Source organism: Algoriphagus kandeliae (assembly GCF_004571135.1).
GTDB lineage: Bacteria > Bacteroidota > Bacteroidia > Cytophagales > Cyclobacteriaceae > Algoriphagus > Algoriphagus kandeliae.
This window is the reverse complement of sequence record NZ_SPSB01000004.1, coordinates 403701-519043: the sequence shown is the minus strand read 5'-3', so window position 1 is coordinate 519043 and position 115343 is coordinate 403701. Positions and strand designations below refer to the sequence as shown.

Below are 115343 nucleotides of genomic sequence, written 5' to 3'. Positions count from 1 at the left end.
AAAAAGTGACGCTTGAAGATGTCTTCAAAAAAGGCACTTTTTCCCAAAAGTCTGTCTACGGAATCAACTGGATGAAAGACGGACAATACTACAGTTCCCTGGTAAATAGAGCTGGTTTTCCCGCCGTAGTTAAAATTAATTTGGCGACAGGAGAAGAAGAGGAAGTGTTGCTAGACGGAAGAGTTTTGGGTATCAACTTTACTTCTTATTCTTTCAATGCGGATGAATCCAAAGCACTGATTGCAACAGATGTGGAGTCCATTTATCGCCGATCTAGTAAGGGTGTTTTTTACGTGGTTGATTTAGTCACTGGAGAAAAACAACAGCTGATGAATGGTGAGAAAATTTCCTATGCTACCCTTTCTCCAGATAATGATAAGGTCGCATTTGTAAAGGAAAACAACCTCTATATGGTCGAATTGGCCACGAATAAGCTTACTCAAATTACTACTGATGGAGAATGGAATAAAATCATCAATGGATCTGCTGATTGGGTATATGAGGAGGAATTTTCTATGGCACAGGCTTTTAAATGGTCTCCTGACGGAAAGAAAATCGCTTTTATTCGGTTCGATGAGACAGAGGTCCCTGAATTCAACATGCAGCTTTGGGGCAAATTATATCCAGAAGATTACCGCTTTAAATACCCAAAAGCTGGTGAGAAAAATTCCGAAGTAAGTATTCGTGTTTACGATTTGGCTTCCGGCCAAACATCAAAAATGGATGCAGGCTCAGAAACAGATATTTATTTGCCTAGAATTTACTGGACTCAGGATCCTAATCAATTGGCATTCATCCGTCTTAATCGGCTCCAAAATCAATTGGATCTTTTCCATGCAAATGCCACTACAGGTGAAAGCAAGCTGATTTTGTCTGAAAAAGCAGATACCTATGTAGACTTGGATTTCAATGATAATCTGCAATACCTGAGTGATGGAAAGAGCTTTATTCGCACTTCCGAACAAGACGGTTATAAGCATATTTATCATCATGCAATGGATGGGAGCTTGATTCGACAGGTGACTTCCGGTCCCTGGGAAGTATCCGAATTAGTAGGAGTAGATGAAAAAGCTAAGAAGGTTTACTTTGTTTCCACAGAGGCATCTCCTTTGGAGCGAAATTTTTATGTGATAGATCTATCTGGAAAAAACAAAAAGGAACTAACTCCATCCAAAGGCTCCCATACCATTAACATGAGTCCTGACCATCGCTTTTTTATTGATTACTATTCGACAGCGGATTCACCGGTCGTAGTAACTTTGAAGGAAGCTTCTGGAAAGGATATTAAAGTTTTGGAAGATAATGCTGAGTTGCAGGATCGATTGAAAAGTTTTGCTTTAGGGAAAAAGGAGTTTTTCTCTTTCCCAACAGTTGATGGAACAGAATTGAACGGCTATGTGATCAAGCCTGCTGATTTTGATCCAAACAAGAAATATCCGGTTTTGATGTATGTCTACGGAGGACCAGGTTCTCAAAACGTACGGAATTCCTGGGGAGGAACCCGAGATTTCTGGCATCAAGCTTTGGTAGCAGAAGGGTATATCGTTGCCTGTGTGGACAATAGAGGGACAGGAGCACGTGGACGTGATTTCAAGCATGCCACTTATGCCAATCTTGGAAAACTGGAAACCATTGACCAAATCGAAGGCGCTAAATACTTTGCGAAGCAACCTTATGTAGATGCCAACCGAATCGGAATCTGGGGCTGGTCTTATGGTGGTTATATGTCTTCCCTAGCGTTGATGATTGGTAATGATGTGTTTAAAACAGCCATTGCAGTTGCACCGGTGACTACGTGGAGGTATTATGACACGATCTATACGGAGCGTTATCTACAAACTCCTCAATTAAATCCAGCTGGGTATGATGACAATAGTCCGATTACCCATGTGAATAAACTGAAAGGAAATTTCTTGTTGATCCATGGAACAGGAGACGACAATGTGCACTTTCAAAATACAGTCGACCTGGTCAATGCATTAATTGCGGCGGATAAACAGTTTGAGACTTTCTATTATCCAAATCGAAACCATGGGATTTACGGAGGAAATACCACTTGGCATTTGTACACGCAAATGACTGATTTCTTGAAACGAAAGCTGTAAAGAATAAATTTTAAAAAAACCGCAGGACGTAAATTCTGCGGTTTTTTTGTTGAAAACACTTTGCGGCGTTGCGACTTTGTGAGCAATTATGCCAATTTGATCTGATCCAAGTAGAACTTCATTCGGCTATGATCTCGGGGCAAAAAATCTATTTTATCAATTTTGTCTTCCTTGTGATTATAAAAGACCTCGATGTATTCATTTTCCAATAGGTAAAGATTGATCTTATGCCGATAGTAGCGAATAGCCACCACGAAAGTCCCTTCCAGGTAAAGGGTTTTGATCTTTTGGTGTAAAGGCATATTTCTAAACTCTTCCCTACTCATCTTTTTCGATTCCTTTTAAGCCTCCAAATTAGTGAAAATGCTTGGGGCGATTCTAATTTTTTTAACCAATATGAAATAAAAAAAGTCCCTGAAATTCTTCAGGGACTTTAGGTGATTAATCAACTTTCGCCATTCGCTTAGTGAACAACTTCTTGGAAATCTTTGATTGCTTCGCTGAAATCAAGCACCTCGGCTCCTTTTAAAGTACCAGATACGATACTAGAACCGGCTGCTGATCGATATCCACCTGCACAGTGAACTACTACAGGTTTGTCAGCTGGAATTTCTCCAGCTCGCTCGCGTAATTCGTGCAAAGGAATATTGATGCTTTCTTCAAAGATTGGAGTGTTTTTGTGCTCATCTGCACTTCGGATATCTACAATTGTAAAGGTATCTGGATTAGCTTTGAATGCTTCTACATCGAAAGTGCTTTCAGTTTCGGTCATTCCAGCAGGGTTGACCACAGCACCTTTGATCAATTGCTCATAGCCAATTTTTGCAGCTTTGAAGATTAGAATTTCAAGTTCTGCGGCAGAGTCAGCCACTAGGAAGAAATGCTCTTCTGGACCTACGATAGATCCCAACCAGGTTTCAAATTTTCCACCATTCATGATGTTGATAGCGCCCGGGATATGACCTGCGCGGAATTTGTCCTGCTCACGGGTATCAATTACCAAAGCACCTGCAGGAATGTTAGACCCTTCTGGCCAAATGCTTACTCGAGAGATGGAACGCTGGTAGGCAGGAGCACCTTTTTTATTCATATCCACATCATATCCGAAGTATTTTGGAATGTATGGCTGTCCTTCCAAAAGAGAGTTTACAAATGTTTGCTCATCTACATCTCCAAATGCCCAGTTGGTAGCACGCTGCTCACCAATAGTAGACTGGCGGGCATCGCTTAGGTTTTTGCCACAAAGTGAACCTGCACCGTGAGCCGGGTAAACAATTACATCGTCTGCCAAAGGCTTCAATTTATCCTGTACAGTGTGGTACATCATTTTCGCCAATTCTTCACGTTGAGCCTTCATGTTTCCAGCTTTTTCACGCAAATCAGGACGACCCACATCACCAATAAATAAGGTGTCACCGGAGAATAGCGCATAGTCTTTTCCATTTTCATCTTTCAACAAAATGCTGATAGAATCCGGGGAGTGACCTGGTGTATGCAATGAATGGAAAGAAACTTTTCCCATTTGGAAAGAATCTCCCTCGTCGAATCCAGTGTGAGGATATTCTGCGCCTACTAGTTTGGAAACATAAATACTTGCTCCTTCATTTTGATGGAATTCCAAGTGAGAACTCACGAAATCCGCGTGTGGGTGAGTTTCAATGACTGCAACGATTTGTGCATTGTTTGCTTCTGCAAAATCATAATACTGTCGAGGATTTCTTCCTGGGTCAACCAAGGCTACTTTTCCTTCACTTAAGATTGCATAGCTGGCATGTGCCAAGCCTTCGTCATAAAATTGTTGGATATTCATTTTCTATATGGTTTTTCGAATTTGATAGCACAAAGTTAAAACCTGACAAAAGTCAGTTTCGGTGACGCATGTCACGTAACCAAAAGACAGTCAGACGACTGATGGATTATAAATGTTTTTTGGAGCAATTTAGTTGCATCAGAAACGGTTAGTTATTAAAATTGATTGTATGAGCAAGCAAAATACCTACTTATCTCAAAAGTATTCTAAAAAGCTTTTTGCTTGGTTTTTGCTCATTTCAGGATTGGTTTTTTTCTCCTGCAAGTCATCTAAACTATCAAAGGAGGATCCCGTTTTTACGGTCATTCAAACTGCCAAATCTTATTATGGGACACCTTATAAATATGGAGGTACCGGTCGTGCAGGAATTGATTGCTCTGCTTTAATCTTTCATTCTTATTATGCGGTTGGGATAAACCTTCCTCGTATGTCAGCCGATCAGGCAAAGCAGGGGAAGAAAGTTTCTCTTCGTGAACTAAAGCCAGGAGACATGCTATTTTTTGCTACAAGTAAACGGCGGAATCGGGTGACCCATGCGGGAATAGTCACTGAGGTAAAGAAAGGGGATATTCGTTTTATCCATGCATCAACATCCCTGGGCGTGACAGAAGATTACCTGAGTAATCGCTATTGGGATAAGGCTTTTTTATTTGCAAGAAGGGTTTTGGAGTGATGAATTTTTGAATACATAATATAAAAACCTCCCCAAAATCTTTTCTGGAAAAGGAATTTGAAAAGAAAGGAAATTTTAAAGCGAGGAACAAAGCGCGAAAGCCAACAGGTCTTTGAAATTGAATGGATTAATTTTCCAAATATCCTTTGGTATTAGGCTTTATTGATTAATTTTGCGCACGAATTCAAAAAGCACATCCTTTTTACATTTCATTCAATCAAATGGCAAATATTGGAAAGATAACGCAGGTAATCGGACCCGTAGTGGACGTTTCCTTCGAAGGCGGTAAGCTGCCAAACATCCTTGACGCATTGGAAGTGACCAAAGAAAACGGCCAAACAGTCGTTTTGGAGGTTCAGCAACACCTTGGTGAAGACCGGGTAAGAACAATTGCGATGGACTCATCTGAAGGGATGGTTCGTGGCATGGACGTAAAAGATATGGGTCAACCTATCTCTGTTCCTACCGGTGATGCGATCAAAGGTCGTCTTTTCAATGTGGTAGGTGAAGCAATTGACGGCCTTCCTCAGGTTCCTGCAGGAAAGCGTCTTCCAATCCACAGATCTGCTCCTAAGTTTGAAGATCTTTCAACCTCTACTGAGGTATTATATACAGGTATCAAAGTAATCGACTTGATCGAGCCTTATGCAAAAGGTGGTAAGATTGGTCTTTTCGGTGGTGCCGGTGTAGGTAAAACCGTATTGATCCAGGAATTGATCAACAACATCGCGAAGGCTTACTCTGGTTTGTCTGTGTTTGCTGGTGTAGGTGAAAGAACCCGTGAAGGAAATGACTTGCTTCGTGAAATGATCGAGTCTGGTATCGTGACTTACGGTGAAGACTTCGTACATACCTTGGAAGAGCAAGGTGGATGGGATCTTTCCAAAGTTGATATGAAGAAATTGGAGGATTCTAAAGCAACCTTCGTATTTGGTCAGATGAACGAACCTCCAGGTGCTCGTGCGCGAGTGGCTTTGACTGGTTTGACTTTGGCAGAATATTACCGAGATGGTGATGGAGAAGGTGCTGGTAAGGATATCCTATTCTTTATCGATAACATTTTCCGATTCACTCAGGCAGGTTCTGAAGTGTCCGCACTTTTGGGACGTATGCCATCAGCGGTAGGTTATCAGCCTACTTTGGCAACTGAAATGGGGGCCATGCAGGAGCGAATCACTTCTACTAAGAACGGATCCATCACTTCCGTGCAGGCGGTTTACGTACCTGCGGATGACTTGACAGACCCGGCTCCGGCGACTACTTTCGCCCACTTGGATGCTACTACCGTATTGTCTCGAAAGATTGCCGAATTGGGTATTTACCCTGCGGTAGATCCTTTGGATTCTACATCTCGAATTCTTTCTCCAGATATTTTGGGAGAAGAGCATTATGGATGTGCACAGCGAGTGAAAGAGATTCTTCAGCGATACAAAGAATTGCAGGATATCATTGCAATCTTGGGTATGGAAGAACTTTCTGAAGAAGATAAGCAAGTCGTTCACAGAGCTCGTCGTGTTCAGCGATTCTTGTCTCAGCCATTCCACGTAGCAGAGCAATTTACAGGTCTTAAAGGAGTGTTGGTAGACATTAAAGATACTATCAAAGGCTTCAATATGATCATGGATGGTGAATTGGATCACCTTCCTGAAGCAGCTTTCAACTTGGTTGGTAGCATCGAAGATGCGATCGCTAAGGGTGAGAAGATGCTTGCTGAAGTGAAGTAAGAAAATTAGTTACTGGGTATTAAGTGTGGCAATCTCACTTTTAACTCAATAACTATTTACTCAATAACTAGAAAAACATGCAATTAGAAATCGTTACACCGGATAAAAAAGTATTTCAGGGAGAAGTGTCAGAAGCTTCTTTTCCAGGTGCTTCTGGTGCATTTCAGGTGTTGAATAATCACGCTCCGATTGTTTCTGCTTTGGCAAAAGGGACGGTTTCCTTTACCACAAAAGAAGGAAAGCAATCTATGATAGTAGATGGCGGTGTGGTAGAAGTAAAGAACAACATGATTGTTGTGTTGGCTGAAAAAGTAGTAGGCTAATTCAATTACCAATATGTAATAAATGAAAGTCCAACTCGAACGGGTTGGACTTTTTTTGTGTGATTTTCGCTTGAAATAGGGCTAAAAAATCAGCTTATATGAATCCGGTCATTTTTAGTTTTGCTTGATTCAAATTTTATAATCTTCCAATCTTTCAGATTTCCAATTATTTATTCTACCTTTGCCACCCGAAAGGAGGTGTAAACATATGATCATAGTAAACGTAAAAGAGAACGAATCCATCGAAAAAGCGCTAAAGCGTTTCAAAAAGAAGTTTGACAAAACCGGTGCGGTTCGTGAACTCCGTGCTCGTCAAGCATTCACCAAGCCTTCTGTTAAGAGAAGAGATCAAGTTATCAAAGCGGCTTACAAGCAACGCCTTCAGTCTGAGGCTGAAAAGTAATCAAGTCGTTTTCGAATAGAATCAAAACAGCGGGTCCCAAGCTCGCTGTTTTTTTATTGCCCTTTTTCAAATAGGATCTTAGATTTTTTTCTGTGACTTATGTTATGTAGGGATTTCTGATTTTTCGTCTAACTTAAGGTAAGAATTAAGTCCCATGATTGAGTCCTTTATCAATTACCTCCAATTTGAAAAACGTAGCAGTCCCCATACGGTAGAAGCCTATGAACGGGATTTGAGACAGTTTGAGGAGTTTTTGGACTTGTCATTTGAACAGAATGAGCTTTATTCTACAGGGCATGCTGAAATCCGTGCATGGATTATTGACTTGGTGGAGCAGGGACTTAGCACCACCTCAGTCAACCGAAAATTGGCTACCCTAAGGTCTTATTATAAATTCCTTTTACGGCAGGGAACTATCCAAAAAGACCCTACCTATAAGTTAAAATCTCTAAAAAATCCGAAAAGACTCCCTGAGTTTGTACAGGAAAAGAGCATTCAGGACGTTTTAGAAGAGGATGTCTATGAAAAGGGATTTGAAGGACAACGGGACCGGATGATAATGGAGTTTTTGTACTTGACAGGAGTTCGTCTTTCGGAGCTAACTGGGCTTAGATGGTCCGATGTGGATTTTCATTTTGAGCAGGTCAGAGTGCTCGGAAAACGAAAGAAAGAACGGGTAATTCCCCTTTCAAAAGGGCTGATTCAAAATATAATTTCATACAAAAAAGTATTTGAGGAAAGGTTTCCGAATTCAGGTCAAAATCCGTACTTTATCGTAACGAATTCAGGGAAGCAAAGCTATCCAATGATGGTATATCGTACAGTCAGGAAATATTTGGATCTTTTTGCTCAGACTAGCAAGCGTAGTCCCCATGTGCTCAGACATACCTTTGCTACCCATCTGCTCAATAAGGGTGCTGACCTGAATGCTGTTAAAGACTTGTTGGGACATGCTAATCTGGCAGCTACACAAATTTACACTCACAATTCTATGGAAAAACTGAAGGCTGTGTTTGAACAGGCACATCCTAAAGCGTAAATAAATAAATTGTTCAACCACTAAACGCTAAAAGCTATGAAACTGCAAATGCACTCTATCCACTTCGACGCAGATCAGAAGTTGATTGATTTTATCCAGAAAAAAGCCGACAAATTGGACACCTATTTTGACCGTATTATTGACGGCGAAGTTTTTATGAGATTGGACAAGCATGAGAAGAATGAAAATAAAATTGTTGAAATCAAGTTGAACGTTCCTGGAAAGCAGTTTTTTGCAAAAAATCAAAGTGACTCTTTTGAAGCTGCTGCCGATGAAGCGGTAGAGGGACTTCGTAGACAAATCAAGAAGTATAAGGAAAAAGTCCTCTTGGCTAAGCAATAAAACCTAAACACATTTTTAAGCCCTTGGATTACCAAGGGCTTATTTTTTGCTTAAGATTCCAAGATGAAAATTTTTAAAAATTATATTTTGCTTTTTTGGTTGGTACAGGGTCTACTAATAGCCCTGAAGATAGCTTTTACACTTCGACCTGAAATCAATTTATTTACTGAGGAAGCACAATATTGGCTTTGGTCTCAAAACCTAGCATGGCACTATTATTCCAAACCACCATTAATTGCAGTTTTTAATTTCATTAGTACTTCCATTTTGGGGGTCAACGAGCTAGCAGTACGAATCAACGCAGCATTGCTTGGGATAGGGACAGCTTGGTTGGTTTTTTACCTCACTGATTTTCTCTTTCACTCAAAAAGGATTGCATTCTGGGCGAGTTTGATTCTCAGTTCTATGCCCTTCTTTATTCTTTTTTCCACCTTTCACATGACAGATTCAGAGCTTACTTTTTTCTGGATCTTGACCTGGGTTCTAGTGGCCAAAGCTTTAAAAGAAGAAAAATTGAAATGGTGGGTTTTTGCGGGTATTGCAGCTCTATTAGGAATGGCTTCCAAGCCAATTATGGTGTTAGTACTCCCATCTTTGGGTTTGTTCCTTTTTTTGGCTGGAAGAATAAAAAACTATGGAAAAGAGTTTCTTTTATTCGCAGTGATTTCACTGATTGGTTTGCTTCCAAGTTTGGTCTGGAATTCTGAAAATGGTTTTCAAACATTTAGGCACTTAGCAACTTTGGGAGGGGTCAATGGATCGGTTCCAGGTAGAGATTTAGGGGAGATGCTTTTAAGTTTTTTGGAATTTTTGGGAGGACAATTGTTAATAGCTTCCCTTTTTTTACTCCCCTTATGGATTCTATTTGCTTGTAAGGTCCGGAAATTTGATTCGAAACAGTTATTCTTAATTCTCCCAGCAGCTGTTTCATTTTTGACTTTCGCATTTATTAGTTTGTTTACAGTTGTTCAGGTGAATTGGCCTGCCTTTAGCTACCCTACTTTGGCTATTGTATTGGCTTATGTCGTTGAGAAGGATTCAGTAATCTGGAGCAAAATCAGAACCTGGGGGATAGGTTTAGGAATTTTCTTGTCAGTTCTTTTGATGATCCCTGAGATTAATGGTTGGAAAAAACTAGTAGGATTAGAGAAACTGGAAATTGCTGTTTTTAAGCGATTGACTGGCTATAACCAACTTGCAGACCGGGTTGCCTTTTTGGAAGATAGTTTGGGAATTCAGGATTCATTTTACTTTTCTGAGAGCTATCATGTTTCTTCTGAACTCGCATTTTATCTTCCTGCTCATCCACAAACATTTCAAATAGCTAGAGGGGGAAGAAGAAATCAATTTGACCTTTGGGAAAGTGTGGGTTTCCATGCTGGTCTAGAAGAAACGGGGGTTTTTGTAAGTTTTCATGAGGATTCTCCTGGTACCGTCACCACCTTTCAGGAACTGATATACGAGGAAGATTTCCCTGTTTATTTTCGTGATGAGTACCTACGATCTGCGAAAATTCAATTTTGGAGAAATCTCCAAAAATATGAGCCTATAAATTCAGATGCCTATTGATCCAATTTACGACGGAGTAAATAGAATTTTTTACCAGAAGCATTCAAGACGCTGTCGTATTGCGGAGTGCCAAATGTTTTAATAAGTTCTGGGGTTGCTTTAGAACTCCAATTCACTGTCTGCTTTTGAATGATAAAATTCTCCGAGCTAATGGAGTCATAAAACTCATCTTCCAAAATCAGGTAGTCATATTCGGATAATTGATTTCGCCAGTTGATTTTATCCAAATTGATCAATCGGGTTGTAGGATAGACCGACATTCGAATTTTGGAGGCTACATGATTATTTCCCCGAAAACCGATTTTTGAAGGCGCAAGATCATACATTTCTTGAAGTTCCAATTGGATTTGCTTTCCGGGGTGTGGAAAAGAAATCAAGGAGGTAAAGAGCGTATAGCTCAGGAATATCAATATATAGGAATAGGTTATGGCTTTTGGGAGCTTTTCTCCACGCCAAATCAATTTTCCCACATAAACCAAAACAGTTACAATCAATGCCATTCGGATCCAAATGAAATGCCCTTTTAATGCCAAATAAAATCCAGCTACTAGGAGAATGACATTTAAGAGATAGAAGAAAATAGCAGCTACTTTCAGTCCTAATTTTCGAATTTCAAATTCTCCTTTGACTAAAATCCATCCCAAATAAACCGCCAAAACCGGTGCAACCGGTAACAGATAGCGTTCATAGAATTTGATGGTTAAAGATCCCATTCCCAGAATAGCCAAAGCCCATAGCAAGGTAAATCCCGAAAATTGTGGGTTCTCTTTCCAAGCCTTGAGGATGTTTGTTTTCAACTTTGGGAATGCAAAGAAAATCCAAGGGATAAACATGGCAAGCATAAGTCCAAGTGCCTGCAAACCATGTTTTACTATCAAAATCCCTCTTGAAGCTACCCGTTCGCCTACCTGATCTCCCAAAAAGCTTTCTAGGTAAGTAGGTCCATGAATAATCCACATGGCTACAAACCAAAAGAGGGCAACAACCAAACTCACTAAAATCGAAGGAAGATGAAAAAGGGATTTTAGCGGGATTTTTTTCCAAGGATTAACTATCAGGTAAATGATTCCGATTCCTCCCAAAGCAGCGGCAGGCAGCCCTTTGACTTCAAAAGCCAAAGCCAAACCACCAAATAAAGCCCAAGGTGTCCATTTCGGAATTCTGTCCTCATTTTTTAAATAAGAAGCAAAGCCCAGCGCACTGAGGGTCATGCTACACACTAGTAAAATATCCGGGATAGATCTTCCGGAAGAGAGAATCAAAACCGGATTCGCGGCCATGATCAAAGCCGAAACGAATGCTATTTTTTCTTCTTTTAATAGGATTTTGGCAAGCTTAAAGGTAAGGCCAATTGTGGCTGCTCCAGCTAATAGGAAAAAAATACGGGAGGCAAAAGCGTTCACACCAAAGAGTTTGAATCCAGCCAAAACCGCCCAATAGGTCAAAATGGGTTTTTTAAATCGAAGTTCACCGCTACCTAGATAAGTGGTCAGATAGTCTCCATTTCGAAGCATTTCTACTGCTGCATCCCGATAGTACATTTCATCGGGATAGTTCATGTGGAAATTCAACGCAAAGGGACCTACTAATACGCAGAATACCCCCATGAGAATCCAAGGGTTGATTTTAAGCTCGGTGGACTTGGAAAAAATCATGCACAAAGATAATCTGATTTGGGAACTGCCTGCCAAATTTTATGTTGTAGGACTTGTGTATAAGGACGGTTTTTGTCCTTAGAATTTATTTGGAGTAATTTTGACCAAATTTTATCCTATGAGCCAGCCACTTTTATCGGTAGTCATCACCGTTTACAATGAAGAAAAAAACATCCTACCCCTTCTTGACCAAACCTATGAAGCTTTGGCTGATTTGGATTATGAGGTGATTTTGGTTGAGGATGGATCGACGGATGGGACAGTTTCAGAGGTGAAGAAGTACGCCAATGAGCGAACCAAGTTGATCATTTTTAACAGGAATTATGGACAAACCACGGCCTTGGCAGCGGGAATTGATTTGGCGAAGGGGAAGTACATCGTGACTATGGATGGGGATTTGCAAAACGATCCTTCAGACATTCCGGGTATGCTTCAGAAAGCAATCGATGAAGATTGGGATGTGGTGGCAGGTGTACGTGCCAAGCGAAAGGATGGCTTTGTTCTTCGAAAAATCCCTTCCAAAATCGCCAATTGGATTATTCGAAATTCCACCAAAGTATACCTAAGTGATTATGGTTGTACGCTTCGAGTGTATAGGGCTGAAATCGCTCAAAATATGGGCTTGTACGGAGAATTGCATCGATTTATTCCTGTATTAGCGAAGGAGCAGGGAGCTCGAATGACAGAGGTGGATGTGAAGCATCATCCAAGGATTCATGGAACCTCGAAGTACGGCTTGAGTCGAACCTTCAAGGTTATGTCAGATTTAATTCTGATGCTATTTTTCCAAAAGTATCTTCAACGCCCGATTCACCTTTTTGGGGGGATAGGTCTATTGTCATTTTTGGCCGGATCCGTGATTAGTTTTTATCTCTTGGTCTTGAAACTACTTGGAGAAGATATCTGGGGAAGACCCATTATGATTTTGGGTTTTATTCTGATTTTGGGTGGAATTCAACTTATTACTACTGGTATTATTGCTGAGATGATTGTAAGAACCTATTTCGAATCCCAGCATAAAAAGACCTACACCGTGAGGTCTGTTTTTGAAGGAAAGAAATAGGAATTATTTTTAATTCATCATTCATCATTCATCATTCATCATTCATCATTCATCATTCATCATTCAATTTCTTTGTCTGGACCACTCAGATTAGCGTTTACAACTAAGTAACCAATAACCATTAACCTCAAACTACACACATACCATTGACCCGATTCAAGAATCAGTTCAAAACTTTTTTCAAGCTTGTGTTAACAGGCCTGGCCTTGTATCTGGTTTTTCGAAAAATTGATACCGCACAACTTTTTGATTTAGTAAAAACCATCCATTGGTTTTGGCTCGTTCCTGCTGTTCTACTTTTTATCTTAAGCAAAGTGGCTACGGCTGTTCGTCTCAATCAATATTTCAAAAATATCGGCCTAATCCTTTCCGAAAAGCTCAACTTCCGTCTATATCTGGTAGGTATGTTTTACAATTTGTTTCTACCCGGAGGAATCGGAGGGGATGGTTATAAGGTCTATTTGCTCAATAAAGAATTCAAGACTCCGGTTAAAAAATTGCTTCAAGCCGCTTTGCTCGATCGCTTGGGGGGATTGGTAGCGATAGTTTTTTTATTATTTGGATTGTTTTTGCTGGTGGATCTTGATTTGGAATTTTTGGAAAGCAGACTTTGGAATGGCTTGATGATTGCTGGATTGATTTTGACGATTCCAGGATTTTGGATCATTCAGAGGCTAGTATTCAAGGATTTTCTTCCCTCCTTTTGGTCAGCAAATCTATGGTCTTTTGCTGGACAAATCGCGCAGTTGATTTGTGCTTGGTTTATTTTAATGGCTTTGGGGATCGATGAGAATATTCTGGCTTATCAATTGGTCTTTTTACTTTCATCCATTGTGGCAGTACTACCGCTGACAATCGGAGGAGTAGGAGCCCGTGAATTGGTCTTTGTCTATGCCCATCAGTATGCTGGGATAGAGGAAACAGCAGCAGTTGCTTTCAGTTTGATCTTTTTTCTGATTACGGCCGGGGTTTCTTTGATGGGGGCTTTTGTAAAAGTAGATTTGAAAGAAAACGGTATTAATTAAGTACAACTTTTTTCGGAAAATAAAAAAGTCCTTTGCCATCCTTGGTCACTTCCCAAAGTATCTTTTTGTCTTCTTCCAAATAGGTTAGTCGAATTTCAAAATCGGTTAAGGAATAGGCACTTGTAATTCTTCCGTCAAAGATATTTTGGTCAATCTTTCTTAAGAATATAGAATAAGATTCATCAGTACAATCCATGCGATCGCCATTAAAGGCAACTCCACAATGTGTGCCGATATAATCGAAATCGCGAAACTCTGATGTCGCGTTTTCTAAATTGATGGAAAAAGACTGGTCTTCTTTTTCAAACCATCTCCAAGACCCAGAAATATCTTGGGAATAGCATGAAGCCGACAAAGAAACAAAGACTGGAATGAAGAAGAGCGGGAGTTTTTCTTTAATTTCTTTCAATAGTAAAAAGGCTAAAGGTAAGCGAATCTTCATTTTCCAATTTAGTATCATTTAAGATGTACATGCCTTCCTTTCCAAAATGGATGTACAAATGATTAAACTCGGAAACATCCATGGTATGGAGATGCTGACCGTTCTTGTCGATAAATAAAAGAAAGTTTTTATTCTTTGGGTCAAACATCTTGTAAGAGTTTTGAGCCAAAGATTCATAGTCTTCCTCTGATAACCCTTCCCGATAATGCCGAATATAAAGATCTCGAAAAGGATCATAATAGACTGTAAAAAAACTGTTTTCTGTATAGTATTCCTTTTTCCATTCTCCAAAGTTTATCCCAGATCGATTGGTTAAGCTCACGAAGTCCTCTTTTGGTGCAGCATTTAGTCTCCGGTAATTCTCAAAATCTTTTGTAATGATTAAATCATCTAAAATTGGAAAATTTAGGATGTATTCACCTGCTCTTTCGTCAAAGTCCATAGAAATCAATAAATCATAAGCATTGACTTTCTTTCCCAAATATTCTTCGGGTAAAGGAAGAGCTGATTTGAATTCATCGAGATTTTCTGAATAGATACCAGTCGTGTTTTCCGATTTAAAATACTCGAAAGGAGGCTTTCCATATAGCTCGAGCATATTGAGTGCGGCTACGATTTTGTCTGTTTTCAAAGCAAAGCGGAGAACACCTATAAGGGGATTTGGACTTTCCATTGAAATTCGAGCTAGCTTTTGGCTCTTGGTAAATTTTCCCTCTTCGAAAATTGAAATTTCCCTTGCCTTTTTGTCAAAATAGAGAAAGCTGTTTTTCTCGTAAGGAATAAAGCTGTTTTGACCAGTAGTTCTATCTCCCCTGAAATCTTCTATTTCCTCTAATTTAAGATTGGCAACAGGTAATCCTCCCTTGCTAAGATCAAAGGTGCCTATTCCATCATTGGTCTGAATATAGAAGTAGGACCCATTCTCGTCGGACAAAAAAATCGGGTTTCCTTGCAGCTTAGGGAACCCGCCGGAAATATCCAATGAAATCGTCTTTTCAAGCTGTATTTGTAATTCTGCTGACTCGGCAACCTTGCTTTCGTTGGATTTATCTGTTTGACACGAAAAAATAAAAGCAGCTAATACGAAATTAAGAAAGAGGATAAGTGATTTGAATTTCATAATGATTAATAGGTAAGTTCCTCCCATGAACAGGGAGGAACAAATACAATTAATTATCCACCTAGAGATGGTGTTTCTACTTCAACAATGCAGTCTCCAGGAAGTCCTTCCTCGCCTGGTGGAGGTGCAGGTAGCTGAATACATTGATTTATTAATTCTATACAAAACCCTGCAACGTAAGTTTTCCCAGCAATGGGAGTTATGTTACAAGATTGTCCATTGGAAATGGGGATTGAGCCTACCAATGCAAGACCGAAAATTAAAATTACTTTTTTTCATGATGTTTCAGTTTAAATGTAACACCCTGGCCAAGGTTATCTTTCATCATCAGGACCTTCCTGACAACTAAAGACAACACAACATATTATTAGTATTATTATTATTATTCAAAAATTAGTTCAAGAAAAACTGTTTTTTTAAAAATCAATACCCAAAAGTGGGTATTTTTCGGGGGTTTTCGAACTCGCTCGGATTCCTTACTTTTGTCAAAATCCTCCAAATCCACCATGACCCGATCCGAATTGTTCGCCCAAATCCAGCAAAAATCATCCTTTCTATGCGTTGGGCTGGATCCTGATTTAAACAAGATTCCATCTCATTTGCTGAAAGAGAAAGATCCGGTTTTTTCCTTTTGCAAGCAGATCATTGAGGAAACGGCTGATTTTGCGGTGGCATACAAACCTAATATTGCCTTTTTTGAGGCTTTGGGAGCAAGAGGATGGGAGACCTTAGCAAAAGTCGAGGAACTGATCCCTAAAGATATTTTTACCATTGCCGATGCTAAGCGCGGAGATATTGGAAATACCTCAAAACTTTATGCAAAAGCGTTTTTCGAATCGATGGATTTTGATTCCATAACCGTGGCGCCTTACATGGGGGAAGATTCGGTAACTCCCTTTCTGGAATTTGAAAATAAATGGGTAATTCTTTTGGCTCTCACTTCCAATAAGGGCTCTTTGGATTTTCAATTAATTCAAGATCAAAATGGTAAAGCGCTCTATCAGTCTGTTTTGGAAAAGAGTCAGGCTTGGGGAACGCCCGATAATCTAATGTATGTGGTAGGCGCTACCCGTGGTGAGCTGATTGGAAAGGTGCGAAAGGCGGCTCCTGAGCATTTTTTCTTGGTTCCCGGGGTGGGAGCCCAAGGTGGAAGCCTATCCGAAGTAGCTAAATACGGAATGAATTCTTCCTGTGGACTTTTGGTCAATTCCAGCCGGGGAATTATCTATGCTTCTAATGGAAAGGACTTTGGGAAAGCTGCCCGAAAAGAAGCTGAAAAGCTTCAATTGGAAATGAAGGATTTATTGGATAAGTACCTTTAATTTTCAAATCCAGTAAGATTAGTTGAAAATCAGAAATTAATCTCTTAAATTCCATAAGCTTTTAGTAATTGCTTATGAATTTTAGGGAAGACTTTTTACAGCTTGTCTGGAAGTACCAATATTTTGATCGAAAGGGTTTACAAACTTCCAAAGGACAATCACTCCAAATCCTAAATGCTGGAATTCACAATCATGGGGAAGGTCCGGATTTTAGAGAGGCTTCGATTATGCTGGATGGAGTCAATTTCCATGGTCATGTGGAGGTCCATCGGTTTGCTTCCGAATGGAAACAGCATGCACATGAAGGAGATCCTGCTTATAATTCCGTGATTCTTCATGTGGTTTGGAAAGAGGATAAGGAGGTATTTAGAAAAGACGGAACTCCAATCCCAACCTTGGAACTGGAAGGTAGAATATTCTTGGATATCTGGCGAAATTATGAGCGTTTGTTGGATTACAATCAGGATTTACCCTGTGCTCATGCTTTGGCAAAAGTTCCGGAAATCATTCGGTTTTCAGCCTTGGAAAAAGCACTTGTCGAGCGTCTACAGGAAAAGTCAGGCCTGCTTCTCCAAATTCTCGAAGAAACAAATGGAGATTGGGAAGAAACCGCTTATCGATGGTTATTTCACAGTTTTGGATTTAAAACCAACAGCCAGCCTATGCAGGATTTGGCAAGTTTGATTCCATACAAAATTCTCCAAAAGCACCGAAGCCAAATTTCTGCATTGGAGGCTATGCTTTTTGGTCAGGCCGGTTTATTACCTAGCGAGACTGATGAGCCCTATGTCCAACACTTGATTCGAGAGCATGATTTTTATCAGAAAAAATTTGCTTGGGATCAGGGTCTAAAGCGTCAACATTGGAATTTCAAGGGAGTTCGTCCTAGTAATTTTCCTACGCTTCGCATCGCCCAACTGGCAGCGATTTTAGCTCAGGCTCCAAACCTTTTTCAAGCAGTGATGCAGGATTCAAGAGACTTTTCCTCTTTCAAAAAATTACTTCAGGTAAAGCCCTCAGATTATTGGCAATTCCATTATTCTTTTGGCAAGCCTTCCGAAAAATCGGCTTCCAGAGGAATTTCGGGCACAGTTTTACAATTATTGATCATCAATTTTGTTATGCCGCTGTGGTTTGCTTATGGACGATATTTTGAAAATCCCGAGTGGAAAGAGCGTTGTTTTGATCTCTTACAAGAAATCCCTGCGGAGAGTAATTTCATCATTCGAAAATTTGGAGAGGCCGGTTGGAAGGCCGAAAATGCCTTCGATTCTCAGGGAATGATTGGCTTGTATCGGAGCTATTGTATTCCAAAAAAATGCCTTCAATGTAAGATCGCCCAAAGCTTGCTTAAGTCTGAAAACAAATGATTTTTGGGGATGCTCTTGATTTGCTGTACTTTTGCAGTCCGAATTTGAAATAACCTATGGACAATCCAGTCATAATTTTCGGAGCGAAAGGAATTGCTCATCCAGCTTTGGAAATTTTCAATAGTAATGGGATCGTGGTTTACGGATTCCTGGATGAGGATGAAAGTCTTCATGGAACTGAAATCAACACGGTGCCTGTGTTAGGGCACCCGGAGGATGATGGATTCCTTAAGCTGATCGGAAAAAAAGCGGAAGCTTTTGTTGCTGTTGATGACAACAAGTACCGCAAGTTTCTGGTAGAGTTGCTCAATGAGCGAAGAAAAGTTCAGCCTATTAATGCAATCCACAGCACTGCTTTTATTTCCAGTGATGCGGTTTTGGGTCATGGAAATTTCATCAATGCAAAGGTGGTTTTAGGAAGCGGAGCTACTATCGGTCAGCACTGTATTCTTCATACAGGGGCAATTGTGGATCACAAAGCTAAGATTGGAGATTTTGTGCAGATCGGTGCAGGGTCCATTATTAATTCCGAAGTAACCATCGAAGAGGGAGCATTTATCGGTTCTGGGGTAACCATCGTTTCTGGCGTGACCATTGGAAAAAATGCCCGTGTAGGAGCCGGATCGGTCGTTATTTCATCCGTTGGAGCAAATGAAACCGTATTTGGGAACCCAGCGGCAAAAGTTTAGAAAATGAAACAACTGGGCATACAACTTTCGTATTCCTTTAAATCGTAAATCGTAAATCGTAAATCGTAAATCGTAAATCATCAATCAAAAATCCTTTAACACCCTGCTGAAACAGGGCTAGCGTTATGGAACAAAAGAAAGATTACCAAATCCTCCTGTACTATTGCTATGCAAAAATCGAAAACCCTGAAGAGTACAGAGAGCAGCATCACTTATTCTGTGTGGAAAACAACATCCGGGGTCGAATCATCATTTCTGATGAAGGTCTGAATGGGACTGTGTCAGGTCTCAAAGAAGATTGTGAAAAGTACATGGCATACGTTCATGGCGATCCACGTTTTGCAAAAACAGAATTTAAAATTGATGAGCATGAAGGACATGCTTTCACCAAAATCCATGTGCGATACAAGCCGGAGATTGTCCACTCTTCATTGAGACATTTAGATCCAAACGTGCGTACAGGTAAGCATCTGGAGCCTGAAGAATTCAAGAAAATGAAGGATCAGGAAGATGTGGTGATTTTGGATGTTCGCTCCAACTATGAGCATGAGTTGGGTCGTTTTAAAAATGCCATCACCTTAGATATAGATAACTTCCGTGATTTTCCTGAAAAGGTGAAGGAATTGGAGCACCTCAAAGGCAAAAAGGTTTTGACTTATTGTACCGGTGGGATCAAGTGTGAAAAAGCTTCTGCCTATTTGTTGGAGCAGGGATTCCAGGATGTCTATCAGCTTCACGGAGGTATCATCAAATACGGAATGGAAGCTGGAGGAGAGGATTTCGAAGGCAAATGCTATGTGTTCGATAATCGAATTGCCGTTGATGTGAACAAGGTGAACCCAACCATCATTTCCAAGTGTCATGTTTGCGGAACTCCTTCTGATCGTATGGTCAACTGTGCCAATCCATCTTGTAACATCCACGTACCGATTTGTGAAAACTGCGGTTGGGAAATGGAAGGAGCCTGCTCTACAGAATGTAAGGAGCATCCGGAGAAAAGACCTTATGACGGGACAGGGTACTATCAAAAAAATACGAATGGATATAATCCTTACAAGGGACTTTTCCGCAAACCGAATAAAGATCAAATACTAAAATTGCATGGAGAAGCACAGGATTCCTGCATCTGAACTGATCATCAATTCTGATGGAAGTATTTACCATTTGCATTTGAAGCCAGAGGACCTGGCTTCACTTGTTTTTACGGTTGGGGATCCTGATCGGGTAGAGCAAGTTTCCCGCTATTTTGACAAGATTGATGTCAAAATCCACAAGCGGGAATTTATCACACATACAGGCTGGCTCAATGGCAAAAGACTGACTGTGATGAGTACAGGTATGGGTACGGATAATATCGAAATACTCATGACCGAGTTGGATGCTTTGGTGAATGTGGACTTGCATACTCGTGAGGAAAAAGATGAAAAAACGTCCCTCCAAATCATCCGATTGGGTACCTCTGGAAGCATGCAGGCAGATATTCCTGTTGGGACCTTGCTTGCTTCTGAGATTGGAGTTGGGCTGGATACCTTGATGCAGTTTTATCCAGAACTCCCAGAAAGTCAGTATATAGGAGCTGCGATCCAAAAGGAGTTGGGTTTAGGTTTTCAGCCTTATCAGGCTTCCGCTTCTTCCATGTTGTTGGATAAAGTAGATCAGCGATTTACGAAAGGGATTACCCTCACCTGTCCCGGGTTCTATGCTCCGCAGGGAAGAGAGGTGAGACTTCGTCCTAGATTTAATCAAATGGTGGAGCGAATCGCGGCCATCAATCTTGAAGGGGGAAAGCGAGTCACCAATTTTGAAATGGAAACAGCCGGATATTATGGCCTCGGGAAACTTCTTGGCCATGAGATGCTGAGCTTGAATGCCATCATTGCCAATAGGCCCAAAAAAGAATTTGATGAAAATGCTGCTAAAACTGTGGATCAACTGATTCAAACAGCTTTGGACCTTTTTGTTTCCTGATTAGGTAAAATTTCAATTATAATCCTTTGAAATGCGCTTGAGAAATTAGGCGCATTTTTCTTTGTTTTTCATTCGAGAAAAAAGCTGCTGGAATGACCAGCCTTTTTTACTTTTAGTCATGAGTGAACTGACCGAGCAGATTATTGAGGCGCTAAAGGATAAATCCATCCCCGAAAAGGCGGCCTTCTTCCCTAAGTTTTTTAAAGCGTTTCCCGGAGGATATGGGGAAGGAGATCAGTTTTTTGGTGTGAAAGTTCCCGATCAGCGGAAGATTGCCAAGCGGTTTTTCAAGGAAATCAGTTTGGAAGAATTAGCTGAATTGGTTCAAAGTCCCTTCCATGAAGTTCGACTGACGGGTCTTTTGGCTTTGGTGTATCGTTATGAAAAGACTAAAATGGAAGCTGGGAAAAAGGAGCTGGTTGACTTTTATTTGGAGCATCTAGACTTTATCAATAATTGGGATTTGACAGATACTTCCTGTCATCAGATTTTGGGTGAATTTTATTTCAAAAAAGAGAAAAACTTGTTTTATGAATTAGCCGATTCGGGACATTTATGGAGACAGCGGATTGCGATGATCAGTAGTTACCATTGGATAAAAAAGGGTGAATTTTCGGATGCCTTGGCTTTGGCGGAGAAATTAAAAGATCATCCCCATGATCTGATGCATAAAGCAGTAGGATGGATGCTAAGGGAGATCGGAAATCAGGATTTTGAAACAGAAAAGGAGTTTCTGAAAAAGCATTATCAAACCATGCCACGAACAGCTTTACGCTATGCGATTGAGAAGTTCCCGGAAGACTTGAGGCAGGATTTTTTGAAGGGTAATTTATGAAATACAATGGAAATACAGTTGAAATACACCTCCCGCTGGTCGGTGAAATATGGTTGATTCGAGCCGAGCCTTTTGTTGAAGTGATATCCTATTTCGACTTCCGAAGGGAGGCTTATTTCATGAATTGTATTTCGCCCGATTTATCGGGGTGTATTTCCACTGTATTTCTCGATTTAATCTTCTATTCCCTCCAATTCGCTCAACTCCAACCAAGCCATTTCAAGCTCTTCCAATTCTCCATCGATTTCTGCGATTCGGTTGGACAATTCCAGTAATTCCTGATGATCATCTATCCCCGATGAAATCTTTTCGGTTAGTTGAGCTTTTTCTTCTTCCAGATTCCCGATAGTTTCTGTGATTTTTTTGAACTCTTGCTTTTGCTTGTAACTCGCTTTTTTCTTTGCTAGAGCACCGGGATTTTCTACGCTTTCTTTGTTCGTCGTTTTTTCCTCTACTTTCTTGATACTAGGGACTTGATTCTTAGTACTATTTTCTTTTTCCCATTCACGAAGATCCGTATAGTTTCCAGGAAAATCTCGGATCTCTCCTTCTCCTTCAAATACAAACAAATGATCAACCAATCGATCCATAAAGTATCGGTCGTGGGATACGATGACCAAGCAGCCAGGGAAATCATCCAAGAACTCCTCCAATACATTCAAAGTCATCAAATCCAAATCATTGGTTGGCTCGTCCAAAATCAGAAAGTTGGGATTTTTGATCAAGACCATGAGGAGCTGGAGTCTGCGTCGCTCCCCACCACTCAATTTCCCGATAGGGGTAAATTGCTGCTTGGGTGGAAATCCAAAGCGGTTTAAAAACTGACTCACGGTGATCGTTTGTCCTTTGTCCAGGACAACAACTTCTGCCACCTCCTTTACTACGTCAATAAGACGTTTTTCCTCATCAAATCGATCTTCTTCTTGCCGATAATAACCAAAAGCCGTAGTCTGACCCACTGTGATTTTTCCTGAATCTGGATTAATCAAACCGGTAATCATTTGGAGAAAGGTGGTTTTTCCAGCCCCATTAGGCCCAACAATCCCGATTCGGTCTTTCTTTTTAAACACATAGGAAAAATCCTTGATCAATGTCTTTTCTCCGTAGGACTTATGAAGATGTTCCAATTCAAGAATTTTGTTCCCTAGACGCTGAGTGGATAAGGAAAGTTCGATGTCCCGTTCTTCCCGCTGCGTGAAGGCTTTTTCCTTGGTTTCTTCAAAAGCATCGACTCGATACTTGGCTTTGGTTCCTCGGGCCTTGGGTTGGCGCCGAATCCATTCCAATTCCTTTTTATAGAGACTTTTGGCTTTTTCAATTTCTAGATCCTCGATTTCACGGCGCTCTGCCTTTTTTTCGAGGAAATAGCTGTAATTACCTTGGTAGCGATAGATTTTGCCATTGTCGAGTTCCAAGATTTCATTGGTGACCTTATCCAAAAAGTACCGATCGTGTGTGACCATGAATAAGGAGAGATTGGCCTTTGAGAGGTAATCTTCCAGCCATTCGATAGTTTCCAGATCGAGGTGGTTGGTAGGTTCATCAAGTAATAGCAAATCCGGTTTTTCCAAAATCGCTTTAGCTAAAGCTACTCTTTTTCGTTGGCCTCCGGAAAGGTTCCCAACTGGCAAATCGGTATCGTGGAGGCCTAGTTTCCCTAGTACTTCTTTGACCTGATATTCAAAGTCCCAAGCCTGGAGGGAATCCATTTTTTCGTAGAGCTTACTGAGTTTTTCCGGGGAAGCATTCCCTCTCTCAGATTCTAAAAGTGCCCGATGATAAGCTTCGATCACCTGGAGGATTTCCGAATTGCTTTGGTCGAAAATTGCTTGGTAAATGGTGAGTTGAGCTTCGAAAACCGGATTTTGATGCACATAGGCAATTTTTACCGATTGGTTGATAGCGACTTCTCCTGAATCCGGGATTTCCAAACCCATGATGATTTTCATCAAAGTGGACTTACCGGCACCATTGATACCAACCAAGGCGATTTTTTGGCCTTGAGAGATGCCGAAGGAGATATTTGAAAAAAGCTTACGCTCCCCGAAAGCCTTGCTGAGATTCTCAACCGAAAGGTAATTCATGGGGCAAAAGTAAGGGAAAATAGGATAGAAATATGGTTGAAATATCCCCTAATTTATAGTTGAGATTCAAAAGAAATACGCGGGGGAATTGTTAAATGAAATGAATAATCAACTTGAATTTTGAAACTTGATCCATTATTATTTCAAAGAGCGCAGCGAGGTGTATTTCCACGATATTTCTATCGTATTTTTATTTAACCTTTTACATTTTTTTGGCAAAGCCTATCTTCAAACCATGAAAACCATCCATGATATTCTCAAACTCGGCGATCCCAGATTGTATCAAGTATGCGAGCCGGTACTTCAGTCTGAATTGTCCCAAGTCCCCGAATGGACTCAGCAGCTTCATGAGGCCATGGAGGATATCCGTCGAGTCTATGGCTTCGGTCGAGGAATTGCTGCCCCTCAATTGGGGATTATGAAGCGTATGTTCTACCTCAATCTGGACCGGCCTTACATCATTTTAAATCCTGTGCTTAAAAACCTGAGTGAGGAGAAATTCGAACTCTGGGATGATTGCATGTCTTTTCCCAACCTGTTTATAAAAGTGGAGCGATACCAAAGCTTGACACTGGATTATGTAGATGAAAACTGGGAAGCTCAATCTTGGAATGTGGAGGGAGCTATTTCTGAATTAATCCAACATGAATACGATCATCTCGACGGAGTACTTTGCACGATGCGGGCGATTGATAAGAGGAGTTTTAAGTGGAGGGAATAAGATTCGAGGCTGCTTAATTATTTTGGAACAATTAAAGATAGCAATGCAGATATACCTCCCTTCGGTCGGAAAGATATGCTTCGCAAGATATGGGATGGTTTGATCATTTTGGTCTATCTGGGTAGCAATTGCTACCCTATCTTCAAATTATCTGCGTAGCTATCTTATTTATATCATGGCCCCATTTTTGAACCATTCTATAAAAATTACTCCATGTCCAAATCCTGGGAAAATTTCATCAAACAGTTTCGCCATTACCTAAAAATTGAGCGTTCGCTTAGTGAAAATTCCATTCAGGCCTACTGTTCGGATGTAGAAAAACTATCCCATTTTTTAGAGAATGAATATCCCTCCTTAGGACCTGCTGAGGTAGAAACTAAGCAACTTCGGGAATTTGTAGGGATGTTGGGAAAATTGGAAATATCTGAATTTACCCAAGCACGTATAATCTCTGGAATCAAAGCCTTTTACAAGTTTTTGGTTTATGAAGAGCTAATATCCAAAGACCCAGCTCAGCTTTTGGAAGCACCTCGTCTTGGGCGAAAACTTCCGGATACCTTGAGTTTTCATGAAATCAATCAAATCTTGGAAGGTATTCCTTTAGGTGATGCACAGGGACATCGTAATCGGGCCATGCTCGAACTGCTTTACAGCAGTGGTTTGCGGGTTTCGGAACTGATCAATCTAAAGAAGAGCCAAATTTTCGAAGATATAGGATTCCTTCGCATTGTTGGGAAAGGAAATAAAGAACGGTTAGTTCCGGTAGGAAAAGATGCGCTGAAGTACTTGAATATCTACCTAAAGGAAGTTCGAAATCATCAGGAAATCGCCCGGGGTCATGAGGAGTATGTTTTCCTGAATCGTCGTGGGAAAAAATTGAGTCGTGTGATGGTTTTTATGATCATCAAAGATTCGGTAGCAAGGGTTGGAATTGAAAAAAATGTAAGTCCTCACACTTTTCGGCATTCCTTTGCCACCCATCTAATTGAAGGAGGTGCTGATCTTCGTGCAGTACAGGAAATGCTGGGTCACGAAAGCATCACTACCACCGAGATTTACACCCATTTGGATCGGGATTACCTTCGTCAGGTATTGACCGATTTTCACCCCAGGAACCGGAAAGAAATTTAGCAATTGCGATTGTCAGTCCGAGCGGAGTCCAAGGGTCCTCGACTCCGCCCGGACTGACAAAATTATCAAAACTCGGACTGACAAAAATTTAAAGGTGGTTTTTGAAGTTTTACTTCCTCAAAACCTCTCTCGAAATCACCAGTTTTTGGATCTCAGAAGTGCCCTCACCGATAGTGCAGAGTTTGGCGTCTCGGTAGTATTTTTCCACTGGATAGTCTTTGGTAAAGCCGTACCCTCCAAAAATCTGTACGGCTTCATTCGAAACAGAAACAGCTACTTCGGAAGAATAATATTTTGCCTGAGCTCCTTCCAAGGTTACTTTTTCTCCTCGGTTTTTGAGGTCAGCTGCTTTAAAAGTCAATAAGCTTGCTGCTTCAACTTGAGTAGCCATATCGGCGAGTTTGAAGGAAATCCCCTGAAACTTGCTGATGGGCTGATTGAATTGCTGTCGCTCCTTAGAGTATTGAATAGAGGCCTCCAAGGCTCCCTCGGCGATTCCCAAAGAAAGCGCTGCAATGGAAATTCTACCTCCATCCAAGACTTTCATGGATTGGATAAATCCTTCGCCAACCTCTCCCAAGACCTGACTTTCATGGACTTTGCAATCTTCAAATATCATCTCTGCAGTTTCGGATGCACGCATTCCTAATTTGTCTTCTTTTCTGCCTCCTCGGAAACCGGGAGTTCCCTTTTCAACCACAAAAGCAGTCATACCATGTGAATCCCCAATTTCTCCTGTACGTGCAATGACGACAGCAACATCTCCCGAGAAACCATGGGTAATGAAGTTCTTGGCTCCGTTGATGATGTAATAATCGCCGTCCTTTTTTGCAACAGTTCGCATATTCCCAGCATCCGAACCGGTATTCGGCTCTGTCAATCCCCAAGCCCCGAGCCACTCACAAGTAGCTAGTTTGGGAAGGTATTTTTGTTTTTGCTCCTCGGAGCCAAACATTAAAATATGGTTGGTGCAAAGGGAATTGTGAGCTGCCATGGACAATCCGATTGCAGGATCCAATTTGGCTAATTCAGCGATTGCGGTAACATACTCAAAGTATCCAAATCCAGCACCTCCGTATTCATGGGGAACCAAAACTCCCATCAGCCCCAATTGTCCTAGTTTTTTAAAAAGTTCTATGGGAAAATGCTGTTTATCATCCCAATCTTTGCGAAAAGGAGTGATTTCCTTCGCTCCAAAATCACGGATCATATCAGCGATCATGCGCTGATTTTCGTTCAAGGTAAAATTCAACATGGATTATTTGGGTTTATTTTCTTTAAATCAAACCCTAAGATTAAGATTTGGTTTGGCTTCCACAAATGCGGTATTTCCATAGAAGATTGGGGAAATCGCTTAAAAAAGTTAATCATTTTTTACGCACTTTCCATTTCCCAAATTTTTCAATTTGGGTTTTAGCAGATGAATTAATATTATTCGTTTTAAAAGGTTTTCTTTATTTAGTTCCAAACTGTATGAATTTCAGACTTTTGTCCTTTTTGCTATTTCTGATTTTTTTCCAGCATTCACTTCATGCCCAAAGTCCCCGCCAAATCATTGATAGTCTTCGCCTACGAATTCAGGAGGATTTGCCTGCGGATCAATTGGCGAATATGTACGGGGAATTGGGTTGGCAGTATGCTGTCTTTAATTTGGATTCTGCAATCTATTTTGGTGAGCTTGCAGTAGAAAAAGCCAAAGAAAGCAAGGATACCAAAATTCTAGCTCAATCCTACACGGACTTGGGAAGTGGATTTTTGCAAAAAGGTGAGTTGGACGAAGCCATGAAGCTTTATCTGTTGGCAAGGGAAATCCGGGAGGAAAGTCAGGATTCTTTGGGTTTGGCAAAGGTTTATAATGCCTTGGGATATATTTTCCAGCGGAAATATGAATCTGATTCTGCTATTTACTTTTTCCTAAAGGCTCTACCCATTTTTGAGAAGGAAGGCGCGCTATTGAATGCCGCTGCAGTAAAAAATAATCTGGGGGTCATTTATCAAAATCTCCCCGATTATGATAAAGCCATTCAGATGTATCAGGAAGTGGCTGAGCTTCGGAAAGAATTGGGGGATTATCGAAACTTGGTCGGTACTTACAATAATTTGGGGAGTTGCTATAAATATTTGGGAGACTATGAGCAGGCCGACCAATATTTTCAAGATGCAATTTCTCTCGCTTTGGAATTGGATGATCCCTTGAATCAGGCAATTTCTTATCGGATTTATTCATTTTTTCTACAGGAGATTGGTGACATAGAAAAATTGGAATCCGTGGCCAAAAAAGGGCTAATTGTTGCTCAATCCATTAATGCCGAATTTGAGAAAGCAGGGCTGGAATTAGCACTAGGTATAGCATACAATGCACAAAAGAAATATGCAGAAGCAAAGCCACTTTTACTCGAAGCTGCGGAGAAATTCAAGGAACAAGGTTCAGAAGAAGATGTTTTATTCTCCTACTTCGAATTGATACCGCTTTATGCCTCCATCGGAAAACCCGACAGTTCTCGATATTACGCCAATTTGTATCAGGAGACTTTCCGGAATAAACTAGAGAAGGAATCCCGTGAACGAACCACGGAACTGGAAACCAAGTATCAAACGGAACTAAAGGATCTTCAAATTGCTGAACAGCAACTGGAGATCAGGAATAAAAATTTGCAGCTCTTCGGTTCGCTGGGCTTAGCCTTGATTTTGGCAATTGTAGGTTACCTTTTATACAGTCAACAAAAGCTCAAGAATAAGCAATTGAAACAGGAGGGGGAATTGAAGGCTGCTTTGGCACAGATTGAAACCCAAAACAAATTGCAGGAACAGCGCCTGCTGATTTCGAGGGATTTGCATGATAATATCGGAGCACAGTTGACTTTCATCATTTCTTCCATAGAAAATCTCAAATATTTTGACCCGATTAAGGAAACCTTGACTCCTCGATATGAGTCAATTGCCAATTTCACCAAACAAACTATTCGGGAACTTAGGGATACCATTTGGGCGATGAACAGCGGCTCGGTTTCTTTCGAAAACCTCATCGGTCGAGTCCATAATTTTATTCAGCAAGGCCAAGATTCAACGCAGGTAAAACTGGAATTTATTCAGGATTCGGATGTGGATTTATCTGCGAAAATGCCATCTGCTACGAGTATACAAGTTTTGCGAATTGTGCAGGAAGCTATCCAAAACGCTTTGAAATATGGAGAGGCAAAAGTGATTCAGGTCTTGATCACAAAAGACTCCGGAAGTCTTACTTTTCAAATAAAAGATGATGGAAAAGGCTTTGACAAGGAAAAAGTCCAACTTGGAAATGGCTTGTCCAATATGCAGAAAAGAGCAGATGAAATCGGGGGCAAATTGGAAATTAAAGCCCAAATAGGAGTTGGAACAGAAGTTATACTCCAACTTTCCTCAGGCACTTTTTCCTGATTAAATAGGTACTTTGTCGTATTTCAGGGATGGTTATTCAGACTTAGTTTTGAGAAGCCTGAAATAGCCAAATCCCAACTATGTACTTTGCCAGCATTCAAGATGTAATTTTATTTTCCTTGGCTTTGTTAGTGCTGGTGGGTTTTGGCTTTTTGCATTTTTTCCTTTTCCGTGAATATGCCCAACAAAAGAAAAAGCAGGAGAGGAGACTGAAAGAACTGGAGCAATTAGTACAGGTAGAAATCACACGCTCAAAGGAAATAAATACTTCCAGTCTTTTGTTAGAAAATGTCAAGTCTAGAGCCAACGAACAATTGGAGTTAATCCGTTTACAGATAAAATCTCTGGACAAAAACTCTAATTCTTGATTAGCTCATCTGGAAGGGCAAATGCCACATAGCTATCCCCACTTTTGGTGCCTTTTCCGCCACCACATGCAATGACCAAAAATTGTTTCCCGTTTTGCTCATAGACAGCCGGAGTTGCATGTCCTGCAGCAGGCAGTTTTGCTTCCCAAAGAATTTCTCCAGTTTCTTTATCAAAGGCTCTGATTTTTTCATCCTTGGTAGCCGCAATAAACAACAAACCACCTGCCGTGACAGCTGGACCACCGTAGTTTTCGGTACCCGTTTTAGGGATGCCCATCTGTGTCAATGAATCGATTTCTCCTAAAGGAACCTGCCATTTTTTGAGTCCCGTTTTCATATCAAGGGCAGTCAAGACTCCCCAAGGTGGATTGGAACCATAAAGTCCTTCCTTTGTCAGGAGTTTCTGATAGCCGGTCATGTAGTATCGAGGGGCTAATGGGGCGTTCTGGGATTCAAGTTCTTTCTTATCTCCCTTCTCGTTTTTTCCGAGTAAAAATTCCACCAAAACTTCCCGTTGTTCATTACTCAAATAATCAAAAGCCGGCATAGCTCCACGTCCTTTTTTCAAAAGAAAATCCAAAGAGTCAGGGCTGTATTTTTCTTGGAGCCCAGTCAAAGCAGGGATGGCCGGTGGGTTTCCTTTTTGCTCCAAACCATGACAGTTTCCACAATAATTTGTGTAAACCGTTTGCCCTAAATCTTCAAATTCTGCATTGGCAGTCATCTCAATCAGCCAAGGAATTTGATTGGCGTTTACATAGAGGGTTTGGCTTTCGGGATCAAAGGCAGAACCTCCCCATTCGGCTCCACCGTCCATTCCTGGGAACAAAACAATGGGATAATCAGGATGTGGAGGGAGCCACATATCGCCGTATTGGGCATTTTGTAATTGAGTTCGAATATCAGCTTCCCATTCGGGTCTGAGATTCAAAATATCCTTTTCTTCAAAAACCATCCTCATGAACGGTTCAGGTAGGGAAGGGATAGGTTGGGTAGCGCTTGTATTTTCACCCGGCATGATGCTTTGTGGTACTTGCTGCTCTACGATTGGCCAAAGTGCTTCCCCTGTTTCTCGGTTGAAAACAAAGGTGTAGCCTTGCTTGGAGGTTTGTGCCACCGCATCAATCCATTGACCGTCTCTCTCTACACGAATGAGAGTAGGCGGAGATGGGAAATCCCGATCCCAAATATCATGGTGAACGCCTTGAAAATGCCATAGTTTTTTACCCGTTTTTGCATCGAGGGCAATAAGGGAATTTGCATAAAGATTGTCACCCTGTCTATAGCCTCCCCAAAAGTCATAGGTAGCCGAGCCAGTCGGGACAAATACAATTCCTCTTTCATAGTCAACGGCCATTCCTGCCCAATTATTTGCACCTCCGATTTGTCGTATGTATTGTGGGTCCCAAGTGTCATATCCTTCCTCACCTTCATGGGGAATGGTATGAAAAATCCATTCCAATTTTCCAGTTGGAATATGGTATGCACGAATATGTCCGGGAGCTGCATCCAATCCTTCAGAAAGACGCATTCCCATGATAATCAAATCTTCGAATACCTTTCCTGGTGCATTGGCTACGATTAAAAAATCTTCCCGATCGGTATCCAAACCTTTGCGGAGATCTATTTTTCCATTGTCACCAAAATTGCGAATAGGTTCACCTGTCAAGGCATCCACTGCCATAAGCCAATTTCCAGCTCCAAATAGGATGCGCTTATCTTTTCCTTTTTCCCAATAGCTCACCCCTCGGTTGGTGCCTGCCCAGGAGTTTTCTCCTCCTAAAATCTCAAATGGATCCAAACGCCAGATTTCTTCTGCTGTGACTGCATCCAAAGCGAAAACATGGAGACGTGGCGTAGTGCCGTACAAAATTCCGTTTTTAACGATGGGCTGACATTGAATTTGTGAGCGCTCAGTGGCATCGCCTGTTTGATAAGTCCAAGCTACTTCCAGATTGGCTACATTGTCCCGATTGATTTGTTGAAGGGAGGAATAGCGAGTTCCATCAGCCGGTCCTCCGTAGTAGGACTAGTCGGTGTAGTCTGTTTTTTGGATTTCGGATTGACAGCTCCAAAGCAAGAGAAAAGCAGGAAAGAGTTTAGGGAAATTTTTCATTAAGGTAATTTTACAAAATTTCACTCATTCCCTGTTTTACTGTTTGGAATTAGTTTTTGGTAGAGTTACCTCATCAAATTTGGTTTCATAATCGTCTCTAAGGGTTCCGAAGATTCTATCCCAAATCAAAGTATATAAGCCATAGTTTCCATGGAAGTGCTCGTGGTGTTGGTTGTGAGCGGTACCTGTATTGACCCATTTACCGACCCAAGTTCGCTGAAAGTTTTTCGGGAAGAGTTCGAAACCCAGATGTCCATAGACATTGTAAAAAAACTGAAATAATAAAAATAGGCCTAAGGCGGCTGGATGGACAGGGAAGCTAAAAGCTATCAATGGAATGATTCCTGCTTCCAAAACAGCTTCAAGCGGATGAAATGCATAAGCCGTCCAAGGAGAAGGATTGGTAGATAGGTGATGAACTCGATGAATCAGTCTAAAAAATTTAGGAACATGCATAAGCCTGTGAATGGAATAAAAGTAAAAATCATGAACAAAAAACATCATCGGAAAAGTCAGGAAGTAATAAAACATTCCGTATGCATTGGCAGGTTCATAAAGTTGGGTATAAGGCCTCAATACGACAAAAACTAAGGCCGCCATGGTGGCGAAAATCAGAATAGTCAGCAAAGAATACAGTATGTCTCGATAATAGTGTTTTGATTGTGGGAATTTAGACTGCATCCTCCGGTGAATCAGCGGATTTTTAAGAAAAAAGTAGAAGACCAAAAAAGCACCTCCTGCAATCAAAAAATACCGGGAAGTAGTAATCTCTGCAACCCGAATCCATCTTTCTCCAAATGCCTCCCAGTTCATACTTATTTCATTATTGACCTAGTTCATACGGAAATTTCAACGGGTCAGGATATAGATAGTTAAATCCAGTTCCCATTATTTTTTTGGAAGAAATGATACGATTTTCTTCTTCCTTTGGAATCGCAAAGCTTTCTGGAAGAGGAATTTCGAGTTCTAAAGCATTTTTTTCATAAATCTCCCTTCTAGTAGGATGAAGGGGTGCCACACCGTTGAAGGTTTCGTTCCAAAGTTCATGTTTCAGTATATGAATCATCATGCGAACAGCATCTTCTCGATGAATGTAATTGACTCGTGTATGGCCTACGACCTGATTTTTTCCTGCAAAATATTTCCCTGGAATCCGATCATCTCCCAAGAGTCCACCAAAGCGAAGGATGGTTAGCTTCTGTGTGAGTTTTTCCTTTAAATATTGTTCCGCTTTCCATAAGGCTACATTCCCGGCAGATTCTGAAGTAAGGATTTCATCTTCTAGGTATTCCTGCTCTTGGGTTTGATTGGGATAGACACCAGTCGAACTCACATAAAGGACTTTTTGAATCGAGGAATTGGAAATTAGGTCCTTTAAAAACTTCAACTGCTCCAAATAATTTTCTCCACCATCAGTTCTGCTTTTTGGTGGAATATTTAGGACCAATACATCTGCTTGAAAAAGCTGTTGAAAAGCAGTTCCTGTAGGATAAGGATTAAGTGAAAAATGAACGGCTGGAACTCCTTCTTTTTGCAGTTTCTCAGCTTTTTCTGAAGAAGTGGTGCTTCCCAAAACAGAATAGCCCTTTTCAATTAGTTTTTTTGCCAAGGGTAATCCAACCCAACCTAGTCCTATGATGGAAATTTTTGTCATTGAGTCAAAAATAAAAAACCTCCCGATGGGGAGGTTTGATTTTAATCTTTTTTAGGTAGTGTTCCTAGGATAAAATCCCAAAGTGGCGTACTTACCCCGAAGGCAGAGTCCGGATCTTTGTAATGATGAATGGCATGATTCACCCACAATATTTTCAGAAAGTTCTTAGGAGGATTGTAGGCATGAACGATGTAATGCACTCCCAAATAACTTGCATATCCAACCAAGAAGCCAGGTAGGAAATAGAATGCGAAATTTCCCATGATCAACTTGAATACCAAGTAGAAAATTGCGGCATAGGCAGCGCTCACAAATGGAGGCATTGCCAGGCGATCCTTATCTTTTGGATAATCGTGATGAACTCCGTGAACGGTATATTGAAGCTTATCCTTGATCGGAGTGTCAGGTTCCATATGGAAAAAATGCTTGTGCATCATATATTCCACGAACGTAAAAGCAATGTATCCAATCAAAAACAAGGCAATTGCCATTGGCCAAGAGATCGTAGTAGTGGTAATACCATAATAAAGGGATACGCCAGCAAACACAAAAAACATCGTGATCGGCACCAGAATATGTGTTCTGGAAATACGCTCCAAAATCGGATTTTCAAACATTTTGGCAGAACCAAAATTATCCGGGCGGTCCAATCTTCCTATTTTTTTCATTTTTCCTTTCAGATTGTGAACTACAAGTAGATTTTAAAATCGAACGCGAAATTAAAGATTCCAAGTTCTTATTGCCATTGATTTTTGTCACATTTTAAGTGAAAATCAATTTATTGAACTTTTTCTAAGGATTTTTCTATCGTTTCCTGATAATATTTCTCATAAAGAGGCAAAATATTGGAGATATCAAACTCCTTTGCTCTCGCCAAAGCGTTGGCTTTGAAAGTCGGAAGGTTTTCATCAGCCAAGATGGTTAAAGCCTTTTCTTTCATATCATCAATATCTCCTACCTCACAGACAAAACCGGTTTTTCCATTGACATTCAATTCAGGAATACCCCCCGCATTGGAAGTCAAAATTGGAACTTCACAAGCCATTGCTTCCAAAGCGGCTAGTCCGAAACTTTCCTTTTCAGATGGCATAATAAACAAATCTGATACCGAAAGTACCTCTTCAACAGCATCTAATTTTCCTAAGAACCGAACATCATCACAGGTGCCCAATTCCCGGCAAAGTCGCTCCATTCTGTCCCTTTCAGGTCCATCACCTACTAAAAGAAGTTTGGCAGGGATTTGTTTTCGAACTTCATAAAAAACACGGACTACATCTTCCACTCGTTTCACTTTTCGGAAGTTGGAAGTGTGGACCAAAAGCTTTTCTCCATGAGGACAAATTGCCAATTTGAAGTGCTCCTTCTTTTGTTTTTTAAAGCGATCTAAGTCGATGAAGTTTGGAATGACCTCAATGTCCCGCTTCACTCCAAAATACTTGTAAGTCTCATTTTTCAAATCTTGAGAAACTGCAGTCACTCCATCAGAATGATTGATGCTGAAAGTAACCACTGGCTCGTAGCTTGGATCTTTTCCCACCAAAGTAATATCCGTTCCGTGCAGTGTAGTCACGATTGGAATATGGATGTTTTCCTCGGCAAGGATCTTTTTTGCCATGTAAGCTGCGGAAGCATGAGGAATCGCATAATGGACGTGAAGAAGGTCTAAATGCTCGTATTTCACTACCGAAACCATCTTACTCGCCAAAGCCAGTTCATAAGGAGCATGCTCAAAAAGCGGATAGCTCTTGATGTCTACTTCGTGGTAGTAGAGATTTTCACTGAAAAAATCCAGACGGGTAGGTTGCCGATAGGTGATAAAGTGGATTTCATGCCCCACTTTGGCCAAGCCCTTACCTAATTCGGTGGCAACTACCCCGCTACCTCCAAAGGTGGGGTAACAAACGATTCCAATTCTCATAGTTTTTTGAGTACCTGTAGACTTTCCGCGAATTAAACACGCATAAGGTCAAGTTTTGTTCAAAATAAGGGGAATTAATCGATTTTTCGAGGATTATTAGAAATTCTAGTTCTTTCTATTTGCTTGAATTACAGCTTGAAAAAGAAGAAGGCTGTCTTTCAAGAAAGTTTTTTGCAGTTGGAAGTAGTTTGGTATTTTAAGCGTCTAAATCGAAAATCTATGAAAATCAGCTTCAAATTATTTCAACTTCTAAGCATCCTAATTGTAGCGGCATGTAGCGGGACTCCTACTCAAGAAGTCGTTTCGGAAAAGCCGGATTGGTCCGAAAATCCCTGGCCGGAAATTCGAAAACAACGTATTTCCCAACTTCTTCCAAAAGCAATGGAAGCTGCTCAAGTGGATTGTTGGATTACGGTCTGTAGGGAAAATAACAATGACCCGATCGCAGTACATGTAGGAGGAGAAAACGCAGGAGGCACGGCAGCATTTTTATTTTACACTGATGAGTCTGGATTTCATTCTCTGGTTTTTTCACCCGAGGGCGAAGCGACAGCCTTAGACGAATTGGACATTCATGATGAAGTAGTGAAAGTTCCTCGCGGAAATTCAGCTTTGGCTGAAGCGGCTGATTTTATCAAAAGCAAAAACTTCAAGCAAATCGCAGTTAATTCATCCACTTCGAATTCTATGGCGGATGGACTTTCCTTTTCTCAGAGAGAGGAATTGGAGGGCCTGTTAGGTGAGGATGCCGCAAAGTTGGTTTCTTCTACCGAATTGGTCTATGAATGGCTTTCGATCAAGTTGCCTGCTGAAGTGGAAATCATGCGTCAGGCAGCTCAAATGGCATCTGATTTTCAATATGAAGCCTATGCCATGATAGAGCCCGGGAAAACCACAGATGCAGATGTGGCCAAATTTTTAAAGGCGAAGATGGCAGAATATGGAGTAACCGATGCTTGGCATCCTGACCAAAATCCCAATGTAAATTCAGGTCCTGATCGAGGTCATTCTCATGCGACAGACAAAGTCATTATGCCAGGGGATGTTATTCAGATTGATTTTGGAGTTAAGCTTTATGATATCTGGGTAAGCGATATTCAGCGCTTTGCCTATGTTTTAAAAGAAGGAGAAACTCAAGCTCCGGATGATATTCAGCAATATTGGGAGCATGGAAAGGCAGGTTCTAGAGCAGCCCTAGCGGCAATGAAACCTGGAGTGAAAGGAGTGGATGTGGACCGAGCTCAGCGAGTATTGATGGAAGCTGCCGGTTCGGAATATGTCATGTGGAGTACGGGACATCCTGTGGGTTACGTGGCACATGATGTGGGACCCAACCTCGGTGGTTCACAGGCTCCAAGCATCCGGCCTGCAGCTCAAAAGGAACTGAAACAGGGGATGGTTTTTGCCTTTGATGGATTTCATGCTTGGAAGCGTCCGGATGGAACGACGAAGACTATTTCAGTTGAAGAGATGGCGGTAGTAACCGAAAATGGAGCTGAATACCTTATTGAACCTCAGGAAGAATTGATTTTGGTGAAGTAGAGTTTGGCGGTTCCATTAACATTAAGGATTGAATTTCACTGGGATTGAAATGAAAAATCCGATTTGAATTGTATTCTTAGCTCGCTTTTAAAGATGATTTTAACTAGTGGTTATGGTTATTTAGGATAAAATGATAAAAATTTATAGTTAAAACTTGACTTTTTCATAGGAGGGGGTATTATTCTTAGTTCAAGTTTTCGGCACTGAGAACTTTTTAATAAATCGTTTAATTTTAAATCTTTGAAAAAATGAAAAAAGTAAGAATTGCTTTTATTGCAATGAGCTTTGGATTAATGGGATTTTTGTATGCTCCTGCCCCAGCTCAAACTACTAATCCACCTGAGGAGGAGGAAGCCACAAACCCGGATGACATAGGAGGAGAAAAGACCAAGTGGTATTATTTTGACTGCCCTTATAATCAGGGTAAATATTGTGATTCGGTTGAAAGCTCTCTTTCATGTGGGAAATCAAAGAAAAAACCGATTGGAGCCTGTTAAATTTTAATCTAAAATTATTCCGTCTCAGTGATTCCGCTGAGATGGAATTTTAGGATTTATGAAAAAATTAGACCTTTTCCTGAGGCTAGAACTTGCTTCTGTTGCTCTCCTGTTTCTTGGACTATTTTCCTGTTCAAAGGAGAAAACTGTTCCGATTTCTTTCTCACCGGAGGTGGTTTCGAAGTATTTCCATACCGGTAACTCACTAGGCCAATTTTATTTTTTCAATCAGGTAAGAAATGATTCATTGCTTGTATTTAATGTTTATAATCATGCACTTGATATTATCGATACGCGTTTGGATTCGGTGGTTTCTTCCATTCCATTTGAATTTAATGGACCAAATGCTGTCAATGAGATCACTAGCTTTTATTACCACAATGAAGATTCTATTTTTTTGGCAGAGAATAATCAAGCCATTGTATTGATCAATAGTAAAGGGCAATTGAAGAGAAGGTATGGTGATTTTGAGAGTAGCTTTGAGACTGGTGAAAGAGAGAAGGTATATGATAATAGTCCTTCCCTTCGATTTGCGTCCCAACTTTTATACAATTCTGACGCGCAAGAAATATTCCTTTATTTTATGAGTTTTAACCAACCAGAAAAGAAAAGGATATTTGCCTCGTATTCACTAGAGACAGGGAAATCGAAATCTATCCCTATTCACTATCCAGCCAATTATCTAGGTAAAAGGCTTGATTTGAGTAAACTTTTTTTGACTTCAGCGACTCTCGATAGAAAGGGCTTCGCATATATTTTTTCGGGCAGTCCAGAGGTTTTCCGATATGATTTTCATAGTTCCAGTATCAGTTCTGTAGAGGCAAATCCACCTTGGAAGAAGGTCAAAGCAGATGATATTCCATTCGGTCCTATGAATACTTCTGAAAAACAGTCATTCATGGCGGAAAACCCTTTTTATTATAAAATTTTCTATGACTCTTACAGAAACGTTTTTTATCGACTAAGTAGTTCTCCACGGCCAAACTCCACCGAAGCTGATTTTCATTATGTCAATTACAATAAAATTTTGGTTTCGATTTTGGATTCCAAGCTTAATTTGATTTCGGATTTTTATCTGCCAAAGAAGGATACTTATAATGTGGGATTTTCATTTGTGACTTCCGAAGGGCTTTGGATTAGTTATAATAGTAAAAATCAGGATGATGAGAATTTCATTAAGGGTGACCTAATTCGGATAAAGGAATTGTCAAAGTGATTTTTGTTTTCCTGCCTTTCCGAATGCAGAATATTCCCTGCTGTTCTTCTTCTCCAGAACCAGCACAAGGAAAAATTGACAAAAACCTTCGGGGTTTCTAAAACCCCAAAGGTTTATGCAGTTGGCAAATGTTCAGCAATTGGGCCAAAAGCCAGGAAGTCGGAAATCGAATAAACGATCAAACCGAATCCTGAAATGACTTTAACTAGCAACTAGAGGCTCTTTTGAAAAAAATCTTAGTAAGCTTTTGACTTTTTCATGGGGGGGGGTATTATTTTTAGTTCAAGTTTTCGGCGCTGAGAACTTTTTAATAAATCGTTTAATTTTAAATCTTTGAAAAATGAAAAAGTTAATTAAAAAACTTGTTGCCAGCTCTCTTTTGATTCTTTTTTTGGGTGCTATGGCAAGCACCTCAATGGCCCAGAATAATGTTAAACTGTGTAGTTGGTCTGAAGAGGTTCAGTTTTGTTTAATGTCAGCCCCTGACGGTTATTGTGCATATGGAGGTGCTGATTGTTCGACAACCTATCCTGTAGTTGAGGAATCAGGACTTTAAGCCTTAAATTTCTAAATCAGGTCTTGTTTGTAAGAGCAAACGAGGCCTGATTTTATTTAAACTAATTAATCAATGAAAAAAAAGTTATTATTTCTTTTAGCTTTTGCACACTTTTCTTGTTCAGATATTAAAACAGCTTCTGATAATCCATTGGATTATATTATTGACACGACTTCAATCCCCATTGACCTTAAAATAGATCCTTACACACGAACATTGCAGTATTTTGATGGAAATTTGTATTGGTGGAATGCCAACCGTCAAACTATTTCAATCTTCGATCTTTCTAAGAAAACTCTAAAGAAATCAATAAAATTAGAGGAGGAGGGGCCAAATGGACTGGGAATGCCACTTGGATTCTTTGTTGCCAATAATGACAGTATTTATATTCCTACAATGGCCTATCAATTTGCATTGATAAATTCAGAAGGAGAAAAGCTTAATCAATATGATTATTTCAACTATTCAAAGCTAGGTGGAGTATTTGTTTCCATGACTAGGTTTTCCAATACTGTACAAACAGATGGAAATGGTCAGTATTTCTTTTTAATGGGCGACCTAAAAAACATTTTGCCTTCTGAGTTGAATGAAGAGGCACTAAAGAATTATCCTCCAATTTTCTCGTTTAATCAGAAAAAAGAAGAGTTTGATTATTTAGAATTTAAAGCTCCAGAATCCCTTTTGAGATTCAATAATTCAATAGATTTTGGTTTAGCTGCCACTTCTAATTCCCTGCTTCTTATACATGATCAAAGTAATACGTTATTTGAAATTGATTTTAATGGGGATAGCTACAGGGAATTTACCTTAAAATCAGATCTGATTCAGAATTTTTCCAACGAGTACTGGAATTCTCCAAGAATGTCTCAATCACCCACTGAAAATATCAATCTCATGTATAAAAGCTCAACAAATTTAGGTTTAGTCTTTGATCCATATAATAATCTCTTATTCCGCTTTGGATGGCCTGGGGAAGATATTTCAAATGACAAAGACGCTATGAAGTTTGGATATACGCCTAGATATTTCACCATTAGTATCTATGACGGAAAAGATTTTTCTTTAATTAAGGAGTTTACTCTTCCTAGAAACATGTATTTAAGCCATCATTATTTTATTAATGAAAATGGATTGAATTTATTTCCGATGCATCCGGATAATCCTTCTTTTAAAGAAGATGAATTGGTATTTCACACTTTCAACTTTGCTAGTCTGAAATAATCCTTTTTGAAATTCATGTTACCAACAACTCATTCTCTCGAAAATCTTTGATACTCTATATAATTTCTGGTCATAGATTGGTAGATTACATTATGGATATCAGTTCGAATTTCTGTTTTCCTGCTTCTCCAGAAACAGCACAAGGAAAAATTGACCAGAAACTTCGGGGTTTCTAAAACCCCAAAGGTTTATCGAACATGTCAAATGCTTAGATATTTAGCCTGAAACCGGAGGTCATTTTTAAGGTAAAAGCTCAGGCCTTGTTTTGATTTGTTTTATATAGTAGGATTTAACTATTTTTATCTTAGTGAATGGTAAGCGCTTAGTTAACGGACCTCCTAAAATGAAAAAGAATTGGTTAATTGTCAGTGGAAGTATTCTTCTCTCACTGACAATACTTTATCTGATTACATTTAATGTAATGCCACCGCTAGATCGAAGACAGCCTGGTAGTTTCACAAATTTTTATTTAGTCATTTTTACTCTTCCTGTTTTAGTTGCACCAATTTTGGAAGAGATCCGGTTTAGGGGTTTTTTGACAAATAATAAGGTGCTTCAATCGCTCTTCCTTTTGCTCACACCCCTAGGTTTGATTATAACTGGTTGGAATACACTCGTTTTTTTTCTTATGGTGATGCTCTATTGTCTTTTTTTTATTTATAAACGCTATAGCCAAGATTGGATTTTGGACTTACTTCTGATTGTTTCTTCTCTTTATTTTAGCATTCATCATTTGCCTTCACAAGCAAACTTAACTAGATCTTGGCTTCCCTTTTTAGCAATTTCTTTTTCTTTAGGACTCATACTCAGTTGGATAATCATCAATAAATCCATTTGGTGGGCCATGTTATTTCATGGGGCATGGAACCTACTAGGAGGCATTATTTTTCTGCTGGCTCTTCAATTTGTTTCTGAGGAATTACATATCGTGGATGGTGATGGTTACAAGATTGAATGGAAGAGGGTTCCTTTTTTAAAATCGAATGAGGGCTCCTTCAGTCCAGAAGGGAATGAGTTGCAGATTACCAATATGAATCTTCAGGATATTCTTGGTATCGTGAACCCAAGTTTATTGGATTCTTTTGCTATTTCAGAGCCATTTATGAAGTATGAAATAAAACTGGAATCAGAAGGTGGGTACGATGTATTGAAAGCGAATTTAATTGAGGCACTTGAATCTGATTCCCTTTTATTGAGGAAATAGGAGTTGAAATTTCAATCAAAAGGCTTGTTTTGAGAATGAGCTTCCTTCTTTTCTCAAATTCTCTGACTGGTACTACTATGGCTCAAATCAATTTCAAACAAAATGGGTGGTTTGAGCTGAATTTTATAATGGGTAGGGATCTTAAAAAAAATTAAACTCCAAAAAGGCTTTTGGGGACTTATTTATTTTTTAGCTAATGCTTCGTAAATAATATCGTGAACTTGTGTTCGAATTTCTTCACTAAGCAACTTTCGGTTTTCAGCTTCGGGATAGACCCGGTTGGAAAGGAAGACATAGATCAAATTGTTCTCTGGATCAGCCCATACACAAGTACCCGTGAATCCAGTATGGCCAAAGGTAGATTTCGGTGCTAATTTTCCAGCTGAGCCACCTTTGTCGGGCTCGGGTTCAGGTTTGTCCCATCCCCATCCTCTTCGGCTTTGAGTGGATTGACGCTTGGTGAATTCTCGGACTGTTCCGGGTTTCAGAAGGCTCACATCTCCATAATAACCCATGTTGAGCATCATCTGCATCATGACTGCCAAGTCATTTGCCTTGCCAAAAAGCCCGGCATGTCCAGCCACTCCTCCATACATGGCAGCGCCAGGATCGTGGACATAGCCTCTAACCTGTCTTTTTCGAAAAGCCACATCATTTTCAGTTGGAGCAATGTTATCCAAAGGCATCTTTTCAAAAGGCTTGAAGGTCATCGTGTAAAGCCCAAGAGGTTGATAGAAATTTTGATCCAAAAACTCATCCAAAGGTTGGTTTACAATTCGCTCGACCACAGCTTGCATAAAATACATAGTCAAATCGGAGTAAACGTATCGGTTCCTACCCCCTCGCTTAGGTAAAAGTTCAGATTCCACAGTCCATTGCCAAATACTGTCGCGGAGGGAATTATTAGCGTACATGTCATTGGAAACAGGTCTGCTGAATCCCGGGGCAGAAGAAGGTTGATAAAATTCCGATTTCCATTGGCCTCCTTCCACCGTTTTTGCATAGTGAGGAATAAAGGCCTTAAGTCCGGCTTCATGAGCCATCACCTCCTTCAAAACCAAATTGGCTTTGTTGGTGCCGCGCAACTCAGGTAGGTAATCCCCCAATGTCTTATTCATGTCTAGTTCTCCTCGGCTATGTAAGAACATTACGGCTTGTGTCGTGGCCAAAACTTTGGTGATGGAGGCTAAATCATAGACCGTTTCGGAATTTACCTTTGGGCTATTTCTATATTCCAATTGTCCATAGGATCGCTCAAAAACAACCTTTCCATCCTTTACCACTAACACATTGGCACCTGGAGTCGCTTGGATTTTGATAGCCTTATCGACCACTTCATCGATTTTATCCAGTGTTTTACTGTCAAGTCCTACACTCTCGGGTGTCCCGTAGGAAAGTCTATTCAATCCACTCAAAAAACCACCCACTCCAAAGGTGAATTGGGTTCCTGTAGAAACAGGCAAAATTCCCATAGCAGGACGACCTCCAAAAAGAATTTGGGGAGTAAGGTTTTGGGTCAAATCATTGTCTTCATAGGCTATTACAACATGATCTAAACCTTCGAAAAATCGAGTGGCATAGGCATTTCCAAAAAGAACTGTGACGATGTCCTGTCGTTCTTGAAGTTTACGAAGCAGGGCTACATCCCCGGGAGCTACACCAAATGCCCGCTTGGGATTGTTGGTGATTCCCATCATTCCCACTACCACCACATCAAAGTCCTCCAGTTTTTTCATCAGATTGTAATGCTCTGACTCACTGGCAGCTTTGGAGATGGTGAAATGCTCAAAAGGAGCGTATTTTGAAAGGGTTTTTTGAAATTCATCTCCTTTGCCTCCTATACTTACACTCGCAAAACGCTTAGTATCTAATTGTCGGAAAGGCAGAAGCTCATTTCTATTGGAAGCCACTGTCAAAGCCGCTGCAAAAAGTTTTTCTCGAACTTCTTCTGTTTTTGGAGTGACTATTCGCTCATAAAGCCCTTCCAATTCGATTGGCCAGTAATTGTTGAGTCCAACTTCATATTTGGCCTTAAGGATTTTTTTGACACGTCTATCGATTTCCCCCTGTTCGATTTTTCCATTCGCTACAGCATCTTTAATGAGTGCTTTTGCTTTTGATACATTTTGAGAGTAGAGCAACACATCATTCCCAGCCAATAAAGCTTGAAGGTCCACTTCTCCAGGGCTGTAGAATTTGGTAACTCCCTGCATATTCAAAGCATCTGTGAAAATCAGCCCTTTGAAATTCATCTGCTTCTGGAGCAAATCTGTTACTACTTTTTTGCTGAGGCTGGTTGGCTTATTTCCGGTTTCTTCTAAACTCGGAATATTCAAATGAGCTACCATGACTGACTTCAGGTTTTCCTTAAAAAGCTCCTGGTAGGGATAGAGATCGACTTCCCAAATCCGCTGCTCCGGATGCCGAATCAATGGAAGAGAATAATGACTATCGGACTCGGTGTCTCCATGTCCTGGGAAATGCTTAGCATTTGCAATGACTCCATGGTCCTGAAGACCTTTCATATAAGCGACCGATCGGGCTGCTACTGCTTGTGGATTTTCTCCGAAGGAACGATAGCCGATGACCGGATTATCAGGGTTGGAGTTGACGTCCACCACAGGAGCAAAATTGATATGCATTCCCAGTTCTTTGAACTGTCGAGCCATTTCTTTACCCATTTCATAGATCAAATCGGTATCGGGAATGGCTCCCAGAGTCATGGCTTTTGGGAAATCCGGGATGGAGTCAAAGCGCATCCCTATTCCCCATTCTGCATCCATCGCGAGAAGTAATGGGGTTTTGGCTTTGGATTGATAAAAATTCGTAAGCTTAGCCTGTCGAACAGGCCCTCCCTGGAAAAATATCAAGCCTCCCAGATTTTCCTTTTCGATCAGATTGGTGATTTCATTGACATGATTTTGGTCTTTGTTAGAATAGGCAGCGACCATAAAAAGCTGCCCCAAGCGCTCGTCTTCATTTAAGTTATTGAAAACTGAGTCGACCCAATTGAGCATGTCCATGTTCTCTGGTTCTGTCTCCACATCCATAGGATAGGAGTTGAGTCCATCCGATGGAGTGGTGAAACATAAGGCTAAGACACTTAGACTAGCTATTTTCCAGAGCCAATTCCGCATGCTGAATTGATTTTTTAAACTTGATTTTAACTTTAAATTTGTATGGCCTACCCTTGCATGTAGCAGTTGAAGTGTTAAACTTCTTCAAAAAAGACCCAATTGGAACTCCTTCAGGGAATCTTGACATTGAAGATAGTAAAGACCCTCCAACATTCGCCAACTTTGGAAGTTTAAAATCTTATAAATTTGATTTTCGGTTAAAACCAATTTTCAAATTCTAAATTCAGGCCAATTAGTCTTAAAATAATGAAGTTTCCCTCCATATTTCGTACAGCTAGCCCCAGCCGATTTGATATCAAGCCCCGCTATTATGACCCTGTCAAAGAGGAGCTAGAGCAGCGGACTGCCCGAATCAAAAAGGAATTGGAGGCAGAAGGAAAATTGGGTGGCGAAATCAGTGAAGAGGATCGATTGAAGCGATATGAAACCGGTATACGCGGATCTTTTTCTCAACATCAGGGAATTCGCCCAAGGGGAACAAGTGTTTTGGCTTCTACGGCCATGCTGCGTACCATAATTTTTTTGGTTTTGGTGGGTGGATTGGCTGGATATATTTATATCGGTCCGGTAATTTTCGAATACCTTCTGTACATCATGGTTTTGATTGCAGGTGGGTATTTTTTCACCAGACTCAAATCCAAAGCTAGCCGATGAGTGATTTGATTCAGCTTTTGCCTGACTCCATCGCAAATCAAATTGCGGCTGGGGAAGTGGTTCAGCGTCCTGCCTCTGCATTGAAGGAATTATTGGAAAATGCAGTGGATGCTGGAGCTACTCGTATTCAGGTAGTGGTGAAAGAAGCCGGAAAGCAACTTATCCAAGTCATTGATAATGGAAAGGGAATGACTCCTACCGATGCCCGAATGGCATTTGAGCGGCACGCTACCAGCAAAATCCGTAGTAGTGAAGATCTCTTTTCTATTAGAACTTTTGGCTTTAGAGGAGAGGCATTGGCATCCATTGCGGCAGTTGCTCAAGTCGAATTAAAGACTCGTCGCACGGATGATGAGTTGGGTACTTTGATCCAAATTGAAGGTTCTGAGGTGAGAAATCAGGAGCCTGTAGCCACCGGACCAGGGACTTCTGTTTCCATGAAAAATCTTTTTTACAATGTACCTGCCCGCAGGAATTTCCTGAAATCCAATCCTGTGGAAATGCGACACATTGTGGAGGAATTCCAGCGGGTGGCTTTAGCTTACTCGGAGATTTCCTTTACGCTCATGCAGAACGATATGGAGATTTTTCAGCTCCATGGAGGGAAATTGAGTCAGCGAATTGTGGGGCTTTTTGGTAAAAATTATCAATCCCAACTAGTGCCCTGTGAGGAACTTACCCCTCATGTGAATGTGAAGGGCTATATCGGAAAACCTGAATCAGCTAAGAAAACCCGTGGAGAACAGTTTTTCTTTGTAAACAATCGCTTTATCAAAAGCAGTTATTTGAATCATGCTGTTTCCAATGCCTTTGAAGGACTTATTCAGCCAGATCAGCATCCCTTTTATGTGTTATTTCTGGAAATAGATCCCTCTCATATCGATATCAATGTTCACCCTACCAAGACCGAGATCAAGTTTGATGATGAGCGAACGGTCTATGCGGTCGTACGGGCGGCAGTGAAGCAAGCTTTGGGAGCCCATCATGTAGTTCCTGCTCTGGATTTTAGTATTGATGTCAATTTCAAAGATAAATGGGATCAAGATCCCAATACCAAAATTGCGGTAGATCGGGAATACAGCTATAAAACGTTTAATACTCCTGAACTGAAAAAGGCCAACCCAAGTGGCTGGGAAAAACTCTTTGAAGGAGTACAACGAACGGTGGAAATAGAGAAGAGTTCGAATGATGAAGAGGAAACTGAAATTCTTACTTTTCCATCCCGGGCAAATACTGAGAGTGAGAGCAAGCTTTTGGGCTCTTCAGAAAGTCTTGAAAATACAGGGACGACCTTTCAGGTTGAAAACAATTACATCGTCGCTCAAATGTCTACTGGTTTGTTGATCGTAGATCAGCAAGCAGCCCATGAACGAATTCTATATGAACGATATTTAAGGCAGTTGAAATTGGCACAAGGCCCTTCTCAGCAAAGCCTTTTTCCTCCTGTGGTGGAATTGAGTCAAGGGGATTTTGAATTGGTTTCTGGATTGTTGCCTGAATTGCACAGTTTGGGATTTATGATTTCTGTATTTGGGAATCAAGCCGTTGTGATTCAGGGTGTGCCGGCAGATATTCAAGTTAGAAATGAAAAGGAGCTTTTTGAAGGTTTGATAGAGCAATTTAAAAACTTCAAAAATGAGCTTTCTTTGGAAACCCGGGAAAATCTTGCCCGATCTTTGGCACGAAGGTCCTCTCTCAAAAGAGGTCAAAAACTGAAAGATCAAGAGATGGAAACCCTCGTAGGCCAGCTTTTTGCCTGTCAAAACCCTAATTATGGGCTTTCCGGGAACAAAACCTTTGTAAAATTGGATTTAAGCAGCATCCACTCCTTCTTTGGGAAATAGAAAATTATGTTTAGAAATCTTACTCCCGTCGTACAAAATTTATTGTTGATCAACGTCATCTTGTTTTTGGTGAGTGGATTTATCTTGCCTCAACTCGATCAGTGGTTTGCGCTCTACTATATCGGTAGCCCTTATTTCAAGCCATTTCAATTCCTGACATACATGTTTATGCATGCTGATTTCTGGCATTTGTTCAGCAACATGTTTGGTCTTTTGATATTTGGCCCTTTGTTAGAACAGTTTCTGGGACCTAAGAAATTATTGACTCTTTGGATGGTTTGTGGAGTTGGTTCGGGGGTGTTGTATTCAGGCTATAATATTTATCGAGTCAATCAACTGGAAAGTCGGGTGGAGGCCTTTGATGCGAATCCTGATCCGGAGGTGTTTAACCGAATCGTTTTGGATAATCGGGGTTTCTTTGAGCGAAGTGTATTTGATTTCGTGGATGATTTCAGCCGAAATCCTGAGGATGCCGGAAAGGTGAGTCAAGCAAAACAGACCCTTCATGCCATTTTAGAAATTCAATCTAATATTCCAATGGTTGGGGCTTCAGGAGCATTGTTTGGGGTTTTGATAGCATTTGCCATGCTTTTCCCAAACACTCAACTTTTCCTGCTTTTCCCGCCTATGCCGGTCAAGGCAAAATATTTAGTTTTATTTTACGGCCTTTATACGCTGTACAACGTATTGGTGAATAACCCACTGGATAATGTTGCTCATTTTGCCCATTTGAGCGGTTTGGTGATCGGAGCAGCTTTGGTTTATAAATGGAAAAAAGACAGAAATAGCTTCTACTAGGATGTACAATAGCTTTTGGGATAATCTTAAAAACGCATTCAGGCAGCAAGGGAATAGCCTTTACAAGCTGATAGCCATCAATTTAATCGTATGGCTAAGCTTTATGGTGATTCGGGTTTTGATGACTATCGGAGGCTTTGGTGATGTCTATGCTAGCCTGATTTCCTGGTTTATGATGCCTGCCTCCTTGGATCGTTTGTTGATTCAACCTTGGAGTATTTTTACCTACATGTTCTTGCATGAGGGTTTTTTTCATATCCTTTTCAATATGCTCTTTCTGTATTGGTTTGGACTATTGATCCATCAATATCTAGGAAGTCGGAAGCTCGTAAATCTCTACATTCTAGGGGGACTAGCAGGGGCTTTGTTCTATGTATTGATCTATAATTTGGCTCCCTATTTCAGCAATTCCGTCAATTCATCTCTGATGTTGGGAGCTAGTGCAGGGGTATTTGCCATTGTAGTCGGAGCGGCAACCTTGACTCCCAATACCACCTTTTTTCTTTTATTGATTGGACCGGTTCGGATAAAGTATATCGCCATTTTTTATGTGATTTTATCCTTTGCTAATTCTGCTGGAGCGAATGCAGGAGGGGAACTTGCACACTTGGGAGGAGCTTTGATGGGCTTCCTTTACATCACACAATTGCGTCGAGGCATTGACTGGGGAGTTCCTGTACAAAAAGTCGGAATTTTCTTTGAAAATCTTTTCAAACCTTCCCGATCCAAAGTAAAGGTGAGTTACCGAAAAGCAAAAAGCAAAAGTGGAGGCTTTGGTTCTTTTGGTCGATCTGAAAGTGTTTCTTCTTCACCTTCTAAAGCTTCGAATGAAACGACACAAGAGGAAATCGACCGTATCCTAGATAAAATTGCAGATAAGGGTTATGATGCCCTGAGCAAGGAAGAGAAGCGAAAACTTTTTGAATTCAGCAAAAAATAATCAAAGCGGAAAAGCCAATCCTACCCGAAATCCGGCTTCTTGGGGAGAAGTGCTTTGAAATCGGAATTCGGTACTGAGTCCCACCCATTCTACAACGCGGATATAGGCACCCACGCCTACATTTGCCCCCTTATTGGTGCGCCTGATCCCAGGATTTCCAGGCTGAGTATTTTCCCAGTTTTGACTATATCCTATCAGGAAATAGAGTTGTGATGGACCTTCGGAAATGTAATACCGGAAGTCTGCACTGAAATTCGTTCGATTACCCACATTGGGGAAATAGCTGGTCACGCTTGGCATGATGGCGAAATGGTCGACAAAGAAAAATTCAATTCCACCTCCTACTCCAAACTCCTTCCACCTCAGGCCATAAGTTCCGAAACCATGAAATCGTGCATCTCCTTGTTCCTGTGTCTGAGCGAAGGAAGGAAGAGAAAAGGAGACCAAGAAAAAAGAAATCACCAAAGCCTTTTTCATCATCTGTCAATTGTTTGCAGAAATTAGAAGGCTTTGGTGAGTAAAGCAAATGACTTATTCGAAAATCCTTGAAAAACGAAGGAAATGCCCTTCCTGATCCATCCCTTCCACGATAATTAAATGCCTCTTTGACTGGTCTGTATTAAAGTATTCAAATTGAATTTTTCCTGATTCATCAATCTCCACCAAAGGATTCCAGTAAATGGTTGCCCGTTTGTCGGTGATGGCATTTTCAGTAGTTTTCTCTAAGTAATCGGGTTGGTAAAATTCCCGTGCAATAGAGTAACCTCCATAAGTGGTCACTAAGGTTCCTCCCACACTCTGATAGCTTCCTCCTCCGGTTTTGGTGTAAACCGCGATAACTCCATTGGCTCCTTGGGAACCAAAAATAGCGGCTCTGGCAGGGTCTTTAAAGACATCTACACTAGCCACATCCCGAGGATTGACTTGTAAAAGGGTAGCGGCATCTACTGGAAAATTATCCAGCAAATAAAGCGGTTCCGTTCCGGATGAAAGGGACCCCACACCGCGAATCTGTACGCTTACATCGAGGCCATTTACAAAAACCTGAACCCCGGAGACTCTTCCTTGAATTAATTGGAAAACATTGGTGTAACCTACAGATGCAGGGATCTTTTCAGGATCGATAGTGACATCTCCGCTTCCAAATATTCTACGAACGTCTTCTTCTCCTTCTACAATTGTTTGACCTTCTACCGTTACTCCCTCGAGGTCAACTAAGTCTGGATCCTCATTCAGTTGCTTCATCAGGATTCGAGCTTCATAACTCTCGATTAATGATTTTGGCCAGTCCAATTGATTGGGGTATTTTCCTTTGATTTCAGTAAATACCGGTTCTGGACGAATCACTTCCACATCGATGAAATTCTTCAAGCGATTGTCTTCGGCTGTAATGGTGACTTTTGCCGAGTCCTGATATTCCAAATCTCTGAAGATGAACCTACCATTTGGGCCAAATTCAGAAGTTACGATTTCGATTCCTTCACCTACCAAAGCCGTGATTTTTCCACCGGATAATCCTCTTCGGGTATCTTCTTGATCAGTCACCTGTCCTTCGATATTGATCCCCCGTTCGATGAAATAGTTTACTTCTAGGATTTTATTTTCCAAGACTTCATTCCAGGTAATCCTTCTCCAGCCGTGAGTAAGCATGACCAAGTCCAGCGCAGCTAGGGTTTCAGGATCTTGATTTCTAAAGTAATATCCTGGATTATGGATTCTTCCGGGAAGATCTGAGCTTAATAAAAGATTAGAGGCTATGGTGCCGTAAATCTCACTTTCATCCTGGACCTGCTCGGCATCCAAAACCGCTAAAGAGAAAGTGCCTGAAGTTGGATTCTCTTGGATTTTGCTTGCTAGTTCAAGGCGAAGTTTTTCTCGTGGTTGTATGCTTCCCACGAGATTTGCATTCAGGCTTAAATTTGCTGAAGGCTGAACAAAAATCAATCGCTCCAAAACAGGAACCCCTGATTCATTTAAAACGGAAATTTGATTCACACCCGCAATCAGATTTTCTTTTGGAATTCGGACTCCCCATACGCCATTAGTCAAGGTGCCTTGAATCATGTAATTGATGATTCCCCGAGTTTGACTTACCAGTAAAAGTGGGGAAGGAGCAGTGTTACCTTGAATGAATACAGTCAGGTAACTCGCTTTTGGATTATCCACCACCTGCATGGCAAGTCCTGTTTCCTGCGGTTCCGGAAGGTTGATGCTTCTACTTTCTCCGGTGGTTGGATCAACTAGCTCAGCCGTATAATTCTTTTTGGAAGGAGTGATTTCAAATTTTCCTAATCCTGCAAAATTGCTTTCAAAGGAAATCTCTTCTCCTTGAATCTGACCTTTGATTTGCAAAGGTTCTCCGTCAGGAGCTACAGCACGAAATGCCAGATTTGCCTTTTTACCTATAACCCAATTTCCTCCTTCTGGTAAAAACTGAATATCTGCAAGCGAGAGGCTGTATGGAAGTCGGATTTTTTTGCTGACAGGATAGTTGCCATTTTCTAAATAGGTCAGTTCGGCATGAAGACCTTCGAAAGCCTTTTCAGGAATGGAAAATGAAAAAGAAGCCTGTCCATCAGAATTAAGAAGTAGATTCTGTTTATGAATTTCTTCTCCTGATCCTTTTATTATCAGCTCTATTGTTTCACCAGCTAGAGGATTTCCAGCCTGATTTATTGCTGAAAATTGAGTCTGATAAATGACTTTACCAGATTGGGAAGAAATGCCGGTGACATTCAATTGGGGGAGAAAACTCCCAGCCGCCCCATCAATGACCATAAATTCACTGCTGAAAAAATATTCTTCACCAAAATTGCGCATCCAAGCTGTGTAGGCTTTGACTCTATACATACCAGGCTTCCCAAATAGAGGAATAGAAAAATCCCCTTTACCTCTTCCATTTTCCAAGCGGACGATTCGTTGCTCCAAAAGAAGACCATCTCCATCGAAAAGATCTACATAAAGGGTTTTGCTCAAAGGAGAAAGAATTTGAGAACTTCCTGCCACCAAATACGCACTAAACCAGAGATCTTCGCCTAAAGTGTAGGTGTGCTTGTCAAAGTGTAAATGGACTTTTTCAGGAGGGCTTTCCTTTTGGTAAGTGTCAAAATACTCCTGGATTTGCTTCGGTAAATCCTGACTAAAAAGAGGTTGCTGAATGTAGGCCAAAACAAAAAAGGCCATTAAAAATTTTCGAAAAGACATAGGATAGTTGGTTTTGTTTTAAAGTTTCGTAAATAAACTAACTTAATTCATTTAAAAAACTAAAAAAGTCTTAAATTTTGGATAGCTCGGCAACTTCGTTTTTGTTTGCCAACTGACCACAGGCTGCATCGATGTCCTGACCTCTTGATTTTCTCACTTTTGCAATGATTCCCTGCTGTTCCAAAATTTGGACATACATATCCACTGCTTCCTGTTTTGCTTGCCGAAACTCCCCCTCATCAATGGGGTTGTATTGAATGATGTTGACTTTGGATGGAATGATTTTGCAGAATTTCGCTAGCGCTTTTGCATGGCGCTCATCATCATTGATCCCCTCCCAAATCACATATTCATAGGTGACTTTTCGCTTGGTTTTCTGATACCAATATTTCAAAGCATTCGCCAACTCCTCCAAAGGACTGGAATCATTGATAGGCATTAGTCGGGAGCGAGTCTCATTGATGGCAGAGTGGAGTGAGATTGCCAAATTGAACTTCACCTCATCGTCAGCTAGCTTTCGAATCATTTTGGGAATACCCACCGTGGATAGGGTGATTCTTCTTGGAGCCATTCCCAAGCCTTCCGGAGAGGTGATTTTGTCTATGGCAGACAATACATTGTTGTAATTGAGAAGAGGTTCACCCATTCCCATGAATACAATATTGGTGAGAGGCCGCTGAAAATAAGTTTCTGCTTCCTCTTTAATTGCTACTACCTGATCATAGATTTCGTCAGGATTCAGGTTACGCATGCGTTTCAATCGCGCAGTTGCACAAAAATTACAATCCAGGCTACAGCCTACTTGAGAGGATACGCATGCTGTAATTCTTTTATTGGTAGGGATTAAAACCGATTCGACGATTTTATCATCAAATAGCTTTACCGCGTTTTTGATGGTGCCATCCTGGGAATGCTGCATCAAATCAACCTGAATGTGGTTGATTTCAAAATGCTGCTTGAGCAATTCCCGAGTAGTTAATGAGATGTTTGTCATCTCATCGAAGTTTTTCAAGGATTTGTTCCAGAGCCATTCATAGACTTGTTTGGCCCGAAATTTTTTTTCTCCCTGAGCCACAAAAAATTCCTCCAAGTCACTGAGACTAAGCTTTCTGATATCCCTTTTTTGGCTTTCTCCCATACTGCAAAGCTACGAATTTGAATTGATGCATTTCATAAACCCGGATAGGCAAAAATAAAATCCCTAAAACCATGAATTGGAAACAAATTTTTCATTCTTGTTTATAACTTTGATTCAATATTTCCGCTCAACCGAATAATATTTTGAAAATTCAGATTATCAACGGCCCCAATCTCAACCTTTTGGGAAAGCGAGAGCCAGAAGTGTATGGAAGTAGGTCTTTTGAAGAATATTTAGAAGAGCTCAAAAGTCAATTTCCCTCTGTAGAAATCCATTATTTTCAAAGCAATGTGGAGGGAGAACTGATCAATAAAATTCAGGAAGTAGGCTTTGACTTTGATGGTATACTCTTGAATGCAGGTGGCTATACCCATACTTCTGTTGCAATTTCGGATGCTATTGCTGCTGTAAATACCCCAGTACTCGAGATTCATATTTCCAATATTTACAAGCGGGAAGAGTTTCGTCATAAAAGCATTATTTCCAAATCTTGTGTTGGGATGATTTCGGGGCTAGGCCTGAAAGGCTATGAGCTCGGAATTCGCTATTTTCTTTAAACCTCCAAACCTATGCTTACCTTTTCCGCAGGACCTTCTAAGGTCTATGATATGATGCCTCAGTACCTTCAGGATGCCTATCAGGAGGGAATTCTCAGCGCGAATCATCGAAGTGCAGCCTTTATGAATATGTATCAGGAAGTGCAGCGATTGTTTCATGAAAAGCTCCACATGCCAGAGGATTACCAATTACTATTCACCTCTTCGGCTACCGAGAATTGGGAAATTATTTCGCAGTCCATTGTTGAAAAAGCAAGTTTTCATATTTACTCAGGCTCCTTTGGAAAAAAATGGATCAACTTCGCCCAATACATTATTCCCAATACATCAGGAATCAAAATCGAGGCAAATGAGGTGATAAATGTTCCTCATTTAGAAATCGGAGAGGAGTTTGATTTGATTGCAATCACCCAAAATGAAACTTCCAATGCCACGCAGGTTCCAATGGAAGTGCTGGAGCAGATTCGTGAGAAATATCCCGAAAAACTGATTGCGGTGGATACAACCTCGAGTATGGCTGGGATTGAACTTAAGTTTGAATTGGCGGATATTTGGTATGCATCGGTTCAAAAGTGTTTTGGCTTGCCTGCCGGATTGGGAATTTTGATTTTGTCTCCGCGCGCCATCGAACAGACCGAGCGAAAAGGGGAAAAGGGACGCTATAATAGTTTGAATTTTATGCTCGAAAACGCCCGTTCCTTTCAGACCCATTATACCCCCAATGTGTTGGGAATTTATCTCTTGAAGCGGGCTTTGCATGATATTCCAGAGATACAGCATATCGATGAAAACCTTCGTGATCGTATTCAAAAGCTCGAACAATGCATCATTCAAAGCAAAAGTCTTCGGCTTTTGGTGGAGAATTCAGAGACGAGAAGTACGACCGTGCTTGGGGTCACTGGAACAGAAAGCCTTATTAGCGAAGTGAAAAAAGCGGCTGAAGCAGAGGGAATGCAATTGGGAAGTGGCTATGGTCCATTGAAACCCACTTCCTTTCGGATCGCTAATTTTCCGGCAATAACAGATTCTGAAATCGACCGACTAATTGGTTTTTTGATTAAATACTAAAGTCAGGATTTTAAATCGATAAAAGCACAGCCTAATTTAATTTGATAGGGTAAAAATCATCTTGGCGAATTATTGCAAAGCAAATTTTATTTGGCGTAGCTTTGCACCATGATTGACTTCAAGCAAATTCTTTCCGTTTCATTGATCCTCTTTTCGGTGATAGATATACTCGGTTCCATTCCGATCATCATCAATCTTCGAAAAAAGGCCGGCCATATTCAGTCAGGAAAAGCAACCTTGGCGGCAGGTGTATTGATGATTTTGTTCTTGATTGGAGGAAAATCAATTCTAGGTCTTTTCGGGATTGGAGTAGATGATTTTGCGATCGCTGGGGCACTTATCATTTTTGCTCTAGGAGCTGAAATGATTTTAGGAATTGAACTTTTCAAGCCAGACCCTGAAGCTTCGACTAGTGCTTCCATCGTTCCTATTGCTTTTCCACTCATTGCAGGAGCAGGTACCCTTACTACTATTTTGACCCTGAAAGCTGAATATTCTCAATTGAATATTGCTATTGGAATCGTATTGAATTTACTCCTAGTCTATGCTGTGCTAAAAAGTACTTCTTGGCTAGAGCGGAAATTGGGTAAAACTGGTTTGGATGTGTTGAGACGAATTTTTGGAATTATTCTGCTTTCCATAGCAGTGAAAATTTTCAAGACCAATGCATTTCCCATGGAAATTGTCTAAGAGTCCAAATTCCTTTTCTTTGTCACATGATTACAATTTTTACGGATGGTGCAGCCAAAGGAAATCCAGGTCCGGGAGGATATGGGATTGTCTTGAAGTTTAAGCATCATCGCAAGGAACTTTCTGAAGGCTTCCGATTGACTACCAACAACCGCATGGAGCTTTTAGCGGTAATTCGAGCATTAAAAGAGATCAAGCTTCCGGACATCCCTGTTACGATCTACTCTGACAGCAAATATGTGGTGGATGCTATCGAAAAAGGTTGGCTATGGGGATGGCAAAAAAAAGGGTTTAAGGGAAAGAAAAACCCGGACCTTTGGCAGCAATACATTCCCTTGCATATGAAGTATAAACCCAAATTCGTTTGGGTGAAAGGGCATGCTGGGCACCCGGAAAATGAGCGCTGTGATCAGCTGGCTGTAGAAGCTGCTGAAGGTCCGGATCTCAAAATAGATAAAGCTTACGAAGCAGGCGAAAACTCTTAAAGGAGCTCATCCATCGTTCGCAAAGGAACATCCTTTCGATTGACTTGAGAAAGTGCTTGGTATTCTTGAATAGGATAGGTCCAGCCTTCATCCCCCAATTCATAAAGTAGAGGTGCAAGGTTTTGAACCGCAGCTTTGCAACCCTGAACAATGGCTCCCATTTTCCCGGTTTGTTTGGAAAGAACTGCTTCATTTTCAATTTCAAAAGGTCCCTTAAAGCCTCTTTCTTTTAGAATATTTACAAAAGCTCTCCAGTCCAATGAATCACCCAAGCCAAATCCTGGAAGGGTGGCCTCATAGTGATGCCGGTCCCAAGGGTTTGTGCTATACGGGATTCCTGCCTTTTTTGCCCATTCCTCCGGGATTTGATGCATAGGGTACATATTTCCCCAAAATGGATCAGGATTGTTTCTGGTAGACTTGACGTGAATTCTCTTCAATCGATTCATGTCTGTGTGTCGAATAACCTCAATTGCATCTGTATGCTGCCAAATATCATGAGACGGGTCATAAATTTCTCCGTGATTTGGAGATGGGATTAACTCGTACATTAATTTCCTAGCTGCCAATACTCCGGGTAGATTATTGTAGGTGCCGAAGTATCCCGAACTTCTCCATCCCTCCATGGGGCAATTTTCATAAAGAATGGTCACTCCTAAATCCTCTGCATAGTTGATAATAGGACCGAAAATCCGTTTGTATTCCAGCAGGTTTTTCTCAAAACCTCCTTCTTCATTTCCCAATTCGTGATTATAACCAACAAAGGTTCCAACTTTCACGTCGTTTTCATCTCCACCAAGCAAGTAGGCCATTCGAATCAGACGCAAAAGATGGTTTTGGTTTTTTATCCGTTGTTCTGGATCTCCTCCGATTAAATTGTCGAAAGCTCCGATGGAAAGTCTCAAAGAGGCACTATTAAATTGATCAATTAGGCGGAAGGCCTCTTCGGGTCCAAAATTCTCATAATCCAAATGAGTAGCTACAAAATCATCCCGTGTTCCGTCCTTGCGGAATACACAGAGGTCCAAGCCTTGCACTCCAATTTCCGTTGCTTTTTCGATAGTTTGTTCTAGGTTCAGCTGGTCAAAAGCTGAGGTCATGATCCAGATCGGATTGGCCATAAATCATTTTGGGTTTTGGGTGAAACAAAAAACAGCCCTTTCGGGCTGCTTAAATTACTTGTTTTCTGCGAGATTTTGAGGTTTTGTAGTGATTCGTGACCAAATCAGCTCACCCACTTTTTTACCTTGCCAAACACCTTCTTCGATGGCAGGCATGTAGTGAATACCCCCATAAAATCTGGAAATTGCCGCTTCTGCTGATGCTTCCATAAAGGAATCATATTCTCGTATTGGCAATCCATAATTCACTTCTGAACTATCTACAAAATGGAAGTCTTCCCCGAAAAGTTGGGTTAAGGTATAAGCCGCAGCTGTTGAAGCCACACTGTGTCCACTAGTATGCTCAGGGAATGGAGGAGTTTGCAAAACTGGAACCCATTCTTCGTCGATGTATTGATTAATGTAGGTTTCAGGACGAATTAAAATACTGCGATATTTTTCATCCCAACAGGCTACAAAAGCATCATGAAGTGAAATGCCTGTGAGAGCAAAGGCTTCTGCGGTTTTTTTCCAGTCTGCATTCGCAGTTTTGGAAGCAATGGCTGCAATACTCATCCAGTGACCTCCAGGAGTGATTTTTTTCTCCGCAAACATCACATGTCCTTTCACATTCATTTTGTATGGATTGCAATCCCAGAACATGGCGATATCTAATTCTTCCTTATTTGCCTTGTTGACAGCTTCGTAGACTCCATAAGCGAGCTTGTAAAATTCGGAGCTTGGATCAGTGGAGAAAGGAGGTGGAGGAGAAACTTTAAATTGAGCTGCCGAGTCAATCACGTAAGTTCGGATGGTTCTCCAATGAGGTTCGATCCCTTCCATATAGGCAGGAGGGGTAGGTTCCCAAGTACCGGGAAGGTTGGTTACAGTATACTTTGGAAATGAACGGCTTTCATGGTAATTATCCTTTTTGGAATAAGCCAAAATAGCATCACCAACCTGTTTTCCAAATTCTACCGAAGCATCAAACACATCATCTGGAATTCCTTTTTCTCGAAGTTTTTCGAAAGCAGCATCTCGATGAGCATTGACCATGTCTTCAGAAAAAATCAAAGCAGTCCCGGTATGATAATACGCTGCCAAGGATGCTAGAGGTGGATAAACATCCTGAGGAACCTGAAAACTGGTTTTTTCCGAACCTTTGAGTTGGCCCAAAAGTGACTCATAAGAAGGGTCCGTCGCAGCTGCTACTTCATAGGCAGCTAAAGAAGCATAGGAGTAAATCCTTGCTGCTACTGGAGGAGAAAAAATATCATGAATAATTACTTCTGTAATTCGATCCTGTGCTTCGCTGAGGTATTGACCATCGGTAATCACTTGACTGTAATCTACCGGTTTTTGGCAGGCAGCTACCCCAAGAAATAGTAGGATATAAATGAATCGCTGAATGCGCATAAGAACTCTTTTTTATTGAAACTGTAATTTACTGAATTAATGTGCTGGGCTCAAGCCCATAACCTTTTCGGAGTGGGCAAATGTAGGTTGAAATTCTTGTAGAGGACAATGATTTTTATCATTCCTTAGAAACCTTAACAGAAAAAACCGGCCCATCATTCATTGCAGCCAGAATTTGTTCTTCTATTGCTACAATTTGCCGAATTTCTGCCTGTAAAGAAAGGGTAGGTTCTAGTTGAACAGGCTCCCAGTTTCCATTGGACCATTTCAATGCTGAAATGGATTGTCCATTATTTTTTCCAAGATCGACTCTATATCCAGAGAAATTCCCTCCGAGATAAAGAATTTTGGTTGCCTCATCCCAAAGCATGGAAACTATTGGACTTAACTGCTGTTCCCAAGGGAAAGGTACAAATTCAAAAGATCCATCAGGCTTCTGCAAATAGGCTCCAGATCTAAATTCCACGGCCTTTTTCACTTCAGCTTTTTCTAGGACTTCTTTTGAAAATAAATCTTCGGGTTTCTGGATTTTGGCATATTCCTGATAGGAGGAGTGAAGTTTTTTGATTCCAGGAATTTGCTTGATCAGGTCATCTCTCGTTACAAAAGGAACCAATTTTTCACCCATGTAATGAAATATCAAGGGTTCGGCTTTTGTATTTTGATCAAAGTCTGCATGGAAAAGGATGACAGGTTTTTCTTTGCTAGCTTTTAATTTGGAGTTTAGGCCAAGATTTCCTGTCAGAATATCCAAAAGGCCATCTCTATTAATGTCCTGTACCAAAATGGATTGAATCCAACCGGAAGAATTTTCCAGCCCTGCTAGTGTTTTTTCCTCGTATTTGTCTTCGTTTTTAGTGAAAACACGAACTCCCTGCCATTCTCCAACAAGCACCAACTCTTCAATTCCATCTCCATTTAGGTCCGCCCACCTAGCGTCATTCACCATGCCGAAGGGAATATTTTCTCCAAACCAGGTTTGAGTTTGCTCTTGGAATTGACCCCTTCCGTTGTTTATTAGAAGATAACTTTTTGGTTCTGCTCCATAATCTCCCGGTACATTGGAAGCCCCGATAAACAAATCAATAGCACCATCCTGATTGACATCTGTGGGAGCAATGACAGAAGTATTTTCTCCTAAGGGAGGAAGGGAATTTGGAGAGAAGCGAAATGCGCCCGTCCCATCTCCAAAGAATATCCGGTCAAAGAGGAATAGATTGCCTTGTTGCTCTTCATTTCCCCCGCTTCCTACATAAAGATCCAAGTGACCATCTCCGTTCATATCTGCAAAAAGAGCGTTTACATCCTCCGCTTTAGCCAATTGGTCAAAGATAGGATTATCCACTTTCCGGAAATTCCCATCAGGTAGTTGAAGGTGAATTTCTCCCGATTGTCCTTTGGCTCCACCCAAGTATAAATCCTTTAAGCCATCTCCATTTACATCACCTACAGCGATGGCAGGACCTTCTGAAGCATAACTTCTAGGTAGTAGGTATTCTCTATCTGATTCCCGGATTTCAGTTTTTTCGGCATGAACCCAATTAATTGCTGGAAAATAATCAGGTTTTTGGTTTCCAATGTTTTCTTCGATGGTTTTTCCAGTTCCCTTTAAAAGTGTCAGGGTAGTGTCAGTCTGACTTTGTCCGAAAATTTCGCGTTCTCCTTCCGGCCAAAGAACCTGAATAGAATCAATTTTTTCAATTTGTCCTAAACCAAAAACAAGCGTCGTGGAAGTTCCGGATTGAAAGCCTCGAGATGTGTTTAGGCGCTGTCTGAACTTGTTTCCACTGGCAAAAAGCGTTACTTCTGCACCAATTCCGAACGCGTTGAATTCAGATGAAGAAAGGTTTACCCGAAGGAAATGATTTCCGGTTTGTTCACTGTGGTTTTGATAAATGAATGCAATTTGATCTAGATTGTTGATGATCAACTCCAAATCACCATCATTATCTAAATCCGTGAAAGTGCTACCATTGGAATAAGAGGGGTGATCGAGTCCCCATTCCTCGGCTACGGAATTGAACTGAAGGTCTCCAGAATTTTGAAATGCATAATTCGGGAGCTTGACACTAGGAAGCATTTCGATTTGTCTTTTGCGAAGTTCGCTTAAGGTCATTTGGGGATCGGCTTCCTGAGAATATTGGATAAAATCCAAATCGTTTGGTCTTTTTACTATCCCGTTAGTGATATGAATGTCCACCAAGCCGTCATTGTCCATATCCCAAAGAAGCGGAGACCAACTCCAATCGGATGCGTATACTCCAGAGTAAAGGGAAATCTCACTAAATCCTCGTTGTCCTTGGTTTAGCTGGAGATTATTTCGGACGTATTGGTCCGCGTAATTGAATTGCTTTTTGATTTGATAAACTTCAACCTTATCCTCTCCCACAGATTTCATCCAGATTTCCGGGTCCTCAGGAAGCATATCCGTGGTAAAAATCTCAGGTAAACCATCTCCATTTAAATCTGCCACATCATTTCCCATGGAATAGCGTGAGGTGTTGGCTATCCAGTCTTCCAGAGATTCCTTGAAGGTACCGTCCTGTTGATTTAAATAGAGGTAATCGTTCTCAGTGAAATCATTGGATACATAGATGTCGGGCCAACCGTCATGGTTGAAATCTTCTACGGCCACACCCAATCCAAAACCTAAAATACTGGAATAGATTCCTGACTCTTGAGTGGCATCCTCAAATCTATTTTCCCCTTGAGCAGAAAGATTTTTCAAAAGTTTATCGCCTCCTTCATAAGGAATGAAGCGGTTTTCTGATTTAGTGAAAACTTCGGGAGATTTGACCCCATGATTGAGAAGGTAAAGGTCCAAATCTCCATCTCGGTCGTAATCTAAAAATGCTGCATGGGTTCCAAAGCCTTTAAAATCAACTCCATATTCTTCACCTTTTTCTTTGAAGGTTAAATTACCCTGATTGATCCAAAGCCGGTTTTTCCCTTCGATTCCTTTATATCCAGAAACTTGACTTACGTATAGATCGAGGAATCCATCCCCATTTACATCTGCAAAAGTGACGCCATTGGACCATCCGCCCATTTCGGAGATTCCAGCACTTTCGCTGATGTCCTCGAATTGAAGATTTCCTTTATTTAAATAGAGCTTGCTTGGAACTTGATTACCCGAAAAAAACAGGTCCACCAAGCCGTCATTATTGATATCACCTGCTGCAACACCACCTCCATTGTAGAAATACAAATACTCTAGAATATTCATGGAGTCGGTGGACTCCAAACGATTTTCAAAAGTAACCCCGGTTTGCTCAGGGGATAGCAGTTCAAATAATTTAGGATTGCTTTCCTCTTTTTTACAAGAGAATAAAAGCAGTAAACCCAGGCTTAAGCATATGATTTCCGAAAACCTATTTCCAGTCATAATTCCAGATTTCGGAGGCAGCATTATTTTTTACAACTAAGAGACGACCCGGTTGGAGAATGTCAAAATGCCGGATATCTCCTTCCAGTTGAAGTCCAAGTGATCGGTTGGGAACAAACTCAAAGCTACCATCTCCTTTTCCAAGTAATAATTCCCCAAAGCTTGCATCTGATTTTCCGATTTGAGGCTTGACGCCTGCTAAATTTCCTCCTAAAAGAATATCTAAGATTCCATCTTGGTTGAAATCATAAATTTGGGAGGCGAATACCCAGGATTTTTGAGCTTCTCTTGGGAAAGATTTCCACTCAAAATTTCCCTGACCCAAATTGATCAAAGCACCGGATTCCAGATGATTTGCTTCTAGAATGATGGATTTGGAAAGCACATCGGTATTAAAAATCTGATTTAGGGATTGGTTGTTGTAATTCGAATACTTGATGTATTTCTTCTTAATACTTGGAATCTGCATTTCCAACTCATGCTTGAGTGTATATGGAATTGCTACTCCCTCTTTTTCAATTACAAATACTTGTTCGATGGATCCATTTTGATCAAAATCATTGAGGTAAAGTTGTACCGGCTGATTTGGGCTAGCTTTGAAGCGAGTGTTTAATCCTTGATTTCCCAAAATCAAATCCAGCAAATTGTCCTGATTTAGATCAGCAACATCCAAGCTTCTATACCAGCCTTTGAGATTTTCCATTTCAGGCATTTCAATTTTTTCAAAGGCTGCTCCTGTATTTCGGAAGAAGGTCGGTGCCATCCAATCACCTACAAGTACAAGATCTGATTTCCCATCACTATCCCAATCCACCCATCGGGCATCGGTAATCATTCCTAATTCCCGAAGTTGGGGAGCGAATTCGGCTGTTTGCTCTTCGAACTTTCCGGTTCCGTCATTGATCCAGATATGGCTGCCAGCCGGTGCTCCATAGACAAAAGGAACCAGTCTTTCACCTACAAAAAGATCGGGATTTCCATCTTCATTGATATCCGCCACCTGTACGACAGAACTACTTCCTTTAATAGCCGTAAATCCACTTTCGACAATTTTTGTGAAATTCCCTTTTCCGTCATTCAGATATAATCTATCTGTTAGATCTGGAGAATACAAGGGGAATTCATTACCACCTGAGGCAACAAAAAGGTCCAAAGCGCCATCCCCATTCGCATCAAAAAACACCGCGTCAGTATCCTCCGATGCAGCGTCCTGTTGGAAAGCTACTTGAGCTGAAGGGATAAATTCTCCATTATTTTTTCCTAGATATAGCTGTCCTGAATAACCTCTTGCTCCTCCGAAATACAAATCATCCAACCCGTCGCCGTTAACATCGCCTTTGGCGAAAGCAGGGCCTTCTGTTGAAAACATGTGGTAGGTTAAACGGTCCCTATCAAAGTCCACAAAAGGATTTTCCTGATGAGTAAAATTCAGCTTGCCGGAAGCTTCTTTGGTGAAGATATTTGTTTTTGGACTTTCAGCAACTAACTCTGAATTCGAGGCATCTTCCCATCGAAGCTCTAGCAATTGATCTGCTGGAATATTCTGTAAAATGGTTTGAGTATTATCAGGCCACGTTATTGTCAGTTCATCCAGTTGGGTGATTTTCCCTAGGCCAATAGTGATTTTGGGATCAACTGAAGATTGAAAACCACGATTTGGCATTTGCTCTAGATAGAAAGTCTGGTCTTGAGCCTTTGCTAAAATTTGGGTTCCTATGGCTTCCGTGTTTTTCCCTTTTCCAATCAAGTTCAATTGGATATAATGATTTTCAGGAAGTAGCGTGTGGGTTTGATTGATGAATAGCTGAGCTTCACGATTCACATTGTTGACCACTAAATCCGGGTAGCCATCATTATTCAAATCTCCATAAGCAGCTCCATTGGAATGGATGGCTTCTCCGAGTCCCCATTCCTGAGCCTTGTTTACAAACCGAAGATCTCCTTGATTTTGGAAAGCATAATTGGGTACAGGATTTACAGGAATCGGGTCAATTAAAGCATGGTAATCCACACCTGCTCCAGTGATGATTTTGACTTTTGTCTCTTCATCATCGATAAAGTTTAGGTAGTCCAAATCAGTGATATCCTGGTAGATGCCATTGGCGACGAATAAGTCTCGCTGACCATCGCTATCCATATCAAAAATCAAGGCTCCCCAGCTCCAATCAGTTGCTTCCACATTGGCTAATCTTCCCATTTCACTGAAGGTCCCATCTCCATTGTTGATGTGAAGCATGTTTCGGGAGTATTGATAATGATAGCCGTGGTTTTTGTTGAATTGGAATTTGTCCCAGTTTTCAAAAGTGGTCACCTGCTTGAGTCGCTCTAAAGGCTCAGGAAGCATATCGGTTACGAAAATATCCAAAAGCCCATCTCCATTGATATCGGCGATGTCTGCTCCCATGGAAGCAGCCGAGATAGATCGCATAGCAGATTCCAAGGATTCGGTGAAAGTACCATCCTGATTATTTATATACAGATAGTCACGCTCAAAGAAATCATTGGAAATAAAAATGTCTGGCCAAGTATCCTGATTGACATCCCCAATGGTAATGCCTAGTCCGAATCCGATTATGGAACCATAAATTCCTGCTTCTTCACTCACATCGGTGAATTTCTCCCCGTCATTTCTAAAAAGCTTATCCCCACCTACAGGGTCTCTTTTGGGACGTTCATTTTGCATTTTATTAAAGCTTCCAATAGCTTGGTAGCTATTGTTCAAAAGGTAAACATCCAAATCCCCATCCTTATCATAATCAAAAAATACTGCGTGGGTGGAAAAGCCCTGATCCGCCAGCCCGTACTTTTCTGCCTCTTCTGAAAAGGTCCCGTCTCCTTGATTGATAAACAGTTCATTTTGCTTGTTGTCCCCAGCAATATCTCCCGAGTTGCAGACATAAATATCCAGCAAACCATCTCCGTTGACATCTGCCATTGCTACTCCAGTGGACCAAGCTCTATTTCCTCCCACACCGGCTTTTTCCGTGACATCTTCAAACTGAAGATTTCCTTTGTTCAGGTAAAGTTTATTGGAGGAAAGGTTAGCCGTAAAATAAATATCCAAAAGCCCATCTTGATTGATATCTCCTAGAGCTACTCCACCTCCGTTGTAGTAATTTCTGTAGGTGAAAATATTGAAATCCTCATCGAAAGAGAGATCATTCCGGAAGTCGATTCCTGATTGGGTTGGATCTAATTCCTGAAAAAGAGTAGGTTCATTTTTCTCGACCTTCGTGCAGGAAAAGATCAATAAGATCCATAATGCTATGGGCCATTTTTTACTCATGAGGGAGATTTTTCAAGGTTTTTCAAAATATTCAGGTCTACAATTTCTGCCCGAACCACGGAAAGAGATTTTTTAAATATTCTAACTCTCCGATTTCCATCAATCTTTACAAAAGCGATCAGACTTTTATCTTCATTGGAAACTTCAAAAAAGCCTGGACCATACCATTTTTCAAATTGGGCAATGACATCTTCCCGAAGCTTTTCTACACTGAGTTCCTCATTCCAGGGAGCCCATCCATCATACACAAATTCCACAGGCATGAGGTAGATTTTATCATTTTCAAAATCCGGGTAGAAACGCATTTTTGCAGACTTTCCAGATGGAAGTTCTAAAGAATATTCTACCGAAAGTTCTGTCGGGCCATTGGTTAGAATTCCCTCTTTATTGAGTTGCCAGCAAGTCTCGAAAAAATCCCGCTTTTCCATCCCCAATTCAAGGTTGAGGAAAAGTTCATTGTTAATTTCTCCCGAGGCCAGTTCCTTTCGCTCAACTTTTTGATATTGGCTTTCACATCCTAGTAAGCCTAATACCATCATGAAGCTAAGGACGGATCTCAAATAGAACCGGTGTGTCATCATTTCTAAAGGCAATTAAATAGTGGTTATTGGCTTGTTTTATTGTTATTAAATCTCTGATTTCTCCTTTCACTACGAAGCCACTTTTTTCTGGTTCCAGTAACTTCCAGGATTGATTTGATTCCAATTGAAGAATCCAACCGTAGGATCCGAGTTGAGTTCCCAATTCCGGTTTGACCTTACTTTGATTTCCCCCAAGGGCAATGTAGTGATTGCCGTGAGAGTCTTCGAAATTAGCGGCTGCATAGACAGGTGCTTGTTGAACGGCAACTGGTAAGTTGACCTTGGAGAACCCAGTGCCTTTTTGATTGATCCAAAAACTGGTCTCCAGATTTTTAGCTTCCAAAATTACGGAATTCGCAATGGAGTTGGCAGAAAATAACTCTTCCAATTTTTTATTCTCATAATCTGCATAGCGAAGCAGTGATTTTTGCAAGGCAGGGATTTGTCTGACAAGACTATTTTTCATAACCCAAGGAATAGACTGAGTTCCATCATATTCACAAAGGATATGGTCAGCGCTGCCATTTTGATCAAAGTCATTTACGTACATGCGTAGCGTAGAGCCACTTTTGAAATTCAGTCGGGTATTGGTTCCCATATTTCCTGCAAGGATATCAGGATACCCGTCTCCATTTACATCATCTACCAACAGGCTATACCAAAGTCCAGAAGTGTTTTGCATTCCAAAAAAACCTGTTTGATCAACCCAAGTATTATTTTGGAAAGAAAAGATTCGAATTCCCATCCATTCTCCGGCTAGGATGAGTTCTATGCTTCCATCTGCATTCAAATCAGCCAAGGCTCCTGCTGTCAGCATCCCCAATTTTTGCATTTCAGGATTGAATGACTGAGAAATATCTGTGAAATTCCCCTTACTATCATTTTCCCAAAAAGAAAGTCCTACCGGTATTCCATAGCCGTATGGATGAGCTCGTTGCCCGATGATGAGGTCCAAGTCTTCATCTTCATCCCAATCAAAGGGTAGAGCGAAGGCAGTTGGTATCTTCGAAAAGACTTGTTCTGACTTTATGAAATCTCCATTAGCTTGCTGGAAGTATAAGCGATCTGAATAAATCAGACTGTTTTCAGGGTACTCGATTCCACCACTAACAACCAATAAATCATCTAGTCCATCTCCATTTGCATCAAAAAATACCCCGCTAATATCCTCCGACTGACTATCAGATTGGAACAGCTCTTTTTGGATTTCCTTCCACTCAAGATTCTCTGAAAGCTGATATAAGCTAGAAGGAAACTCTTTTCCATTTGGGAAGAATAAGATCGGATTTCTGGAGGCAGTTCTGGAACTGAAAGCTACTTTGGGCCCTTCATTGCTGATCGACCAAAATCGAAGTCTGTCCCGGTCAAAATCCACAAAATCACTTTCTTCATGCTTTAAATTTGCGAGTAGTTCTACTTTTCGAAGAGCGGTGGAAATCTCGCTATTTTTCGGGGTAGGAAAGGAAGGATTTTCGGGTTGGATTTTGAGGATTTGATTGGCTGCTAGTTGGCTATATTCATTTACGCTGCCATCTGGCCATTCTATTTTTAGGACTTGAATTGTGTCCGATTTACCCAAACCGAAAAATAGCCGTTGGTCAACTGAGGACATGTATCCTTTGACAGGCTGAAATTCTTGAATCTGTGTTGTTTCCTTGGTTTGGATTTGAACTTTGGCTCCAAAAGCATTTCCTAAATCAATTCCAATAAAATTCCCTTTTCCAAATTCAACTGCTTTGTTTTTGTAGAGAGAAACTTCTCCGTTGAGGTTATTGATCACTAAATCCAAATCCCCATCATTGTCCAAGTCTCCATAAGCTGCTCCCGTGCTGAAGGTTTTTTCGATTAGGCCTGATTCAGATGCTAGATTGGTGAATTTCCAATTCTTCTCATTTTTGAACCAATAATTTTGTAGGGGAGTAGAAGGAAAAGCATCAATCATCTTGGTGATTAAGACCGAATCCGAGCGGTATTCATTGACCTTATCTGGGTTGAATGCATAGTAATTGACGAAATCGAAGTCGGTCAAGTCTTTGACAATTCCATTGGCTACGAAAATATCTTTCCAACCATCCAAGTCAGCATCAAAAATCAAGGCACCCCAACTCCAATCGGTGGCTTGAACTCCCGCCATTCGAGAGATTTCGGTGAAAAGAGGTAAACCAGTATATGGATCTTTTCCAAGGTTTCTTTGGAGTGTGTTTCTGGTAAACTGCCGATGATAACCCGCTTTAAAATTGGATTGAAACTTATCCCATTCCTCAAAAGGCGTCTTGGTTTTTACACGCCCCATATCCTCAGGAAGCATTTCTGTCACAAAGATGTCAGGGCGATTATCATTGTCGAAATCAGCTATATCAGCTCCCATGGAACCCATGCTGATTTCTGGAATTAATTCCGGCAAGACTTCAGAAAAGCTTCCATCTTGATTATTCAAGTACAGGTAATCTCGTTCGAAAAAGTCATTTGAAACGTAGAGGTCTGGCCAATTATCTTCATTCAAATCAGCTACTGTTACGCCAAGTCCATATCCAATGGCACTTCCATAAATTCCTGCTTCCTCGCTGACATCCGTGAATCTGTTGCCCTCGTTTCTAAAAAGCTTATTTCCACCATTAGGGTCTCGAATTTCCCGCTGACCTTCTCGGAGATCAAATATTCCAACAGATCTTGGGGAATTGCTAAGGAGATACAAATCCAAGTCTCCGTCTTTATCATAATCAAAAAATACAGCATGCTGTGAAAGGGCTTTTTCATCCAATCCATATTCAGATGCTTTTTCGACAAACGTCAAGTTGCCTTGATTGATGAAAAGCTCATTGCTTCGTTTGGGGGTATCGATAGGGCCTGATTTGCAAACATAAATATCCAACAGCCCATCTCCGTTTACATCTGCCATACTGACGCCCGTAGTCCAGCTTTCATCGGAGTTCAAGCCAGCTTCGTCTGTAATGTCTTTGAATTTGAGATTTCCTTGGTTTAAAAAGAGTTTATTGGAGGTTTGATTGCCGGCAAGGAAAATATCCAGCAAGCCATCATTATTGATATCTCCAAGAGCCACTCCGGCTCCATTGTAAAAATTTCGAAAGGTATAGGGGTTGATTTTTTCGGTATAATTCAGATCATTCCGGAAGGTCAATCCGGATTCTTTTGATTCAATTTTTTCAAAAAGTTCTTCTGAGCTAGGCTTTTGTTTTTGACAAGCACCTAAAATCAGGAGGGTAAAGATTGCTATTTGAAGGGGCCTTCGCATGTTCTAAAAAAAAGGAAGTGCACAAAAGTACACTTCCTTTTACTATCAGGGTATTATGTGATTAATAACCTGGGTTTTGAGTCAAATTAGGGTTAGCGTTGATTTGCTGCAACGGAATTGGGAACAAAGCTCTGAATGGCTCAGAAGGATCTTTTTCCCACCATGGATCGTTCCAAGTTCCAAAACGAATTTGGTCGGTTCTTCTGGAAGCTTCTGCAAACATTTCTCTACCTCTCTCATCATAGATGTCTTCAAGAGTTAAGGTAGTGAAAGCAGGCATACCGGCTCTTTCTCTTACCATGTTGATTGCTGTCAAAGCAACGTCAGTTTTTCCTTGACGGAATGCAGCTTCAGCTTTTGTTAAGTACATCTCAGCCAATCGGAACAATGGATAGTCATTGCTCAAACTTGATGCAGCACCAGATGCAAATTCGAATTTACCTACTCGCGCACCTGCCTGACGGAAGGCGTTTGGAGCAAGCATGTTGATTTCAGGAGTGAAAGTCAATGGTTCTCCATCAGGATCGTCAGCTTCAGCAGAAATATCTCTCAATCGAGTTCCGTCTGCAGCAAACTGAGGACCTACGATGAATGCACTTTTTCTCACGTCATTGTCATCAAATGTGTTGTAGAACTCCTCCAAAGAAGCGTAACCATTCCAAGGCTGCTCTTGCAAGTTGTACGTGTTTTGGCTTAGGTAGTGAAGAGTCATCTGAGCTAAGTTGAAACCACCTGCATTGTTTTCGTCATAAGGAAGGGTCAAGATATTCTCGGTAGATCCTCCATTTCTTGTAGCAAAGTTGCTGAAGAAGTTAGAAGACAAAGAATATGGACCGTTGATTACTACGTCAGCTGCAGCTTCTGCATCAGCCCATCTTGGAGTACCTGTATATACTTCAGCATTCAAGTACAATTTCGCCAAGATCGCATGAGCAGAGTAGTAGTTCATGGTAGACTTGGTATCTTCTTTAGGAAGCAAGTCCACATTTTCCAATACAGAACTTTCAATGAAGTCGAATACTTCCTGACGAGAGTTATTGGTTGGGTTACCTCCGGAAGAAGTTTCGGTAATGATTGGAACATTTCCGAAGTTGTCAATCAACCAAAGGTAAACTAGTGCTCTTAATACTCTTAATTCAGCATTCAAAGCGGCTACATCTGGGAAGGAAATCATCAAGTTGTTGATTTCACCAACAGCAGTGTAGCAATAGTTCCACGAGTTGTTGAATGCTTCATCAGAAGCAGTCCAAGTGTGTCTATGAGCTCTCAACCAAAGGCCACCATCTTCCCAGTCAGCACCTTTTTGAGGAATTGCCATCTCGTCAGAAGAGACCTCATTGATAGACCAAATACTGTTGTGTCCACCCCAGCTACCTACGATTCGAGAATAAGCTGAAGCCTTCAACACATCAATCAACTGTGGGTTATTACTATTCGCCACATCCTCAGGAGTCACTCCATCGAGTACCTCCTGCTCCAACTCCCAACAGGATCCCATTAAAAAGACCACTGGGATCAACAGAAAGGTTTTTCTAAATGATTTTAACATATCTCTGTTATTTGATTGATTACTTAAAGTTTACGGTTAGACCCAAAGTAAAGGATCTGGTTTGGAAATACGTATTTCTACGCTCGATACCTGGAGAAAGTGAAGTTGTGAAACCGTCACCGTTCTCAGAGTCATTGATTCTAACTTCAGGATCGATACCTGTATAGTTTGTGATGGTGAAGAGGTTTTGCGCAGCAAAGTACACTCTTAAAGAACCCAAATTAGGAGAATTGGTTTTGAAGTTGTATCCCAATTCCATGTTGTCCAATCGAATGAAAGATGCATCCTCAACATATGAACTGTTGAAAGTAGGAGTTGAGGTGATCAACGGATTGGTAGGTGTCTTGTCAGTGATTACGGAGTTCCAAGTATTGGAAGCGCCATCAGCATTTTCGTAGAAACCTCTGTAAGAGTTGTACAAGTCATGACCCCAAGCACCTCTGAAGAAGAAGCTCAAGTTCCACTGACCCCACTCCAAGTTGTTAGCAAAACCGAATTCACCCTTTGGAAGACCATTACCCAATCTTTCAAATTCGTTTGGATCAGTAGTGGAAAGGATATACTCACCACCTTCAGAAATACCCAACAATCTTGGACCGTAGAAGTCACCCAAAGTCTGACCTACTCGGTTGTAGATGATAGGGTTGTTATTCTGACCTGGAGAACCTGGAGTTGCGAATCTCAATTCGTCAAATCCTAGCTCACCAGCTGATAAGCTTTCGATAGTTGTCTTCTGATAAATAGTGAAGTTGAAGGAAGGAGTCCACTTCAAAGAACCTTTACCTAATCTGTTTGCAGAAATGGCAAATTCGAAACCTGCATTTCTCAAGTCAGCCAAGTTAACCCAAGTAGAAGATGCTGTATTAAATCTTCCTGGATCAAATGGGTTAGGAGCACCTGTTGCTACCGGTACGTTGAACAATAGGTCAGAGATATTTCTGGTGTAGTAGTCAACGCTACCAGAAAGTACTCCATCCAACAGTCCAAAGTCGATACCAACGTTAAATTCTTTCTTGGTTTCCCATTTCAAATCCTTGTTAGGGTTTGAGTTTTGAACGATACCCACGAAGATGTCATTGGTAGTCAATGGATCACCGTCCAAATCGATTCTGTTACCGTTTCCAAATACACCCAAAGCAAGGGTTGGGGATGGAGGAAGGTTACCAGTCACACCATAAGAAACTCTTGGCTTGAACTGATCGAAGATTCCCATGTCGAAGATCTGAGTGAAGTCAGAACCTACAGAGAATGCAGGGAATACACCAGTTTGATTGTTTTCACCGAATCCGGAATAAGTTTCAGCTCTTACAGAAGCAGAAAGGAACAACCAGTTGTTGTAGTTGAAGTTTGCTCTACCGAATGCAGAGTTCAATTGATCTTCATTTGCAAAAGAATACAAGTTGGTGTTTGCGCCTAGGCGAATAGCACCAGCACCCAAGTTGTCCCAACCTAAGTCGAATAGGTACTGACGAACTCTAGCGCCGAATCCTTCATTCTTGGTCTTTTGGAAACCAAGACCACCAAGCAAGGTCATATTTAGACCGTCAGAAAGGTCTGTTTCATAACGCAAGGTAGTTTCGAAGATCTTTTGATCTCTATCAAAAGCAGTTCTTTCAGCAGAACCACTAGCACCGAAACCAACTTGGAAATCTTGTCTAGACCAGAAGCCACCAGAAATGGTGTTTCTTCTGTCCTGAGAATATTGAGCTGACCAAGTCAAGTTTGGAAGGAAGTCGTATTCTACTCTGTAAGAAGTCAAAGCAGTTTTGGTTTCACCAATAAACTGTTGTTGATTAGCCAATGCTACAGGGTTGTAGAAATCAAAAAGGTCTCTTTGGAAATAACCACCAAATCGCTCTTGAGCACTTTCAGTATTTTCAAACACAGGAGCGGTTGGGTTGTAGATAGTAGCATATCTAAATGCTGCATCGTTAATAGACTCAGAATCAACATTCGTGAAGGACAAGTTCACATTGAATCTCAATTTGTTGTCCAATGCACCTTGAGAAAGGTTGATACGAGTATTTAGTCTTTGGTTGTTGGTTCCGTCTACGATTCCTTGATTGTTTCGGTAGTTGACAGAAGCCATATAGCTAGTGTTTTGGAATCCACCAGAGATACTAGCGTTAGTAGTGTAAGAGAAAGCGTCGCTGATCAATTCTTCTCTCCAGTCGGTGTTGCTACCGAAGTCTGTACCGCCTCTTGCTACAAATTCCTCAGCGGAAAGCACTGGAATCAAGTTAGTAGCCTGATCCATTGTTCCGAAGGAATTGATGGTCACGTTTACATTGCCATCTTTTTTGCCAGAACGAGTAGTGGTGATCAAAATTACACCAGAAGAACCTCTAGCACCATAGATCGCAGCAGCAGAACCATCTTTCAATACGTCGATGGACTGAATGTCATTCGGGTCTACGTTTTCCAAAGAAGCACCAATTACTCCATCCAATACGATTAATGGAGAAGAGTTGGCACCAAAGGTAGAAAGACCTCTCAACCGGATATTAAATCCATTGTTAGGGTTACCACCAGGGCGGGTGATGGAAAGACCTGCTACCTTACCTTGTAGCAATTGTGCCGGGTTGGACACGTTACCACGGTTGAAGTCTTCAGGTTTTACCCCAACAACTGCAGATGTAATCTCTTTCTTATCCTGAGAACCATAACCGATTACCACAGCTTCTTCCAAGCTTTGGATATCTTCCTCAAGATTAATGGTAAAAGTACTTTGGTTTCCAATTTCTACCTCTTGGGTCAGGTAGCCAACAAAGGAAACTACTAAAACTTGATCGCCAGATTGAATTTCAAGTGTAAACTTTCCATCCAGATCTGTCGCTACACCCCTAGTGGTACCTTTGATTAATACGGTGGCACCAGGAACAGGGTCTCCCAAAGAAGCATCCAGGACTGTACCTGTGATGGTTCTGTTTTGCGCATTGGCCATGATCGATACTCCTAGCAGGAGTGTCAAGGCAAGAGCCAATGTTTTGAACTGTTGTAAATAATTTCTCATAGGGTTTTTTGTTAGTAAAAAGCGAAATAGGTATGAGTACTTAATTTCGAAACTAATGTGTTGTTTATTTTTTGATTTTGCAATATTTAAGAAATGGCCACATTACATTGGGCTTTGAGGGGATTTAATAGAATAAAGTTTATTTTAGTAAATATTCATCAAAATGATATTTTAATTACTCAAAAATCAATGGAAAACGTTTTCCTTTTATTAAAAATTAAAAAATCGAATTTTTATTAAAAATTTGAAAATTTGATCAAAGCTTTCAATCTCCAATTTTGCAACTGAGATACATTCTTAAAAAATTTTAATAAGTGATCTTTTATCTTAAAAAAAATTAAAGACAAATCGGGCTAATAGATAGCATTTGTATATACTAATTATAACTTATTCTTTTGGATGTAAAGGTTCTTTCCAACAAATGCTAAATGCTACCGTAAACATTCAACAAAAACCCACTGCTGTTTTTTATTAACTATGCGCTTTCTTATTTCTATTCTTTTTTCCTCCCAATTTTTTATTCTCTCGCCGGCTATTCTAAGTGCGCAAGGAATTAAGGGAAAGATCACTTCCAATGAGGGGGAGGTTTTACCATTTGCATCAGTTTTTATCCGGAATATCGGAGATGGTGTTCCTGCCAATGCAGAGGGATATTATGAGATAAAATTGGAGGAAGGACTGTATGACGTATACTTTCAATTTTTAGGCTATAAGTCCCGAATAGAAACTATTGCAGTCAGGCCTGGAGAGTGGACCACATTTGACGTGGTTTTGGAGCCTCAGGTTTATACGCTGGAGCAAGTGGAGGTAAAAGCCGGTGCCGAAGACCCTGCATTGACTATTATGCGGAAAGCTATCGCAAAAGCAAAGTATCATCGCCTTCAGCTTCAGCAATATGAAATGACCGTGTATCTTAAAGGAACCGGGCAATTGACTGATGCGCCATTTTTTATGAAAAAGACGCTTGAGAAGGAGGGCTTGAACTTGAATGAGGCCTATACTTCCGAATCAGTTTCAAGAATTAAGTTTAGCCTGCCGGACAAAATAGAAGAAGAGGTTATCTCGATTCGTACCAATGGTGAAAACCAAAATACCTCCCCAGCACCCTATATTCAGACCAGTTTTTATCAGGAAAAAATCAATGAGATCATCTCACCTTTATCACGAGCTGCCTTTCAATATTATCGTTTTCGATATGAGGGGAGTTTTTTTGATAATGAGGTGATGGTGAGTAAAATCCGAGTTATTCCACGATCAAAAGGAGAGCGGGTTTTTGATGGATACATTTATATTATCGAGGATTTATGGGCGATTCATAGTTTGGATTTGAAGACTTCCTTATTGGGCTTTCAAATCGAAGCCAAGCAGCAGTACGCTCCAGTAGCTGACAATGTCTGGATGCCTTTAACTCATACCTATCGCTTCTCAGGGAAGTTTTTTGGCTTTGCAGGGGAATTCAAGTACCTCGCTTCCACAAGGGATTATCAAGTGACTCTTAATCCTGATTTGGCTCACACGCCAACTTTGATCGATGAAAAAATTGAGGAAGTCCCTTCTCAAGAAGCCAATCAGGCAGTTCCAACAGCAATGAGCACCCTGGAAAAATTAAATTCTGAGGAACCAAAAACCCGAAAGGAATACCGAAAGCTTCTCAATGAATATGAAAAGGAAATGCTCAAGGAGCAAAAGGAACCGGAAGTAGTTACAGAGCGCAACTATAGCATAGATAGCTTAGCCAAAAAAAGGGATTTGAGTTATTGGGATAGCATTCGGCCGGTTCCGCTTACTGCTAAAGAAATACAAGGGTATCGACGAGATGATAGCCTAGCAGTAGTGGAAGCTGCAAAAATGAGTGATGTGGATTCGGTCGCAAAAAAGGCCCGAGAAAAGTATAAACCACTCGATTTTCTCTTTGGGGATAATTATTACTTTGGAAATGGTGTTTCGGTTGGTTTTAGAGAAAATTTAACCAAAGTCTCTTTCAATACAGTTGAGGGATGGAAAGTCGGCTTGGGGATGTTTTACCGAAAGCAAAAAGAAATCAAGCTTGCAGATAGTGTGAATAGCATCCGAAAGAGTTTCAATATCGAACCGGAGTTACGCTATGGTTTTTCGAGTAAGCGATTTTATGGAAAAACAAATATCCGCTGGTCAGTAACCAAACCAACTTCAGGACATTCCTACGGATTGGAAGGAGGTAGATTCATTTATCAATTCAATGGAGATGAACCAATCAATGAGCAGGTAAATGCGCTTTATTCCCTGCTTTTCCGTCAAAATTACATGAAGTTATATGAGCAGAGTTTTGCCAGATTTTATTGGGCTCATCGAGTCGATTATTCCTTAACTTATCGGGTAAATGTCAGCTTTGCAGACCGCCGTCAGCTTTTCAATCAGTCCGATTACAGTTGGTACAATAAGCCGGAAAGAGTCTACTCTCCCAATCAGCCCGAAAATGTGGAAGCAGGGAATGCCTCTTTCCATGATCATCAAATCGCCAAATTCCAACTTGGAATTGAATGGCGACCTGGGATAAGGTATGGAATTCGGAATGGTAGAAAATACCCGATTTCTGACCGAGCGCCATTAATCAGAGCCGATTATATCAAAGCAATCCCAAGTTTGAGAAACCAAAAGGATTTTGCTGCGGATTTTGATCATCTGAGATTAGGGATAGAACATGATTATACTTTTGGGATAAGCGGAAAGTTAGATTTCAATATCACGGGGGGTGTTTTCCTCAATTCAAATCAGGTTTATTTTCCGGACTTTCAGCACTTTGGAGGCAATCGAACCATCTTTTCCAATTTTGGTCCTGCTTCCAATTATCGATTTATGGATTATTACAAATACAGCACGAGCGGTTCCTATGTATCGGGAATCTTCCACTATCAATTCCGAAAGTTCCTGTTCACTCAATTGCCGATGCTACGATTCTCAGGTGTGCAGGAAAATATTTTCTTGAATTATCTAAAAACCGAAAATTCCCCGCATTATGTCGAAGTCGGCTATTCTTTGGATAATCTTTTCAGGCTATTCCGAGTGGAAATCGGTGCTGGCTTTGAAAATGGAAATTATCTTCGTGGAGGGGTGAGATTTGGTATAGCTACGTTTATCACGGTACAATAAAAAAGGCCACTTTTGAGTGGCCTTTTCTGAATGAATTAAAGTCCGATCAGACTTTCATGATTTCCGCTTCTTTTTTGGCTAGAAGCTCCTCGATTTTAGCGATGTACTGATCTGTCAATTTTTGAACTTTCTCTTCCGCTCGTTTAATTTCGTCCTCAGATGCGCCTTCCTTCTGAAGTTTTTTCAAGGAGTCATTGGTGTCTTTACGGACAGTTCGAACGGATATTTTTCCATTCTCACTTTCATGCTTCGCCTGCTTCACGAGAGTTAATCTTCGCTCTTCCGTCAAGGCCGGAATGGTCAAAATGATTATCTCGCCGTTATTTTGAGGGGCCAATCCCAAGTCTGAGTTGATGATGGCTTTTTCGATTTCTGAAATCAAATTTCGCTCGAAAGGTTTGATAGCCAGGGTTCTGGCATCAGGAGTAGTGATGGAAGATACCTGATTAATAGGCGTTGGGGTGCCATAGTAAGGTACCATGATGCCGTCCATCAAATTAGGCATCGCTTTTCCAGCTCGAATTTTCACTAATTCTGCAGCAGTATGATCCACTGCTTTTTGCATTTGTTCTTTTGCGTCGTCTAAGTAAAGTTCTATTTCTTCCATGAGATTGCTTAGATTGATGTGATTAGTGTGCCGATTTCTTCGCCTTCTACGAGTTTGCTCAAATTACCGGCTTTATTCATGTCAAATACAATGATAGGCAAATTGTTTTCCTGACAAAGTGTGAATGCCGTCATGTCCATGACATTCAGGTTTTTTTCATACACTTCGTTGAAGGAAATGGTATGGTATTTCGTCGCTGTTTTGTCTTTTTCCGGGTCGGCTGTATATACCCCATCTACCCGTGTGCCTTTTAGTACGACATCCGCTTCAATTTCAATGGCCCGAAGACTGGCGGTAGAATCCGTAGTGAAATAAGGGTTTCCGATTCCGGCTCCGAAAATTACAATTCTTCCTTTTTCCAGGTGGCGAATCGCCCTTCTTCGAATAAATGGTTCGCAGACACTTTCTACTTTGATTCCTGACATAAGCCGGGTATACAAGCCTCCCTGTTCCAAAGCACTTTGAAGGGCCATTGCATTTATCAAAGTTGCCAACATGCCCATGTAGTCTCCCTGAACTCGGTCAATTCCGGATTTCTCTGCTTGGACTCCCCTGAAAATATTTCCTCCTCCGATAACGATGGCAATCTCTACCCCCATTTCCTTTACTTTCTGTATCTCTTGGGTGTATTGTTGCAGGCGATTTGGATCAATACCGTAATTTTTTTCGCCCATCAAGGCCTCTCCACTTAGTTTTAGGAGGATTCTTTTGTATTTCATTTGTTAGATGTTTTCAAGCATGAAACCGACTAGCTACCAGAAAAAATTTCGACAAATATAAATTCTATCCCGGATAATGTTAATCATTTTTTACTTTTCAGTACCACCTTGCCTAGAAGGTAATCAGTACCTGGTTTTTCTCAACACTTTGCTTTAGACTGACTTTGACATCGGATACGATGCCGTCTCCTGGAGATTTGATAATGTTTTCCATTTTCATGGCCTCCAAGATGAGCACTACATCGCCTTTTTTTACCTCGTCTCCCGGCTTGACTTTCAGATCCAAAATCAATCCTGGCATAGGGGCTTTGATATCTTGTACACTTGCAGCACCTTGATCCTCCATCCCCATTTCTTCCAACAAAAGATCAAATCGATCTTTTAGTGATACTGAGACCACTTTTTTATTGAGTCGAATTTGAAGAGTTTTTGATTCGCGATCCAAGCTCACCAATTCCGCTTCTAAGGATTGGTGACCATTGATTAAGTGAAATCGCTTGCCATCAATGGGCATTAGATCCCAATTCAAGGTTTTTCCCTCGACTTGGATGCCTTTCTCGGTTTTTTCTACCGAAAAGCTTTTATCCTTAATGATAACTGAAAACATTCCTGCTATTTTGAGCTTTCAATCCCGAAAGTTGATGATTTCGGATAAGATTTGCCAAATATCCAATAATTGAACACGATGCCAAAGAATATTTTGGGAAAGAATACACTTTTGGGTGTATTCGGTCTTTTGATCGTTTTATTTTCTTGTAAAAGCTCTAAGGAATTAATCGATGCTGAATCGGATGATCCCGGAATTGTATTTTCAGAAATCCCGGAGGAAGATACTTCAGATGACTCACTTAAATTAGCCTTGCTGGCTCTTCAAAAGGAGTATGAATTGAAAGCTTATCGTGCTTCTGCCCCCCGATATTTTGATATTCTTGATACGGAATTGGATTTGTCTTTTGACTATCAAAGGCAAGTAGTAAGGGGAGAGGCTACCTTGCAAATCAAGCCTTATTCTAGAAAGCAAAGTGAGCTAGTTTTGGATGCCAAAGATTTTGAATTGGGAAGGGTTTATTTTTTGAATGGAGAGGAAGAGACAGTATTGAACTACCGCTATGATTTCAAGCAAGTATTTATCTATTTGCCAAAAGAGCTGAGTCCGGAGGATACTTTTAAAATCAGGATGAAGTACACCGCTTTTCCTGAGCGAAATTCTGGTTCGGATAATTTAGCAATTACAGATACGAAAGGCTTATATTTTATTGATCCCTTAAATACAGTCCCGGGAAAGCCTACCATGATATGGACACAAGGTGAGACCGAATATAATAGCAAGTGGTTTCCTACAATCGATAAGCCAAACGAACGATTTACTCAAACCATCCATTTGACGGTGGCTGACACTCTTACTACTATCAGTAATGGTGTTTTGGTAAAACAGACTGCTCTTGACAATGGTCTGCGAAAGGATACCTGGAGAATGGATATTCCGCACGCCCCTTATTTAGCGGCAGTAGCTATCGGAGATTTTGATAAGGTAGAGGCTGATTATGAAGGATTGCCGATCAATTATTATGTAGAGAAAGGATATGGGGCGGGGGCAGCAAAAGTTTTCCAGCATACCCCTGAGATGATCGAATATTTTGAAAAGCTCCTTCAGGTAAAATTTCCCTGGCCAAAATATGATCAGATTGTGGTTCGGGATTTTGTGTCAGGAGCTATGGAAAATACCACAGCTTCGATTTTTATGGAGGAATTGAGACTGACAGAACGAGAAGCTATTGATTCGGAATGGGATTACATCATCGCACATGAATTGTTCCATCAGTGGTTTGGGGATTATGTCACAGCTGAATCCTGGTCTAATTTGACGTTAAATGAAGCCTTTGCCAATTACAGTGAATTTCTCTGGAATGAGTATAAATATGGCGCGGATGAAGCCAAGTTGAAGTTATTGGTGGAGAAAGAGACCTATTTCCAAGAGGCAGAATCAAAGCAAGTGGATTTAATTCGCTTTTTCTATGAGGATGCGGATGGAGATATGTTTGATGCGCATTCCTATTCGAAAGGTGGGTTGATTTTGCACATGCTTCGCGAGTATTTAGGAGATGAGTTGTTTTTTCAAGGGTTAAATCAGTATCTCCAGGCTAATGCCCTTCAAAGTGTAGAAGTGCATCAACTTCGACTTGCCTTTGAAAAAGTCAGTGGGGAGGATTTGAATTGGTTTTTCAATCAATGGTTTTTGGACAAAGGGCATCCGGAATTAGCAGTGGAGGTAGATTATTCTCAGCCTGATAATTTGTTGATTTCAATCCAACAAATTCAGGATTTGGAAAACACGCCTTTGTACAAACTTCCCTTCAAGGTCAGTTGGTATGAAGGAGTTGAGCGAAAGCAAAAGCAGTTCTTATTAGAAGGGGCATTTCAACAATTTGCTTTAGGAAACGAAGCTCCAATAGATCAACTTTATTTTGATGAAGAAAAAAATCTTTTAACCAAAATCAGCTCAAATATTCCTTCTGAATTTTATGTAAGGCAATTTCAGGAATCTCATTTGGGAGTTGCTCGTTACGAATCTTTGGATTCACTTATGATGAGGGAGGAAGAAAATCTAATCAAACCTCTTTTGAAGGAAGGATTGGAGGACTCATTTTGGAGTGTCCGAGAACTTTCCCTTCAAATCCTTCAGCGCAATCCCCAATGGGTAATGGATTTGGGTGTAGAAGATAGAGTGTATCAAATAGCCGAGCAGGATCCGGAAAATTCAGTACGCGCAGGAGCAATTGATTTATTGGGAACTTTGGATGGTGACAAATACTTCACTGCTTTTGTCCGAATGGCAAATGATTCTTCATACTTGGTGGCAAGTTCTGCTCTGATGGCTATGAATCTTGCAACAGAAACGGAAATCGATCCAGAATTGATGGATCGATTTGCGGATGAAACTAATTATCGGATTTTAGTCCCTTTGGCAGAATATTATTTAAATGAGGGTGTAAGAGGAAAAGGAGTGTGGTTTCGATCCAAGTTGCCTTACTTGAGTGGAGAGGGATTATACTACTTTTTGGGGTATTTCAGTGAATATTTCATCAATTACCCAGAGGAGGGTGTAGAAGAAGCAAAGCAGTATCTTCTAAATCAAATGGAGCAAAACCCTCAAGTATTTGTTCGATTGGGAGCCTTTCAAGGCCTGTTGGGATTTGCCGATGATCCTGAGATTTTGAATGAAATGATTCGAATTGCTGCTCAAGAAAGCAATCAACAGATAAAAAATTACTTCGAATACTTTCTTCAGACATTAAAAGATGAAAATTAATAGGCTGATATTGAGTGAATTGAAGGATATTTTCAGAAAATCTTTTCAAAATTATTTTTGATGCTTTGAAACTTTGTGAAAAGCCCATAATTTTGCCATCCGTTAACACAGAGATGAGTTGAAAATGGCTGTGTTAATCGAGTTGGGGGAATACCAAAGCGGCCAACTGGGACGGACTGTAAATCCGTTGACTTATGTCTTCACAGGTTCGAATCCTGTTTCCCCCACATAGTTGCCTGAATGTAAAATTTTTTTCTAGTTTTGCAGGGCGAAAACATAAGGGAGTAATCCCAGAGATATTAAAAGCGGGAGTAGCTCAGTTGGTAGAGCGGCAGCCTTCCAAGCTGCAGGTCGCGGGTTCGAGCCTCGTCTCCCGCTCAATGCTTTTCTAAGCATCGGGTAAAAGCCGACGTAGCTCAGGGGTAGAGTACTTCCTTGGTAAGGAAGGGGTCACGGGTTCAAATCCCGTCGTTGGCTCTTAACGGCTTCAAATTAAATTAAACATATCTTTAAACTTAAACTGAGGATTTTCAAGCATGGCAAAAGCAACATTCGACCGTTCCAAGCCGCACGTAAACATCGGTACGATTGGACACGTAGACCATGGAAAAACTACATTGACTGCCGCTATTACTACAGTATTGGCTAAACAAGGTCTTTCCGAACTAAGAGATTTCTCTTCTATCGACAACGCTCCAGAAGAAAAAGAAAGAGGTATTACCATTAACACTTCTCACGTAGAGTATCAAACTGCTGCAAGACACTACGCACACGTTGACTGTCCTGGACACGCTGACTACGTTAAGAACATGGTTACTGGTGCTGCTCAGATGGACGGTGCTATCCTAGTGGTAGCTGCTACTGACGGACCAATGCCTCAAACTCGTGAGCACATCCTTCTTGCTCGTCAGGTAGGTGTACCTGCACTTGTTGTATTCTTGAACAAGGTGGACATGGTTGACGATGAAGAACTACTTGAACTAGTAGAAATGGAAGTTAGAGAATTGCTTTCTTTCTATGAGTTTGATGGTGATAACATTCCTGTAATCAAAGGTTCTGCACTTGGTGCATTGAACGGAGAAGAGAAGTGGGAAAAAACTGTAATGGAATTGATGGATGCAGTTGATAACTACATTCCACTTCCTGAGCGTTTGATCGACAAGGACTTCTTGATGCCAGTTGAAGACGTTTTCTCTATCACGGGTCGTGGTACTGTAGCTACCGGACGTATTGAAAGAGGTGTTGTTAACACTGGTGACCCTGTAGATATCATTGGTATGGGAGCTGAGGGATTAAAGTCTACCGTTACTGGTGTAGAGATGTTCCGTAAGATCCTAGACAGAGGTGAAGCAGGTGACAACGTAGGTTTGTTGTTGAGAGGTATCGAAAAGTCTCAGATCAAGCGTGGTATGATTATCTGTAAGCCAGGGTCTGTTACTCCTCACGCTCACTTCAAAGCTGAAGTTTACGTTCTTTCCAAAGAAGAAGGTGGACGCCACACTCCATTCTTCAACAAGTATCGTCCTCAGTTCTACTTGAGAACTACTGACGTAACTGGAGAGATCAAGCTTCCTGAAAATGTAGAAATGGTTATGCCAGGTGATAACGTGACTATCGAAGTTAACTTGTTGAACGCAGTTGCTTTGGAAAAAGGTCTACGATTTGCGATCCGTGAAGGTGGTCGTACAGTAGGTGCCGGTCAGGTTACTGAAATCTTGGACTAATATCCTGAATAATTGATACACAATGCGATCCCGAAGTTTTTTGGGATCGCATTTGTTTCTTAAGGCTCTTATATCTAATTTTGCGTTCCCGTTTGGAGAGCGATCAAACACACGGGCATAGTTCAATGGCAGAATAGCGGTCTCCAAAACCGTTGATGGGAGTTCGAATCTCTCTGCCCGTGCTAGTAAGCTAATACATATGAATCTGAAAAACTTTGTCCTCGAATCCTACGACGAAATGAAAAACAAGGTCACTTGGCCTAAGTACTCATTTCTTCAAAACTCAGCGGTGCTGGTGTTGGTAGCTTCTTTGATCTTTGCTTTGTTTATCGGAGCAGTTGATTTAGGATTCGAAAACATCATGACATGGTTTTATGATTTGTTTTAATTGAATTGACATTACAGCATGGCCGATCATAAGTGGTACGTACTCAGAGTCGTAGCAGGACAGGAAAAAAAGACTAAGACTTATCTGGAAAATGAAATTTTCAGACAGAAGTTGGAGGAATATATTCCTGAAGTGCTAATCCCATCTGAGAAAGTATATGAAATGCGAAATGGCAAAAAGCGTGTCAGAGAAAGAAACTTTTTCCCTGGTTACGTTTTGGTCAACGCAGATCTTTCACATGGTGAGGCCAATCACGTAATAACGAGCATTCCGGGAGTAATCGGATTTCTTGGATCAAACCAGGGGGGAGCTTCCAAAACCCCTGAACCATTACGCCAATCAGAAGTCAACCGTATCTTAGGAAAGGTTGAGGAGATTGATGAGTTTGCCGAGAAGCTGGATACACCATTTATAGTCGGAGAGTCCGTAAAAGTAATGGACGGACCCTTTAGTGGATTTACCGGGACAATTGAGGAGATATTTGATGACAAGAAGAAATTGAACGTAATGGTCAAGATCTTTGGTCGAAATACTCCTGTTGAATTAAACTTTATACAAGTAGAAAAACAAGACTAAGCAATGGCTAAGGAAATCACTGGTTATTTAAAACTGCAAGTGAAAGGTGGCCAGGCAAATCCGTCACCTCCAGTTGGTCCAGCTCTTGGTTCCAAGGGTTTGAACATCATGGAGTTTTGTAAGCAATTCAATGCACGTACCCAAGACAAAATGGGACAAACGTGCCCTGTATTGATTACAATCTACTCGGATAAGTCTTTCGATTTCGTCGTAAAAACTCCACCAGCAGCGAACCTGCTTTTGGAAGCGGCAAAAATCAAAGGCGGATCTGCAGAACCTAACCGTAAGAAGGTAGGATCTGTTACCTGGGATCAGGTAAAGGAAATAGCGGAGGTAAAGATGCCTGACTTGAATGCCTTTAAAGTGGAGTCTGCCATGCGAATGGTAGCTGGTACTGCACGTAGTATGGGTATCACGGTATCTGGTAAAGCCCCTTGGGAAGAATAATAAAACAACTATGGCTAAGTTAACAAAAAAGCAAAAAGAAGCTCTTTCTAAATACGACCCAAGCCAAGTGTACTCCCTTGAGGCGGCTTCTAATCTCGTGAAAGAAATCACAAACGTTAAGTTTGATGCTTCAGTAGATGTGGATGTACGTCTTGGCGTAGATCCTCGTAAAGCTGATCAAATGGTACGTGGTGTGGTAGCTCTTCCACATGGTACAGGTAAAGACACCAAGGTATTGGTGCTTTGTACTCCTGACAAAGAAGAAGAAGCCAAAGAAGCGGGTGCAGACTACGTTGGATTGGACGACTACATTGCCAAAATCGAAGGCGGATGGACTGACATTGATGTCATCATCACTATGCCAAACGTAATGGCTAAGGTAGGTAGACTAGGTAGAGTATTGGGTCCAAGAGGCCTAATGCCAAACCCTAAAGCAGGTACAGTTACTTTGGAAGTAGGCAAAGCTGTTAAAGAGGTGAAAGCTGGTAAGATCGATTTCAAAGTTGATAAGTTTGGAATTATCCATGCTAGCGTTGGTAAGGTTTCATTCAGCCCTGAAAAAATTCAGGAAAACGTGAATGAGCTAATCCAAACCATCTCTAAGTTGAAGCCTTCTTCATCTAAAGGAACTTATTTCAAGAGTATTCATCTATCCAGTACAATGTCTCCGGGCATTAAGGTAGACAAGGGTAGTTTTCAAGGTATATAATCATGACTAGAGAAGAGAAAAAAGAAGTAATCGACAGTCTTACCGAGAAGTTCAGAGAAAACCCTTTCTTCTACATTACGAATGCTGCGGGATTTTCTGTAGCTGAGGTAAATGCTTTCCGACGAACTTGCTACGAAAGAGGAGTGGAGTACAAAGTGTACAAAAACACCTTAATCAAAAAGGCATTGGAAAATCTAGACGCAGATTTTTCTCAGTTGGATGAATCATTGAAAGGATTCTCTGGAATAATTTTCTCCAAAGAGACTAGTAACCTGCCGGCAAAAGTATTGCTGGATTTCAGAAAAAAGATGGGTAAAAAAGAAACCCGTCCGGTATTCAAAGGTGCATCCATCGATTCCGATATTTTCGTCGGAGAGGAAAACCTTGAAATGCTGTCTAAACTTAAGTCTAAGCAAGAGTTGCTTGGAGACCTATTGGGTCTACTTCAGTCTCCTGCTATGAACCTGATCTCTGCACTTCAAAGTGGTCAAAACAACCTTGGTGGAGTTTTGAAAGCTTTGGAAGAAAGAGGCGAACAATAATTAATTAAATCTTCATTTATCAACGTAAAAAATTAAACTTTAAATAAAATGGCAGATCTTACACAACTTGCAGATCAGTTGGTAAACTTGACTGTAAAAGAGGTTAAAGAATTGACAGACATCCTTAAGGATCAGTATGGTATCGAGCCTGCTGCAGCTGCTGTAGCTGTTGCTGCTGGACCAGCTGCTGGTGGTGCTGACGGTGGTGCTGCAGAAGAAGAGAAAACTTCTTTTGACGTAATCCTAAAGGCTGCTGGTGGTCAGAAGCTTGCAGTAGTTAAGCTTGTAAAAGAATTGACTGGTCTTGGATTGAAAGATGCGAAGGAATTGGTTGATGCCGCTCCTAAGCCATTGAAAGAAGGTGTCGCTAAAGACGAAGCTGAGGCTTTGAAGAAGTCTCTTGAAGAAGCTGGTGCTGAAGTAGAGATCAAATAATTTGGCGAACCAAAAACCACTGGTTTAGGTTTTGCCCTAAGACCTGACTATTCAAGTCAGGTCTTTTCCTGTTTATGCACAGGGTAAAAATTGCATTATTCTAAGCGACAATTGTCTTATTCCGTTATTTAATTTCACCAAAACACACACTACCTTGGCTATCAAGAATCAAACCGAAAGGAAAAGTTTCTCCTCCATAAAGGTGGTCAAAGACTATCCGGATTTTCTCGATATCCAGCTACAGTCCTTCAAGGACTTTTTCCAGCTGGATACGCCTGCAGAAAAGAGAAGAGCCGACGGATTATTCAAGGTTTTCTCAGAGAATTTCCCAATTTCAGATTCCCGGGAAAATTTCACCTTGGAATTCATCGACTATGCGGTGGATCCACCCAAATACAGCGTCGGGGAATGTATTGAAAGAGGTCTGACCTACTCCGTTCCGCTTAAGGCAAAACTTCGATTGCTTTGTCATGACGAAGACAATGAGGATTTTGAAACCATCGAGCAGGAAGTTTTCTTAGGAAACCTTCCATACATGACCGAGAAAGGTTCATTTGTGATCAATGGGGCCGAGCGTGTTATCGTGTCTCAATTGCACAGATCTCCTGGGGTGTTCTTCGCACAAAGTAAGCACACCAATGGGACGAAGCTTTACTCCGCTAGAATTATTCCTTTCAAAGGTTCTTGGATCGAATTCGCGACTGACATTAACAATGTCATGTATGCCTATATCGATCGAAAGAAAAAATTCCCTGTAACCACTTTGCTTAGAGCTATCGGATATGGTTCCGATAAGGATATTTTGGATTTGTTTGGACTTTCTGAGGAAGTTCCAGCTACCAAAACTGCCCTTAAAAAAGCTGCAGGAAGAAAGCTTGCTGCCCGTGTTTTGAGAACTTGGGTGGAAGATTTCGTGGATGAAGATACAGGTGAGGTAGTATCTATCGACCGAAATGAAGTTTTGTTGGAGCGGGATACCGTTTTGACCGATGAGGATATTGAAATGATCCTTGATTCCGGTTCAAAAAGCATTATTCTTCATAGAGAAGATGTGAATATCGCTGATTATTCCATCATCTATAATACGTTACAGAAGGATAATTCCAACTCTGAAAAAGAAGCGGTTGAGGTAATTTACCGTCAACTTAGAAATACAGAAGCACCTGATGAGGCTACTGCCCGAGAGGTGATTCATTCCCTATTCTTCTCAGATAAGCGTTATGACTTGGGAGAAGTAGGACGATATAGAATCAACAAAAAATTAGGTCTCGATATCGAGCCTGATAAAATTGTATTGACGAAGGAAGACATTATTTCCATCGTTAAATATTTGATCGGATTGATCAACTCTAAAGCTGTTGTCGATGATATCGACCACCTTTCCAATCGACGAGTTCGTACAGTAGGTGAGCAGCTTTACAGTCAGTTCGGAGTAGGTCTTGCTCGTATGGCAAGAACTATCCGTGAACGAATGAACGTACGTGACAATGAAGATTTCAAGCCAGTAGACTTGATCAACGCTCGTACACTTTCCTCTGTGATCAACTCCTTCTTTGGAACAAATCAGCTTTCTCAGTTCATGGACCAAACCAATCCTTTGGCTGAGTTGACGCACAAGCGTAGACTTTCTGCTTTGGGTCCAGGTGGTCTTTCCAGAGAGCGTGCTGGTTTCGAAGTTCGAGACGTTCACTATACACACTATGGACGACTTTGTACCATTGAAACTCCAGAAGGTCCAAACATTGGTTTGATTTCTTCACTTTGCGTACATGCAAAAGTGAATTCCATGGGCTTCTTGGAAACACCTTATAGAAAGGTGAAAGAAGGTAAGGTCGGCATGAAGCCAGAAGATATTGTGTTCTTGACTGCTGAAGAAGAAGATAATCACAATATCGCTCAGGCAAATGCACCGTTGGATGACAAGGGATCTTTCGTAAATGATCGGGTAAAGGCTAGATATGAGGGTGACTTCCCGGTATTGGAGCCATCTGAAATCAGTTACATGGACGTTGCTCCTAACCAGATTGTATCAGTTGCGGCTTCCTTGATTCCATTCTTGGAGCATGATGATGCAAACCGTGCCTTGATGGGATCTAACATGCAGCGTCAAGCAGTTCCTTTGATCAAAGCTGAAGCTCCTATTGTAGGAACTGGCTTGGAAGGAAAAGCAGCTCGTGATTCAAGAGCTTTGATCATCGCAGAAGCGGATGGTGTAGTTGATTATGTGGATGCTAACAGAATCCGAATCAAGTACGATCTTTCTGATGATGAACTACTCGTGAATTTCACTGACGAGTATAAGACTTATGATCTTATCAAGTTTAGAAGAACGAACCAAGACACCACTATCAACCTTACTCCCCTTGTACTAAAAGGAGATCGAGTGGAAAAAGGTCAGGTATTGGTAGAAGGGTATTCTACTAATAATGGTGAGTTGGCTTTGGGTAAAAACCTTCGAGTGGCTTACATGCCATGGCAAGGATATAACTTCGAGGATGCGATTGTAATCTCTGAGCGAGTTGTTCGTGAGGATATTTTTACCTCCATCCACGTTGAAGAATTCCAACTTGAGGTTAGAGATACCAAGCGTGGTGAAGAAGAATTGACTTCTGAAATCCCTAACGTTTCCGAAGAAGCTGTAAAGCATCTTGACGAAAATGGTATCATTACCGTAGGTGCTGAAGTAAAAGAAGGAGATATCATCATTGGTAAGATCACTCCAAAAGGAGAAACTGATCCAACTCCGGAAGAAAAACTTCTTCGTGCAATCTTTGGTGACAAAGCAGGTGATGTGAAGGATGCTTCCTTGAAAGCTTCTCCATCTTTGAATGGGGTAGTGATCGAGACCAAGCTATTCTCCAGACCTAAGAAAGATAAAGACAACCGTGCGAAAGCGAAGGCGGAAGTTGAAAAGCTGAAAGCAAAATACTCCAAAGATCTATTGGCTATCAGAGCAAGAATGATCGATAAGTTGGTGAAATTGCTTGATGGCAAGACTTCTCAAGGAGTGAAGCACAAGTTTGGTGATGAGATCATCAGCAAGGGAATGAAGTTCAATCAAAAGAACATTGAGAACAACCTATTCCCTGCGAAGAACCCATACAGAGACGAATCCAACTACAATGTTCCTGAAGAAGCGAACCTTATTTCAGACATTATTTTGGATGATTGGACTGATGATGCACATACCAATGAAATGATCGTGAAATTGGTAAAGAACTACACCAATGCACGAAATGAAATCAGTGGTCAGTTCAAGCGTGAGCGATTCACCCTAGAAGTAGGGGATGAGTTGCCAGCGGGAATTGTAAAACTTGCAAAAGTTTACATCGCCAAGAAACGTAAGCTAAAAGTAGGTGATAAGATGGCAGGTCGTCACGGTAACAAAGGTATCGTGGCTAGAATCGTCCGAGATGAGGATATGCCATTCTTGGAAGACGGTACGCCAATGGATATCGTATTGAACCCACTAGGTGTACCTTCCCGAATGAACATCGGACAGATTTTCGAAACTGTTTTGGCTTGGGCTGGACACAAAATGGGTAAGAAATACGCTACTCCAATCTTTGACGGTGCTTCTATGGAAGACGTGGCAAAAGAATTGGAAGCAGCAGGACTACCTCCTTACGGACGTACCTATCTATACGATGGTTTGACAGGTGCGAAATTTGATCAGCCAGTAACCGTAGGTATCGCCTACATGTTGAAGCTAGGTCACTTGGTAGATGATAAAATGCACGCTCGTTCAATCGGTCCTTACTCTTTGATTACGCAGCAGCCATTGGGTGGTAAAGCTCAATTTGGTGGTCAGCGTTTCGGAGAAATGGAAGTTTGGGCGCTTGAGGCATTTGGTGCATCCCACGTGTTGCAAGAGATTTTGACGGTAAAATCCGATGATGTGATTGGCCGTGCAAAAGCTTACGAAGCGATTGTCAAGGGTGAAAACTTGCCGAAACCAAATATTCCTGAATCATTCAATGTATTGGTTCATGAATTGAGAGGCTTGGCACTTGAAATTACCTTAGACTAATTAGGCTCATTTGGGCGGGAAACCGCCCTTCACATATCTTTCAAAAATTATGGCGTTCAGAAAAAACAAAAAACTCAACAATGACTTTTCGAGAGTCACCATCAGTTTGGCTAGCCCGGAATCTATCCTGGATAGCTCAAATGGTGAAGTGACCCAGCCAGAAACCATCAACTACAGAACCTACAAGCCTGAAATGGGGGGCTTGTTCTGTGAGCGGATTTTTGGTCCGGTTAAAGACTGGGAATGTCATTGTGGTAAATACAAGCGCATCAGATACAAAGGCATTATCTGCGACCGTTGTGGCGTAGAAGTGACTGAGAAGAAAGTACGTCGTGAGCGAATGGGACACATCGAATTGGTGGTTCCTGTTGCCCATATTTGGTATTTCAAATCACTTCCAAATAAAATCGGATACCTATTAGGCCTTCCTACCAAGAAGCTTGATCAAATCGTTTATTACGAGCGATATGTAGTTATCCAAGCTGGGGTAAAAGAGGAAGATGGTATTCAGTACTTAGACTTCTTGACTGAAGATGAGTACTTGGATATCATGGATAAGCTTCCAAAAGAAAATCACCTATTGGATGATGATGATCCTAACAAGTTCATCGCTAAAATGGGTGCAGAGGCATTGGAAATGCTTCTTGCTAGATTGGATTTGGATGATCTTTCTTATTCTTTGCGTCACCAAGCAGCAACTGATACTTCTCAGCAGCGAAAAGCAGAAGCTTTGAAGCGATTGAAGGTTGTTGAAGCGTTCCGTGATGCCCGCACTCGAATCGAAAACCGTCCAGAGTGGATGATCGTCCGAATGGTTCCGGTTATTCCACCAGAATTGAGACCATTGGTTCCATTGGATGGAGGTCGATTTGCAACATCTGATTTGAATGACCTTTATCGAAGAGTAATCATCCGAAATAATCGTTTGAAGCGATTGATCGATATCAAAGCACCTGAGGTGATTTTGAGAAACGAGAAGCGTATGCTTCAGGAAGCGGTAGATTCTCTTTTTGATAACTCAAGAAAAGTAAATGCGGTAAGATCAGATGGTAACCGTGCCTTGAAATCCCTTTCCGATATGTTGAAAGGAAAGCAAGGTCGATTCCGTCAAAACTTGCTCGGTAAGCGTGTGGATTACTCCGGTCGATCTGTGATCGTGGTAGGTCCTGAATTGAAGCTTCACGAGTGTGGTCTTCCTAAAAATATGGCAGCTGAGCTTTTCAAGCCATTTATCATCAGAAAGCTGATCGAAAGAGGTATTGTAAAGACAGTTAAGTCGGCTAAGAAAATTGTGGATCGTAAAGATCCTGTGGTTTGGGATATTTTGGAAAATGTTTTGAAAGGACATCCGGTTCTTCTTAACCGTGCCCCAACTCTTCACAGATTGGGTATCCAGGCATTCCAGCCAAAATTGATCGAAGGAAAAGCTATCCAGCTTCACCCATTGGTATGTACAGCGTTTAACGCTGACTTTGATGGTGACCAAATGGCTGTACACGTACCGCTAGGTCATGAGGCGATTTTGGAAGCTTCAACTTTGATGCTTTCTTCTCACAATATCCTTAACCCTGCGAACGGAGCTCCTATCACGGTACCTTCTCAGGACATGGTATTGGGACTTTACTATGTAACAAAAGGTAAAAAGTCTACTCCAGAAGAACCAGTTCTAGGTGAAGGGATGACCTTCTATGGACAGGAGGAAGTGATTATTGCTCTCAACGAGGGACAGATTTCCCAACACGCACATATTAAGTGTAAAGTGACTGTTCGTACTCCGGAAGGTGAATTGAAGGAAGAATTGGTTGACACCGTAGCGGGTCGATTGATTTTCAATCAATTCGTTCCAGAAGAGGTAGGGTATGTGAACGAGCTTCTAACCAAGAAAAAACTTCAGCAAATCATCGCTAAGGTGGTGAAAGTTTGTGGAGTTGCTCGTACTGCGCAATTCTTGGATGACATCAAGCATCTTGGATTCCAGATGGCTTACCGAGGTGGTCTTTCCATGGGGCTTAATGATGTAATCATTCCGGATGAAAAAGATCCAATGATTGCTAAGGCCAAGGAGGAAGTAGATGCTGTTTGGAACAACTACCTAATGGGTCTGATCACCGACAACGAGCGATACAATCAGGTAATTGATATTTGGACTCGTACCAACTCTCACTTGACCAACATCCTTATGAAGCAAATGGAGGATGATAAGCAAGGATTCAATGCAATCTACATGATGATGCACTCCGGTGCTCGAGGATCTAGAGAGCAAATCCGTCAGTTGGGAGGTATGCGAGGTCTGATGGCTAAGCCTCAGAAAAACCTGCAAGGTTCTGTAGGTGAAATCATCGAAAACCCAATCCTTTCCAACTTTAAGGAAGGTTTGGACGTACTCGAGTACTTTATCTCTACCCACGGTGCACGTAAAGGTCTTGCTGATACAGCTTTGAAAACTGCCGATGCGGGTTACTTGACTCGTCGATTGGTGGACGTAGCACAAGACATGATCGTGACTGAGGATGACTGTGGTACTTTAAGAGGTCTGGTGGTTCAGGCTCTGAAGGACAATGAAGATATCGTTGAGCCACTTTCTGAAAGAATCTTGGGCCGTGTGTCTGTACACGATGTATATGATCCAGTTTCAGACGAATTGATTATTCCTGCAGGAGTTGAAATCGACGATGAGATTGCTGCTTTAGTAGATGAATCAGCGATTGAAGAAGTTGAAATACGTTCCGTATTGACTTGTGAAACTCGTCGGGGTGTATGTTCTAAGTGTTACGGTCGAAATCTAGCTACTGGTAAAATGGTGCATGCTGGTGAAGCTGTGGGTGTTATTGCTGCACAGTCTATCGGTGAACCAGGTACTCAGTTGACACTTCGTACATTCCACGTAGGTGGTACGGCTTCTAACATGGCAGTTGATGCAAGTATCAATGCTAAGTTTGAAGGTGTGGTTGAATTCGATGAGGAATTGAGATTCCTCGAAACCACTAATAAAGATGGAGAGCCAGTTACAGTGGTAATGGGTCGATCCGGAGAAATCCGAATCAATGATGCCAAAAATGGTAAAGCCCTTGTTTCTAACCACGTTCCTTATGGTGCTATCTTGAATGTAAAAGATGGTCAGAAGGTAGCAAAAGGTGATTCGCTTTGTACTTGGGATCCATACAACGCTGTGATTCTTTCTGAATTTGATGGTTCTGTTGAATTCGAGTCTATCGTTGAAGGTATTACTTATAAAGAAGTAGCCGATGATCAGACTGGTTTCCGTGAAAAAGTAATCATCGAAACTAAGGATAGAACTAAGAACCCTGCCATCGTGGTGAACTATGGTGAGGACAGTAAGGCTTACAATATTCCAGTAGGAGCTCACTTGGCAGTTGACTTGGGAGATAAAGTAAAAGCTGGACAGATTTTGGTGAAAATCCCTCGATCTGTTGGTAAAACCCGAGACATCACCGGTGGTCTTCCAAGAGTAACGGAATTGTTCGAAGCTCGAAACCCATCCAACCCTGCAGTCGTTTCCGAAATCGACGGTGTGGTAACTTATGGAGGTATCAAGCGTGGTAACCGTGAGATTATCATTGAGTCCAAAGATGGAGTTGTGAAGAAGTATATGGTTTCTCTATCCAAGCATATCTTGGTTCAGGAAAACGACTTCATTCGCGCTGGTGAGCCTCTCTCTGATGGAGCAATTACTCCAAATGACATCTTGGCAATCAAAGGACCTACTGCAGTTCAAGAGTATTTGGTTAACGAGATTCAGGAAGTTTACCGACTTCAGGGTGTAAAAATCAACGATAAGCACATTGAGGTAATCGTATCTCAAATGATGCAGAAAGTTGAAATCCTAGATGCAGGTGACACAAGCTTCTTGCAAGGTCAAACCGTTGATAAGTGGGCATTCCGCGAAGAGAACGATATGATTCTTGATAAGAAAGTAGTGATGGATGCTGGAGACTCCTCGACTTTGAAGCCAGGAATGATTATTTCTGCTAGAAGACTTCGGGATGAAAATTCCAGCTTGAAGCGAAAGGATCTTAAACTGGTTCAGGTTCGTGACGCAGAGCCAGCTGTATCTAAGCCAACGCTACAAGGTATTACGGCGGCGTCCTTGGGTACTGAAAGCTTTATCTCTGCAGCTTCCTTCCAGGAAACTACCAAGGTGCTTTCAGAAGCTTCCATCAGAGGTAAGCGTGATGAATTGCTAGGTTTGAAAGAAAACGTAATTGTTGGACACTTGATTCCTGCTGGTACAGGACAGCGAAGATTCCAAAAGATGATCGTTGGTTCTAAGGAGGAATACGAGAAGCTATCCGAAAACATGGAAGTTCCTTCTCAAAAGTCTAGCGAAGCAATTCTATAATATATTTGAATTAAACTGAAAATAGGCCTGTATAAACGTACAGGCCTTTTTTAATCCCCAAAACCATGAATGAAGATAAAGGACAAAAAAGACCGGATCAACAAATTAATGTGGAACTATCGGAAGAGGTAGCAGAAGGTACTTACTGCAATTTGGCGATGATTGCCCACTCCAATTCTGAGTTTGTGATTGATTTTATTCGCCTCATGCCAGGAGTTCCTAAAGCAAAAGTAAAGTCCCGGATTATCGTGACACCAGATCATGCAAGACGGCTTTTGGCTGCTTTGAAAGACAATATTGAAAAATACGAGGCTGCTTTTGGTAAAATCAACCCAAGTGATGAGTCTCCGAGGTTCCCAATTAGCTTCGGAACTCCGGGTGAAGCGTAACAAAAATATAACTGCTTAATTTTGTTAGTCTTATTACTTTCTTTACCTTTGCAGTCCAAAATTCAACAGTTTACAGAAAACTAAATATTATCAGTTAATGCCTACTATACAACAGTTAGTAAGAAAAGGTAGAACAACGCTGGAAACCAAATCAAAATCAAGAGCTTTGGATGCATGTCCACAGCGAAGAGGGGTTTGTACCAGGGTGTACACTACTACCCCTAAGAAACCTAACTCGGCGATGAGAAAGGTGGCAAGGGTGAGATTGACAAACGGAAAAGAAGTGAACGCTTACATTCCGGGTGAAGGACACAATTTGCAGGAGCACTCAATCGTATTGATTCGAGGTGGTCGTGTGAAAGACCTTCCAGGTGTAAGATATCACATCATCCGAGGTGCACTAGATACTGCAGGTGTGAAAGACAGAAAGCAAGGTCGTTCCAAGTACGGTGCAAAAAGACCAAAGGCTGGAGCAGCCAAAAAGTAATTTGTAATTAGAAAGAAAAATGAGAAAAGCGAAACCAAAGAAGAGATATATTCTTCCCGATCCAAAGTTCAATGATACTTTGGTGACCAAGTTTGTAAACTGTCTGATGATCGACGGGAAGAAGAGTATTGCTTACAACATTTTCTACGATGCAATCGAGAAAGTGGAGGCAAAAGTAGGTGAGAATGGTCTTGAAGTTTGGAAAAAAGCGCTAAACAATATTTCTCCATCCGTTGAGGTGAAGAGTCGTAGAGTTGGTGGTGCTACATTCCAGGTTCCTATGGAAGTCAGACCTGAAAGAAAAATCTCCCTAGGAATCAAATGGATGATCACCTATGCACGAAAAAGAGGTGAGAAAACTATGATGGACAGATTGGCGGGTGAAATCATCGCAGCTTCCAAAGGCGAAGGAGCCGCTGTGAAGAAAAAAGATGATACGCACAGAATGGCAGAAGCCAACAAAGCATTCTCTCACTTTAGATTTTAATTTAGGATGGCAAGAGATTTAAGATACACCCGAAACATCGGTATCGCTGCTCACATTGATGCCGGTAAAACTACTACTACTGAGCGAATCCTTTTTTACTCTGGCGTTTCTCACAAAATCGGTGAGGTTCACGATGGTGCTGCTACCATGGACTGGATGGCACAAGAGCAGGAAAGAGGTATTACCATTACTTCTGCTGCTACTACCGTTTTTTGGAATTACAGAGATCACAAATATCAAATCAACATCATTGATACTCCTGGACACGTAGACTTTACCGTAGAGGTAAACCGTTCTCTTCGAGTATTGGATGGGTTGGTTTTCCTTTTCAGTGCTGTGGATGGGGTAGAGCCTCAGTCCGAAACTAACTGGAGACTTGCAGACAATTATAAAGTGCCTCGTATCGGTTTCGTTAATAAAATGGACCGTGCTGGTGCTAACTTCCTTGACGTATGTCGTCAAGTGAAAGATATGTTGGGTAGCTATGCTGTTCCTTTGCAAATTCCAATCGGTGCTGAAGACAAATTCCGTGGAGTAGTTGACTTGATCAACAACAGAGGAATCGTTTGGAATGAAGACGATATGGGAATGACCTATGAGGTTGTAGATATCCCTGCAGATTTGGAAGACGAAGTTGCTCAATGGAGAGAGCATTTGTTGGAAGCTGTTGCTGAATACGATGAGTCTCTTATGGAGAAGTTCTTCGACGATCCAGATTCTATTACCGAAGAGGAGATCTTGACTGCGTTGCGTAAAGCAACAATCGACATGAAGATTGTTCCTATGGTCTGCGGATCTTCATTCAAAAACAAAGGTGTTCAAACCATGCTTGACTTGGTGATGGAATTGTTGCCTTCTCCATTGGATAAGGACGACATCGTAGGTCACGCTTTGGATAACGAAGAAGAAGAAATTCGAATTGCACCTGACGAAAACGAACCATTTGCAGGTTTGGCTTTCAAAATTGCTACTGACCCATTTGTAGGTAGACTTTGTTTTGTAAGAGCTTACTCTGGAAAACTTGAGTCTGGCTCTTATGTATTCAATAGCCGTTCTGGAAACAAGGAGCGTATCTCCCGAGTATTCCAGATGCACGCCAATAAGCAAAATCAGATTGAGCGATTGATGGCTGGTGATATCGGTGCGGTTGTAGGATTTAAGGATATCAAGACTGGTGATACGCTTTGCGATGAAAAGCGTAAAGTGGTATTGGAATCTATGATTTTCCCTGAGCCAGTTATCGGTTATGCTATCGAAGCTAAAACTCAAGCTGACGTAGATAAATTAGGTATGGCTATCGCTAAGTTGGTTGAAGAAGATCCAACCCTCCAAGTAAATACTGATCACGAAACTGGTCAGACCATCTTGAGAGGAATGGGAGAGCTTCACCTTGATATCATCATCGACCGATTGAAGCGTGAATTTAAAGTTGAAATCAACCAAGGTGCTCCTCAGGTTGCATATAAGGAAGCTTTGTTTGGTTCAGTTGAACACAAAGAGGTTTATAAGAAGCAGACTGGTGGTAAAGGTAAATTTGCAGATATTGTCTTCGAATTAGGCCCAAGAGAAGCTGACCCTGAGACTGGTGAAGTGAAGCCTGGATTGGAGTTTGTAAACGCGATCGTGGGTGGTGTGATTCCAAAAGAATTCATTCCATCTATCCAAAAAGGTTTTGCTGAAGCGATGAAGAATGGACCTTTGGCTGGTTATCCGGTAGAATCTATGAAGGTTCGTCTATTCCACGGATCTTTCCACGATGTCGATTCCGATGCGCTTTCATTTGAATTGGCAGCTAGAATTGGTTTCAAAGAAGCAGCTAAGAAGTGTAAGCCTCAGTTGCTTGAGCCTATCATGTCTGTAGACGTAGTGACTCCTGACGAATACACTGGTCCTATCACCGGTGACTTGAATAGAAGAAGAGGTTTGATGAAAGGTATGGATACGAAAGGTACCTCTACTGTAGTTAAAGCTTCTGTTCCTTTGTCTGAGTTGTTCGGGTATATCACCGATTTGAGAACCATCTCTTCCGGTAGAGCTACTGCTACTTTGACATTCTCTCACTATGAGCCAGTGCCTAACAACATTGCTGAGAGCGTAATTGCTAACGTAAAAGGTCAGAACGCCTAATCAATATTTGCGATGAATCAGAAAATTAGAATAAAACTAAAGTCATACGATCACACCCTGGTGGACAAGTCATCAGAGAAGATCGTGAAAGCGGTAAAAGCTACCGGAGCTGTCGTTGTAGGTCCAATTCCATTGCCTACTAAGAAGGAGAAATTCACTGTATTGAAATCTCCACACGTAAACAAGAAAGCGAGAGATCAATACCAGCTTTGTACTTACAAACGCTTGGTGGACATTTATTCCAACTCATCCAAAACTGTAGATGCTTTGATGAAAATCGAGCTTCCAAGTGGTGTGGATGTTGAGATCAAAGTCTGACAGACTAAACCAAATTTATATACAAAAAAGACCTGCAAATTTTTGCAGGTCTTTTGTTTTGCCCTGATTCTGCAAAGATCCTGTTGGATAGAGGGGTATTTTAACCTCAATCCTAGGTAAATATTTTGTAAATGTTTGAAAATATAAGAGTTGGGGTTTGCTGCAGAATTTTATTTCAGTAACTTTGCAGTCCTTAAAAAGGCCCCAAGCGCATAAACGCTTGTGGATTATCAAATTATCTTCAAAAGATGTCTGGTATAATAGGTAAAAAAGTAGGAATGACTAGCATTTTTAGTGCCGATGGACGTAATGTCGCATGCACGCTAATAGAAGCTGGTCCTTGCGTAGTGACGCAAGTAAAAAACGTTGAAACAGACGGGTACAACGCAGTGCAGTTGGCGTATGGAGAGCGAAAGGAGAAAAATACTCCTAAGCCATTGATCGGTCACTTCAAGAAGGCCGGTACTACGCCAAAGCAGAAGGTTGTTGAGTTCCGTGATTTCCGGGTCGAATTTGAAGGCCAGGTAGATCTAGGAGCTACGGTTAAGGCTTCCGAGGTATTCGTAGAAGGTGACTTCGTCGATGCAATTGGAACCTCAAAAGGTAAAGGCTTCCAGGGGGTTGTGAAGCGTCATGGTTTTGGTGGTGTGGGTGGTCAAACTCACGGTCAGCACAACAGACAGCGACACCCAGGTTCAATCGGTGCTTGTTCCTGGCCTTCCCGAGTATTCAAGGGAATGCGAATGGCTGGAAGAACTGGCGGAAATCGTGTGAAGGTGTTGAATCTCAGAGTATTGAAAGTATATCCTGAGAAAAATCTCCTTTTGGTATCCGGTTCAGTACCAGGTCACAAAAATTCTTATGTAATTCTAGAGAAGTAAGCCATGGAATTAGCAGTATTAAATCAAAAAGGCGAAGATACCGGAAGAAAGGTGCAGTTGTCCGATGAGATTTTTGGCATCGAGCCAAATGACAACGCCATCTATCTGGATGTGAAGCAGTACCTGGCTAATCAAAGACAGGGAACACATAAGTCTAAAGAAAGAAATGAAGTTGCTGGATCTACTAAGAAGATCAAAAAGCAAAAAGGTACCGGTACTGCCCGTGCAGGGTCTTTGAAATCTCCGGTATTTAGAGGTGGAGGTAGAGTTTTTGGTCCTAAGCCAAGAAATTACTCTTTCAAACTCAATAAAAAAGTAAAACAACTAGCCAGAAAATCTGCCCTTGCTTACAAGGTGAAAGATAACAGCTTGTCAATTTTGGAAAACATCTCTTTTGATGCTCCAAAAACTAAAGCGTATCTGGCTTTGCTTAATGGATTGGCGCTATCCGATAAGAAGACGCTTTTGGTTCTCCCTGAAGACAACAAGAACGTTTACCTGTCCAGCAGAAATATCCCTAAGGCAAAAGTTGTGACTGTGAATGATGTGAATACTTACTCCCTTCTTAATGCAGACCACTTGGTCCTTTGTGAAGGTTCTGTAAGTAAGTTGGAAACCATTTTATCGAAATAAGACAATGGATATTCTAAAGCAGCCTTTGATTACAGAAAAGATTTCTGCAATGAATGAGCGAGGAGTTTACGGATTCATCGTAGACAAAACCGCTAAGAAGCCAGAAATCAAAAATGCTGTAGAAAAAACCTACGGTGTAAAAGTGGTATCCGTAAGAACCATGCGTTACGCTGCGAAGCGTAAGACTCGCTACACCAAGACAGGTATCGTGTCAGGATTTACCAATGCTTTCAAAAAAGCAATCGTACAGGTAGCTGACGGAGAGGTAATTGACTTTTACGGAGAAATTTAATTGAATCGAAATCATGGCAATTAAAAAATTAAAGCCTGTAACTCCTGGGACAAGATTCAGAGTAGCTCCAGCTTTTGATGAGATCACCAAATCAAAGCCAGAGAAATCTTTGCTTGCTCCTTTGAAGAAGTCAGGTGGTAGAAATAATGATGGCAAAATGACTGCCCGCTACATCGGTGGTGGTCATAAGAGAAGACTCAGAGTTGTGGACTTCAAGCGTAATAAGTTTGGTGTTCCAGCTACCGTAAAGGCGATTGAGTACGATCCTAACAGAACAGCCCGTTTAGCCCTGCTATACTATGCTGACGGTGCTAAAGCCTACATTATCGCTCCGGAAGGTTTGCAAGTAGGGCAAACAGTGATTTCCGGTGAGCAAGTTGCTCCAGAAGTTGGTAACGCAATGCCTTTGGCTAACATCCCTATGGGTACTATTGTACACTGTGTGGAATTGAAGCCGGGCAAAGGTGCTGCCATGGTACGAAGTGCCGGTGGATATGCACAAATCGTTGCTCGTGAAGGTAAGTATGTTACCATCAAGCTTCCATCTGGAGAGATGAGACTTGTATTGGGTGCTTGTATGGCCACTGTGGGTACAGTATCCAATGGTGACCACATGAATGTGGTTCTTGGTAAAGCCGGTAGAAAGAGATGGTTAGGAAGAAGACCTCGAGTAAGAGGTGTGGCTATGAACCCAGTAGATCACCCAATGGGTGGTGGTGAAGGCCGATCTTCCGGAGGTCATCCTAGATCCCGTACAGGACTTCTTGCGAAAGGTAAGAAAACCCGTAGCCCTAAGAAGTATTCAAACAAGTTCATCATCAGTAAAAGATCTAAATAAACATGGCACGTTCATTAAAAAAAGGTCCTTATATCGAGCATCACCTTCTGAAGAAAGTGGACGCGATGAACGAATCAGGAAAGAAATCTGTCATCAAGACTTGGTCTCGACGATCTATGATTTCCCCGGATTTCGTTGGTCATACCTTTGCTGTGCATAATGGAAATAAATTCATTCCAGTATTTGTAACAGACAATATGGTAGGTCACAAACTAGGTGAATTTGCTCCAACCAGAAATTTCAGAGGCCACATTGCCAAAAAAGATAAAGGAAAGAGATAATCATGGAAGCAGTAGCAAGATTAAATAACGTTCCTACCTCTCCGCGCAAAATGCGTCTAGTCGCTGACTTGGTCAGAGGCAAAAGAGTGGGATTGGCCTTGAGCATTCTGAAGTACACTCCAAATCACGGAGCAATCCGTCTGGAAAAGCTTCTCCTATCTGCTGTGGCCAACTGGCAAGCGAAAAATCCTGACGCTAAACTTGAAGAAGCGGATCTATATGTAAAGACCATTATGGTTAACGAAGGTAGATCTCTCAAGAGATTGAGACCAGCTCCTCAAGGTCGCGGTCACCGAATTCGCAAAAGATCAAATCATGTGACTCTTGTAGTTGATTCTTTCAACGACATGGACGTTACCGCTGATATAGTAGAAACTAACGAACAGGCAAATTAAGAACAGACTATGGGACAAAAGATTAACCCAATAGGATTGCGACTTGGTATAATCAAAGGCTGGGACTCCAACTGGTATGGTGGGAAGGACTTCGCTGAGAAACTATACGAAGATCAAAAAATCCGAAAGTACGTCCTTGCCAGAATCCCTAAGGGTGGTATCTCTAAAGTAATCATTGAGCGTACGCTTAAGAGAATTACTTTGACTATCCATACCGCTCGTCCGGGAGTAGTGATTGGTAAAGGTGGTGCCGAAGTTGACAAATTGAAAGAAGAGCTGAAGAAGCTTACTAACAAAGACATCCAGATCAATATTTTCGAGATCAAAAGACCTGAATTGGATGCCAAATTGGTAGGTGAGTCTATCGCTCAGCAGCTTCAGGCAAGAATCTCCTTCCGTCGTGCGATGAAGCAAGCTATTGCTGCTTCTATGCGAGTAGGAGCTGAAGGAATTAAGGTTAAACTTTCTGGTCGTTTGGGTGGTGCTGAAATGGCACGATCTGAAATGTACAAAGAAGGTAGAATTCCTCTTCATACCCTTCGAGCAGACATCGATTATGCTGTTTCTGAAGCGCAGACCGTTTATGGTATCATCGGTATCAAAGTGTGGATCTTCAAAGGTGAAGTCTATGGTAAGCGAGATCTTTCTCCTAACCAAGGTGCTGCCAATGAGCCTAAGGGTAGAGGCGGAGCCAAGAATGACCGAGGTCCAAGACGTAGAAAAAGAAATAGCTAATTTTCACCGTTAAGTGAGAAATCATGTTACAGCCAAAAAGAACTAAATATAGAAAAATGCAGAAGGGCCGTGTCAAAGGCATCGCTCAAAGGGGGCATACGCTCGCTTTTGGCAACTTTGGCATCAAGTCTCTAGAAGCTGGATGGATTACTTCCCGGCAGATTGAGGCAGCCCGTATCGCTATGACCCGTGCCATGAAGCGTGAAGGTCAGGTTTGGATCAGAATTTTCCCTGACAAGCCGATCACCAAAAAGCCTGCTGAAGTGCGTATGGGTAAAGGTAAGGGTGCTCCTGAATACTGGGTAGCAGTGATCAAGCCTGGTACCATCTTGTTTGAAGCAACCGGAGTTTCTATCGAAACAGCAAAAGAAGCTCTTCGACTTGCTCAACAAAAATTGCCAGTTAGCACGAAGTTTATTGTCCGTAGAGATTACGCAGAATAATCATCACTATGAAATATTCAGAAATCACTTCACTTTCCGCAAGTGAAATCGCTGAAAAAATCAGCGCCGAGAAAACGAATCTGAGCAAGTTGCAATTTGCTCACTCAATTTCTCCTATCGAAAATCCTAACAGAATCCGGGAGACCAAGCGCTTAATCGCAAGATTGAAGACTGCATTGGCCGCCAAATAATAGCTAACAGAAAAGAAAATGGCTACGATCGAAAGAAATCTTCGTAAAGAAAGAATTGGCAAGGTCATTAGCAACAAAATGGATAAATCCATTACTGTAGCTGTAGAAAGACGTGTGAAGCACGGAATCTACGGTAAGTTCGTTGCCAAGACAACCAAATTTATGGCTCATGACGAGAAGAACGAATGTAACCCAGGTGACATCGTGAAAATCAGTGAGACTCGTCCGCTGAGTAAGAACAAGCGTTGGAGATTAGTTGAAATTATTGAAAGGGCTAAATAATCATGATACAGCAAGAATCCAGACTAAGCGTTGCGGACAATTCCGGTGCTAAAGAAGTATTGGTGATCCGCGTATTGGGTGGAACGAAGAAGCGTTATGCTTCTATCGGCGACAAAGTAGTCGTGACTGTAAAATCAGCCCTATCCTCCAGCAATATGAAAAAAGGTACCGTTTCTAAAGCGGTGATCGTACGTACCAAAAAAGAGGTAAGACGTAAGGACGGATCTTACATCCGTTTTGAAGACAATGCTGCTGTGTTGTTGAACAACAATGACGAACCAAGAGGTACCCGTATCTTCGGCCCTGTGGCTAGAGAGCTTCGGGAGAAGCAGTATATGAAAATCGTTTCTTTGGCCCCTGAAGTATTGTAATCATGAAAAAAGTGATCAAAAAGCAGGCTAAACTGCACGTGAAAACCGGAGACACCGTCAAGGTGATCGCTGGTGATGATAAAGGTAAAACAGGGAAAATCCTTGCTGTCGACACCCAAAAGCAGAGAGCTTTTGTAGAAGGAATCAACATCGTGACTAAGCACGTGAAACCTACTGCTGCTAAGCCTCAAGGTGGTATCGAAAAGAAAGAAGCTTCTGTACATATCAGTAATTTGATGTTGATCGACCCTAAAACAGGTGAAGCAACTCGCACAGGACGCAAGCAAGGAGAAAACGGGAAACTAGTTAGATATTCTAAGAAAACAGGGGAGGTGATCAATGGCTAATCCCAGAATGAAAGAAAAATACCTGAACGATATCGTTCCGGCATTAAAGGAGAAATTCCAGTATAAATCTGTAATGCAGGTTCCTAAGTTGAGCAAGATTGTAATTAACAAAGGAATCGGTGCTGCGGTAGCTGACAAAAAATTGGTAGACCAGGGGGTTGAAGAACTTTCTTTGATCAGTGGTCAGCGTGCAGTAGCTACTATCGCTAAGAAATCTGTGTCCAACTTCAAGCTTCGTGAAGGAATGCCTATCGGAGCAAAGGTTACCTTGAGAGGTGACAGAATGTATGAGTTCCTGGACAGATTGATGACTGTAGCATTGCCTCGTGTACGGGACTTCAAAGGAATCTCCGATAAAGGTTTCGATGGAAGAGGAAACTATACTTTAGGTGTGACTGAGCAGATTATCTTCCCAGAGATCTCCATCGAAAAAGTGAATAGAATCTCCGGTATGGATATCACTTTCGTGACTTCCGCTACTACCGATGAAGAAAGTTTTGCATTGCTCAAAGCTTTCGGAATGCCTTTCGTCAATAAAAATAATCCACAATAATATGGCTAGAGAGTCCATCAAAGCTCGTGAGAGAAAAAGAGAGCGCCTGGTAGCCAAGTATGCCAAGAAAAGAGCTGAGCTGAAAGCAGCCGGTGATTACGAAGCACTTGATAAGTTGCCAAGAAATGCCTCTCCGGTAAGACTTCATAACCGATGCAAACTTACCGGCCGTCCAAAAGGCTACATGAGAAAGTTTGGTATCAATCGTGTTACTTTCCGGGAAATGGCCGCTGCAGGTAAGATTCCGGGAATCACTAAGTCCAGCTGGTAAAATCACGACAGTAGTTTTTATTTAAAAAATCAATTCGTAACTTTGCACGCCCAAAACGGGCGGAGCTAGACTTAAAATATCATGACTGATCCAATAGCCGATTATCTAACCCGATTGAGAAATGCCATCAAGGCTTCTCATCGAATCGTAGAAATTCCTGCTTCTAACATCAAAAAGGAAATCACGAAAGTATTGCATGATAAAGGTTACATCCAGAACTATAAGTTTGAGGAAAATGGACCTCAAGGTACTATCAAAATTGCCTTGAAATACAATCCAGTAACCAAGCAAAATGCAATTATCAACTTGACTCGTGTTTCTAAGCCAGGGCTTCGTAAATACGCAAAACATGATGAGCTTCCTCGTGTCATTAACGGACTAGGTGTAGCCATCATTTCTACCTCTAAAGGGGTAATGACTGATAAAGAGGCCCGCAATGAAGGCATTGGGGGTGAAGTACTTTGCTACGTATATTAATTTACTATCATGTCAAGAATAGGTAAAAAACCAATAAATATACCCAGCGGTGTTACTGTAGACGTGACTGCTCACGGAGTGGTTACTGTTAAAGGTCCAAAGGGTACACTGGTTCAGGAGGTAAATCCTGATATCCAGGTGAAAGTTGAAGGAAATGAGGTTGTCGTTTCCCGACCTACTGACTCTAAGCGTCATAAATCCATGCACGGATTGTACCGTTCTTTGATCAATAATATGGTCATCGGTGTATCCGAGGGATATAAGAAAGAGCTTGAATTGGTTGGTGTGGGTTACAAAGCTTCTAACCAGGGACAAGTGCTTGAACTCAATTTGGGTTATTCGCACAGTATTTTCTTTGCATTGCCTGCTGATGTAGCTGTTAAAACTGAAACAGCTAAGGGTAAAAACCCTATTATCACATTAGAGGCAATTGACAAGGAGTTAATCGGACAAGTAGCTGCTAAAATCAGATCCCTTCGTAAGATCGAACCTTACAAAGGTAAAGGTGTCCGTTTTGTTGGTGAACAAATTAGACGTAAGGCTGGTAAAACTGCCGCTAAAAAATAATAGGTTATGGCATTTAATAAGAATTCCAGAAGACTTAGAATCAAGCAGGGTATTCGGAAAAAGATTTCCGGTACTGATTCCAGACCTCGTTTATCCGTATTCAAAAGTAATACGGGGATTTATGCACAATTGGTGGATGACCTTAAAGGACACACCCTTGCATCAGCTTCTTCTAAGGAGCTAGGAGCCAAGAAAAACGTGAATGTGGAACTTTCTAAAGAAGTAGGTAAAAAGCTTGCTGAAAGAGCTACTGCAAATGGCGTTGAAGTAGTGGTATTTGACCGAAATGGTTATTTGTACCATGGTAATGTGAAAGCTTTGGCAGAAGGTGCTAGAGAGGGAGGCCTTAAATTTTAATCAGCTATGTCTCAACTAAGAAAAAAGCCTATCAGGGCTACAGATACAGAACTTAAAGAAAAGGTAGTAGCGATCAATCGTGTTGCCAAAGTAGTAAAAGGTGGTCGTCGATTCTCATTTTCCGCAATCGTAGTTGTAGGTGACGGAAATGGTGTGGTTGGTTACGGATTAGGTAAAGCTAACGAAGTAACTGATGCTATCACCAAAGGGATTGAGGATGCTAAGAAAAACTTGGTGAAGGTTCCTGTTTTGAAAGGTACTATTCCTCACGAGCAGATTGGTAAATTTGGCGGTGGTCTAGTGTTGATCAAGCCTGCTGCAGCTGGTACCGGTGTAATTGCTGGAGGTGCGATGCGTTCTGTACTTGAATCTGCCGGTGTAACAGACGTTTTGGCAAAATCAAAAGGTTCTTCTAACCCTCACAATGTGGTTAAAGCAACTATCGATGCCTTAATGCAATTGCGTGACGCAATCGCCGTTTCTCAGCAGCGTGGTGTTAAAATGTCTAAAGTTTTTAACGGATAATCATCATGGCGAAGATCAAAATCACACAAATCAAGTCGACCATCAAAAGACCTAAAGATCAAAAAGCAACAATTGTTGCTCTTGGACTTGGTAAGATTAACAGAACTGTGGAAGTGGAAAACACTCCTCAGATCGCCGGGATGGTCCGAAAAGTAAATCATCTTGTAAAAGTAGAGGAAGCTTAATCATGAAACTGCATACATTAAAACCAGCAGAAGGTTCTACCAAGAACCGTAAGCGAATTGGTCGCGGTCCGGGCTCCGGTAGAGGAGGGACTTCCACCAGAGGACATAAAGGTGCCAAATCTCGTTCCGGCTACAAGCGTAAACTAGGATTTGAAGGTGGTCAGATGCCTCTTCAAAGAAGAGTTCCTAAGTTTGGCTTCAAAAGTCTGAATCGAGTTGAGTTCAAACCAGTAAATTTGGATACCTTGCAGCAACTTGCTACGGATTACAAATTAGAAACAATTGATTTCGATACCATGGTGGTTCATGGAATCGCTTCTAAGAATGACAAAGTAAAAGTTCTTGGTGGCGGCGAATTGTCTTCTAAGGTTTCCGTAACAGCCCATAGCTTCTCTGCAAGCGCTGTTGAGTCCATTGAAAAAGCGGGTGGTTCCGTTAACAGAATTTAATTAAATGAAAAAGTTTATTTCGACAGTTAAGAATATTTTCTCTATTGAAGACCTTCGAGTAAGGATTCTCAATACGGTAGGATTCCTAATCATTTTCCGATTGGGTTCTTTCGTGGTTCTTCCCGGTGTAGATCCTTCTAAATTGGGTGGTCCTCAAGAGGGAATATTTGGCTTGATTGATACTTTCCTTGGTGGAGCATTCAGTAATGCCTCCATTTTTGGATTGGGAATCATGCCATATATCTCTGCTTCCATCGTGTTGCAGTTGTTGACTGTCGGAGTTCCTTATTTCCAAAAAATGCAAAAGGAAGGGGAATCTGGTCGTAAGCGTATCAATCAGATTACCCGTGTCTTGACCATTTTGATTACCATAGCCCAAGGTATTGGATATGTGACCGCTACTATTCTCCCAACTGGAGCAGTAATGGTAAGCACTGGTTTGTTCATGTTCAGTTCTTTGGTATTGTTATCTGCCGGAACCATGTTCTGTATGTGGTTGGGAGAAAAGATTACTGAAAAAGGAATCGGCAACGGTATTTCCATGTTGATTATGATTGGTATCATCTCCAGATTTCCAGGTGCGATAATCGCTGAGGTTTTGGAAAAAGGATCTTCAGGTTTGCTCCTGTTATTGATAGAAGCTGGTGTTCTATTCTTCGTAGTTGTTGGAGTTGTTGCTTTGACAGAAGCTACAAGAAGAATTCCTGTTCAATATGCTAAGCAAGTGGTTGGTGGAAAAGTATATGGCGGTCAGCGTCAATACATTCCTATCAAAGTGAATGCCTCTGGTGTTATGCCTATCATTTTTGCTCAGTCTTTGATGTTTGTGCCTGCTTTGATTGCACAGATTTGGGCTGGTGAAAGTGATATTGCTAACTACATCGGAACCACATTCTCGGACTTTACTTCTTGGCAGTATAACTTGTTGTTTGCTGTTTTAATCATTGTCTTTACTTTCTTCTACACTGCGATTACTGTTAATCCAGAGCAGATAGCTGAAGATATGAAGAGAAATGGTGGCTTCGTTCCTGGAATTAAGCCGGGAGCACCGACTGCTGAATTTATTGATGGGATCATCTCTAAAATTACGCTTCCAGGTTCAGTCTTATTGGCTGTAGTTGCGATTCTTCCTGCCTTGGCAATTATTGCTGGTGTAGGTGGTGAGTTTGCTCAATTCTATGGAGGTACTTCTCTTCTAATCATGGTTGGTGTAATCATGGATACGCTTCGTCAAATCGAAAGTTATCTATTAATGCGTCACTATGAAGGAATGATGAAGAGTGGTAATATGAAGAATAACGCTTCAAATTACCAAGTAGCTTAAGATGATTCATTATAAGACCTCAGAGGAGGTTCAAAAGATTAAAGAAAGTGCTGATATTCTGGCGAAAGCCCATGGGGAAATAGCTAAGAATATTAAGATAGGGGTAAAGACCTCTCATCTAGATAAAATTGCTGAGGAGTTTATCAGGGATCATGGAGCTGTTCCTTCCTTCAAAGGATATAATGGCTTCCCTGCTTCACTCTGTATTTCCGTGAATGAAGTTGTTGTTCACGGTTTTCCCAGTGAGTATGAATTGAAAGATGGCGATATAATCTCAGTAGATTGTGGAGTCTTTCACCAAGGTTTTCATAGCGATTCCGCTTATACGTATCCCGTAGGTGAAGTTTCATCCCCAGTCTTAGATTTATTACGCGCCACTAAGGATTCACTCTATTTGGGAATAGAAAAAGCAGTTTTTGGAAATAGGATTGGGGATATAGGGCATGCGATCCAAAAATTCGTCGAAGCTAAAGGATATACGGTTGTTCGCGAATTGGTAGGTCACGGTCTAGGTAGAAATCTTCACGAGTCTCCTGAAGTTCCCAACTACGGCAAAAAAGGCAGCGGTCCCTTGTTAAAGGAAGGGATGGTAATTGCGATTGAGCCCATGATTAATCTTGGTACGCGGAATATCGTCCAAGAGCGAGATGGCTGGACGATCCGCACGGCGGATCGTAAACCTTCGGCACATTATGAGCACACAGTGGCGATTTTCGAAGATCGAACAGAAGTATTGACTTCACATAAATACATAGAAGAGAATTATAAATTCTAATATGGCCAAACAAACTTCTATCGAGCAGGATGGGACAATCATCGAAGCCCTATCCAATGCGATGTTTAAAGTAGAACTAGAAAATGGGCATCAGTTGATTGCGCACATTTCCGGAAAAATGAGGATGAATTATATCAAAATCCTCCCCGGTGATCGGGTCAAGTTGGAGCTTTCTCCCTATGACCTTTCCAAAGGAAGAATAGTATATAGATATAAATAAAAGAAAATGAAAGTAAGGGCATCTATCAAAAAGAGAAGCGCTGACTGTAAGGTGATCAGAAGAAAAGGAAAGCTTTACGTCATCAACAAAAAGAATCCTAAGTTTAAACAAAGACAAGGTTAAGATTATGGCTAGAATTGCAGGTGTAGATATACCAGACCATAAGCGTGGCGAAATCGGGCTAACCTATATCTTCGGAATTGGCCGAAGCTCCGCCAGAGCGATCCTGAATAAAGCCGGAATTTCCTTTGACAAAAAGGCCGGTGAATGGGATGATGACGAGTCTACTAAGATCCGTAACATCATTGCTGAAGAGTACCGGACTGAAGGTGTACTTAAGTCTGAGGTTCAATTGAACATCAAGCGATTGATGGACATCGGTTGTTATCGAGGATTGAGACACAGAAAAGGACTTCCTGTGCGTGGTCAAAAGACCAAGAACAACGCCAGAACAAGAAAGGGTAAGCGTAAAACTGTTGCTAACAAGAAGAAGGCAACTAAATAAAACCTGAATTAGATTATGGCTCAGAAAAGAAACGATAAATCAAAAGGTAAAAAGCGAGTTGTAAAAGTTGAAGCAGTAGGCCAAGCTCACATCAAAGCCTCTTTCAACAACATCATCATCTCTATTACCAACAATGCAGGACAAGTGATCTCTTGGGCATCTGCCGGTAAAATGGGCTTCAGAGGCTCCAAGAAAAACACTCCCTATGCCGCTCAAATGGCTGCACAAAACTGTGGTCAGGTAGCCTACGATTTGGGATTGAGAAAAATCGAGGTATTTGTAAAAGGTCCTGGTGCAGGTCGTGAATCTGCAATCAGAACTTTACAAAACGTAGGACTGGACGTAACTACCATCATTGATGTGACTCCACTTCCTCACAACGGTTGTAGACCTCCTAAGCGTAGAAGAGTTTAATTTTAAAACAGAAAGAGAATGGCTAGATATACAGGTCCTAAATCCAAGATCGCCAGAAAATTTGGCGAGCCTATTGAAGGGCACAGCAAAGCACTTCAAAAGAAAAACTACCCTCCAGGACAGCACGGAAGAGGTCGTAGAAAGAAGCAGTCTGAATACGCTATTCAGCTTGCTGAAAAGCAAAAAGCTAAATACATCTACGGTGTGTTGGAAAGACAATTCGCGAAATTGTTTGACATTGCTTCCCGTAAAACTGGAATTACCGGTGAAAACCTTCTTCAGCTTCTAGAAGCGAGATTAGACAACACCGTTTATAGATTGGGAATTGCTCCTACTCGTCGTGCAGCAAGACAGCTTGTTTCTCACAAGCACATCTTGGTTAACGGAGAAGTAGTGAATATTCCTTCTTTCACCTTGAGACCAGGTGATGTTGTTTCTGTACGTGAGCGTTCCAAGTCTTTGGAAGCTATTACAGACAGCTTGGCTGGTACCGGAGGTGCACACAAGTACTCTTGGTTGGAGTGGGATAAGCCTACGCTAACCGGAAAGTTCGTCAGCATTCCTTCTCGTGATGATATTCCTGAGAATATCAAAGAGCAGTTGATCGTCGAACTCTACTCTAAGTAATATTTTCTATTTTCAGCAAAAAACAACGAACAATATATGTCCATACTAGCATTTCAAATGCCTGAGAAAGTGGTGATGGAAAAGGCTGATGACTTTCACGGCTTATTCACCTTTAAACCACTAGAAAAAGGCTATGGAGTTACTATCGGTAACGCTCTGAGAAGGATATTGCTTTCTTCGCTGGAGGGTTATGCCATCACTTCCATCAAAATTCCTGGAGTGGTGCATGAGTTTTCTACCATCGAAGGTGTAGTGGAGGATGTGACCGACATTATTTTGAACTTGAAGCAGGTGCGTTTCAAAAAAGTCCACGAGGCTTTTGATGGAAAGATTACTGTTGAAGTTAAAAATCAGTCTGTCTTCACTGCAGGGGACATCGCTAAGTTCACCTCTTCTTTCGAAATCTTGAATCCGGAGTTGGTGATTTGCCATATCGATGAGTCCAAGACTTTTGAAATCGAATTAACTGTCGAAAAAGGAAGAGGTTATCTACCTGCTGAAGAATCCAAACCAAAGGAACAAGTGTTTGGTCAGATCGCGATCGATGCAATCTTCACTCCAATCAAGAATGTGAAGTATAGCGTTGAGAACACACGAGTTGAGCAGAAGACTGACTTCGAAAAATTGATCTTGGAAGTGACTACGGATGGTTCTATCCACCCTGAGAAAGCACTTCAGGAATCCGCGAAGATTTTGATTCAACACTTCATGTTGTTCTCTGACCAGACTATGGTACTTGACTCTACCGGTGTGGCTGAGCCAGAACCAATTGATGAGGAGTTCCTTCACATGAGAAAACTACTCAAGACTTCCTTGAGTGATCTTGACCTTTCCGTTCGAGCATTCAATTGCCTTAAAGCGGCCGATGTCAAGACCTTGGGTGACTTGGCTAAGCTTGAAATCTCTGATATGATGAAATTCCGAAACTTCGGAAAGAAATCCCTTGCAGAGCTTGAGCAGTTGATTCAAGACAAAGGCCTCACCTTTGGAATGGATATTTCAAAGTATAAACTTGATGAAGAATAAATAAAATGAGACACGGCAAGAAATTCAACCACCTTGGAAGAAAGGCAGCCCACCGGAAAGCAATGCTTTCCAACATGGCCACGTCCTTGATTCTTCACAAGCGTATCTCCACCACGCTTGCAAAGGCTAAGGAACTTAAGAAATTTGTAGAGCCTCTGATCACCAGAGCTAAAGAAGATACAACCCACAACCGTCGGGTAGCATTCTCCTACTTGAAGAACAAAGAAGCAATCAAATCATTGTTTGGTGAGGTGATTGCTAAAGTTGGAACTCGTCCAGGAGGATACACTAGAATTATTAAGACTGGTTTCCGATTGGGTGACAACGCAGAAATGTGTATCATCGAGTTGGTTGACTTCAACGAATTGATGTTGAAAGAAAGCAAGCCAGCTAAGAAGACTACTAGAAGATCTAGAAGAGGTTCTGGTAAAGCTGCTGATGCTGCTCCTGCGGCTAAAGAAGAAGTTGTGGAAACTCCACAAGCTGAAGCTGCGGCGGATGAGCCTGCTAACGAAGCTCCTGAGGCTTCTGGTGAAAGTTCAGAAGAAACTGAGAAAAACTAAATTGTGGTATCACTCATATCAAAAGGATTGGACATTCGTTCAATCCTTTTTTTTTGAAGATTCCATCCGATCACAAGGTTTTCTTGCCTTGAATTCCTTCTCATTATGAGAAATATTTAACTTTGGACAATCCTTCCAAAAATGATAAAAAAGAAAGCAACTCTACTACTCGCCGATGGAACAGTTTTCCACGGTTCTTTGATTGGAAACCCCGGTACCAATGGTGGGGAAATTTGTTTTAACACCGGTATGACTGGCTATCAGGAAATCTACACCGATCCTTCCTATACCGGCCAAGTGATTGTAACCACCACTTCCCATATCGGGAATTATGGTGTACATCATGAAGAAGTGGAATCCGATCATCCTACAATTGGAGGAATTGTGGTCAACAGTTTCTCTGAGACATATTCTCGATTAGATGGTGATGGCTCACTTCAAGATTACTTAGTGAAATACAAGATCACTGGGATTGCAGACATTGATACGCGAAAACTCGTACGTCATATCCGCTCCCAAGGAGCGATGAATGCAATTATCAGTTCTGAATATGAAGGCGATTTGGAAGGCTTGAAAGCAGAGTTGGACAAGCTGCCCGATATGAATGGTCTAGAGCTTTCTTCCAAAGTTTGTACGCAAGAGCCTTATTTCTTTGGAGACGAAAATTCACCAATCCGTGTAGCTTGCTTAGATTTTGGAATCAAAAAAAATATCCTTAGAAATCTAGCGGCACGTGGAGTTTATTGTAAGGTCTTCCCAGCAAAGACTTCTCTTGCAGAAATGGAAGCATGGGCTCCGAATGCCTACTTCCTTTCCAATGGACCGGGTGATCCAGCAGCAATGGATTATGCAGTAGATACTGTCAAGGAAATTCTTGAAACAGACAAACCAGTCTTTGGGATTTGCTTAGGACATCAATTGCTTGCGGAGGCTGTTGGAATTTCCACCTTCAAAATGCATCATGGTCACAGAGGGATCAATCATCCTATCAAAAACTTGGTGACTGGAAAGAGTGAAATTACTTCTCAAAACCATGGCTTCAACATCGTACGAGAGGATACCGAAAAGCATCCTGATGTAGAGATCACGCATGTTCATTTGAATGATAATACTGTAGCAGGAATCAAGTTGACAAATAAACCGGCATTCTCGGTGCAATACCACCCGGAGTCTTCTCCTGGACCACACGATTCCCGATATTTATTCGATGATTTTATCGACTTAATCAATAAAAACTAATCTCAAAACCTTTTAAACTATGACGTTGATTCAATCAATTCACGCCAGACAAATCCTCGACTCTAGAGGTAACCCTACCATTGAAGTGGATGTAGTAACCGAAAATGGAGCTTTTGGCCGTGCGGCAGTTCCTAGTGGTGCATCTACCGGAGCTAATGAAGCTGTAGAACTCCGAGACGGAGATAAGAATGTATACTTGGGCAAAGGAGTATTAAAAGCCGTCGCCAATGTAAATGATATCATCGCTTCAGAGCTTGTTGGCTTTGATGTATTCGAGCAAAACCTGATCGATCAAATCATGATCGATTTGGATGGAACTCCAAATAAAGGAAGATTGGGCGCTAATGCGATTTTGGGAGTTTCCTTGGCTGTAGCAAAAGCAGCAGCGATGGAAGCTGGCCAACCGCTTTACCGATACATCGGTGGAGTAAATGCAAATACCCTTCCCGTACCTATGATGAATATCATTAACGGAGGATCCCATTCCGATGCGCCTATTGCTTTCCAGGAATTCATGATTCGTCCTGTTGGAGCGGATAGCTTCTCTCAGGCGATTCGAATGGGAACTGAAATTTTCCATCATTTAAAGAAAATCCTTCATGATAAAAATCTAAGTACAGCAGTAGGAGATGAGGGTGGTTTCGCTCCAAACTTCTCCGGGGGTACTGAAGAGGCTTTGGGTTGCATTTTGGATGCGATCGCAAAAGCTGGATACAAAGCCGGGGATGATGTAACTATCGCCTTGGATTGTGCATCTTCCGAGTTTTATAAAGATGGAAAATACGATTACTCCAAGTTTGAAGGACCTACTGGAAAAGTAAGATCACGAGAAGAGCAGGTTGCTTACTTGGCAGAGCTTACTGAAAAATATCCAATCGATTCCATTGAAGATGGTTGTGCAGAAGATGATTGGATGGGCTGGAATATGTTGACCGCAAAAATTGGAGATAGAGTTCAATTGGTTGGTGACGACTTGTTTGTGACCAATGTGAAATTCTTGAAGCGCGGCATCGAAGAGAAGTCTGCTAACTCCATCTTGGTGAAGGTAAACCAAATCGGTACTTTGACTGAGACCATCAATGCGGTGAATTTGGCTCACAAGGCAGGATTTACAGCTGTAATGTCCCACCGTTCTGGAGAAACTGAAGATGCAACAATCGCAGATTTGGCTGTGGCTTTGAATACAGGACAAATCAAAACAGGATCAGCCTCTCGTTCCGATCGAATGGCTAAATACAATCAATTGCTTCGTATTGAAGAGCAGTTGGGTGAGTCAGCTGTATTTAAAGGTCGATTGAAGTAAATCGCCCAACTTGCAGGTGAAATTCACCTCAGTAAATACGTATTCAAAAAGGCAGTCAGAAATGGCTGCCTTTTTTTGCATTATTTTTGTTTAATAGACTAAATCGAAAAATTAAAGTCCAATTAGGGCGATTTATTTCTATTTTAGCAAATACTGCATTCGGAGAATCATGAGAAAGCTTTTCAAAATCACCACCAATTTCTATGTGCTAGCAGGTTCTTTTTTCCTGTTATGGATGATTTTTATTGATTCAAATAATTTGGTAAATCA

Annotated in this window: 109 protein-coding genes, 4 tRNA genes and 1 pseudogene (2 of these 114 cut by a window edge); 86 read left to right on the top strand and 28 right to left on the bottom strand. The window is 41.3% G+C overall.

Features of this window, described 5'->3' with window-relative positions; genetic code table 11:
• Positions 1–2105, top strand: the 3' portion of a protein-coding gene (locus E4S40_RS14600) for a S9 family peptidase (RefSeq protein WP_135075703.1). The gene continues 82 nt to the left of window position 1, outside the view; only the last 2105 of its 2187 coding nucleotides appear in the window; its start codon lies beyond the left edge, outside the window; the stop codon is at positions 2103–2105.
• Positions 2106–2191: 86 nt separating this feature from the next.
• Here E4S40_RS14600 and E4S40_RS14595 read toward each other — a convergent pair whose 3' ends face one another.
• Both E4S40_RS14595 and E4S40_RS14590 read right to left on the bottom strand, forming a co-directional pair.
• Positions 2192–2431 (bottom strand): hypothetical protein, encoded by a 240-nt coding sequence (locus E4S40_RS14595; protein WP_135075701.1) that lies wholly within the window; start codon positions 2429–2431, stop codon positions 2192–2194.
• A gap of 137 nt (positions 2432–2568) precedes the next feature.
• A complete protein-coding gene (locus E4S40_RS14590; protein WP_135075698.1) occupies positions 2569–3915 on the bottom strand; it encodes an MBL fold metallo-hydrolase in 1347 nt (448 codons plus the stop codon).
• A gap of 169 nt (positions 3916–4084) precedes the next feature.
• Here E4S40_RS14590 and E4S40_RS14585 point away from each other — a divergent pair, with 169 nt between their 5' ends.
• The 7 genes from E4S40_RS14585 to E4S40_RS14555 all read left to right on the top strand — a co-directional run bounded on the left by E4S40_RS14585 (position 4085) and on the right by E4S40_RS14555 (position 9988).
• Positions 4085–4588 carry a C40 family peptidase gene (locus E4S40_RS14585; RefSeq protein WP_135075695.1) on the top strand — a complete coding sequence of 168 codons (504 nt, stop codon included), beginning with the start codon at positions 4085–4087 and terminating at the stop codon, positions 4586–4588.
• 221 nt (positions 4589–4809) lie between these two features.
• Positions 4810–6312 carry a F0F1 ATP synthase subunit beta gene (gene atpD, locus E4S40_RS14580; RefSeq protein ID WP_135075692.1) on the top strand — a complete coding sequence of 501 codons (1503 nt, stop codon included), beginning with the start codon at positions 4810–4812 and terminating at the stop codon, positions 6310–6312.
• Between the two features lie 77 nt (positions 6313–6389).
• Positions 6390–6635, top strand: coding sequence for an ATP synthase F1 subunit epsilon (gene atpC, locus E4S40_RS14575; RefSeq protein ID WP_135075689.1), 246 nt, complete (start codon positions 6390–6392; stop codon positions 6633–6635).
• 208 nt (positions 6636–6843) lie between these two features.
• On the top strand, positions 6844–7038 hold the full coding sequence (gene rpsU / locus E4S40_RS14570; RefSeq protein ID WP_135075686.1) for a 30S ribosomal protein S21: 195 nt from the start codon (positions 6844–6846) through the stop codon (positions 7036–7038).
• Positions 7039–7192: 154 nt separating this feature from the next.
• Positions 7193–8077 carry a tyrosine-type recombinase/integrase gene (locus tag E4S40_RS14565; protein ID WP_135075683.1) on the top strand — a complete coding sequence of 295 codons (885 nt, stop codon included), beginning with the start codon at positions 7193–7195 and terminating at the stop codon, positions 8075–8077.
• A 36-nt stretch (positions 8078–8113) separates the two neighbouring features.
• A complete protein-coding gene (gene hpf / locus E4S40_RS14560; protein ID WP_135075680.1) occupies positions 8114–8419 on the top strand; it encodes a ribosome hibernation-promoting factor, HPF/YfiA family in 306 nt (101 codons plus the stop codon).
• 63 nt (positions 8420–8482) lie between these two features.
• Positions 8483–9988 (top strand): ArnT family glycosyltransferase, encoded by a 1506-nt coding sequence (locus E4S40_RS14555; protein WP_135075677.1) that lies wholly within the window; start codon positions 8483–8485, stop codon positions 9986–9988.
• On the opposite strand, the gene E4S40_RS14550 is transcribed toward E4S40_RS14555, so the two are convergent.
• Entirely contained in the window at positions 9982–11643 is a 1662-nt protein-coding gene (locus E4S40_RS14550; protein ID WP_135075674.1) for an ArnT family glycosyltransferase, read from the bottom strand. The two genes, E4S40_RS14555 and E4S40_RS14550, sit on opposite strands and share 7 nt — an antisense overlap.
• Positions 11644–11761: 118 nt before the next feature.
• Here E4S40_RS14550 and E4S40_RS14545 point away from each other — a divergent pair, with 118 nt between their 5' ends.
• Positions 11762–12706: a glycosyltransferase family 2 protein gene (locus E4S40_RS14545; RefSeq protein ID WP_135075671.1), complete on the top strand. Its 945-nt coding sequence runs from the start codon at positions 11762–11764 to the stop codon at positions 12704–12706.
• Between the two features lie 188 nt (positions 12707–12894).
• Entirely contained in the window at positions 12895–13731 is an 837-nt protein-coding gene (locus E4S40_RS14540; protein WP_237563204.1) for a lysylphosphatidylglycerol synthase transmembrane domain-containing protein, read from the top strand.
• On the opposite strand, the gene E4S40_RS14535 is transcribed toward E4S40_RS14540, so the two are convergent.
• Together E4S40_RS14535 and E4S40_RS14530 are read right to left on the bottom strand one after the other, a co-directional pair.
• Positions 13724–14173 carry a hypothetical protein gene (locus E4S40_RS14535; RefSeq protein ID WP_135075665.1) on the bottom strand — a complete coding sequence of 150 codons (450 nt, stop codon included), beginning with the start codon at positions 14171–14173 and terminating at the stop codon, positions 13724–13726. The two genes, E4S40_RS14540 and E4S40_RS14535, sit on opposite strands and share 8 nt — an antisense overlap.
• Positions 14127–15293, bottom strand: a complete 1167-nt coding sequence (locus tag E4S40_RS14530; protein WP_135075662.1) for a hypothetical protein — start codon at positions 15291–15293, stop codon at positions 14127–14129. Before E4S40_RS14530 ends, E4S40_RS14535 begins: the two co-directional genes overlap by 47 nt.
• Before the next feature lie 506 nt (positions 15294–15799).
• On the opposite strand from E4S40_RS14530, the gene pyrF reads away from it, so the two are divergent.
• The 6 genes from pyrF (at position 15800) to E4S40_RS14495 (ending at position 21477) form a co-directional block, all read left to right on the top strand.
• A complete protein-coding gene (gene pyrF, locus E4S40_RS14520; protein WP_135075656.1) occupies positions 15800–16615 on the top strand; it encodes an orotidine-5'-phosphate decarboxylase in 816 nt (271 codons plus the stop codon).
• Between the two features lie 74 nt (positions 16616–16689).
• Entirely contained in the window at positions 16690–17985 is a 1296-nt protein-coding gene (locus E4S40_RS14515) for a DUF2851 family protein (RefSeq protein WP_135075653.1), read from the top strand.
• A 56-nt stretch (positions 17986–18041) separates the two neighbouring features.
• The gene (locus tag E4S40_RS14510; RefSeq protein WP_135075650.1) at positions 18042–18674 is read left to right on the top strand and encodes an acetyltransferase; all 633 of its coding nucleotides are present in this window, start codon (positions 18042–18044) and stop codon (positions 18672–18674) included.
• Between the two features lie 125 nt (positions 18675–18799).
• Positions 18800–19804, top strand: a complete 1005-nt coding sequence (gene trhO / locus E4S40_RS14505; protein ID WP_135075647.1) for an oxygen-dependent tRNA uridine(34) hydroxylase TrhO — start codon at positions 18800–18802, stop codon at positions 19802–19804.
• Positions 19776–20642 (top strand): nucleoside phosphorylase, encoded by an 867-nt coding sequence (locus E4S40_RS14500; protein ID WP_135075644.1) that lies wholly within the window; start codon positions 19776–19778, stop codon positions 20640–20642. The genes trhO and E4S40_RS14500 overlap by 29 nt, the downstream gene beginning before the upstream one ends.
• A gap of 118 nt (positions 20643–20760) precedes the next feature.
• Complete coding sequence (locus E4S40_RS14495; RefSeq protein ID WP_135075641.1) at positions 20761–21477, top strand: DNA alkylation repair protein; 717 nt, start codon at positions 20761–20763, stop codon at positions 21475–21477.
• Positions 21478–21650: 173 nt separating this feature from the next.
• Here E4S40_RS14495 and E4S40_RS14490 read toward each other — a convergent pair whose 3' ends face one another.
• Positions 21651–23561 (bottom strand): ABC-F family ATP-binding cassette domain-containing protein, encoded by a 1911-nt coding sequence (locus tag E4S40_RS14490; RefSeq protein WP_135075639.1) that lies wholly within the window; start codon positions 23559–23561, stop codon positions 21651–21653.
• A gap of 235 nt (positions 23562–23796) precedes the next feature.
• Here E4S40_RS14490 and E4S40_RS14485 point away from each other — a divergent pair, with 235 nt between their 5' ends.
• On the top strand, positions 23797–24282 hold the full coding sequence (locus tag E4S40_RS14485) for a peptide deformylase (protein WP_135075636.1): 486 nt from the start codon (positions 23797–23799) through the stop codon (positions 24280–24282).
• A gap of 213 nt (positions 24283–24495) precedes the next feature.
• Positions 24496–25413, top strand: coding sequence for a site-specific tyrosine recombinase XerD (gene xerD / locus E4S40_RS14480; RefSeq protein ID WP_135075633.1), 918 nt, complete (start codon positions 24496–24498; stop codon positions 25411–25413).
• A gap of 109 nt (positions 25414–25522) precedes the next feature.
• Here xerD and E4S40_RS14475 read toward each other — a convergent pair whose 3' ends face one another.
• A complete protein-coding gene (locus E4S40_RS14475) occupies positions 25523–26668 on the bottom strand; it encodes an acyl-CoA dehydrogenase family protein (RefSeq protein WP_317129237.1) in 1146 nt (381 codons plus the stop codon).
• 218 nt (positions 26669–26886) lie between these two features.
• Between E4S40_RS14475 and E4S40_RS14470 the strand changes: the two genes are divergently transcribed.
• Positions 26887–28830, top strand: coding sequence for a tetratricopeptide repeat-containing sensor histidine kinase (locus E4S40_RS14470; RefSeq protein WP_161971809.1), 1944 nt, complete (start codon positions 26887–26889; stop codon positions 28828–28830).
• Positions 28831–28910: 80 nt separating this feature from the next.
• Positions 28911–29198: a hypothetical protein gene (locus E4S40_RS14465; RefSeq protein WP_135075627.1), complete on the top strand. Its 288-nt coding sequence runs from the start codon at positions 28911–28913 to the stop codon at positions 29196–29198.
• On the opposite strand, the gene E4S40_RS17335 is transcribed toward E4S40_RS14465, so the two are convergent.
• The 6 genes and pseudogenes from E4S40_RS17335 to bshA all read right to left on the bottom strand — a co-directional run bounded on the left by E4S40_RS17335 (position 29188) and on the right by bshA (position 34886).
• Complete coding sequence (locus tag E4S40_RS17335; RefSeq protein ID WP_449353870.1) at positions 29188–29700, bottom strand: outer membrane protein assembly factor BamB family protein; 513 nt, start codon at positions 29698–29700, stop codon at positions 29188–29190. The genes E4S40_RS14465 and E4S40_RS17335 overlap by 11 nt on opposite strands.
• Positions 29701–31212: pseudogene (locus tag E4S40_RS14460) on the bottom strand (c-type cytochrome); the annotation flags it as partial.
• 138 nt (positions 31213–31350) lie between these two features.
• Positions 31351–32127: a sterol desaturase family protein gene (locus E4S40_RS14455; protein ID WP_135075624.1), complete on the bottom strand. Its 777-nt coding sequence runs from the start codon at positions 32125–32127 to the stop codon at positions 31351–31353.
• Positions 32128–32137: 10 nt separating this feature from the next.
• Positions 32138–32968 carry an NAD(P)H-binding protein gene (locus tag E4S40_RS14450; RefSeq protein ID WP_135075621.1) on the bottom strand — a complete coding sequence of 277 codons (831 nt, stop codon included), beginning with the start codon at positions 32966–32968 and terminating at the stop codon, positions 32138–32140.
• A gap of 41 nt (positions 32969–33009) precedes the next feature.
• Complete coding sequence (locus tag E4S40_RS14445) at positions 33010–33636, bottom strand: sterol desaturase family protein (RefSeq protein ID WP_135075618.1); 627 nt, start codon at positions 33634–33636, stop codon at positions 33010–33012.
• A 110-nt stretch (positions 33637–33746) separates the two neighbouring features.
• Positions 33747–34886: an N-acetyl-alpha-D-glucosaminyl L-malate synthase BshA gene (bshA, locus tag E4S40_RS14440; RefSeq protein WP_135075615.1), complete on the bottom strand. Its 1140-nt coding sequence runs from the start codon at positions 34884–34886 to the stop codon at positions 33747–33749.
• 219 nt (positions 34887–35105) lie between these two features.
• Between bshA and E4S40_RS14435 the strand changes: the two genes are divergently transcribed.
• From E4S40_RS14435 to E4S40_RS14410, 6 genes are all read left to right on the top strand, one after another.
• Positions 35106–36428, top strand: coding sequence for a M24 family metallopeptidase (locus E4S40_RS14435; RefSeq protein WP_135075612.1), 1323 nt, complete (start codon positions 35106–35108; stop codon positions 36426–36428).
• A gap of 248 nt (positions 36429–36676) precedes the next feature.
• Complete coding sequence (locus E4S40_RS14430) at positions 36677–36925, top strand: hypothetical protein (RefSeq protein WP_135075609.1); 249 nt, start codon at positions 36677–36679, stop codon at positions 36923–36925.
• A gap of 58 nt (positions 36926–36983) precedes the next feature.
• Positions 36984–38141, top strand: a complete 1158-nt coding sequence (locus tag E4S40_RS14425; protein WP_135075606.1) for a DUF4221 family protein — start codon at positions 36984–36986, stop codon at positions 38139–38141.
• 340 nt (positions 38142–38481) lie between these two features.
• Entirely contained in the window at positions 38482–38697 is a 216-nt protein-coding gene (locus E4S40_RS14420) for a hypothetical protein (RefSeq protein WP_135075603.1), read from the top strand.
• 72 nt (positions 38698–38769) lie between these two features.
• Positions 38770–39918, top strand: a complete 1149-nt coding sequence (locus E4S40_RS14415; RefSeq protein ID WP_135075600.1) for a DUF4221 family protein — start codon at positions 38770–38772, stop codon at positions 39916–39918.
• Positions 39919–40261: 343 nt separating this feature from the next.
• Positions 40262–41122 (top strand): CPBP family intramembrane glutamic endopeptidase, encoded by an 861-nt coding sequence (locus E4S40_RS14410; protein WP_135075597.1) that lies wholly within the window; start codon positions 40262–40264, stop codon positions 41120–41122.
• A gap of 182 nt (positions 41123–41304) precedes the next feature.
• On the opposite strand, the gene E4S40_RS14405 is transcribed toward E4S40_RS14410, so the two are convergent.
• Complete coding sequence (locus E4S40_RS14405; RefSeq protein WP_135075594.1) at positions 41305–44259, bottom strand: glycoside hydrolase family 3 N-terminal domain-containing protein; 2955 nt, start codon at positions 44257–44259, stop codon at positions 41305–41307.
• Positions 44260–44505: 246 nt separating this feature from the next.
• Between E4S40_RS14405 and E4S40_RS14400 the strand changes: the two genes are divergently transcribed.
• The 4 genes from E4S40_RS14400 to E4S40_RS14385 are packed head-to-tail and all read left to right on the top strand — an operon-like array spanning position 44506 to position 48495.
• A complete protein-coding gene (locus E4S40_RS14400; protein WP_135075591.1) occupies positions 44506–44913 on the top strand; it encodes a hypothetical protein in 408 nt (135 codons plus the stop codon).
• Complete coding sequence (gene mutL, locus E4S40_RS14395; protein ID WP_135075588.1) at positions 44910–46757, top strand: DNA mismatch repair endonuclease MutL; 1848 nt, start codon at positions 44910–44912, stop codon at positions 46755–46757. The genes E4S40_RS14400 and mutL overlap by 4 nt, the downstream gene beginning before the upstream one ends.
• A 6-nt stretch (positions 46758–46763) precedes the next feature.
• The gene (locus E4S40_RS14390; protein WP_135075585.1) at positions 46764–47555 is read left to right on the top strand and encodes a rhomboid family intramembrane serine protease; all 792 of its coding nucleotides are present in this window, start codon (positions 46764–46766) and stop codon (positions 47553–47555) included.
• A 1-nt stretch (position 47556) separates the two neighbouring features.
• Entirely contained in the window at positions 47557–48495 is a 939-nt protein-coding gene (locus tag E4S40_RS14385; protein ID WP_135075582.1) for a rhomboid family intramembrane serine protease, read from the top strand.
• Here E4S40_RS14385 and E4S40_RS14380 read toward each other — a convergent pair whose 3' ends face one another.
• The 3 genes from E4S40_RS14380 to rlmN form a co-directional block, all read right to left on the bottom strand.
• Positions 48496–48975, bottom strand: a complete 480-nt coding sequence (locus E4S40_RS14380) for a hypothetical protein (RefSeq protein ID WP_135075579.1) — start codon at positions 48973–48975, stop codon at positions 48496–48498.
• Positions 48976–49026: 51 nt separating this feature from the next.
• On the bottom strand, positions 49027–51699 hold the full coding sequence (locus E4S40_RS14375; protein ID WP_135075576.1) for a TonB-dependent receptor plug domain-containing protein: 2673 nt from the start codon (positions 51697–51699) through the stop codon (positions 49027–49029).
• A gap of 70 nt (positions 51700–51769) precedes the next feature.
• A complete protein-coding gene (rlmN, locus tag E4S40_RS14370) occupies positions 51770–52837 on the bottom strand; it encodes a 23S rRNA (adenine(2503)-C(2))-methyltransferase RlmN (protein WP_135075573.1) in 1068 nt (355 codons plus the stop codon).
• Positions 52838–52980: 143 nt separating this feature from the next.
• On the opposite strand from rlmN, the gene aroQ reads away from it, so the two are divergent.
• The 4 genes from aroQ to rnhA all read left to right on the top strand — a co-directional run bounded on the left by aroQ (position 52981) and on the right by rnhA (position 55637).
• Positions 52981–53394, top strand: coding sequence for a type II 3-dehydroquinate dehydratase (gene aroQ / locus E4S40_RS14365; protein WP_135075570.1), 414 nt, complete (start codon positions 52981–52983; stop codon positions 53392–53394).
• A 12-nt stretch (positions 53395–53406) separates the two neighbouring features.
• Positions 53407–54462 (top strand): aminotransferase class V-fold PLP-dependent enzyme, encoded by a 1056-nt coding sequence (locus tag E4S40_RS14360; protein WP_135075567.1) that lies wholly within the window; start codon positions 53407–53409, stop codon positions 54460–54462.
• A gap of 108 nt (positions 54463–54570) precedes the next feature.
• The gene (locus tag E4S40_RS14355) at positions 54571–55152 is read left to right on the top strand and encodes a MarC family protein (protein ID WP_135075564.1); all 582 of its coding nucleotides are present in this window, start codon (positions 54571–54573) and stop codon (positions 55150–55152) included.
• 26 nt (positions 55153–55178) lie between these two features.
• Positions 55179–55637, top strand: coding sequence for a ribonuclease HI (gene rnhA / locus E4S40_RS14350; protein ID WP_135075561.1), 459 nt, complete (start codon positions 55179–55181; stop codon positions 55635–55637).
• Here rnhA and E4S40_RS14345 read toward each other — a convergent pair.
• The 8 genes from E4S40_RS14345 to E4S40_RS14310 form a co-directional block, all read right to left on the bottom strand.
• Positions 55634–56758: a sugar phosphate isomerase/epimerase family protein gene (locus tag E4S40_RS14345; protein WP_135075556.1), complete on the bottom strand. Its 1125-nt coding sequence runs from the start codon at positions 56756–56758 to the stop codon at positions 55634–55636. The two genes, rnhA and E4S40_RS14345, sit on opposite strands and share 4 nt — an antisense overlap.
• Positions 56759–56812: 54 nt before the next feature.
• Complete coding sequence (locus E4S40_RS14340) at positions 56813–58153, bottom strand: vanadium-dependent haloperoxidase (RefSeq protein ID WP_135075553.1); 1341 nt, start codon at positions 58151–58153, stop codon at positions 56813–56815.
• 118 nt (positions 58154–58271) lie between these two features.
• Positions 58272–61538 (bottom strand): VCBS repeat-containing protein, encoded by a 3267-nt coding sequence (locus E4S40_RS14335; protein WP_161971808.1) that lies wholly within the window; start codon positions 61536–61538, stop codon positions 58272–58274.
• Positions 61525–64824 (bottom strand): VCBS repeat-containing protein, encoded by a 3300-nt coding sequence (locus E4S40_RS14330; RefSeq protein ID WP_135075547.1) that lies wholly within the window; start codon positions 64822–64824, stop codon positions 61525–61527. The genes E4S40_RS14335 and E4S40_RS14330 overlap by 14 nt, the downstream gene beginning before the upstream one ends.
• Complete coding sequence (locus E4S40_RS14325; RefSeq protein ID WP_202615378.1) at positions 64821–65363, bottom strand: hypothetical protein; 543 nt, start codon at positions 65361–65363, stop codon at positions 64821–64823. The genes E4S40_RS14330 and E4S40_RS14325 overlap by 4 nt, the downstream gene beginning before the upstream one ends.
• A gap of 4 nt (positions 65364–65367) precedes the next feature.
• Complete coding sequence (locus E4S40_RS14320; protein WP_135075544.1) at positions 65368–68658, bottom strand: VCBS repeat-containing protein; 3291 nt, start codon at positions 68656–68658, stop codon at positions 65368–65370.
• A 61-nt stretch (positions 68659–68719) separates the two neighbouring features.
• Entirely contained in the window at positions 68720–70207 is a 1488-nt protein-coding gene (locus E4S40_RS14315; protein ID WP_202615377.1) for a RagB/SusD family nutrient uptake outer membrane protein, read from the bottom strand.
• Between the two features lie 19 nt (positions 70208–70226).
• Positions 70227–73220, bottom strand: coding sequence for a SusC/RagA family TonB-linked outer membrane protein (locus E4S40_RS14310; protein WP_135075541.1), 2994 nt, complete (start codon positions 73218–73220; stop codon positions 70227–70229).
• A gap of 477 nt (positions 73221–73697) precedes the next feature.
• Here E4S40_RS14310 and E4S40_RS14305 point away from each other — a divergent pair, with 477 nt between their 5' ends.
• Entirely contained in the window at positions 73698–76349 is a 2652-nt protein-coding gene (locus E4S40_RS14305; RefSeq protein WP_135075538.1) for a DUF5686 and carboxypeptidase regulatory-like domain-containing protein, read from the top strand.
• A 46-nt stretch (positions 76350–76395) separates the two neighbouring features.
• Here E4S40_RS14305 and frr read toward each other — a convergent pair whose 3' ends face one another.
• The 3 genes from frr to E4S40_RS14290 all read right to left on the bottom strand — a co-directional run bounded on the left by frr (position 76396) and on the right by E4S40_RS14290 (position 78282).
• Complete coding sequence (frr, locus tag E4S40_RS14300) at positions 76396–76956, bottom strand: ribosome recycling factor (protein ID WP_135075535.1); 561 nt, start codon at positions 76954–76956, stop codon at positions 76396–76398.
• Positions 76957–76964: 8 nt separating this feature from the next.
• Positions 76965–77675: a UMP kinase gene (gene pyrH / locus E4S40_RS14295; protein WP_135075530.1), complete on the bottom strand. Its 711-nt coding sequence runs from the start codon at positions 77673–77675 to the stop codon at positions 76965–76967.
• 112 nt (positions 77676–77787) lie between these two features.
• Entirely contained in the window at positions 77788–78282 is a 495-nt protein-coding gene (locus E4S40_RS14290) for an acetyl-CoA carboxylase biotin carboxyl carrier protein subunit (RefSeq protein ID WP_135075527.1), read from the bottom strand.
• 78 nt (positions 78283–78360) lie between these two features.
• Between E4S40_RS14290 and E4S40_RS14285 the strand changes: the two genes are divergently transcribed.
• The 51 genes from E4S40_RS14285 to E4S40_RS14035 all read left to right on the top strand — a co-directional run.
• The gene (locus E4S40_RS14285) at positions 78361–80985 is read left to right on the top strand and encodes a M1 family metallopeptidase (RefSeq protein ID WP_135075524.1); all 2625 of its coding nucleotides are present in this window, start codon (positions 78361–78363) and stop codon (positions 80983–80985) included.
• Between the two features lie 144 nt (positions 80986–81129).
• Positions 81130–81212 (top strand) — tRNA-Tyr (locus tag E4S40_RS14280).
• A gap of 78 nt (positions 81213–81290) precedes the next feature.
• A tRNA-Gly gene (locus tag E4S40_RS14275) sits at positions 81291–81363 on the top strand.
• A 27-nt stretch (positions 81364–81390) separates the two neighbouring features.
• A tRNA-Thr gene (locus E4S40_RS14270) sits at positions 81391–81462 on the top strand.
• Between the two features lie 59 nt (positions 81463–81521).
• A complete protein-coding gene (tuf, locus tag E4S40_RS14265; protein WP_135075521.1) occupies positions 81522–82709 on the top strand; it encodes an elongation factor Tu in 1188 nt (395 codons plus the stop codon).
• A gap of 111 nt (positions 82710–82820) precedes the next feature.
• A tRNA-Trp gene (locus E4S40_RS14260) sits at positions 82821–82891 on the top strand.
• Between the two features lie 17 nt (positions 82892–82908).
• Positions 82909–83097 (top strand): preprotein translocase subunit SecE, encoded by a 189-nt coding sequence (gene secE / locus E4S40_RS14255; RefSeq protein WP_087938047.1) that lies wholly within the window; start codon positions 82909–82911, stop codon positions 83095–83097.
• Between the two features lie 18 nt (positions 83098–83115).
• On the top strand, positions 83116–83673 hold the full coding sequence (gene nusG / locus E4S40_RS14250) for a transcription termination/antitermination protein NusG (RefSeq protein ID WP_135075518.1): 558 nt from the start codon (positions 83116–83118) through the stop codon (positions 83671–83673).
• A gap of 3 nt (positions 83674–83676) precedes the next feature.
• A complete protein-coding gene (rplK, locus tag E4S40_RS14245) occupies positions 83677–84120 on the top strand; it encodes a 50S ribosomal protein L11 (RefSeq protein ID WP_024284757.1) in 444 nt (147 codons plus the stop codon).
• 10 nt (positions 84121–84130) lie between these two features.
• Positions 84131–84829: a 50S ribosomal protein L1 gene (gene rplA, locus E4S40_RS14240; RefSeq protein WP_135075516.1), complete on the top strand. Its 699-nt coding sequence runs from the start codon at positions 84131–84133 to the stop codon at positions 84827–84829.
• 2 nt (positions 84830–84831) lie between these two features.
• A complete protein-coding gene (rplJ, locus tag E4S40_RS14235; RefSeq protein ID WP_135075513.1) occupies positions 84832–85371 on the top strand; it encodes a 50S ribosomal protein L10 in 540 nt (179 codons plus the stop codon).
• A 48-nt stretch (positions 85372–85419) separates the two neighbouring features.
• Complete coding sequence (rplL, locus tag E4S40_RS14230) at positions 85420–85806, top strand: 50S ribosomal protein L7/L12 (protein WP_135075510.1); 387 nt, start codon at positions 85420–85422, stop codon at positions 85804–85806.
• A 154-nt stretch (positions 85807–85960) separates the two neighbouring features.
• Positions 85961–89836, top strand: coding sequence for a DNA-directed RNA polymerase subunit beta (rpoB, locus tag E4S40_RS14225; RefSeq protein WP_135075507.1), 3876 nt, complete (start codon positions 85961–85963; stop codon positions 89834–89836).
• Between the two features lie 49 nt (positions 89837–89885).
• Entirely contained in the window at positions 89886–94196 is a 4311-nt protein-coding gene (rpoC, locus tag E4S40_RS14220; RefSeq protein WP_135075505.1) for a DNA-directed RNA polymerase subunit beta', read from the top strand.
• A 65-nt stretch (positions 94197–94261) separates the two neighbouring features.
• Positions 94262–94585 carry a DUF3467 domain-containing protein gene (locus E4S40_RS14215; RefSeq protein ID WP_135075502.1) on the top strand — a complete coding sequence of 108 codons (324 nt, stop codon included), beginning with the start codon at positions 94262–94264 and terminating at the stop codon, positions 94583–94585.
• 97 nt (positions 94586–94682) lie between these two features.
• Positions 94683–95072: a 30S ribosomal protein S12 gene (gene rpsL / locus E4S40_RS14210; RefSeq protein ID WP_106134406.1), complete on the top strand. Its 390-nt coding sequence runs from the start codon at positions 94683–94685 to the stop codon at positions 95070–95072.
• 19 nt (positions 95073–95091) lie between these two features.
• Positions 95092–95559: a 30S ribosomal protein S7 gene (gene rpsG, locus E4S40_RS14205; protein WP_135075499.1), complete on the top strand. Its 468-nt coding sequence runs from the start codon at positions 95092–95094 to the stop codon at positions 95557–95559.
• 6 nt (positions 95560–95565) lie between these two features.
• Positions 95566–97686, top strand: coding sequence for an elongation factor G (fusA, locus tag E4S40_RS14200; protein WP_135075496.1), 2121 nt, complete (start codon positions 95566–95568; stop codon positions 97684–97686).
• A gap of 12 nt (positions 97687–97698) precedes the next feature.
• Positions 97699–98004, top strand: coding sequence for a 30S ribosomal protein S10 (gene rpsJ / locus E4S40_RS14195; protein ID WP_135075493.1), 306 nt, complete (start codon positions 97699–97701; stop codon positions 98002–98004).
• A 248-nt stretch (positions 98005–98252) separates the two neighbouring features.
• A complete protein-coding gene (gene rplC / locus E4S40_RS14190) occupies positions 98253–98885 on the top strand; it encodes a 50S ribosomal protein L3 (protein ID WP_135075491.1) in 633 nt (210 codons plus the stop codon).
• A 3-nt stretch (positions 98886–98888) separates the two neighbouring features.
• A complete protein-coding gene (gene rplD / locus E4S40_RS14185) occupies positions 98889–99518 on the top strand; it encodes a 50S ribosomal protein L4 (RefSeq protein ID WP_135075488.1) in 630 nt (209 codons plus the stop codon).
• Between the two features lie 4 nt (positions 99519–99522).
• The gene (rplW, locus tag E4S40_RS14180; RefSeq protein WP_135075485.1) at positions 99523–99810 is read left to right on the top strand and encodes a 50S ribosomal protein L23; all 288 of its coding nucleotides are present in this window, start codon (positions 99523–99525) and stop codon (positions 99808–99810) included.
• Between the two features lie 13 nt (positions 99811–99823).
• Positions 99824–100648 carry a 50S ribosomal protein L2 gene (gene rplB, locus E4S40_RS14175; protein WP_135075482.1) on the top strand — a complete coding sequence of 275 codons (825 nt, stop codon included), beginning with the start codon at positions 99824–99826 and terminating at the stop codon, positions 100646–100648.
• 2 nt (positions 100649–100650) lie between these two features.
• Positions 100651–100929 (top strand): 30S ribosomal protein S19, encoded by a 279-nt coding sequence (gene rpsS / locus E4S40_RS14170; RefSeq protein WP_024284771.1) that lies wholly within the window; start codon positions 100651–100653, stop codon positions 100927–100929.
• A gap of 2 nt (positions 100930–100931) precedes the next feature.
• Entirely contained in the window at positions 100932–101324 is a 393-nt protein-coding gene (gene rplV / locus E4S40_RS14165; protein WP_135075479.1) for a 50S ribosomal protein L22, read from the top strand.
• A gap of 9 nt (positions 101325–101333) precedes the next feature.
• Positions 101334–102059 carry a 30S ribosomal protein S3 gene (gene rpsC / locus E4S40_RS14160; protein ID WP_135075476.1) on the top strand — a complete coding sequence of 242 codons (726 nt, stop codon included), beginning with the start codon at positions 101334–101336 and terminating at the stop codon, positions 102057–102059.
• A 23-nt stretch (positions 102060–102082) separates the two neighbouring features.
• A complete protein-coding gene (gene rplP / locus E4S40_RS14155; RefSeq protein ID WP_135075473.1) occupies positions 102083–102502 on the top strand; it encodes a 50S ribosomal protein L16 in 420 nt (139 codons plus the stop codon).
• An 8-nt stretch (positions 102503–102510) separates the two neighbouring features.
• Positions 102511–102693, top strand: a complete 183-nt coding sequence (rpmC, locus tag E4S40_RS14150) for a 50S ribosomal protein L29 (RefSeq protein ID WP_135075470.1) — start codon at positions 102511–102513, stop codon at positions 102691–102693.
• A gap of 18 nt (positions 102694–102711) precedes the next feature.
• Complete coding sequence (rpsQ, locus tag E4S40_RS14145) at positions 102712–102975, top strand: 30S ribosomal protein S17 (RefSeq protein WP_135075467.1); 264 nt, start codon at positions 102712–102714, stop codon at positions 102973–102975.
• 2 nt (positions 102976–102977) lie between these two features.
• The gene (gene rplN / locus E4S40_RS14140; protein ID WP_135075464.1) at positions 102978–103346 is read left to right on the top strand and encodes a 50S ribosomal protein L14; all 369 of its coding nucleotides are present in this window, start codon (positions 102978–102980) and stop codon (positions 103344–103346) included.
• A gap of 2 nt (positions 103347–103348) precedes the next feature.
• Complete coding sequence (gene rplX, locus E4S40_RS14135; RefSeq protein WP_135075461.1) at positions 103349–103693, top strand: 50S ribosomal protein L24; 345 nt, start codon at positions 103349–103351, stop codon at positions 103691–103693.
• Entirely contained in the window at positions 103686–104246 is a 561-nt protein-coding gene (gene rplE, locus E4S40_RS14130; RefSeq protein ID WP_135075459.1) for a 50S ribosomal protein L5, read from the top strand. The genes rplX and rplE overlap by 8 nt, the downstream gene beginning before the upstream one ends.
• 1 nt (position 104247) lies before the next feature.
• Positions 104248–104517, top strand: coding sequence for a 30S ribosomal protein S14 (gene rpsN, locus E4S40_RS14125; RefSeq protein ID WP_135075456.1), 270 nt, complete (start codon positions 104248–104250; stop codon positions 104515–104517).
• An 81-nt stretch (positions 104518–104598) separates the two neighbouring features.
• Positions 104599–104994 carry a 30S ribosomal protein S8 gene (gene rpsH, locus E4S40_RS14120; protein WP_135075453.1) on the top strand — a complete coding sequence of 132 codons (396 nt, stop codon included), beginning with the start codon at positions 104599–104601 and terminating at the stop codon, positions 104992–104994.
• Positions 104995–105003: 9 nt separating this feature from the next.
• The gene (gene rplF / locus E4S40_RS14115) at positions 105004–105561 is read left to right on the top strand and encodes a 50S ribosomal protein L6 (RefSeq protein ID WP_135075450.1); all 558 of its coding nucleotides are present in this window, start codon (positions 105004–105006) and stop codon (positions 105559–105561) included.
• A gap of 6 nt (positions 105562–105567) precedes the next feature.
• Positions 105568–105918, top strand: a complete 351-nt coding sequence (gene rplR / locus E4S40_RS14110) for a 50S ribosomal protein L18 (RefSeq protein ID WP_135075447.1) — start codon at positions 105568–105570, stop codon at positions 105916–105918.
• Positions 105919–105924: 6 nt separating this feature from the next.
• On the top strand, positions 105925–106443 hold the full coding sequence (rpsE, locus tag E4S40_RS14105; RefSeq protein ID WP_135075445.1) for a 30S ribosomal protein S5: 519 nt from the start codon (positions 105925–105927) through the stop codon (positions 106441–106443).
• A 5-nt stretch (positions 106444–106448) separates the two neighbouring features.
• A complete protein-coding gene (gene rpmD / locus E4S40_RS14100) occupies positions 106449–106628 on the top strand; it encodes a 50S ribosomal protein L30 (protein ID WP_135075442.1) in 180 nt (59 codons plus the stop codon).
• A gap of 2 nt (positions 106629–106630) precedes the next feature.
• On the top strand, positions 106631–107077 hold the full coding sequence (gene rplO, locus E4S40_RS14095) for a 50S ribosomal protein L15 (RefSeq protein ID WP_135075439.1): 447 nt from the start codon (positions 106631–106633) through the stop codon (positions 107075–107077).
• Between the two features lie 4 nt (positions 107078–107081).
• Entirely contained in the window at positions 107082–108401 is a 1320-nt protein-coding gene (gene secY / locus E4S40_RS14090) for a preprotein translocase subunit SecY (RefSeq protein ID WP_135075436.1), read from the top strand.
• Position 108402: 1 nt separating this feature from the next.
• The gene (map, locus tag E4S40_RS14085) at positions 108403–109176 is read left to right on the top strand and encodes a type I methionyl aminopeptidase (RefSeq protein WP_135075433.1); all 774 of its coding nucleotides are present in this window, start codon (positions 108403–108405) and stop codon (positions 109174–109176) included.
• A 1-nt stretch (position 109177) separates the two neighbouring features.
• Complete coding sequence (gene infA / locus E4S40_RS14080; protein WP_008202999.1) at positions 109178–109396, top strand: translation initiation factor IF-1; 219 nt, start codon at positions 109178–109180, stop codon at positions 109394–109396.
• A 6-nt stretch (positions 109397–109402) separates the two neighbouring features.
• Entirely contained in the window at positions 109403–109519 is a 117-nt protein-coding gene (ykgO, locus tag E4S40_RS14075; RefSeq protein WP_081701372.1) for a type B 50S ribosomal protein L36, read from the top strand.
• A 4-nt stretch (positions 109520–109523) separates the two neighbouring features.
• Positions 109524–109901 (top strand): 30S ribosomal protein S13, encoded by a 378-nt coding sequence (gene rpsM, locus E4S40_RS14070; RefSeq protein ID WP_135075430.1) that lies wholly within the window; start codon positions 109524–109526, stop codon positions 109899–109901.
• Positions 109902–109916: 15 nt separating this feature from the next.
• Positions 109917–110315 carry a 30S ribosomal protein S11 gene (gene rpsK, locus E4S40_RS14065; protein WP_067544612.1) on the top strand — a complete coding sequence of 133 codons (399 nt, stop codon included), beginning with the start codon at positions 109917–109919 and terminating at the stop codon, positions 110313–110315.
• Positions 110316–110333: 18 nt separating this feature from the next.
• Complete coding sequence (rpsD, locus tag E4S40_RS14060; RefSeq protein ID WP_135075427.1) at positions 110334–110942, top strand: 30S ribosomal protein S4; 609 nt, start codon at positions 110334–110336, stop codon at positions 110940–110942.
• A 36-nt stretch (positions 110943–110978) separates the two neighbouring features.
• On the top strand, positions 110979–111968 hold the full coding sequence (locus E4S40_RS14055; RefSeq protein WP_135075424.1) for a DNA-directed RNA polymerase subunit alpha: 990 nt from the start codon (positions 110979–110981) through the stop codon (positions 111966–111968).
• Between the two features lie 5 nt (positions 111969–111973).
• Complete coding sequence (rplQ, locus tag E4S40_RS14050) at positions 111974–112531, top strand: 50S ribosomal protein L17 (RefSeq protein ID WP_135075422.1); 558 nt, start codon at positions 111974–111976, stop codon at positions 112529–112531.
• Positions 112532–112672: 141 nt separating this feature from the next.
• Entirely contained in the window at positions 112673–113770 is a 1098-nt protein-coding gene (carA, locus tag E4S40_RS14045; RefSeq protein WP_135075419.1) for a glutamine-hydrolyzing carbamoyl-phosphate synthase small subunit, read from the top strand.
• Between the two features lie 19 nt (positions 113771–113789).
• Positions 113790–115073 carry a phosphopyruvate hydratase gene (gene eno, locus E4S40_RS14040; protein ID WP_135075416.1) on the top strand — a complete coding sequence of 428 codons (1284 nt, stop codon included), beginning with the start codon at positions 113790–113792 and terminating at the stop codon, positions 115071–115073.
• A 169-nt stretch (positions 115074–115242) separates the two neighbouring features.
• A protein-coding gene (locus E4S40_RS14035; protein ID WP_135075413.1) for an FtsB family cell division protein crosses the window boundary here: on the top strand, positions 115243–115343 show its 5' end (the start). The gene runs 187 nt beyond the window's last position; only the first 101 of its 288 coding nucleotides appear in the window; it begins with the start codon at positions 115243–115245; its stop codon lies off the right edge, out of view.

Coding starts and splice junctions, on each gene's coding strand:
- E4S40_RS14595 (WP_135075701.1), bottom strand. CDS start 2,431: ATGAGTAGGGAAGAGTTTAGAAATATGCCTTTACACCAAAAGATCAAA.
- E4S40_RS14590 (WP_135075698.1), bottom strand. CDS start 3,915: ATGAATATCCAACAATTTTATGACGAAGGCTTGGCACATGCCAGCTAT.
- E4S40_RS14585 (WP_135075695.1), top strand. CDS start 4,085: ATGAGCAAGCAAAATACCTACTTATCTCAAAAGTATTCTAAAAAGCTT.
- atpD (WP_135075692.1), top strand. CDS start 4,810: ATGGCAAATATTGGAAAGATAACGCAGGTAATCGGACCCGTAGTGGAC.
- atpC (WP_135075689.1), top strand. CDS start 6,390: ATGCAATTAGAAATCGTTACACCGGATAAAAAAGTATTTCAGGGAGAA.
- rpsU (WP_135075686.1), top strand. CDS start 6,844: ATGATCATAGTAAACGTAAAAGAGAACGAATCCATCGAAAAAGCGCTA.
- E4S40_RS14565 (WP_135075683.1), top strand. CDS start 7,193: ATGATTGAGTCCTTTATCAATTACCTCCAATTTGAAAAACGTAGCAGT.
- hpf (WP_135075680.1), top strand. CDS start 8,114: ATGAAACTGCAAATGCACTCTATCCACTTCGACGCAGATCAGAAGTTG.
- E4S40_RS14555 (WP_135075677.1), top strand. CDS start 8,483: ATGAAAATTTTTAAAAATTATATTTTGCTTTTTTGGTTGGTACAGGGT.
- E4S40_RS14550 (WP_135075674.1), bottom strand. CDS start 11,643: ATGATTTTTTCCAAGTCCACCGAGCTTAAAATCAACCCTTGGATTCTC.
- E4S40_RS14545 (WP_135075671.1), top strand. CDS start 11,762: ATGAGCCAGCCACTTTTATCGGTAGTCATCACCGTTTACAATGAAGAA.
- E4S40_RS14535 (WP_135075665.1), bottom strand. CDS start 14,173: ATGAAGATTCGCTTACCTTTAGCCTTTTTACTATTGAAAGAAATTAAA.
- E4S40_RS14530 (WP_135075662.1), bottom strand. CDS start 15,293: ATGAAATTCAAATCACTTATCCTCTTTCTTAATTTCGTATTAGCTGCT.
- pyrF (WP_135075656.1), top strand. CDS start 15,800: ATGACCCGATCCGAATTGTTCGCCCAAATCCAGCAAAAATCATCCTTT.
- E4S40_RS14515 (WP_135075653.1), top strand. CDS start 16,690: ATGAATTTTAGGGAAGACTTTTTACAGCTTGTCTGGAAGTACCAATAT.
- E4S40_RS14510 (WP_135075650.1), top strand. CDS start 18,042: ATGGACAATCCAGTCATAATTTTCGGAGCGAAAGGAATTGCTCATCCA.
- trhO (WP_135075647.1), top strand. CDS start 18,800: ATGGAACAAAAGAAAGATTACCAAATCCTCCTGTACTATTGCTATGCA.
- E4S40_RS14500 (WP_135075644.1), top strand. CDS start 19,776: ATGGAGAAGCACAGGATTCCTGCATCTGAACTGATCATCAATTCTGAT.
- E4S40_RS14495 (WP_135075641.1), top strand. CDS start 20,761: ATGAGTGAACTGACCGAGCAGATTATTGAGGCGCTAAAGGATAAATCC.
- E4S40_RS14490 (WP_135075639.1), bottom strand. CDS start 23,561: ATGAATTACCTTTCGGTTGAGAATCTCAGCAAGGCTTTCGGGGAGCGT.
- E4S40_RS14485 (WP_135075636.1), top strand. CDS start 23,797: ATGAAAACCATCCATGATATTCTCAAACTCGGCGATCCCAGATTGTAT.
- xerD (WP_135075633.1), top strand. CDS start 24,496: ATGTCCAAATCCTGGGAAAATTTCATCAAACAGTTTCGCCATTACCTA.
- E4S40_RS14475 (WP_317129237.1), bottom strand. CDS start 26,668: ATGTTGAATTTTACCTTGAACGAAAATCAGCGCATGATCGCTGATATG.
- E4S40_RS14470 (WP_161971809.1), top strand. CDS start 26,887: ATGAATTTCAGACTTTTGTCCTTTTTGCTATTTCTGATTTTTTTCCAG.
- E4S40_RS14465 (WP_135075627.1), top strand. CDS start 28,911: ATGTACTTTGCCAGCATTCAAGATGTAATTTTATTTTCCTTGGCTTTG.
- E4S40_RS14455 (WP_135075624.1), bottom strand. CDS start 32,127: ATGAACTGGGAGGCATTTGGAGAAAGATGGATTCGGGTTGCAGAGATT.
- E4S40_RS14450 (WP_135075621.1), bottom strand. CDS start 32,968: ATGACAAAAATTTCCATCATAGGACTAGGTTGGGTTGGATTACCCTTG.
- E4S40_RS14445 (WP_135075618.1), bottom strand. CDS start 33,636: ATGAAAAAAATAGGAAGATTGGACCGCCCGGATAATTTTGGTTCTGCC.
- bshA (WP_135075615.1), bottom strand. CDS start 34,886: ATGAGAATTGGAATCGTTTGTTACCCCACCTTTGGAGGTAGCGGGGTA.
- E4S40_RS14435 (WP_135075612.1), top strand. CDS start 35,106: ATGAAAATCAGCTTCAAATTATTTCAACTTCTAAGCATCCTAATTGTA.
- E4S40_RS14430 (WP_135075609.1), top strand. CDS start 36,677: ATGAAAAAAGTAAGAATTGCTTTTATTGCAATGAGCTTTGGATTAATG.
- E4S40_RS14425 (WP_135075606.1), top strand. CDS start 36,984: ATGAAAAAATTAGACCTTTTCCTGAGGCTAGAACTTGCTTCTGTTGCT.
- E4S40_RS14420 (WP_135075603.1), top strand. CDS start 38,482: ATGAAAAAGTTAATTAAAAAACTTGTTGCCAGCTCTCTTTTGATTCTT.
- E4S40_RS14415 (WP_135075600.1), top strand. CDS start 38,770: ATGAAAAAAAAGTTATTATTTCTTTTAGCTTTTGCACACTTTTCTTGT.
- E4S40_RS14410 (WP_135075597.1), top strand. CDS start 40,262: ATGAAAAAGAATTGGTTAATTGTCAGTGGAAGTATTCTTCTCTCACTG.
- E4S40_RS14405 (WP_135075594.1), bottom strand. CDS start 44,259: ATGCGGAATTGGCTCTGGAAAATAGCTAGTCTAAGTGTCTTAGCCTTA.
- E4S40_RS14400 (WP_135075591.1), top strand. CDS start 44,506: ATGAAGTTTCCCTCCATATTTCGTACAGCTAGCCCCAGCCGATTTGAT.
- mutL (WP_135075588.1), top strand. CDS start 44,910: ATGAGTGATTTGATTCAGCTTTTGCCTGACTCCATCGCAAATCAAATT.
- E4S40_RS14390 (WP_135075585.1), top strand. CDS start 46,764: ATGTTTAGAAATCTTACTCCCGTCGTACAAAATTTATTGTTGATCAAC.
- E4S40_RS14385 (WP_135075582.1), top strand. CDS start 47,557: ATGTACAATAGCTTTTGGGATAATCTTAAAAACGCATTCAGGCAGCAA.
- E4S40_RS14380 (WP_135075579.1), bottom strand. CDS start 48,975: ATGATGAAAAAGGCTTTGGTGATTTCTTTTTTCTTGGTCTCCTTTTCT.
- E4S40_RS14375 (WP_135075576.1), bottom strand. CDS start 51,699: ATGTCTTTTCGAAAATTTTTAATGGCCTTTTTTGTTTTGGCCTACATT.
- rlmN (WP_135075573.1), bottom strand. CDS start 52,837: ATGGGAGAAAGCCAAAAAAGGGATATCAGAAAGCTTAGTCTCAGTGAC.
- E4S40_RS14360 (WP_135075567.1), top strand. CDS start 53,407: ATGCTTACCTTTTCCGCAGGACCTTCTAAGGTCTATGATATGATGCCT.
- E4S40_RS14355 (WP_135075564.1), top strand. CDS start 54,571: ATGATTGACTTCAAGCAAATTCTTTCCGTTTCATTGATCCTCTTTTCG.
- rnhA (WP_135075561.1), top strand. CDS start 55,179: ATGATTACAATTTTTACGGATGGTGCAGCCAAAGGAAATCCAGGTCCG.
- E4S40_RS14345 (WP_135075556.1), bottom strand. CDS start 56,758: ATGGCCAATCCGATCTGGATCATGACCTCAGCTTTTGACCAGCTGAAC.
- E4S40_RS14340 (WP_135075553.1), bottom strand. CDS start 58,153: ATGCGCATTCAGCGATTCATTTATATCCTACTATTTCTTGGGGTAGCT.
- E4S40_RS14335 (WP_161971808.1), bottom strand. CDS start 61,538: ATGACTGGAAATAGGTTTTCGGAAATCATATGCTTAAGCCTGGGTTTA.
- E4S40_RS14330 (WP_135075547.1), bottom strand. CDS start 64,824: ATGAGTAAAAAATGGCCCATAGCATTATGGATCTTATTGATCTTTTCC.
- E4S40_RS14325 (WP_202615378.1), bottom strand. CDS start 65,363: ATGATGGTATTAGGCTTACTAGGATGTGAAAGCCAATATCAAAAAGTT.
- E4S40_RS14320 (WP_135075544.1), bottom strand. CDS start 68,658: ATGCGAAGGCCCCTTCAAATAGCAATCTTTACCCTCCTGATTTTAGGT.
- E4S40_RS14315 (WP_202615377.1), bottom strand. CDS start 70,207: ATGTTAAAATCATTTAGAAAAACCTTTCTGTTGATCCCAGTGGTCTTT.
- E4S40_RS14310 (WP_135075541.1), bottom strand. CDS start 73,220: ATGAGAAATTATTTACAACAGTTCAAAACATTGGCTCTTGCCTTGACA.
- E4S40_RS14305 (WP_135075538.1), top strand. CDS start 73,698: ATGCGCTTTCTTATTTCTATTCTTTTTTCCTCCCAATTTTTTATTCTC.
- frr (WP_135075535.1), bottom strand. CDS start 76,956: ATGGAAGAAATAGAACTTTACTTAGACGACGCAAAAGAACAAATGCAA.
- pyrH (WP_135075530.1), bottom strand. CDS start 77,675: ATGAAATACAAAAGAATCCTCCTAAAACTAAGTGGAGAGGCCTTGATG.
- E4S40_RS14290 (WP_135075527.1), bottom strand. CDS start 78,282: ATGTTTTCAGTTATCATTAAGGATAAAAGCTTTTCGGTAGAAAAAACC.
- E4S40_RS14285 (WP_135075524.1), top strand. CDS start 78,361: ATGCCAAAGAATATTTTGGGAAAGAATACACTTTTGGGTGTATTCGGT.
- tuf (WP_135075521.1), top strand. CDS start 81,522: ATGGCAAAAGCAACATTCGACCGTTCCAAGCCGCACGTAAACATCGGT.
- secE (WP_087938047.1), top strand. CDS start 82,909: ATGAATCTGAAAAACTTTGTCCTCGAATCCTACGACGAAATGAAAAAC.
- nusG (WP_135075518.1), top strand. CDS start 83,116: ATGGCCGATCATAAGTGGTACGTACTCAGAGTCGTAGCAGGACAGGAA.
- rplK (WP_024284757.1), top strand. CDS start 83,677: ATGGCTAAGGAAATCACTGGTTATTTAAAACTGCAAGTGAAAGGTGGC.
- rplA (WP_135075516.1), top strand. CDS start 84,131: ATGGCTAAGTTAACAAAAAAGCAAAAAGAAGCTCTTTCTAAATACGAC.
- rplJ (WP_135075513.1), top strand. CDS start 84,832: ATGACTAGAGAAGAGAAAAAAGAAGTAATCGACAGTCTTACCGAGAAG.
- rplL (WP_135075510.1), top strand. CDS start 85,420: ATGGCAGATCTTACACAACTTGCAGATCAGTTGGTAAACTTGACTGTA.
- rpoC (WP_135075505.1), top strand. CDS start 89,886: ATGGCGTTCAGAAAAAACAAAAAACTCAACAATGACTTTTCGAGAGTC.
- E4S40_RS14215 (WP_135075502.1), top strand. CDS start 94,262: ATGAATGAAGATAAAGGACAAAAAAGACCGGATCAACAAATTAATGTG.
- rpsL (WP_106134406.1), top strand. CDS start 94,683: ATGCCTACTATACAACAGTTAGTAAGAAAAGGTAGAACAACGCTGGAA.
- rpsG (WP_135075499.1), top strand. CDS start 95,092: ATGAGAAAAGCGAAACCAAAGAAGAGATATATTCTTCCCGATCCAAAG.
- fusA (WP_135075496.1), top strand. CDS start 95,566: ATGGCAAGAGATTTAAGATACACCCGAAACATCGGTATCGCTGCTCAC.
- rpsJ (WP_135075493.1), top strand. CDS start 97,699: ATGAATCAGAAAATTAGAATAAAACTAAAGTCATACGATCACACCCTG.
- rplC (WP_135075491.1), top strand. CDS start 98,253: ATGTCTGGTATAATAGGTAAAAAAGTAGGAATGACTAGCATTTTTAGT.
- rplD (WP_135075488.1), top strand. CDS start 98,889: ATGGAATTAGCAGTATTAAATCAAAAAGGCGAAGATACCGGAAGAAAG.
- rplW (WP_135075485.1), top strand. CDS start 99,523: ATGGATATTCTAAAGCAGCCTTTGATTACAGAAAAGATTTCTGCAATG.
- rplB (WP_135075482.1), top strand. CDS start 99,824: ATGGCAATTAAAAAATTAAAGCCTGTAACTCCTGGGACAAGATTCAGA.
- rpsS (WP_024284771.1), top strand. CDS start 100,651: ATGGCACGTTCATTAAAAAAAGGTCCTTATATCGAGCATCACCTTCTG.
- rplV (WP_135075479.1), top strand. CDS start 100,932: ATGGAAGCAGTAGCAAGATTAAATAACGTTCCTACCTCTCCGCGCAAA.
- rpsC (WP_135075476.1), top strand. CDS start 101,334: ATGGGACAAAAGATTAACCCAATAGGATTGCGACTTGGTATAATCAAA.
- rplP (WP_135075473.1), top strand. CDS start 102,083: ATGTTACAGCCAAAAAGAACTAAATATAGAAAAATGCAGAAGGGCCGT.
- rpmC (WP_135075470.1), top strand. CDS start 102,511: ATGAAATATTCAGAAATCACTTCACTTTCCGCAAGTGAAATCGCTGAA.
- rpsQ (WP_135075467.1), top strand. CDS start 102,712: ATGGCTACGATCGAAAGAAATCTTCGTAAAGAAAGAATTGGCAAGGTC.
- rplN (WP_135075464.1), top strand. CDS start 102,978: ATGATACAGCAAGAATCCAGACTAAGCGTTGCGGACAATTCCGGTGCT.
- rplX (WP_135075461.1), top strand. CDS start 103,349: ATGAAAAAAGTGATCAAAAAGCAGGCTAAACTGCACGTGAAAACCGGA.
- rplE (WP_135075459.1), top strand. CDS start 103,686: ATGGCTAATCCCAGAATGAAAGAAAAATACCTGAACGATATCGTTCCG.
- rpsN (WP_135075456.1), top strand. CDS start 104,248: ATGGCTAGAGAGTCCATCAAAGCTCGTGAGAGAAAAAGAGAGCGCCTG.
- rpsH (WP_135075453.1), top strand. CDS start 104,599: ATGACTGATCCAATAGCCGATTATCTAACCCGATTGAGAAATGCCATC.
- rplF (WP_135075450.1), top strand. CDS start 105,004: ATGTCAAGAATAGGTAAAAAACCAATAAATATACCCAGCGGTGTTACT.
- rplR (WP_135075447.1), top strand. CDS start 105,568: ATGGCATTTAATAAGAATTCCAGAAGACTTAGAATCAAGCAGGGTATT.
- rpsE (WP_135075445.1), top strand. CDS start 105,925: ATGTCTCAACTAAGAAAAAAGCCTATCAGGGCTACAGATACAGAACTT.
- rpmD (WP_135075442.1), top strand. CDS start 106,449: ATGGCGAAGATCAAAATCACACAAATCAAGTCGACCATCAAAAGACCT.
- rplO (WP_135075439.1), top strand. CDS start 106,631: ATGAAACTGCATACATTAAAACCAGCAGAAGGTTCTACCAAGAACCGT.
- secY (WP_135075436.1), top strand. CDS start 107,082: ATGAAAAAGTTTATTTCGACAGTTAAGAATATTTTCTCTATTGAAGAC.
- map (WP_135075433.1), top strand. CDS start 108,403: ATGATTCATTATAAGACCTCAGAGGAGGTTCAAAAGATTAAAGAAAGT.
- infA (WP_008202999.1), top strand. CDS start 109,178: ATGGCCAAACAAACTTCTATCGAGCAGGATGGGACAATCATCGAAGCC.
- ykgO (WP_081701372.1), top strand. CDS start 109,403: ATGAAAGTAAGGGCATCTATCAAAAAGAGAAGCGCTGACTGTAAGGTG.
- rpsM (WP_135075430.1), top strand. CDS start 109,524: ATGGCTAGAATTGCAGGTGTAGATATACCAGACCATAAGCGTGGCGAA.
- rpsK (WP_067544612.1), top strand. CDS start 109,917: ATGGCTCAGAAAAGAAACGATAAATCAAAAGGTAAAAAGCGAGTTGTA.
- rpsD (WP_135075427.1), top strand. CDS start 110,334: ATGGCTAGATATACAGGTCCTAAATCCAAGATCGCCAGAAAATTTGGC.
- E4S40_RS14055 (WP_135075424.1), top strand. CDS start 110,979: ATGTCCATACTAGCATTTCAAATGCCTGAGAAAGTGGTGATGGAAAAG.
- rplQ (WP_135075422.1), top strand. CDS start 111,974: ATGAGACACGGCAAGAAATTCAACCACCTTGGAAGAAAGGCAGCCCAC.
- carA (WP_135075419.1), top strand. CDS start 112,673: ATGATAAAAAAGAAAGCAACTCTACTACTCGCCGATGGAACAGTTTTC.
- eno (WP_135075416.1), top strand. CDS start 113,790: ATGACGTTGATTCAATCAATTCACGCCAGACAAATCCTCGACTCTAGA.